This is a genomic window from Hydrogenophaga sp. UC242_53, from assembly GCF_042696965.1.
Taxonomy (GTDB): Bacteria; Pseudomonadota; Gammaproteobacteria; order Burkholderiales; family Burkholderiaceae_C; genus Hydrogenophaga.
This window is the reverse complement of the sequence record NZ_CP170552.1, coordinates 386,118-500,012: the sequence shown is the minus strand read 5'-3', so window position 1 is coordinate 500,012 and position 113,895 is coordinate 386,118. Positions and strand designations below refer to the sequence as shown.

Below are 113,895 nucleotides of genomic sequence, written 5' to 3'. Positions count from 1 at the left end.
GCGCGCCTCGATCATCACCTGACGGATCGGGATGTCGAGCTTGCGGATCAGCTCCTGCACTTGCTCAAGGCGCGACGCGATATCGGTCACGAAAAGCTGGTTGGTCCGGGGCTCGGAGATCACACTGCCGCGATCGGACAGGATGCGCGCACCGGCCGCCCCGCTCCCGGAGGAAGCGCTGCTGCTACTCGCCGTGAGTTGCGCTGCGATGTCGGCCGCCTTGGCGTAGTTCATCTGGAAGCCCTGCGTTCTCAGGGTCTCCAGGCTTTCGATCGACACCTTGGACTCCAGCTCCTGCTTCTCGCGGGCCGCGATCTCATCCTTGGGCGCGATCCACAGCACATTGCCGGACTTGCGCATGCCCAGACCTTTGGCCTGCAGGATGATGTCCAGCGCCTGATCCCAAGGCACGTCCTCCTTGAGTCGCAGCGTGACCGCGCCGGTGACCGAATCGGAGGTCACGATGTTGAAGTTGGTGAAGTCCGCGATGACTTGCAGCAGCGAACGAACCTCGATGTTCTGGAAGTTGAGCGACAGCTTCTCGCCGTTGTAACCCGGGCCCTGTGTCAGCTTGGAAGAATCGATCTTCTGTTCACGCACTTCCAGCACGAACTGGTTGTCGCTCTGGTACGCCGAATGCTCCCAGTTGCCCGTCGGGGTCACCACCATGCGCACGCGGTCACCCGCCTGCGAGGTGGTCACGCTTTGAATCGGTGTGCCGAAATCGCTGACGTCCAGGCGGCGGCGCAAGCCTTCGGGCAGCGAGGTCTTGAGAAATTCGACGACCAGGTTCTGTCCCTGCTGACGAATGTCCACACCAACCTGGTTGTTCGCCAGTTCGACCACCACACGGCCCGCATTGCCAACACCACGGCGGAAGTCGATGTCCCGCAAGGCGGCCACGTCGCGGTTGCGGTTTTCGGCAAAGGCCGAAGGTGGCGCCGTCGCGGCAGTCACCGGTTGAGCACGCTCCAACACCACCAGCAGTGTCTTGCCTTCAATCCTGGCCTCATAGGCGGCCGACTGCTTCAGGTTGATGACCACGCGGGTGCGATCACCCGCCTGCACCACGTTGGCCGAGCGAAGGTTGCCTTCATTGATGTCCACCGCATTGCGCCCAATGGCGTTGCGCGACGCCGGGGAAATCCAGAGCGATGCGCGCGGGCGCCTGAATGGTGAACCCCGTGGGCAAGGCCGCCAAAGGCTGGGTGGTGTTGATGCGGATGACCTCCACGCCCCCTTGAATGCCCCCCGTGATCGATTGGATCGCGTTTTGAGCCTGCGCCCACACGGTGGTCAACGTCATGCAGGCGAGCACGGCCCCCCTGAGCACTCCTCGCCCCAATGCTGCGAATCCCGTTGCCCTGTTTGGCTTGTTCATTTAGAAGCACCCTCTTGTAATTGCAGCGCCGCAGCGCGCTCGATCCATTCCCCCGCCGAATCCTGCACGATCTCGCGCATCACCACCTCGGTCTCGGTGATGCGCGTGACGCGTCCGAAGTTCTGCCCCAGGTAGTTGCCGGGCCTGACCTGGTACAGCAGGCTGTCCACCTTTACCAGTGCCACCAGTTTTCCATCGCGGTTGAGGCTGCCCACCATGGCCATCGCGTCCAGCGGATGGGCTTCGAGGGGTTGTTTGCGGCGGTTCAGTTCGGGCTCGAGAAGCGCCGCGTTGACCACGGGCGCTGATTGGCTGCCGCGCAGCACGCTCGCCAGCTTCTCTTCGCTGAACGGCTGCATCTGGCGTTCACCCAGGTAGGCCTGCGGAACGAACTTGGTGGGCTCCGGGATGGGCTGGACAGAGGGCTTGATCGAGTTGCGCTCGGTCTGCATCCAGACCTGCAGTTCATCCTGCCCGGACGAAGTACATGCGGCCAATGTCGATGCGAGCAACACAGCAGCGACCGTTGGGATCCATCGGCGGTGCGTCACGGCTTGGCTCCCTTTGGTGCGACAGCCTTTTGCTGCGCTGCGATCTCTTGCTGGTCGAGGTAACGGAAAGTCTTGGCCGTGCAATCCAGCGTCAGGATACCCTCACGATCTTTGATGGGCGTCAGGGTCAAGTTGTTGAGGGTGACGATGCGCGAGAGGTTCGCGATGTCGGCCGCGAACAGCCCGATGTCATGGTAGGTCCCGGTGACGCGCACCGCGATCGGCAACTCCGCGTAGTACTCCTTCACGCTCACCTGGCCCGGGCGAAAAAGTTCGAACTGCAGACTTCGGCCCAGACCGGCCTGGTTGATGTCGGACAGCAGCGCGTCCATCTCGGCCTTGCTGGGCAGTTGCTTTTCAAGCTGCGTCACGTATTGCTGCACCTGCTCGAGCTGTTTTCGCAGGGCGTCCAGGTTGACGGCTTGCACGAGCTTCTTGCGATAGTCTTCGCGCAATTGCACTTCGCGCGCCTTTTCGGCAATCAACTCTTCATCCGAGTTCTTGAGCCAGGCAAACCACAGCGCGGCGACCACCGCCACGCACACCGCCACAAACAACAGGTTGCGAGGCAGACCCGGCCATTGCGAGGGGTCATTGGGATCCAGTCCGGTGAACTGGGCTTTGAGCTTGTCCTGGATTCCCTTGAAATCCACAGCGATCTTGGGCGTTCTGGCGATGTTGCGCGGACCCTTGTTCAGACTTTGCGCTGCGCAGCTGGCGCGGCGGAGGCCGGAGGCGCGGAAGGACGCTTCAGCGAAACACGGATGGTGAAATTCGAGACGCGGCGCTGATCTCGGCCTCCGGCCGCGGGTCTAGCCGCTACGATTTCAACCAGATCCGGTCGCACCAACCAGGGGCTGTTGTTCGATAGATTGCGCAGCAGATCGGAGACGCGCTCTTGCGATTGAGCCACGCCCACCAGCAACACGCTCTGGTTGTCCTGCTTCATGCTGGTGAGGTAGACCCCATCGGGCAGTTGCGCGACCAGCTCATCCAGCAAGTGCACGGGCAGATTGCGGTCACCCTGCAGGTTCTCCACCGCCGTCTGGCGAGCGCGCAAGGAGGCGATTTCGCGCTGCAGATTGGCGATGTCCTTGATCTCGGTATCCAGCTTCGTGATTTCACCCTGGAGAAAGGCATTTCGATCCTGTTGCGCCGAAATCTGCCCCTGGTACCAGGTAAAAACCGCCCCGCAGATCACCCCACCCAACAGCGCGGACAAGCCCAACTGCGTGAAGAACTGGTCCTTTTGCCGCTTGCGGGTCGCCTCACGGTGAGGCAACAGGTTGATGAGGATCATTGGTAGAACCTCCGCAGCGCCAGGCCGGTGGAGGTCAGGTACGACGGCGCTTCGCGGGACATCTTTCGCGCCTGAACGGAAGCCGCCATTTCCATGGCGTCAAAAGGATTGATCACCATGCAGGCGAACGATGTCTGGTGGGTCACGGCCTCGGTCAGACCCGGCAACGCCGCGCTGCCACCAGCGAGGAGAATGTGGTCCACCTTGTTGTACGGCGTGCTGGTGAAAAAGAACTGGAGGGCACGGCCGACTTCCTGCGCCATGCTTTCGATGAAGGGGTCGAGCACCGCGGAACGGTAGTCGTCGGGCAAGTCGCCCGAGCGCTTCTTGGCCTCGGCTTCGTCCGACGAAAAGCCGTACTGACGCACGATCAGTTGCGTCAGCTGAGCGCCGCCAAAGGCCTGATCGCGTTCGTACAGCACGTCATCGTTGCGCATCACCTGCATGCTGGTCGTCAATGCGCCTACCTCGAACAGAGCCACCAGCGAGTCCACGCCCTGGTTGGGCAGAGTTTCAATCACGCGGCCTGCGGCCATTCGGGAAGCGTAGGACTCCACGTCCATCACGACCGGCTTGAGCCCGGCCGCCTCGGCCAAACCTTGCCGGTCCGAGACCTTCTCCTTGCGCGACGCGGCAATCAGCACTTCCACATCGCCCACGGAATTGGCGCTCGGGCCGATGACGCAGAAGTCGAGGCTGACCTCGTCAAGCGAAAAGGGAATGTATTGATTGGCTTCCGATTCGACCTGGGCTTCAAGTTCCTTGTCGGAAAGGCCGCCTGGCAGAATGATCTTCTTGGTGATCACGGCCGACGCTGGCAAAGCAAGCGCCACATTCTTGGTCTTGCTGCCGCTTTTGCGGACCACGCGACGCACCGCCTCGGCCACCTCATCGAATTTCTCGATGTTGCCGTCGGTGATCCAGCCTCGCTCCAGGGGCTCCATGGCGCAACGCTCCAGCACCAGGTCGCCCGAACGGTTGCGGCTCAACTCCACCAATTTGACGCTGGATGAGCTGACATCGATGCCCAACAAGGGCGCCGGTTCCCGGCTGAATAACGACCCCAATGAGATCAAGGTGGCCCCCAAAAATGATGGCGACAGGCGTCGCCAAACTTAATAATTCACTTGAATGCTAGCAGTAAGCCCCTTGTCCAGCAAAGATTTTTTGCCTTTGAGACAAACTGAAACGTTGTCAAAAGCATACGCATCCTGGACCCGGTGTTTACCGCTTCATCGGCCGTTTGGCCGGGAAATACACAACAACTCACAATATGCTTGCCGAGCCCATCTGAGCTCGCCATCCCGATTTTTATAATCACGGGCTCCGGCTCTGAACGACTGCATGCCCAAGAACGACACTTCTTCGCCTCGCCCCTCTGACGCATCAGTATTGACTGGGCGAACCGCACTCATCTGGGCCGGTCGCTTGGTGGTGGGTCTGGCCGGACTGGCGGTGGCGGGTGTTGCGTGCGTGTTGATGGCCGTGGGCATCGCGCTCGCGGTGGCCTATCCCAATCTGCCCGAGGTGGCCGGCTTGGCCGACTACCGGCCCAAGCTGCCTTTGCGTGTGATCTCGTCCGATGGCTCGTTGATCGGCGAGTTTGGTGAAGAGCGGCGCAACCTGCTCACCATCAACGAGATCCCCGCGGTCATGAAGCACGCGGTGCTGGCCATCGAAGACGCTCGCTTCTTTGAACACAACGGCGTCGACTACCGTGGCATGCTTCGCGCAGCCCTCGCCAATCTGCGGCAGGCCAAGAGCCAGGGGGCGTCCACCATCACCATGCAGGTGGCGCGCAACGTGTACCTGTCCGCCGAGAAGAGCTACACCCGCAAGATCTACGAGGTGCTCCTGACGTTCAAGCTGGAGCACATGCTGACCAAGGAGCAGATCCTCGAGATCTATATGAATCAGATCTTCCTGGGACAGCGGGCCTACGGTTTTTCCGCCGCATCGCAGATCTACTTTGGCAAGTCCCTGAAGGATGTGACCATTGCGGAAGCGGCCATGCTCGCCGGTCTGCCCCAGGCGCCTTCCGCCTACAACCCTGTCAAGAACCCGCGCCGCGCGCGCGCGCGCCAGTTGCACATCATCGACCGGATGGTGGAAAACGGCTTCATCACCCCCGAAGAAGCCGAAGTGGCGAAGGCCGAGCAGCTGAAGCTGCGGGCATTGAACCCCTCGAACAGACCTCACGCCGAGTTCGTGGCCGAGATGGTGCGCCAGTCCATCGTCTCTCAATATGGAGAAGAAGCCTATACACGAGGCTTGGTCGTGACGACCACCATCAAGGCGAACGAACAACTCGCGGCCTACCGTGCCGTGCGCCAGGGGGTGCTGGACTACGAGCGGCGCCAGTTCTACCGGGGGCCGGAGTTGTTCATCGACTTGCCGGAAGACAAGGCGGCGCGCGACGACGCCATCGACGAAGCGCTGACGGATCGCCCGGACAACGACGACTTGCTGTCGGCGGTCGTGCTGGAGGCCAATGCCAAGCGCGTGGTGGCCGTGCGCCAGGATGGCGAGCCGTTCGAGATCACCGGTGAAGGCCTCAAGCCCGTGCAGTCGGGCCTGTCCGACAAAGCGGGCCCCAACGTCAAGATCCGGCCGGGCGCGGTGATCCGCGTCGTGCAGACAGCCCCCAAGGTCTGGCGCATCACACAGCTGCCGGAGGTCGAGTCGGCCTTCGTGGCGCTGGACCCGCGTTCCGGCAAGGTGATTGCCCTGGTCGGCGGGTTCGACTTCCAGAAGAGCAAGTTCAACCACGTCACGCAGGCCTGGCGCCAGCCCGGTTCGAGCTTCAAGCCGTTCATCTACTCAGCGGCACTGGAAAAGGGCGTGACGCCGATGACGGTGGTCAACGACGCGCCGCTCTTCTACTCTGCGGGAGAAACCGGCGGCAAGCCCTGGGAACCGAAGAACTACGACGGTCAGTTCGAAGGCCCCATGTCGGTGCGGCGCGCGCTGGCCAAGTCGAAGAACATGGTGTCCATTCGAGTGCTGCAACTGGTCGGCACGCAGAGTGCGCAGCAGTGGGTGTCGCGTTTCGGCTTCGATGCCGACAAACACCCCCCCTACCTCACGATGGCGCTGGGCGCGGGCTCGGTCACCCCGATGCAGATGGCGCACCGGCTACGCCGTGTTTGCCAATGGTGGCTACCGCATTGCACCCACCCTCATCCTGCGGGTGAGCGACCACAAGGGCAAGCTGCTGTACGAAGCGCCGGAAGTGAGCCCCACCGAAGAGCAACGCGCGATCGAACCTCGCAATGCCTTCATCATGAACAGCCTGCTGCAGGAAATTACCCGGTCCGGCACGGCCGCGCGGGCGCAGGCCACCCTGAAGCGGACCGACCTGTACGGCAAGACCGGCACGACCAACGATTCGGTGGATGCCTGGTTCGTCGGTTACCAGCCCACGCTGGTGGCCGCGGCCTGGGTGGGCTACGACTCCCCGCGCAACCTCGGCAGCCGAGAAACCGGCGGCGGCCTGAGCCTGCCGATCTGGATTTCCTTCATGACGGAAGCCCTCAAGGGCGTTCCCGTCGCCTCCTACACAGCGCCCTCCGGCGTGATCAACGTCGGCGGCGAGTGGTACTACGAGGAGTTCGGCCCAGGACGTGGTGTGCACAGCCTGGGGTTGCAAGATCCCCTGCCGGGAGCCACCGGGGCGCCACCCGAGCTGGATGCCAACGGTGTCCCTATCAGCAAGCCCCCTGCAGGACCCACCGAAGAGCGCCGCAGCATCCTGGACCTCTTCAGGAACTGAAGCCCAGCGACTGCCCGGCCTGCTCCGAGGCGCAACGCGAGAGGTGGGCAAAGAACTCGCCCTGCCCCTTGGTGTCCATCCAGGCTCGGCCGTCGTGCTTGTAGTGGAAGCCACCGGCACGCGCAGCCATCCACACTTCGTGCAGCGGCTTCTGCAGGTTGATGATGATCTGGCTGCCGTTGGCGAAGGTCAGGGTGATCATGCCGCCCACCCGCTGGTTGTCGACGTCGGCATCGGTCTCGTCGTTGATGCGGTCGCAGGCCAGTTCAATCGTCCGAAGCAGCGCTTCTGCGCGGTCCTGGTACTCGGTGTCGGTCATTACAATGCGTCGATGTTTGGTTTGAAACGCATTCTAGGTCGGGCTGTCGGCCCCTCGCGTGGCATCGCCATCGCCGTGAGCGCCTTGGTGCTCGCGGCGTGTGGCGAAAGGGCCCCCTGTACCTGCCCGATCCCAACGCGCCCGCGCCCAAGAAGTCATCAGCCCCCGCTCCAACGGCTCCTGCCGAGACGCCCACCACCCCAGCGCAGCGTTGATCCGCCGCCCTCTTCGCTTCGCACCGCTCGCATGACCACACTCGCCGGCCTGCCCGCCACCCCGTTGCCGCCCTTCGTCACCTACCAGGACCAGCAACTCATGGTCGAGGGCGTGTCTCTGGCCGCGCTGGCTCGCGAGCATGGCACGCCGCTGTTCGTGTACAGCCGCGCCGCCATGCTGCAAGCGCTGGCCGCGTACCAGCGTGGTCTGGCCGGGCGTCGGCACCTGATCTGCTACGCCATGAAAGCCAATTCATCGCTGGCGATCCTGCAGACCCTGGTGGCCGCGGGCTGCGGGCTGGACATCGTCTCGGGCGGCGAGCTTGAACGCGCCCTGGCGGTGGGCGTCGATCCGGCCAAGGTCATCTTTTCCGGTGTGGGCAAGACGCGCGCCGAGATGCGCCAGGCGCTCTCCGTGGGCATCGGTTGTTTCAACGTGGAAAGCCGCGCCGAGCTCGACGTGCTCGATGAGGTGGCCCGGGGCATGGGCCTGCGCGCACCGGTGAGCATCCGTGTCAATCCCAACGTGGACGCACAGACTCACCCTTACATTTCCACCGGCCTCAAGGGCAACAAGTTCGGCATCGCGCACGAGGACGTGTTGTCGACCTACCAGCACGCCGCCGCGTGCGTTGGCCTGCGCGTGGTCGGCATCGACTGCCACATTGGCTCCCAGATCACGCAGACCGGCCCCTACCTCGACGCCATGGACCGCGTGCTCGACCTCGTGGAACAGATCGAAACGGCCGGCGTGCCGATCGAACACATCGACTTCGGCGGTGGCCTGGGCATCGACTACCAGGGTGACAACCCACCGGAAGCCGATGTGCTCTGGCGCGCCCTGCTGCAACGCCTGGACGCGCGGGGTTTCGGCGACCGCCAGATCTGCATCGAGCCCGGCCGCTCGCTGGTGGGCAATGCCGGCGTGTGCCTCACCGAGGTGCTGTACCTCAAGCCCGGCGAGCAGAAGAACTTCCTGATCGTGGACGCGGCCATGAACGATCTGCCGCGACCGGCGATGTACCAGGCGTTTCACCGCATCGTGCCGGTCGCACCGCGCGCCTCAGAAGACACACCGACCTGGGACGTGGTGGGCCCTGTGTGCGAGAGCGGCGACTGGATCGGCCGCGACCGCGCGCTCGCGGTGCAGGCGGGTGACTTGCTGGCCGTGCTGTCGGCGGGCGCGTACTGCATGAGCATCGCCAGCAACTACAACACGCGGGGCCGCGCGGCGGAAGTGCTGGTGGATGGTGCACACGCGCACCTGATCCGCGCGCGCGAATCCCTGGCCGACCAGACACGGCTCGAGCGCCTGCTCTGACCTCTCGCGCCGTCTCGAGCGCGACACCCTTGCATGAATGCACGCGGCGCCAAGCCGCGTGCCCGCTCATGGTGCAGCGGGCCGCCATACTCCCCTCGGTGTTTGCACCTATAGGCCGTGCAGATCGAGTCCTCCAGAATCCGTCGACATTGTGCACAGCAACATGGCCCGACGGCCTTCTGGAAGCGCCCCCATCCCATGCACGACAAGACCAGCGACACCATTCTGGAAACTCGCCAGCTCACCAAGTCCTTCAAGGGTTTCACCGCGGTCAACGACGTCAATCTGCGCGTCCAGCGCGGGGCGATTCATGCATTGATCGGACCCAATGGCGCCGGCAAAACCACGTGCTTCAACCTGCTGACCAAGTTCCTGGAGCCAACGCAAGGCCAGATCCTGTTCAACGGCCAGGACATCACGCGTGAGCAACCGGCGCAGATCGCGCGCCGCGGCATCATCCGTTCCTTCCAGATCTCAGCGGTGTTTCCTCACCTGAGCGTGCTCGAGAACGTGCGCGTCGGCCTGCAGCGCCAGCTGGGCACGGCCTATCATTTCTGGAAGAGCGAACGTTCTCTCAACCAGCTCAACGAACGGGCCCACCAGTTGCTGACCGAAGTCGGCCTGCAGGACTTCGCGCGCGAGACCACGGTCAACCTGCCCTACGGCCGCAAACGCGCGCTCGAGATCGCCACCACCCTGGCCATGGAGCCCGAGCTGATGCTGCTGGACGAACCCACCCAGGGCATGGGTCACGAAGACGTGGACCGCGTGACCCAGCTCATCAAGAAGGTGGCGACCGGCCGCACCATCCTGATGGTGGAGCACAACATGGGCGTGGTCTCGAACATCGCCGACACGATCACGGTGTTGCAACGCGGGGCCGTGCTGGCCGAGGGCTCGTACGCCCAGGTCTCTGGCAATCCCGCCGTGATGGAGGCCTACATGGGCACCACCGACGGCCAGCTCCAGGGAGCGCACTGATGACCGCACCGGCGCTCGAGATCAAGAACCTGCAGGCCTGGTACGGCGAATCGCATGTGCTGCATGGGGTGGACATGGTCGTGCAACCGGGCGAGGTCGTCACCCTGCTCGGGCGCAACGGCGCGGGGCGCACCTCCACGCTGCGCGCCATCCTGGGCCTGACCGGCTCGCGCAAGGGCTCCATCCAGAGCAACGGGCAGGAGCTCATCCACCTGCCCACCCACCGCATCGCACGCCACGGCATCGGTTACTGCCCCGAGGAACGCGGCATCTTCGCCAGCCTCTCGTGCGAGGAAAACCTCCTGCTGCCCCCCACGCTCAAGGGCTCGGGCAAGGGCATGTCGGTGGACGACATCTACGAGATGTTTCCCAACCTGGCCGAGCGCCGCCACAGCCAGGGCACGCGCCTGTCCGGCGGAGAGCAGCAGATGCTGGCCGTGGCCCGCATCCTGCGCACCGGCGCCCACCTGCTGTTGCTCGACGAGATCTCCGAAGGCCTCGCTCCCGTGATCGTGCAAGCCCTGGCCCGCATGATCAAGATGCTCAAGAGCAAGGGCTACACCGTGGTCATGGTGGAGCAGAACTTCCGCTTCGCCGCCCCGCTGGCCGACCGCTTCTACGTGATGGAGCACGGCCGCATGGTCGAGCACTTCAGCGCCTCCCAGCTGACCGAAAAGATGCCCGTTCTTCACGAGCTGCTGGGCGTCTGAGCGCCCTCACCCCGTTCACCGATCACCGCTTCCCCCCAACCGCCACCTCAACGGAGACTGACAGCATGAAACACACCGTCAAACTGCTCACCCTGGCACTGGGTGCCGCGGGGGCTGTTCACCGCCGCCCACGCACAGGACAAAGTGCGCATCGGCTTCACCACCGACATGTCGAGCCTGTACTCCGACGTGGACGGCAAGAACGGCGCCATGGCGATCCAGATCGCCATCGACGACTTCGGTGGCAAGGTGCTGGGCAAGCCCATCGAGCTGCTGAGCGCCGATCACCAGAACAAGGCCGACATCGCGGCCTCCAAGGCCCGCGAATGGATCGACACTCAGGGCCTGGACGTCATGATCGGCGGCACCAACTCCGGCACCGCCCTGGCGCACGGCCAAGGTGGCCGAAGAGAAGAAGAAGCTGTACATCGTCAACGGCGCGGGCTCGTCCGCGCTCACCAACGACGCCTGCTCTCCCTACACCGTGCACTACGCCTACGACACCGTGGCCCTGGCCAAGGGCACCGGCAGTGCGATCGTCAAGCAGGGCGGCAAGGACTGGTTCTTCCTGACGGCCGACTACGCCTTCGGCCACGCGCTGGAAACCGACACCGGCAACGTCGTGAAGGCGGCCGGCGGTGCCGTGAAGGGTGCGGTGCGCGCGCCGCTCAACACCTCGGACTTCTCCTCCTTCCTGCTGCAGGCCCAGAGCTCGGGCGCCAAGATCCTCGGCCTGGCCAACGCGGGCGGCGACACCATCGCCTCGATCAAGGCCGCGAGCGAATTCGGCATCACCAAGACAATGAAGCTGGCGGGCCTGCTGATGTTCATCACCGACGTGCACAGCCTGGGCCTGAAAGACACGCAGGGCATGTACCTGACCGACAGCTGGTACTGGGACAAGGACGATGCGAGCCGTGCGTTCGCCAAGAAGTTCTTCGACAAGGCCAAGCGCATGCCGACCAGCATCCAGGCCGCCAACTACTCGGCCACCACCACCTACCTGAAAGCGGTGACAGCAGCCAAGACCACCGACAGCGACAAGGTGATGGAACAGCTCAAGAAGATGCCGATCAACGACTTCTTCGGCAAGGGCAACATCCGCCCCGATGGCCGCTACGTGCACGACATGTACCTGCTGGAGGTGAAGAAGCCCGCCGAGTCCACCAAGCCGTGGGACTACATGAAGGTGGCCGCCACGCTGCCGGGCGATTCGGTCTTCACGACCAAGGCCGACTCCAAGTGCAAGCTCTGGAAGTGATCTGAGCGGGACACCCGCGGGCCGCGGCCCGCGGGTGTCCCTGTCCACACGGCCTGACCTCACCCACCCCCAACCCACGCCCTGCCGATGGACTTCTTCGGAATACCCTTGTCCGCCCTGCTGGGCCAGTTGTTGCTGGGCCTGGTCAACGGCTCGTTCTACGCCATCCTGAGCCTGGGGCTGGCGGTCATCTTCGGCCTGCTCAACGTCATCAACTTCGCGCACGGCGCGCTGTTCATGCTGGGCGCGGTGCTGACCTGGATGGGCATGAACTACCTAGAGCTGAACTTCTGGGTGATGATCGTGCTCGCCCCGCTGGCCGTGGGCGTGGTGGGCATCGTCATCGAACGGCTTTTCCTGCGCTGGATCTACCGCCTGGACCACCTCTACGGCCTGCTGCTCACGCTGGGCCTCACGCTGATGCTGGAAGGCGTGCTTCGCTCGGCCTACGGGGTCTCGGGCCTGCCTTACAGCGCCCCCATCTCGGGCGCCACCAACCTGGGCTTCATGGTGATGCCGAACTACCGCGGCTTCGTGGTGCTGGCCTCGCTCGTGGTGTGTTTCGCCACCTGGTACGTGATCGAAAAGACCAAGCTCGGCGCCTACCTGCGCGCGGGCACCGAGAACCCCCGGCTGGTGGAAGCCTTCGGCATCAACGTGCCGCTGATGGTCACGCTGACCTACGGCTTTGGCGTGGCGCTGGCGGGCCTGGCCGGCGTGCTGGCCGCGCCCATCATGCAGGTGTCCCCGCTCATGGGGCAGAACCTCATCATCATCGTCTTTGCCGTGGTGGTGATCGGAGGCATGGGCTCCATTCTCGGCACCATCCTCACCGGCCTGGGCCTGGGCGTCATCGAAGGACTGACCAAGGTCTTCTATCCCGAGGCCTCGTCCACCGTGGTCTTCGTCATCATGGCCATCGTGCTGCTGATCCGGCCGGCCGGCCTGTTCGGCAAGGAAAAGTGAAGCCAGCCGCATGAACACGACTTCCAAGAACATCCTCTACGGCTTGCTGCTGCTGGTGCTGCTGGCCGTTCCCTTCATCGGCATCTACCCGGTGCTGGTGATGAAGCTGCTGTGCTTCGCGCTCTATGCCTCGGCCTTCAACCTGCTGCTGGGCTACACCGGCCTGCTCTCGTTCGGCCACGCGGCCTTTCTGGGCGGCTCGGCCTATGTCACCGGCCACGCGCTGAAGGTCTGGGGCGTGCCGCCCGAGCTGGGTCTGGTGATCGGCACCCTGGCGGGCGCGGTGCTGGGCTGGCTGGTGGGGTCGCTCGCGATCCGCCGCCAGGGCATCTACTTCACCATGATCACCCTGGCGCTGGCGCAGATGCTGTTCTTCTTCTGCCTGCAGATGCCCTTCACGGGGGGCGAGGATGGTCTGCAAGGTGTGCCGCGCGGCCGGCTGCTGGGCTTCATCGAGCTCGGCAACGACATGACCATGTACTACTTCACCTTGCTGATCACGGTGGCGGCGTTCCTGCTCATCATGCGCATCGTGCACTCCCCTTTCGGCCAGATCCTCAAGGCGATCAAGGAAAACGAGCCGCGCGCCATCTCGCTGGGCTACGACACGCAGCGTTTCAAGCTGCTGGTGTTCGTGTTGTCGGCCGCGTTGTCCGGCCTGGCAGGTTCGCTCAAGACCCTGGCCATGGGCTTTGCCACACTCACCGATGTGCACTGGACCATGTCCGGCTCGGTGGTGCTGATGACGCTGGTGGGGGGCCTGGGCACCCTGTCCGGTCCGCTGGTGGGTGCCGCGGTGGTGATCGCGTTGGAAAACAAGCTCGGCGAGATCGGCCATTTCCTGGCGGGCGTGACCGGCATCGACTGGTTCAATGGCCTGGGCGAGTCGGTGACGATGGTGATCGGCTTCATCTTCGTGGTGTGCGTGCTGGCCTTCCGCCGCGGCATCATGGGCGAGGCCATCGCGCTGGTGGAGCGCTGGCGCGGCAAGCAGGCCTGAACAGGCTCAGCTTTTGAGCCGGCGCCACAGGCGCCAGGCCAGCAGGCTGCCCAGGATCGCGGCGTACACGGCCACCTCCGCAAAGTCGTTCTTGCCGGCGCGCATCCAGAAAAAATGCAGCACCGCCAGGCCCGCGATCACATACACCGCGCGGTGCAGCAGTTGCCAGCGCCGCGCCCCCAGCGTGCGGATGGCGCGGTTGAACGAAGTGGCCGCCAGCGGCAGCAGCAACAGCCAGGAGAGGAAGCCCACCAGGATGAACGGGCGCTTGGCGACGTCGGCCGCGATGCCCACCACATCAAATTCCATGTCGAACCAGGCATAGGCCAGCAGGTGCATGCAGGCGTAGAAGAAAACGAACAGCCCCACCATGCGCCGCAGGCGCAGCAACGCGGGCCAGCCCAGGCTCACGCGCAGGGGCGTGATCGCCAGCACCAGCACCAGGAAACGCAGGGTCCAATCGCCCAGCGAGCGGATCAGGGCCTCGGCCGGGTTGGCCCCCAGCCGATCGGCAAAGGCCGCGAACACCAGCCAGACAAAGGGCAAGCTGGCCAGCACGAACGCCACCGGCTTGGCAGCGCCGTGGCTGAGCACGCGGTTGACCGGCCCTCCGGCAGGCGGGCGGCGCTGCATGCCGATCAATACAGCTTGCGAAGATCCATGCCGGCGTAGAGCTGGCCGACCTGGGGCGCGTAACCGTTGAACATCTGCGTCTGGCGGCGCTTGGCAAACAGGCCACCTCCCTCGCCGATGCGGCGCTCCGTGGCCTGGCTCCAGCGCGGGTGCGAGACCTCGGGGTTGACGTTCGAGTAGAAGCCGTACTCCTGCGGCGCGGCCACGTTCCACGCCGTGCGCGGTTCCTTGTCGGTGAAACGGATCTTCACCAGCGACTTCCCGCTCTTGAAGCCGTACTTCCAGGGCACCACCAGGCGCAGCGGCGCACCGTTCTGGTTGGGCAGCACCTCGCCGTACATGCCGAAGGCCAGCAGCGTCAGCGGGTGCATGGCCTCGTCCAGCCGCAGGCCCTCCACATAAGGCCAGCCCAGCACGTTGGAGCGCAGGCCGGGCATCTGTTTGGGGTCGGCCAACGTCACGAATTCGACGTACTTGGCGCTGCCCTGAGGCTGCACCTGCTTGATGAGTTCGCTCAGCGAGTAGCCCACCCAGGGAATGACCATGGACCAGCCCTCGACGCAGCGCAGCCGGTAGATGCGCTCCTCCATCGGGCTGAGCTTGAGCAGGGCGTCCAGGTCGAAGGTGCCGGGCTTGTTCACCAGACCTTCAACGGCCACCGTCCAGGGCCGGGGCTTGAGGGTCTTGGCCTGGGCCACGGGGTCGGACTTGTCGGTGCCGAACTCGTAGAAGTTGTTGTAGGAGCTGACGTCGTCGTAGGAGGTGAGTGCCTCCATCGTCATCGCACCGTCCACGGCGGAGCGCTTGCCGGGCAAGGCAGCGAGCTTGCCGGGTTTGGGCGTGACCGAAGCGGCCTGAGCCCAAGCATCGCGCGCAGCCCAGGAAGCCATGCCGCCCATCGCCGCCGCGGTCAGCAGCCATTGGCGCCGGTTCTGGTAGGCCGCCGGCGGCGTGATCTCGCTGGAGAGGGGGTGCTCGAAGCCATTGTCGCGCGTGCGAATGAGCATGGGACCATCCTTGCTGAAGACACCCGACGGCGGAAGATGCCGCGTCGCGGGTTCGTCGATCTTAGGACCGAACCGGTTCTCACAAAGTTCCGGCGCCGCCGCGCGCACCGGAACCAGGCCCAACCCGCGTCAGAGTTCGCCGTAGCTGTGCAGGCCGGAGAGGAACATGTTCACGCCGATGAAGGCGAAGGTCGTGATCGCCAGGCCCACCAGCGCCCACCAGGCCGAGACCGTGCCACGCAGGCCCTTGATGAGCCGCATGTGCAGCCAGGCGGCGTAGTTCAACCAGACGATCAGCGCCCAGGTTTCCTTCGGGTCCCAGCTCCAGTAGCCACCCCAGGCCTCGGCCGCCCACAGGGCGCCCAGCACGGTGGCGATGGTGAAGAACGCAAAGCCCACCGCGATGGCCTTGTACATCACGTCGTCGAGCACCTCGAAGCTGGGCAGGCGCTCGGCAATGCGGCGGCGGCCAAACAGGATGGTGCCCACGATCAGCGCCGAAACGCCGAAGTACACGAACCAGTAGCTGCTGCCGTTTTCCGCCGCCGACTGGCGGAACACGATGGGCTCGAAACACAGCACCACGCCCAGCAGCCACAGCGGCGCGAGCTTGTACCAGCGGCTTTCGGTGGCGCTCTGCTTGATCAGGTAGGCAAAGGCCAGCATCGCGGCAATGGCGAAGGTGCCGTAGCCGATGAAGTTGGCCGGCACATGCAGCTTCATCCACCAGCTCTTGAGGGCGGGCACCAGTGGCTGGATGGCATGCGCCTCGCGCACCAGGGTGTACCAGAGCAGGAAGCCCACCGCGGCGCTGACCACCAGCATCGCGAATGCGCCCATGCGACGCGTCTTGTACTGGTCTTCGTAATAAAGATAGAAAGCCGTCGTCATCCAGCAGAACAGCACGAACACTTCGTACAGGTTGCTCACCGGGATGTGCCCGATGTCGGGGCCGATCTGATGGCTCTCGTACCAGCGCACCATGGTGCCGATCAGGGCCAGCGTCACCGCCACCCAGGCCATGCGCGAACCCAGCAGTTCAAAGGTGTCGCCCGCGCGCTTGAACATGCCGACCCAGTAGAACGCGGTGCTCATGAAGAACAGCACGCTCATCCACAGGATGGCGGATTGGCTGGAGATGAAGTACTTCAGCAGGAAGACCTGGTCGGCCCGCGCGAGGTCGGCCGTGCCGGCGGGCGTCTGGTACAGCCAGATCGCGAGCAGCGCCGTGGCCGCCACCACGACGGTGAGCGCGCGCAGCGGGCGCCAGAACCAGCCCAGCCAGATCATGCAAGGCACGGTGCCCACGAGGATGGCCTTCTCGTAGCCGTCCATGGCCGCGTTGTAGCGTGTGAAGGCCCAGGCAGCCCCCGCGATCACGAACACGGCGAACAGCCAGTCCCAGACATTGCGGCGCGCGAAGTAACCGGGCTCCAGGCCCTGCCCGTGGTGACCCTTCTTCAGTTCGATGGTCTGCGTGGCGGCGACGGTATTCATGGATGCACCTTCAACAATTGGGTCTTCAACAGCTCGAATTCACGGTCGGCGTCCATCGTCTTGCGGTTCGACGACAGCGCCATGCGGGCCTGCGAGGATTGCTCACCCGAGGGCGAGAGCCAGACCCAGAGGCGGCGCTCGCGGACGTAGAGCATGGCAAAAACGCCCAGAATGAGCAACAGGCAGCCCAGGTAGACGATGTTCTGGCCCGGTGCGCGCGCGACCTGGAACACGCTGGCCTGCACGTGCGTGAAGTCCTTGAGCTGGAAGGTCATGGGCGCGGGGTAGAAGAAGGTGTCGCTCAGGCTGATCACCGACTGCGACATGAACTGCTGCGTGGCCTCGCTGCGCTCCAGCGGCGGCAGGCCGGCGCGCTCGCGGCTGATCTGCATCAGCTCGAACAGCGTGCCGTTGAGGATGCGCACCAGCACATCGCTCGCTCGCTCGCGTTCGGCGGCCGGCACGTTGTTTTCAAGGAAGGCCGAGACGGCCTGCAGGCCTCCGCGAATGGGCTTGTCGGTGGTGCCGTTCGCCACCACCGGTTGCACGCCGGGCGCGTTCACCGACTCGGCGCCGGCAAACAGGCCCAGGGCGCGCGTGGCCGAGGCGGCCAAGGCTTCGGCCAGCTCGGGGCGGCCGTCTTCCACCGCCGAGGCCGCGTAACGGCGCACCGCCAGATCGCGCAACTGCGGGTCGCCCAAGGCGGCGCGCAGGCGCACGAAACCGTCGAGGCCATCCTTGTCGTCCACGGGAATGCGCAGGTAGCGGAACGGTTCGGCCGGCGTCTCGCGCAGGCCCAGCAGGTACACACGCGCGCCGTCGATCTCCACCGGCAGCATGTAGTTGTGGTACTCCACCGCCTGACCCGCCGCATCGCGCAGCTTGTAAGACACGCTCGGCCCCACGTTGCGCAGCGTCTTCTCGGTCGCGGTCTTGTGGCCCGAGCCCAGGCGGCTCTCGATCGAGCCCCGCAGATCCACCTTGCGCACATCGACGCCGTCGGCGGCGTTGCTGGTGGCGAAGTTCTCCACGTTGATCACGCGCAGGCCGGTGTACTCCAGCGTGAGCTTGTCGTCGCCATTGCTCAGCGCGGTCGAGCTACCGATGGTGCCCTCGATCTCGAAGGGCCGCGTGGGCCCGTTCAGCGGCACAGCCTGCAGCTTCACACGCGAACCGCCGTCATCGAAGCTGGACTGGTAGATGTTGATGCCGCGGTGGCTGGCGGGGTGGTTCACCTCCACCCGCGCTTCCTTGCTCTCACCGGTCTCGTTGTCGTGGATCACGATCTCGCTGGCGAACAGCTTGGGCATGCCGGTGTCGTAGTACTCGACGATGAACTTCTTGAGTTCGACCGAGAACGGCAGATCCTGCAGCAGCACACCCTGGGGCTGCGCGAGAATGGCCGTGCCCGCCGTCGTGCCCTCGGTCACCAGCAGGTTGCCGCGGAAGGTGGGGTTGCCTGCCAAGAGCCGGTGCTGAGCCGGCACATCGGCGATCAAGCCGCCACCCATGAAGGGCGTCTTGCCGTTGAACCAGGTCTGCGCGCGCACCATCAGATCGCCATCGAGCAGACCGCCGATGCACACCAGCACGATGGCGCTGTGCGCGGCGAGGTAGCCAATCTTGTTGGCCGCGCCAGCCTTGGCCGCCACCATCCAGCCGGTGCCTGCCGCGGTGGTGCGCGACTGCAGCTTGACCTTCCAGCCCGAGCCCAGCAAGGCCTGGCCGATGCGGTTCGCCGCGGCTTCGGGCGTCTCGCCCAGCTCACCCTCGGCACGGTGCGGAAAAGCCTTCAGACTTTGCTCTCGGATGTTTTCCTTGTAGGCCTTGAGGTCGGCAAAGATCTTGGGCGTGTTGCGGGCGATGCACAGGCTGGTGCTGACGACCAGGAACGCCAGGATCAACAGGAACCACCACGCGCTGTAGACCGAGTACAGGTTCGCGCTGGCAAACACGTCGGCCCAGAAAGGCCCGAACTGGTTGACGTAGTTGATGAAGGGTTCGTGCTGTTTGACCACCGTGCCGATCACCGACGCGATGCAGATCACGGTGAGCAGCGAAATGGCAAACCGCATCGACGACAGCAACTCCACCAGCTCGCTGACAATGCGCGAGCCGGTGCGGATGTGCAGGCCTTGGGTGGAGACGGTCATGGAGGAATGGGGGCAGAACGGTGCAGCAAAAAAGGGCGGCCCCGGAAGTCCCGGAACGCGCCCTGATGTGATGTGTTTTTTGGCTGGCGGTTCAACGCCCGGCGGGGTTTATGGCATTGTGCCGGCAAATATTATTGTTGGCTTATATCCCGGCCAGGCACGAGGGGCTTGCGCCCCTCGAAAGTCGATCAGCGCAGGCCGGCGATGTAGTCCGACACCGCCTGGATTTCGCGGTCGTTCATCTTGGCGGCCACACCGGCCATCTGCGCGTTGTTCTTGCGGGTGCCGTCGCGGAAGTGCTTGAGCTGCGTGGCGGTGTACTCCGCCTGCTGGCCCGACAGGCGCGGGTACTGCGCGGGAATGCCGGCGCCATTGGGGCTGTGGCAGCCGGCGCAGGCGGCGATCTGGCGGTCGGCGATGCCGCCGCGGTAGATGCGTTCACCCAGACGCACCAGATCCTTGTCGGTGGCGGCGCCGCCCTTGGCCTTCTGATCGGCCAGCCAGTAGGCGATGTTGCGCATGTCGGCGTCGGACAGGGCCGAAGCGAAGCCCTTCATGATGGCGTTGTCGCGCTTGCCCGATTTGTATTCCTGCAACTGCTTGACGAGGTACTCGGGGTGCTGTTGCGCCAGCTTCGGGTTGGCCGGCGTGGTCGAGTTGCCGTCCGCCGCGTGGCAGGCCACGCAGACCTGACCGTACATGGCGCTGCCCTTGGCCAGATCGGGCTTGGCCGATTGCGCCTGGGCGCTGAACGACAGGGCTGCGGCAGCAGCGGCGCAAAGGAAGGAAACAGGCAATTTCATGACGGGGCGGGCGTCGGTTGCGACGGGTTCGGTTTGTGGGAATTCTCGGTTTGTCTGGACAAAGCCAATCGATTTTACAATGTCCCACCGGGAAAACCCCCAAATGACCCACCGCCCCACTCCAGCCCCCCAGACCGCTTCGCCGTCGCACGACGCCCCGGGCCTCAAAGCCCCGATACCCCGAGCTGGAAAAACCATCGATCCCCTCAAGCCCGATCCCAAGATCGCGCACGGCTGGCTGCACACCGCCCGCTTTCTCACCACCGCCCCGCAACTCGAACACCTGCCGCCGCTGGAGGTGCCCGAGATCGCCTTCGTCGGGCGCTCCAACGCGGGCAAGTCCACCTGCATCAACACGCTGACGCAGCAGAAGCGCCTGGCCTTCGCCTCCAAGACGCCGGGCCGCACGCAAAGCATCAACCTGTTCTCGCTCGGCAAACAGGGCGTGACCGACGCGGTGCTGGCCGACCTGCCGGGCTATGGCTATGCCGCCGTGCCGCGCGAAGCCAAGTTGCGCTGGCAGCGCGTCATGGGCAACTATTTGCTCACGCGCGAAAACCTCAAGGGCGTGGTGCTGTTGATCGACCCTCGCCTGGGCCTGACCGAGCTCGACGAGATCCTGCTGGAGGTGATCCGGCCTCGGGTCGAGGAAGGCCTGAAGTTCCTGGTGCTGCTCACCAAGGCCGACAAGCTCAACCACGCCGAAGCGCAAAAGGCGCTGTCGATTGCGCGACTGCAGTCGGGCGGTGGCGAGGCGAGACTCTTCTCGGCCCTGAAGAAAAGGGGCTGGACGAGGTGGCGCTGCTGCTCTGGCAATGGACCCATGGCGCCAACGCGCCAGCCCAAGCGGCCGACCCCGTTCCCGACGACGAGCCGCCCGCGCTGGACTGAACCGTGCGGGCTCGAGGAGAGCCCGCATGATCCAGACCTTCCAACAAGCCCTGCCCCACGGCATCACGCTGAGTTGCCGAGCCGCCGGCGAGCCCGGCCGCCCCGTGCTGCTGTTCCTGCACGGTTTTCCCGAAGCCGCCTTTGTGTGGGACGAGCTGCTTCTGCATTTCGCTCAAGTCGAACACGGCGGCTACCGCTGCGTGGCGCCCAACCTGCGCGGCTTCGAGCAGTCGAGCGCCCCCACCGACACATCGGCCTACCGCGCCAAGCCCCTGTTGCAAGACCTGGGCGCACTGGCCACGGCCATCACCGCCGACAGCCCCGCGCCAGGTCAACTGGCCGGCCTGATCGCGCACGACTGGGGCGGTGCACTGGCCTGGGGCCTCGCCGCGCAGCGGCCTGGCTTGCTTCGGCAACTGGTCATCGTCAACGCGCCGCACCCCGCCACCTTCCAGCGCGAACTGGCCCAGTCGCCCGCGCAACAGGCGGCCAGCGCCTACATGAATTTCCTGGTCCGGCCCGACGCGCCCGCGCTGCTGGCCGAGAACGACTTCGCCCGCCTCTGGCCCTTCTTCACCCACATGGCGGCCGACAGCGGGCCAATGGCCTGGCTCGACGAGCCCACGCGCGATCGCTACCGCGCGGTGTGGCGCCAGGGGCTGACGGGCCCTTGCGCGTACTACGCCGCGTCGCCCCTGCGCCCACCGACGCCCGACGACCCTGGGGCAGCAGCCGTGCAGGTGCCGCGCGAAAAGGCCATGGTGACGCGGCCGACCCTGGTGATCTGGGGACTGAACGACACCGCCCTGCCCGAAGCCCTGCTGGAAGGGCTGGACGGGTATGTGCCAGACCTGCGCATCGAGCGCGTCCCCGGCGCCACGCACTGGATCGTGCACGAGCAGCCGGCGCGCGTGGCCGCCTTGATCGGCGGCTTTCTGAACACCTGAACCGGTTCAGAGATCGGCGTAGAAAGAACGCTCATTGCCCGGGCGGGTCTTGAAGCGCTTGTGCACCCAGTAGTACTGCGCCGGCGCCTGGCGGATGTAACCCTCCAGGTAGCGGTTCATGACCGCCGTGTCGGCTTCGGGATCCGCTGTCGGGTAGTCGGGCCAGGGTGACATCACCTTCACCTCATAACCTTCGCGCGTGAGGCGGCTCACCACCGGCACCACGCAGGCACGCCCCAGGCGGGCCAACCGGGACAGCGACATGAGCGTGGCGGTCTGCACGCCGAAAAAGGGCACGAACGCCGCGTCGCGCATGCCGTGATCCATGTCGGGCAACAGGTACAGCGGCAGGCCCTGGCGCATCGCCGCGACCAGGGGTTTGATGCCCTGGCGCTTGCCCACGACATGGGGGTTGCCGAAACGCTGGCGGCCCTGTGCCATCCAGCGGTCCACGTCGGCGTTGAGCTGCTCGGCGTACAGCCCGCAGAAACGCCGCTCCAGGTGGGCCGTGAGCCCGATCCAGCCTGCGTCCATGCCCACGAAATGCGGGGCGAAGATCACGGTGGGCTCGTTCCCGGCCAGGGCCTGCAGATCGCCCGTGAGTGTCAGGCGCTGACGCACCGTGCGCCAGCGGCGCCTCCCACAGCCAGCTGCGGTCCAGCCAGGCCTGCGCGAAATACACGAAATGCTGGCGCACCGCGCGGTCGCGCTCGACCTCGCTGCTCTCCGGAAAGCACAGGGCCCAGTTGATGCGCGCGATGCGCCGGCGCCGCACCGCCGCCAAGTGCAGCACCTGCCCCAGCAACCAGCCCATGCCACGCACCCAGGAGAGCGGCAATGCGGCCAGCACGCGCATGAAGGCCACCCCCAGGCGGTTGCCGAGGTTGCCGGGGGGCAGCGGAGCGTCGGAGGTGGGCGGCAAGGAAGACATCAGGGCGACGGCGGTGTCTACCGGGTCGGCGACTTGTAGCGGTTGTAGGACCAGAGGTACTGGGCCGGGCATTCTCGCACCAGCGCCTCCATGGCGCGGTTGATCTGTGCCGCGGCCTCCAGCGGGTCGTCCGACAGCGGCCCTCCGTTGAGCGGCTCGAATGGGCGCACGTGCACGCGGTAGCCCCGGCCCCAGCTCAGGCGCTCCCCCCAGCTCAACAGGATCTGCACGCGACCGGCCTGGGCCAGGCGGCCCGACAGCGTCATGGTGTAGGCGTCACGCCCGAAGAACGGCGCCCACACACCCTGCCCTTCAGGCGGCACCTGGTCCGGCAGCAGGCCCACCGCCTGCCCCGCCTTGAGCGCCTTGATGAGCTGCTTCACGCCCGCCAGGGTGGTGGGCGCGGCGAACAGGCCAGGGCGCTGGCGCGCACCGGCCACGAGATCGCGCAACCAGGGCTGGCGCGCCGGGCGGAACAGCACCGTCATGGGATGCACCGCGCCGAAGCGCTGTGCGTACGCCTGGGCCGTGATCTCGAAACAGCCCAGGTGGGGCGTCAGGAACAGCACCCCGGTGCCCTGTTGATGCGTGGATTCGATGTGCTCGGCGCCCGCCCAGGCCACGGGCACGGGCCGGCCGAGCCACAGGCGCGGCAACTCGGCCACCAGCTTGCCCGACTCACCGACCGTGCGCCAGCGCCACCTGACGGGGGTACCCCGCGAGGGCGGCGTGCGCGAACAGCCGCCGCCGGTAGCGGCCCGAGAGCGCAAAGCTCACCCAGCCCAGCAGCCAGCCCATTGCATGCAGCACGGACAGGGGCATCCAGCTCAGCACGCGGAAAAGGCCATGGATCAATAGGGTCACGGGATGGAGAAGACTGGGTGGACGGGCGGGCATTCATCTAGAATGCCGCCATCGCCGAGTTATGGAACTAATTGCGGGGCGATTCACAAATTCCGCTAAAGCGTTCGCCGAACTCTGACAGACCGGCAACGCCGGTCAACCAACGTGGAGTTTATACATGGCGAACGATTTTCTTTTCACCTCCGAATCCGTCTCCGAAGGCCACCCCGACAAGGTCGCCGACCAGATTTCCGACGCGATCCTCGACGCGATCTTTGCCCAGGATCCGCGCAGCCGCGTGGCCGCCGAGACCCTGTGCAACACCGGCCTGGTGGTGCTGGCGGGTGAAATCACCACCAACGCCCACGTCGACTACATCCAGGTCGCACGCGACACCCTCAAGCGCATCGGCTACGACAACACCGAGTACGGCATTGACTACAAGGGCTGCGCGGTCATGGTCTGCTACGACAAGCAGTCCAACGACATCGCCCAGGGCGTGGACCACGCGTCCGACGACCACCTGAACACCGGCGCCGGCGACCAGGGCCTGATGTTCGGCTACGCCTGCGACGAGACGCCCGAGCTGATGCCCGCGCCGATCTACTACGCCCACCGCCTCGTGGAGCGCCAGGCCCAGCTGCGCAAGGACGGCCGCCTGCCTTTCCTGCGTCCCGACGCCAAGAGCCAGGTGACGATGCGCTACGTGGACGGCAAGCCCCACAGCATCGACACCGTGGTGCTCTCGACCCAGCATTCGCCCGACCAGAGCGAGTCGCCCACCAAGATGAAGGCGTCTTTCAACGAAGCCATCATCGAAGAGATCATCAAGCCCGTGCTGCCCAAGGAGTGGCTCAAGGACACCAAGTACCTGATCAACCCGACCGGCCGCTTCGTCATCGGCGGCCCGCAGGGTGACTGCGGCCTGACCGGTCGCAAGATCATCGTCGACACCTACGGCGGCGCCTGCCCGCACGGCGGTGGCGCGTTCTCGGGCAAGGACCCGTCCAAGGTGGACCGCTCGGCCGCCTACGCCGCCCGTTACGTCGCCAAGAACATCGTGGCCGCCGGCCTGGCCAAGCAGTGCCAGATCCAGGTGGCCTACGCCATCGGCGTGGCCCGCCCGATGAACGTCACCGTCTACACCGAAGGCACGGGCGTGATCCCGGACGAGAAGATCGCCGCGCTGGTGCAGGAACACTTCGACCTGCGCCCCAAGGGCATCATCCAGATGCTCGACCTGCTGCGCCCGATCTACACCAAGACCGCCGCCTACGGCCACTTCGGCCGCGAAGAACCCGAGTTCGCCTGGGAGCGCACCGACAAGGCCGCCGCGCTGCGCAAGGCCGCCGGCCTGTAAATAGTCACCGAATCAACCGACAAAGCCCTGGGGCGTGAGCCTCAGGGCTTTTTTTACGTACTTTTTTCGGACAGCAGGGAAAACCACCGGTCGTAACAATTTGAATTTTCTGCGGCGGTGTCCGATATGGGAGTACAAGCCACCTTTCTGGCTTGCACTGCAACGACCCGGGAGCCTTGAACCATGGACAACTCTATCTGCCCAGACGGGATGGAAACGCCAGAGCAACAGCTCGAACGGCTGGTGGCCCTGCGCACGCAAGACCTCCAGTCCGCCCTGGACAGCGCCCGTTCCCTCGTTGACCAGGCGCCTTGCGGCCTGCTCACTTTTGACGACGCGCAGCGTTGCGTCCATCTCAATCAAGCCCTGCTGGGTTGGCTGGGCCATGGCGCACCGGGCATGCCCCTGAATGAACTGGTCGCCCCGCGCTCGCGCGACGCACTGACCGCCCACGTGGAAGCCCTGCGCCAGAGCGGGCAGAGCGAACCGGTCGATCTGGACTGGTTGCGCGTCGACGGCAGCCTGTTTCGCGCCCGCCTCGCCTCGACGCCGGTGTTTGATGCCGAGGGCCATTTCCTGCACGGCAGCGGTGTGGTCACGCCGCTCGATGCGGCCCAGATCGCCTCCGCCCAGGACAGCCTGCTGCGCAGCATCACCGACCGCATTCCCGCACGGCTGGCCTACTACGACAAGAACCTGATCTGCCGCTTCGCCAACCAAGCCCACGCCGCGCGCTACGGCAAACTGCCGAGCGACATGGTGGGTTCGCCGCTGAGCCAGGTGGTGCGGCCCGACATCCTGCCCGACATCCTGCCGCGCGTGGCGCAGGCCCTCTCCGGCCAGACGCAGACCTTCGAAGCCGCGCGCACGGCCGCCGACGGTTCGACCAACTACTTCGAGATCCACTACATCCCCGACTTCCAGAATGGCACCGTCGAGGGCATCTTCATCGAGCTGCACGACATCACGGAACGCCGCCGCACGGAAGAGTTCGTGCTGCACGCCAACCAGGATCTGGAAGAACGCGTGCGCTCGCGTTCGGCCGAGCTGTTTGCCAGCGAGCAGCGCTACCGCCTGATGGTGGATGCGATCCAGGACTACTGCATCTACTTCGTCGACGAAAACGGCGGCATCACCGAATGGACCGAGAGCGCCCAGCGCCTGCATCGCCAGTACCCGCTCGCAGATCATGGGCCGCTCCTATGAGGCGCTGCTGTCCAGCGACAACGCGGGCGAGGACGAGGTCGACCCCGGCCAGGTGTTGCGCCTGGCCAAGGCCCACGGCCAATGGGAAACCCGAGGCTGGCGCCTGCGCGAGGACGGCTCGCGCTTCTGGGCGCACACCGTGCTCACTGCGCTGCGCAACGAAGCCGGCGAGTTGCAGGGCCTCTCCAGCATCACGCGCGACATGACCGCCGCCAAGAGCCTGGAGGACGTGATGAACGACCTCAACCGAGAGCTGGAAAAGCGCGTCGCCGAGCGCACGCAGCAGCTCGTGGCGGCCAACAAGGACCTGGACGTGTTCTCACACATGGTCTCGCACGACCTGCGCGCGCCGCTGCGCCACATCGCCAGCTTCGTGAGCCTGCTGCAGGAACAGATGGGCGACTCCGCCGACACGCTGGCCCTGCAGTACCAGAATTCGATCGCCAAGGCGTCCAAGCGCATGAGCCTGATGATCGAAGGCCTGCTCGAGTACGCCCGCCTGGGCCGTGTTGGCCATCGACACCCAGCCGGTGCCGATCGCCCAGCTCGTGGAAGGCGTGATCGCGCACCTGAAGCAGGAAAACCCGGACCGGCGCATCGAGTGGGTGATCGAGAACGACCTGCCCGTCGTGCGGGGCGATGCCATGCTGCTCGCCCAGGCCCTGGGCAACCTGCTGGGCAACTCCGTGAAATACACCCGTCCCCGTGACCTGGCCCGCATCGAGGTGGGTTGGAAGGTCAGCCCGGTGGGGGGACGCACCTTCTACATCGCCGACAACGGCGTGGGCTTTGACCTGGAAAAGGCGCACAACCTGTTCGTGATGTTCCAGCGCCAGCACCATTCGATGGACTTCGAAGGGACAGGCACGGGCCTGGCGCTGTCGCAGCGCATCATCGAGCGCCATGGTGGGCGCATCTGGTCCGAAACCGCACCCGGCGAAGGCTGCACTTTCTACTTCACCTTGCCGTTTGACGGCATGGAGCCGGAGATGGCTTTTCCCGAGTCGTCCCTGGCCGAGCTGCCGGCCTGAGGCCGAAGGCCGGCCGATAATCGCGCGGTGAGCCCCACCACCGCACCGATTCCCTCTTCCCTGTTCTCCCTGTCAGGCCGCGTCGCCCTGGTCACGGGCGCGACCCGTGGCCTGGGCCTGTGCATGGCCCAGGCGCTGGCCGCCCACGGCGCCACCGTCTGGCTCAACGGCCGCGATGCCACCAGCCTGCGTGAAGCGGTGGACCGGGTGCGCGAAGGCGGCCAAGCCGCTGGTGGCACCGCGCACGCGCTGCCCTTCGATGTGTGCGACGAGGCCGCTGCCACGGCGGCCGTGGCCCACCTGCTGGCCGAGAGTGGCCGGATCGACATCCTGATCAACAACGTGGGCCAGCGCCGGCGCCAGCCCCTGGACGAATTGTCCGCCCAGGCCCTGCGGGAGCTGCTGGAGGCCAACCTCGTCTCGGCCTGGCACCTCTGCCGCGAGGTGGCGCGGCCCATGCGCGCCCAGGGCGCTGGCCGCATCATCAACGTCACCTCCATCGCCGGGCCGATCGCCCGCGCCGGCGACGCGGCCTACACCACCAGCAAGGGCGCGCTCGAAGCCTTCACGCGCGCGCTCGCGGCCGAACTCGGCCCGCAAGGCATCAACGTCAACGCGATCGCTCCGGGCTATTTCGCCACCGGCGCCAACACCGCCATGGTGGAGGACGCCTCCGTGGCGGCCTGGCTTGATCGGCGCAGTTCGCTGGGCCGCTGGGGCCGGCCCGAGGAGATCGGTGGCGCGGCGGTGTTCCTGGCCTCACCCGCCGCCAGCTACGTCACGGGCCAGGTGCTGGTCGTGGACGGCGGCTACCTCGCCCACTTCTGAGCCGCGCGGGCGTCAGCCCGCGTGCCGGCGAACCCAGGCTTCGTAGGTGGACACCCATTTCTGAAGGAATTCGCGGCTGTCGGCGCCGATGCCCCCGTCCTTGTCGAACAGGCCTTCCTTGGACTGGATGAACGCCTCGGGCTGGCCCAGCGTGGGCACGTCGAGGTAGGCGAGGATGTTGCGCAGGTGCTGCTGTGCGAGCGCCGTGCCGATCGCGCCAACCGACACACCGATCACCCCGGCGGGTTTGCCGGCCCAGGCGCTCTGGCCGTAGGGGCGCGAGGCATGGTCGATGGCGTTTTTCAACACCCCGGGCAGGGAGCGGTTGTACTCGGGGGTCACGAACAGCAGGCCTTGCGAAGCCGCGATCTCGGCCTTGAGCCGTTTCACCGGGGCGGCCTGGTTCGCGTCGTCGTCCTGGTTGTACAGCGGCAGGTCACCGATCTCGAGTTGCTTGAACGTGAACTCCTTGGAGGCAAGCTGGGCGAGGGCCGTCGCCAGCCGGCGGTTGAAGGAGTCGCGGCGCAGGCTGCCGACGATCACGCCGATCTGAAATCCACTCATGGCAAATCCTCTCCTGGAACGGGGTTGGGGAAACAACGAAGGTGAACGCGAGAGACTACAGGCTCAAGACAAACACTCAGGACGGTGTGGGTACCGGTGAGCCCGCCGGCAGGTGCAGCACCACCTTGCGCGGATCGTCGGCCATCTGGTCCAGCACGGCGCGGAGCCGATCGAGCAGGCTCGCGTCGTCCGCATCCTTCGCTTCGCCAGGCAGCGACAGAGAGGCCAGGCGAAAGCGCAGCGACAGGCCCGCCGGCAAGGAAGGTACCTGCTCCAGCCCTTTGGCCACGATGTGTTGTGCCAGCAGCATCAGGTCGTCGGGCTGCAGCGGCCCTTCGACCAGCACCGCAAAACGCGCATTCGCGACACGGCAGACCGTGTCCACGTCGCGCGCCACGTGCGACAGCCGCGATGCGGCCACCACCAGTGCGCGCTCGGCCACCTCCCGGCCATGGCGGGAGACGATGTCCGCATGGTTGAGCAGCTCCACCATCAGGAGGCCACTCTGATGCCCATAACGCCTGGAGCGGCGCATGGCGTCACGCAAACGCAGATGAAGCACGGGCTCGATGGTCAAACCGGTCAAGGGGTCCGTGCTCTCGATCGCGCGCAGGCGGGCATGGTTCTCGTTGAACTCCTTGGCTCGCCGATGCAGGATGTAGAGCAGGAGCGGGATCTCGATGGCCGAGCCGATGAGCACGGCGTACTGCGTGACCCAGCTGTCCGGCAACACGCCGGCCGCGCGCAGTGCGGGAAACGGGTAACTCAGATGCACCGGCAGGAACCCCAGCGCCAGCCAGCCCCCGTACTTTTCACCCAGGCGCCAGGCCCAGATGCACAGTGCGAAGCTCAACACCACCGACAACAGGCCGTACAGGTTGAGCACGACAAAGGCGAAGCGGTTCTGCAGCAGCAGGTAAACCACGGGGAACAGCAGCCCGAACCACGACCAGGCCTTCACGAAAAGGTCCACCTGCCGGTGGTGGCGCGACACCGCACAGGCCTCGCGCACGAACCAGATGCCCGCCGCGGTGAGCCACAGCATGAACACCGCCGGCGCGGCGTCGTTCCACCACGCCCAGTCGCGCCAGAAAAACACCCCCGCCCACGCCGGTGAAGGCCGCCTGAAAGCCCAACATGCTCGCGACATAGCAGCAGTAGGCGATGAAAGCGCGGTCGCCATACAGGCGCGCGTGCACCCAGCCCCAGAACAACACCAGCAGACCGAAACCGAGGTAGCCCCCGATCATCAGGAAAGTCCAGTAGCGCGTTTCCTGCAGCGTGTCTTCCTCCAGCAGCAGCAGTCGCGGGCTCAGCGGTGCCGGCCGGTTTTCCAGGCGCAGCCAGACCGGGCCCGTTGACCCGGCCGGCAAGGCAAACACCGGTGTCTGGTCGGGATGGCTCCATTGCGACACCGGCAAATGATCGCCCGCTTGTTGCACCGTCCACGCTCCCTGGGGTCCGGTGGCATGAAGCGTCGCCCGGTTGGTGAAGGCCGCCGCACTCAGGGCGAGGTACCAACGCCGGCTGGCGTCCAGGGGCGGCAAGTCCAACCGCAACCACAAGGCGGCAGCCGCCAGGTCAAAGGACCGGTAGTGGCCCATGGGCTGGAAGTCCCCCACCGGTCGGCGCATGGCCTCGTTGAGGGAGGCCTGACCCGAGGCATCGACCCAGAAGTGCGCTTGCAGGGTGACGTCGGACGCAGGAGGGGCCGCCTGGGCAGAACCCGGGTGCAAGCAAAGACCCAGGAGGGTGACCAGCGCCGTCAGAAAGCGAAGAAGGAGACGCTGGGCCGGCCCGTGGAAGGAGAAGATGCAGTCCATGCCGGCATCGTAAGTGTTTGTGTCTGACCAGCGCCCGGCGATCCGGTGGCTGCGGAAAGGCACTCAGCATTCTCCCGGGCACGTCGCATAACTGTTGATTTTGTTGAGGGGCCGTATCGGGCGTGCCGACAAGGTTGCTCTCATACGGCCACACACCATTCTCTTTTTCTGCTTGTCAGCCATTTAGCATTCACTTTTTCCCGCCGCGTGAGCTATCAGGAACGCTAGGGATGTGACATTTTTTTGTGAGTGTACGGCGATGTCGATTTCGTCGAGATACATGCCGGCGATCTTGATGACGTTCTCTGCATTGCACACATCACTTCACTCGAGTGAGTCCACAAGCGGTCAACCACGCGTTTGTGATGCTCGGAGGCGTACCCAAGCGGGGCATCTACGACAACATGAAGACGGCTGTGGACAAAGTCCGGACCGGCAAGGACCGCGACGTCAATGCTCGTTTCAATGCGATGGTGATCCACAGGAGACGCTTTTGTCATGGCTGGGCCTGGGCCTTGGACTCGAAGCTGTGACGCTCGATGAGTTCGGCCTCCAAGCTGGCAAAGAAGCTGTCGGTCACGACGGCTCATGCTGCAGACCAAATTGCTGTCGCGCAGGAAGTTCTGCAAGTCATGACCGGTTGAATCCGCCGCCCAAAGGCGACGTTCGATCTGCTCCATACCGGTCATTGAAGACTCAGTTGCTGTTTAGTCGAAGTGTCCGTCATACGGCCCTGCATTTCGGGCGCCGAGCGTTTCCTTCCAGCGAGCCTCAGCGACCGTCGCGTTCTCAGTGAGCTCCAGGACCGTGAAGAGGACGTTGGCGTACGCTCGGCGATTTGCTCCTGGACAACGAGAGCGCCGAGGCCTTTCGGCTTGAGTGGCTGACTGGCCCACCCCAAGTTGGCGCGCCACTTGAGGCATTGTCATTCCCTCAAGCAGGTGGGAGATGACCTGCCTCTCTCGGCCCGAGAGTACTGCCATGCTGTGACTTGACAGCTTCGCCACCACAGCGTGCCTCATCGATGGCATGTGGTTGCTGAGCTGGCGAGCGTGCGCGCAGGTCATTGGCAGGGGGCGGTGCGCAAACGGCGGGCGACCCATCTGGGCCAACAGGTTGTACCCAATGAACTCAAATATCTCTTCTCGGATCTCGGCCCGCATCTCTGCGGTACTACCAGGCTTTCTGACCATAGCGACGGCGGTTGCCCTGCTGGCCTTGCTTCAGGTGCTGCCCCCTGCATGGCACGGGGTGCTGCGCTACGAGCGTGGTGCCGTGCTCGACGGCGAGCTCTGGCGACTGCTCACTGGGCACTTGATCCACCTGGGCCTTGCGCACTGGGCGCTCAACGCAGCCGGACTGGTGCTGTGTGCCTTGTTGGCGGACAGGGCCGATGCGCCGATCCTGCCGGGGTGGCTGCTGCTGCGCCTGGCGGCGTTGGGTGTGGGCGTGTCGCTCATGCTGCTGGCGCTGGCGCCAGAGGTGTCGCACTACGTGGGCCTTTCCGGTGTGCTCTACGGACTGTTCGTGCTGGTGCTGTGGCCCCAGGCGCGCAGAAGGGAGCCGATCGGCCTGGCGGCACTGTTCGTGCTCATCGGCTGGATGCTCTGGCAGATGTTGCACGGGCCGACGTACAGCGAAATGGAGCTGATTGGTGGGCGCATCGTCGCGCAGGCACATCTGTTCGGGGTGCTGTCGGCAGTGGCAATGCTGCTGGCTCAGGCGCTGCTGCAGGCCGCCAAGGGCAGACCCTCGCCAAACACTTGAGTTCTCGCGCAGGCGCCGTGCGCCTGGTCGTCCGCTTTTGACGCTGCGGATGCATCTGCAATAATGAGAATAATTCCTATTTGAGTCGATCGGGCTGACCCATCGATCAAGAGCGAGTTTGCGCTTAGGAAGCCTTCGACGAATGTGGATATTGCGTGGTTGCCCGCTACTACCGAGAACTGCTGAACTTCTGTGCCCGCACGGTCAGGAACCGGGACGCGGCTGCGGATGTCGTGCAGGAGAGCTACGCACGCTTTCTGCGCCTGCAGCAGTCCAGCGTGCCGATTGCGGAACCTCGGGCGCTTCTGTTCCAGACGGCGCGCCATGTGATGGTGGATCTGTACCGCCGGGAGCGGCTGCGGGAGCATGACGACCTGCATGCCCTGGAAGAATCCGAGCAGCCTGCGGCGCCCCCGCATCTGCAGCCCGATGCGGTGCTGGCTTCGGCGCAGGCGGTGCGGGCGTACGTGAGGACCATCGAAGCATTGCCACCACGCTGCCGCGAGGCGTTTATCCTGCACGTCTTCGACGACATGCCGTATGCGCAGATTGCCCGCCACATGGGCACTTCCGTCAGCATGATCGAGAAGCACATCGCGCGAGGCCGGCTGGCGTGCCGGGCCTGCGAGCGCCAGCTGCAGGGGGGGTTGTCGCCATCGGCGGTCGCGGCGGACCTGCGGTCGCCGCCGTGAGATCGACGAAGGCAAAAAAAGCCCGCCAGGAGGTGAGGGTTTGCGCACCTCATCCGACTACAACCATAAGCACCCATGAAAACGCCCGCTCCCCCCACCCCTGCCGCCGCGCCAAGAGAGGACGAGGACGCCCGCGAGTTGGAGCCCTTCGTCCGGTCGCAGGACGCGGTGGAACTCCAGGCCGCGCTGTGGGCGACGCGCCGCCATGAAGGGCTGGACCCCACGCAAGAGGCGGCGTTTGAACGGTGGCTGGCCGAAGACCCACGCCATGGCGAAGCCTATGAGGAGCTCGAGAGGAGCCTGGATCACGTGCGGGACCTGCCTGATGCCGATGTGCAGTCGCTCAAGGCCGGGCTGGACTTGCATGAGTCCATGGCCGGGACCGCCGTCGGCCCGCCCACGGATCGCCTGCATCCTGCAGGTCCCTCGCCCCGTCTGGCGTCTCCTGGCCGGCGAGCCTGGATGCTCGACCTCACCCGGCTCTTCCCGACGGTGCGCACCGCGGCTGGCGTGGCCGCGCTGGTGGGTGGAGGCTGGCTCGGCTGGGACCAGGGGAGCCGTCAGCCGACTTACGCCCGGACGTTTGCTTCCGAGCGCGGTCAGATCCTCGGCATCGATCTTCCCGATGGCAGTGCGCTGCAACTCGATACCGCGACGCAGATTCAGGTGAGTATGTACCGCCAGCGGCGGGAAGTTCGTCTCATCGAGGGGCAGGTGATGTTCTCTGTTCAGGGCGATGCGGCGGCGCCTTTCGATGTGCTGGCTGGAAGCACCCGCGTCACGGTGATCGGCACGCGGTTTTCGGTTCGCCACACCCGCGCAGGTCTGGATGCCGGAAAGACCGTGGTGGCGGTCGAAGAGGGGCGCGTCAGGGTGGGCGGCGTCCACAGGGCAGCGAGCCCGGAGGCCTCTGGCGATGGCGCGGTATTGACGGCGGGTCAAGGGGTCACGGTTCGCGGCGATGGACGGCTGGGCGCCATCGTCAGCCTCCCCGCCGATGGGGTGGGTGCATGGCGGGCGCAGCGCGTCAGTTTCAGCGACACGCCGCTGGCCGAGGCCCTGGCCGAGTTCGAGCGCTATCGCCACACCGGCCTCGTGATCCGGGATCCCTCGGTCGGTGCGCTGCGCGTGGGAGGCAGTTTCGACCTGCGGCAGGTGGGCCTTTTCGCGCAGGCCTTGCCCCACATGCTGCCGGTGCGCCTGGCGCCGCAAGGCGCGGTGACGGTCATCGCGGCCGCGAAGTAGCGCACCGCTGCCCACCCGCGCGCCAGAAAAAAACGGCGCCCTCGATGTGAGGGTTTGTGCAGGCCATGCGACTCCATAGGTAGTGATTGATGTTGCGAACACTTCCTTGGAGATTGCGTTCATGCGAAAACCCTATCCAGCGCTGGTGCCCATGGCGCTTGCTGCTGCTCTCGCCACGGGCTTGTGCGGGCCGGCGATCGCTCAGACGGCAGAGACTCAGGTCCATCAGATCTCGATCGCTGCCCAGGCTCTGGGCCCGGCGCTCAACGAGCTGGCCCGCCAGTCCGGCCTGCAATTGCTGTTTCCGCCAGAGCTGGTGGCGGGCAAGACGGCCCTGGCCGTCTCGGGCCGGTTCACCACACGCCAGGCGCTGGACCAGTTGCTGGCGGGCAGCGGTCTGGTTGCTCGCAGGGAGGGTGGTGCGGTCATGGTCCGCAGGGCGCCTCAGGCGGCGTCGCCCACACCTGCGGGCGATGCCGCTGTCGAGCTGTCGACGGTCACCGTGTTGGGCAGCGCCCCCTTGGACCAGGGCCACGCGGCGACCACGCACACCCTCCAGCGCGAGGACCTCGAACGTTTTCCGGCCACCAGTCCGGGTGATCTGTTCAAGGACATTCCCGGGGTCACGGTGGCGAACAGCCGCAACGGTTCCTCGCTGGACATCAACATCCGCGGCATGCAGGGCTTTGGCCGCGTCAAGATCCTGGTCGACGGAACCGAGTCGAGCGGCTCCACCTACAAGGGCTATGCCGGCGAGACCACGCAGTCCTATGTCGACCCCGAACTCCTGGGCGAGATCAAGGTCGAGAAGGGGCCCAATGCGGGCCCCTACGGCGCGGGGGTGGTAGGCGGCGTCGTGAGCATGAGCACGCTCACCGCCGATGACCTGATCGGGTCGGGCAAGGCCTTCGGTCTGCGGCTTCGCGGCACCGCCGTCAACCACTCGAGCGGCACGGACACCTACTCCGTGCTCGGCCCGCCCGCCAGCGGCTCATCGGACCCAGCCGATGCGATCACCCGCGATGTGTCGGTGCCGGGCCGCGCGTGGAACGGCAGCCTGGCGGGTGCCTGGCGGCTACTGGACGACAAGCTCGAGATCGTCGCCGGCCTGAGCCACCGCCAGAGTGGCAACTACGTCTCCGGACGGCGCGGCGATGTCACCTCGCGCCCCGTCAACCTGGCCAACACCGTGCGGCGCGTATCGCTCTACGAGCCTGGCCAGACGGTCTACAACACCTCGCAGGACACCGACTCGCAACTGCTCAAGGCCTCGCTCAAGCTGCCCGGCCAGCAGAAGGTCAGCGTGGGCTACAGCCGACTCCAGAGCGAATTCGGCGAGGCCCGCAGCGCGGCCTTCATCGACTACATCACGCAGCTCAATCTCAGCAGCGTCGACAGCGAGCTCTACACCGCCCAGTACGCCTGGACCCCGGCGGGCAACCCCTGGATCGACCTGCGCGTGAACCTGTGGTCCGCCCACTCCAAGGGCTATCAGGCGGCCGACTTCCGCAGTCCCGGGTTGCTGCACAACGCCACCTGGACCGACACACGAGGCCAAGGTCTGGAGGCCTGGAACACCAGCGTGCTGGGCCTGCCGGCGGGGGGTGACCTCACGCTCAAGTACGGCCTGACCTGGCTGTCCGAGAAGGCCGAGGTCACACCGCTGGATGGCGGCATCTACATGGACCCGGGTGGCGACCGCTCGCTGAACTCGACCTTCGTGCAGGCCGACCTTCAGCCCGTGAGCTGGCTGCTGCTCAACGCGGGCCTGCGGCGTGAACGTTACGAGGTGAAGGGCGATGCCGAAGTCTCGTCGGGCATTCCCGGGCAGGTCGTCCCGCTGAAGATTGCCCATCGCCAGAGCCGCACCAACGGCAGCCTGGGCGTCACGCTGCAGCCGCGCGAGTCGCTGCAGTTCTTCGCTCGCTACAGCGAAGGGTGGCGACCGCCCACCGCCAAGGAAACGATCAACAGCCTCATCGCTGCGTCCAACCCCGATCGGACGATGCTCAAACCCGAGTTCACGCAGAACACGGAGGCCGGCGTTCGTTTCGAACTGCAGGACCTGTGGTGGCCCAAGGACCGGTTCCATGCGGGATTGACCTTCTTCGACATCGCGACGAAGGACTACATCTACGGCAGCGCGGGTGAATTCAGGAACGCCGACGAAGCCCGCTTCCGGGGCAAGGAATTCAACCTGGGCTACGACAGCGGTGCCTTCTTCGCGCGATACGGCCTCACCCGCTACGACCGCGTGTCGTTCTGCGACGCCGGCGGCACGACGGCCGCCCCCTGCATCCGGATGCCGCACCTCTTCGCCAACGACCCCAGCTTCGTGGGCTACTACGTGCCGCCCCGGTCGCAGGAGAGCCTGACGCTGGGCACCCGGCTGCTGGACCGTCGCCTCACGCTGGGGTTGCGCATGACGGGGGCCAAGGCCTACTCGAAGGATGGCGCCCTCGTCAGCGGCTGGGACTCGTACCAGATCTACGACCTGTTCGGCAGCTGGCGCATCAACAAGCACCTGAACGTCGCCTTCAGCGTCGAGAACCTGCGCGACCGCTTCTACATGGAGGCCTCCACCTCCTACCTGCTCGCCATTCCCTCGCCGGGGCGCACAGCCAAGGCCACGCTCACCTACACCTTCTGATGCACGCATGAACTTCGATTGCCATCCCCCCTCCGTCGCCCGCGCCTTGGCGCTGACCCTGAGCCTGGCCGCCCTGGCCCCACCCGTGCACGCCGCGCTGCCATCGATCACGAACGTGACGAACTTCACCGCGGCCCTGCCCGCAGGCGGCAACGGTGCCCGCCCCACCAGTCCCCTCACGGAGGCGGCCGATGGCTACCTCTACAGCCGTGCGCGTTCGGGTGGCGGCACCGTCCTCAACAGCCAGCAGGGCGGGACGGACGCCGTGTTCTTCCGGATCCGGAACGACGGCAGCGGCTTCGAGCTGCTGGCCTCGGGCCCCACCACCGTGGCGCCCACCAGCACGCGCTGGATCGGCGCCAGCGACGGCTACCTCTACAGCCCGGGTCCCAGCACGGGCCTCATTCAGCGCTACCGGCACGGAACGACCACCGCCTGGGAAGATTTCTTCACGGGATCGTCCGGGTACATCCTCTCGATCCTGGAGTCGGACAACCTGTTCTTCCTCACCGCCAACACCGGCAGCGCCCTCTCCAGCCTGAGCTTGGACGGCAGCGTGGAGACGCTGTTGCGCGCCACCGGTTCGAGTTCCGCCACCGACGGTTCGAGCCCGCACTACATGATCCGTGGCAGCGATGGCCGGCTCTATGGCTTGCAGTCCTCGGGGGGCAGTGGTGGCTCAGGCACGCTGTTCAGCATGAACCGCGACGGCAGCGACTACCGGGTTCTTCAGAATTTCAACAGTCTGAGCACGGGCTACCAGAACGCCAGTGCGATCAAGCCCCTGATCGAAGCCAGCGACGGCAAGCTCTACGGCATCAACTACAACGGCAGTGGAGGCGACGTGGCCGGCGGTGCCATCTACCGCATCGACAAGGATGGCAGCAACTACGAGCTGATCTACGGTTTCGCCACCAACACGGACAGGGGCGGCTACAACCCCAACACCCTCTTTCAGGCGCAGGACGGCCACATCTACATCTCCACCATCAACGGCGGTGCCAACCGGGGGGGCACCATCCTGCGCTACCGCATCGATGAGGGCGTGCTGGAGCTGCTCTACACCTTCGAGGCCCTGACCGGGCCCGCCCAGAACAACATCTGGACCAACCCGACCACCGGGGTGACGGCGGTGGTCAACGCGGCCATCAACGGCGGCAGCAACGCGGCGGGCCGCAACCCCTATCACCTGATGCAGGCCAGCACGGGTCAGTTCTATGGTGTCGGCGATGCTGGGGGGCAGCCACGGCTGGGGCACGCTGTTCCGCTTTGAGCCGGGTGACGAGGTCGCCCTGGACGCGATGCTCAACGACATTGCGCCCGAGATGCTGGGCTTTGGCGTCAACTCGGGCTACCAGGACAGCGCGACCGTGGCGGTGGGAAACAGCATCACCCTGTACTGGAACACCCGGGGCGTGGCGGGTTGCACGGCCTCCTCGAACGAACCCGGTTCGGCCTGGAGCGGCAGCAAGGTTGGCCAAGGCCAACACGAGCGTCACGGCCGTGAGCGTGGCACCCGTGCAAGCCGGTACCTGGACCTACACCCTGACCTGCAGGCCCCAAAGCCCCAATCACGCGAATGTGTCGGCCTTCATCACGGTCAACGCCGCGCCTGCCGTGACGCAGCCTGAGGCGGTCGGCAACGGCGGCGGCGGTGGCGCACTGGGCTGGCTGCTGGCGCCGCTGGCGGTGCTGGGCCTGGCCTGTCGGCGGCGCCGGGCCTGCGCCTCGCTCTGAGCTTTTCCGATTTCGCCTTTCCCTCTGAACCACGAGACCTACCGATGACCACCACCCCAACGAGAACGCCTTCAACGTCCGGCCGCCGCCAACGGCTCAAGGAGAGCACGCGAACCACGCACGAAGCGCTGGACCAGCGCATCATGGCCTTCAACCCCTTTGCCAGCCAGGACCACTACGGTCGCTTCGTGCTGGCGCAGTACCTGCTGCACCGGGACGTGCAGGCGCTGTTCGACAACCCCGCGCTCAACGCCCTGTTGCCGCAGTTGAGCCAGCGCAGCCGCCTGGCGCTGGCCGAACAGGATCTCCAGGACCTGGGCGTGGCGATGCCTGAACCGCTGGAGGCGCCGCTGTTCGCCGCCGGCGCGCCGGTGGACGAGGCAACCGCACTGGGCTGGCTGTACACGGTGGAAGGCTCCAACCTGGGCGCGGCCTTCCTGCTGAAGCGGGTTGCCTCCCTGGGCCTGGACGGCGGCAACGGCGCACGCCACCTGGCGCCACACCCGGACGGGCGCGCGCAGCACTGGCGCCATTTCGTGGAGCAACTCGATGAGGTGGTGCTGGCACCCGCCTCGGAGGCACGCGTGGACGAGGGCGCGGACGCGGCGTTTGCGCGTGCCCTGCAGCACGTGCAGCGACACTGCACCTTGCTTCCCGCATCTCCATGACACGGTCTGGCGTGATCGGTGTGGCCGCCCTGCTGGTCTGCGGGCTGCTGTCCGCCAGGGCCGACACGGGATCCGAGGCCGATTGGCGCCGCGAGTTCGAGCAGGCCAGCCGGCACCACGCCGAGGGCGAGTACGCCAAGGCGGAGAAGGCCGCAGACCGTGCACTGCATCAAGCCCTTGCCGGCCAGGGGCGCACCCAGCCCCATGTCGCCAGCAGCCTGAACCTGCTGGCATTGATCCGGCAGGCGCAGGGCCAGCCAGAGGAGGCCATCGCGCTCTTGCGCGAAGCCCTGGGCGTGAACGAGCGGGCACTGGGCGTGCACCCCAACACACTGGCGGTGGCGATGAACCTGGGTGAGTCGCTGGAAGCCGCGGGGCACTTGCAGGAGGCCATGGGCCTGTACGAGCGCGGGTTTGCGCATGGCCGACACGCTGCACGCGCGAACGCCTCGTGACGAGAGCGTCCATGGCTGGCGCCAGCGGGCTTTGACGGCCCTGGTGGACGTCCACACCGAGCTGGGCCAAGCCGCTCAGGCGCAGGTCTACAACCGGCGTTTGCTGGACGAAGCCGAGCCCGCATCCGATGCCGTTCGGGTGGCTGCACTCACCCGCCAGGCGCAGGCGCTGCAGGTCGAAGGTCGCCAGGAAGAGGCGATGGCCTTGCACCGTCAGGCCCTCGCGCTGCGCGAGTCGAACGACCCGAACGATCCGGCCCTGGTGCTGCACTACCACGCCTTGGCGCTGTGGCATGCCCAGAGCCGGGACGATGCGGCGGCCCAGGCCTGGTTCGAGAAGGCGCTGGCCGTGGTTCGTACCGATCGGCAAGGTGCCTCACGGCTTGCGCAGGCCCACATCCTCACCAGCCTGGCGCAGCTGGACGAGCGGCGAGGGCGGTACACCGACGCGCGGCGAGGGTACGAGGCGTCGCTGCTGGCCTACACCGGCCTGGGCGAAACGCCGGATGCCTGGCTGGGCCGCGCGCAGGTGCTGCATCAACTGGCCGGCGTGGACTTGGCGCAGCGCCGACCGGCAGACGCCGAGCAGCGGTACCTGCAGGCGCTGCAACTGCTCGAGCGTGCCTTGGGTCCGGACGATCCGCGCCTGCTGCCCGTGCTCGACAACCTGATGGCCTACTACACGAACCGGGGTCAGGCCCGCCAGGCCATGGACCACGGCCAACGCGCCAGCGAGCTTCGCCGCGCGCAGATCAAGGGGGCGCCTTGAGCGCGCTGGACGGGCGCGTGCAACGCCGCGTGGAGCCGACTGTCCCTGTGGCCTGGCTGTGGCCGGTGCTTGGTGCCGTGGCCGGTGTGGGCCTGGCGCTGATGGGATTCTTCCCCGCCGCATGGGCGACCGGGTGGGTGGGCCAGGCCAGCGGCCAGCGGGTGTTGCTGGCCAACGCCGAGGGGACCCTCTGGAACGGATCGGCCGTCGTGGTGTTGACGGGCGGTGAAGGCAGCCGCGACGCGGCCGCGTTGCCCGGGCGGCTGAAACTGGCGCTTGCGCCCGGGCTGGCAGCGCGCCTCGCCCGAGGGTGCGCTCGGGCCGGCCATGGTCATCCACCTCGAGCACAGCTGCTGCCTGCGCCGGCCGCTGCGGGCGGTGGCCCAGCGCGAGCACGGGGGGACCGTGCTGCGCATCGACGAACTGGATTGGCAAGGCCCGGTCGCTCTGCTGCGCGGATGGGGGACGCCCTGGAACACGCTGGGTTTCGAGGGTGGGCTGCGGCTCAAGGGCCGGGATATCCAGTGGAAACCCAGGCAGCCGGGAGACGTGGCGTTCGTGGGGAACATCGTGCTCGATGCGGAGTCGGTGAGCTCGCGCATTTCCACGGTGCGTCCGCTGGGCAGCTACCGCATGGTGCTGGACAGCCGGGAGCGCGAGGGGCTTCAACTGGCGTTGTCCACGCGGGAGGGGGCGGCCTTGCAACTGAGCGGACAAGGGCAGATCGTGGGCGGGCAGCTGCGCTTTGAGGGCAGTGCGCGGGCCGCACCAGAGCGGCGCGAGGCCCTGGGCAATGTGCTCAACCTCATCGGCAACCGCAACGGACCGGTGGCCTTGCGCATCCTGCGTTGACGAGATCGCCATGCCCGCCCACGACCACGCAGACCCCGATGCCTCTCGTCCTGTTTCGCCGCCGCAGACCCGGGGGCCTGCGCGCTGGCTGCTGGCGGCCTTCGCGCTGCTGTGTCTGGTGCTGGGGCTCATCGGCGTGGTGGTGCCCGGCATGCCCACCACGGTGTTCATTCTGCTGGCGGCGTGGGCGGCCGCGCGCAGTTCGCCCCAGCTGCACGGCTGGCTGATGGCACACAGCCTCTTCGGACCGATGCTGAAGGATTGGCAGAACGGCGGCACGGTGAGCCGGCGCGCCAAGCGCAGCGCCACACGGGTGATGGGCCTGTGCGCGCTCCTCTTGCCCCTGACGGCCGCGCCGGTCTGGGTGGTGTGTCTGTCCCTGGGGAGCATGGGGACCGTGCTGATCTGGCTGTGGCGGCGGCCCGAACCCGGGCCGGCCGGGCGGCACGAGGAAGCCAGCGCGGAGGGTGCGACCCAGGAGAAGACCTGATGTCGGGCGGGCTTCGTCTGTTTCAGCGCGCCGGCGCTGTCGCAGGACCGCTGCGTCAGTACAGGTCATGCCGAACCGAATGGTCGTAGTGCGCATTGATCTGTTCGACCTGGGCCGCGGGGATTTCGGCCGAGGCATCGCCCAGCCTGGCGAGCGAAGCCATCATGCGCCCCACCGTCGGCAGCGCGTCGCGGTCGAGCCGGGCGCTGTCTTTCCACAGCCCGGCGCGGTTGATGGCTTTGCCGCAATGCAGCAGCACCTCGTCGATCTGCACCACCGTGGCGGTCTTGGGCATCCGCTCGCCTTCGCGCAGGTCGGCGAGAAGGTCCGCAGCGGTGGAGACGCGGCCCCGGCCGTTGATGCGAAGGAAGATCTCCAGGCCGGGGAACAGGAACACCATGCCCAGCCGGTCGTCGTGCTCCAGGTTGCGCATCGACTCGATGCGGTTGTTGCCGGGCCAGTCGGCGAAGGCGACGGTGTGCGGGTCGAGCACATGGACGAAGCCGGGCGGGCCACCGCGCGGCGAAGCGTCCAGCCCGCGCTCACTGCCCGTGGCCAGGCAAAAGAAGGTGGCGACCTTGAGGTAGTCCAGGTGGAAATCCACCAGGCGGTCCAGCACCGCTTTCTGGATCATGTCGGAGGGCGCCGCGTAGAGCGCGTCCAGGTCCGGCCTGTCCGTGAGGGTGGTGCCGTTGATGGGGACTTCGTTGGTGCTGTCCGGGAGGATGTCCTGTGCCTGCATGGGTCGATCTCCTGATGAAAGGCTCCAGCGTAAGGACCAAGCCATTGGCGGCTGTAGACTGCATCGGCCATTCAATACCTCGTATCCGCCAATCCAACATGTCCGACCCGATAGGGCAGCTGCGCGATTTCGTCGACACGTCGGCGGGACCGGTCGTGGTCGCGGCGCAGGGAAGCCAGAGCCATGAACTGGCGTCTGGCCCGCACCACCATGCGCGCGGCCAGCTGTTTGGCTCGCTGCGCGGTCTGCTGTCGGTGGGGGTCGCGGACGGGGTGTGGATCGTCCCGGCCATCCATGCCGTGTGGTTGCCGCCGCACACGGTGCATTCAGGCCGGTCGCACGGGCCTTTCCATGGCTGGAGCGTCTACGTTGCCGAACCCGCCTGCGTGGACCTGCCGCAGCGTGCCTGCACGATCCGCACCTCGGGCTTGCTGCGCGAGGCCGTGCTGCGGGCGTGCACCTGGAACGCGGACCCGTTGGCGCCGCTGGACGCCGCCCGCCTGCACGTGGCGGCGGTGATCCTGGCGGAAATCCGCAGCCTGCCGGTCGAGCCCTTCGGGTTGCCGCTGCCGCGCGATGCGCGCCTGCAGCGCATCGCGCAGGCGCTGATCGCCGACCCGGCGGACGACCGGGACCTGGAACGCTGGGCGGACTGGGCCGCCATCAGCTCGCGCACGCTGAGTCGGCGGTTCGTCGCCGAGACCGGCTTCAACTTCACGGCGTGGCGGCAGCGTGCCCGCCTGATGCGGTCGCTGGAGATGCTCGCGGCGGGCACCTCCGTGACGGCCATCGCGCTCGACCTTGGCTATTCGACCGCCAGCGCGTTCATCGGGCTGTTCCGGCGCACGTTTGGGGAGACGCCGACGGCCTACCGGGCACGGCTTTGATCCGAGGCAGGGCCGTCCCGGGCCCTGTCCAGCGCGCCCGATGGGCATGGGTTCAGGGTCCCGGGGTGGACTTCCGAGGGCGGTATTGAAGCATCGATCTCGCAAACTTGGGGTCGACCACATAGCCCACGTTGTAGCGACTCCATGCGCTGACGTGCCTTGCATCAATCCCGAAAAAGGCACCCGGGGCGAGCGCCACCTTGTCCTTCAACAGGTTCTTTGCAAGCGCCAGGGAATCCGGGGCCCACGGAAACTCCGCCCACAGGTAGAGGGTGTGCGACGGGGTGCAGAAGAGGTTGGCGCCCAGCCCCGTCAGCACCTTGGCGGCATGCCGCGTGGCGCGCTCGACCTGCTGTTGCAGCTGCACCAGCTGCCGGGGATGCTCGGGCGCGCGCAGCACCGCATCCACGGTGCGCTCGGCGTACTCCGAGGTGCTGACGTGCACCAGCATCTTCACGTCCGCGAGGCGCTCGGCGAGGCCGGCGTCGGCGGCAATGAAGCCGACCCGCAGCGCGGCCGCCACGGATTTGGTGAAGCTGCCGATGTACACCGTGCGGCGCAGCTGGTCCAGGCTGCTCAGGCGCGAGACCGCCGTCGGCTTGAGATCGGCCACCGCGTCGTTCTCGACGATGGTCACGCCGTATTTCTCCGCCACCTGCAGCAGGCGAAACGCCTTGGCCGGGGAGATGTCGGAGCCGGTCGGGTTCTGGCCCACCGACTGCGTGAAGAACACCTTGGCCTTGGTGGTTGCCACCAGTCGCTCGAAGGTCGCGACGTCGGGGCCGTCGGCCTCGCGCGGCACGCCGACCACGGTGGTGCCGTGCAGGCGCAGCTTGCCGTAGAGCGGGTAGTAGCCGGGCTCGTCCACCAGGGCGATGTCGCCCGGGCGCATCAGGCAGCGCACCACGATGTCCAGGGCCTCGTTCGCGCCGAAGGTCAGCACGATCTGGTTGGCGCGTGCCTGGATGCTGAAGCCCGCGAGCTTGCGCTCCAGCAGGTCGCGCAGGGGGCGGTAGCCGTACGGGTTACCGTACTGGAACATCGACTCCAGCGCCACGCGCGAGACCCGCTGCTGGATGCGCTCGAGCCGGTTGTCGGCCAGCCACTGCCCCGGTGGAATGCCATGGCCCACGGCGAGGTGCTGCGGGTCGTTGTTGAGTTGCTCGCGCATCATCCAGACCGAGTCCAGCGCGCGGTCCAGCGAGCTCGGCTCGTCCTCCGCCGGCGGCTCTGCGGATCGCTGGCTGACGTAGTAGCCCGAGCCGCGCCGCGCCTCCACATGTCCGCTGGCGATGAGCCGCTCGTAGGCGTCGACGATGGTGTTCTTCGAGAAGCCGTACTGCGCCACGAGGCGGCGGATCGAGGGAAGCCGTTCGCCGATCGCGCAGGTTCCGTCGGTGATCTGCTGGCGCAAGTCGCTGGCCGCCTGGTTCGCATTCGAGAGAGTGGGTTGCATTGGTGTTTTCCCTGCTCTGCATGTCCCAGCCCCTGAGCTTCCTGAGGGCATCTGGTCGCCAGAATTGTCCTGAGACAGTTTTAAAAGTGTCTGCTCAAACTGTACCTATTTGGAGCCAGACGGTTTGCCTATAGTCGGCGCCACTGTATCCCAATTGCTTCAGGATTTCACGCCCATGCCGATCGATTCGACCCTTCCCGGTTTCCGTTCCCTGACGCCGTCGCAACGGCTGGAGGTCATTGCCCGGAAGGCCGGCCTGACGCCGGCCGAAGTGGCGTCCATCCACACGCCCGGCGCGCTGCCGCTGGGCACCGCGGACGGCATGATCGAAAACGTGATCGGGACCTACGAGCTGCCGCTGGCGGTGGCGGGCTACTTCCAGCTCAACGGCAAGGACGTGCTCGTGCCCATGGTGGTCGAGGAGCCTTCGGTGGTGGCGGCAGCGTCCTTCATGGCCAAACTGGTGCGCGAAGGGGGCGGCTTCCAGACCTCCAGCTCGGGGCCCTTGATGCGAGCGCAGGTGCAGGTGATCGGCGTGTCCGATCCGCTGGGTGCGCGCCAGACCATCCTGCGCCACCGCCAGGAAATCATCGAGATCGCCAACAGCCGCGACAAGGTGCTCATCGGCCTGGGCGGCGGCTGCCGCGACGTCGAGGTCCACGTGTTTCCCGACACGCCGCGCGGCCCCATGGTGGTGGCTCACCTGATCGTCGACGTGCGCGACGCAATGGGCGCGAACACGGTGAACACCATGGCCGAGGCGGTGGCCGGCCGCATCGAGCAGATCACGGGCGGTTCGGTGCGCCTGCGCATCCTGTCCAACCTGGCCGACCTGCGCGTGGCGCGTGCCAGCCTGCGGGTTTCGGCGTCCACGCTGGCGACCCGGGACTTCGCGGGTGAGCGGGTGGTGGACGGCATTCTCGACGCCTACACCTTCGCGGCGGTGGACCCCTACCGCGCGGCGACCCACAACAAGGGCATCATGAATGGCATCGATCCCGTGGTCGTGGCCACGGGCAACGACTGGCGGGCGGTGGAGGCGGGCGCGCACGCCTACGCCTGCCGCAGCGGTCGCTACACCTCGCTGACCTGCTGGGAGCGCGCCAACAACGGCGACCTGGTCGGCTCGATCGAGTTGCCGATGCCGGTGGGCCTGGTCGGTGGCGCCACCAAGACACACCCGCTGGCTCGCCTGGCGCTCAAGGTCATGAACGTGGCGAGCGCGGAAGAACTGGGCGAGGTGATCGCGGCGGTCGGACTGGCCCAGAACATGGCCGCCATGCGCGCGCTGCGCACCGAGGGCATCCAGCGTGCGCACATGGCCCTGCACGCGCGCAACATCGCGCTCGCCGCAGGCGCCACGGGCGAGGAAATCGACTGGGTGGCACAGCGCCTGGCGGCCGCCCGCGACGTTCGCATGGATCTCGCGGTCGAACTTCTCGCCGAGAAGCGGCGCTGACGCGCCGACCCCCGGGGCCGCCCAGCGGCTGCCCCCGCCTGGATTTCAACAAGCACAAGGAGACATTGGAATGAAACGTTTCACCAGATTCCTCGCGGCAGGCATCGGCCTGCTGGCGTTGGCGAGCGCGTCGTTTGCGCAGAGCGCCAAACCGGCCGAGCTCAAGCTCGGCATGAGCACCTTCATGACCGGCCCGGCCTCGGTGCTGGGCACGCCGGCGAAGGTCGCGGCAGACATGTGGATCGAGGACTTCAACGCCGCCGGCGGCATCGATGGCGTCAAGCTCAAGCCGACCTGGATCGATGAAGGGCAGGGTGCAGACAAGTTCCTCTCGGAATACCGCCGCCTGGCGCAGGAGCCCGGCGAGAAGCTGATGCTCTCGGCGATCTCCAGCGGCTACTGCAATGCACTGGCCCCGGTGGCGGAAGACCTCAAGGTCATCAACATCCTGTGGGAGTGTTCCACCGAGAAGGTGCTCGAGGAGCGCCGCTACATGTACGTGTTCCGCACCGGCCCCAACGCCACCATGGAGATGGTCGCGGCCGTGCTGCACCTGCTCAAGGTCAAGCCAGACTTCAAGACCATCGCGGTGGTGAACCAGGACTACGCATGGGGCCGAGACTCCTGGGAGATCTTCCGCCACACGCTCGCCGCGCTGCGGCCGGACGTCAAGGTCGTGGCCGAGATGTTCCCCAAGTTCGGCGCGCCCGACTTCTCCACCGAGGTCACGCGCCTGCAGGCCCTCAGGCCTGACGTGGTGCTCACCACGGCCTGGGGCGGTGATCTCGACACCTTCCTGCGCCAGGCCTCCCAGCGCGGCCTGCTCAAGACCTCGCAGTTCGTGCTGCCGCTGGCCGATTCGTCCCTGGAGCGGCTGGGCAACGCCGTGCCTCCCGGCGTCATCGTCGGCTTCGTGGGCGACGGCTACTTCGCCGATCCCGAGTTCCAGAACGACCCCGAGGCCAAGGCCTTCGTCCAGCGCTTCAAGGCGCGCACAGGGGCCTATCCCAACTTCGCCGTCTACCACATGATCCAGGCGCTGAAGGCGGCCACCAGTGCCTACCGCCAGGCCATCGCCGCCAACAAGGGCCAGTGGCCGAGCACCGAGCAGGTCGTGACGGCACTGCAGAAGCTGGAGTACCGGGGCCTGTCGCGCCCGATCCGCCTGCGCGAGGATGGGCAGGCCCTGCAGGGCCAGCTGTATGGCGTCACCCGCAACGACCCGGCATACCCCTTCCCCATCGTGGGCGAGCTCTTCTACTACCCGGCCGAGATCGCCACCGCACCGGTGGGCCAGAAATCGGTCGACTGGGTCAAGACGCTCAAGCCGTCGCTGATCGACCACCCGCAGATCAAGCGAGTGGGTCGCTGAGGAACGGGCGCTGCCGCACTGTCGATGAACCTGAATCTGTTTCTGCTGGCCGTGGTGGATGGACTGTCCTACGCGGGATTGCTGTTCCTCATTTCCCTGGGCCTGACCCTGATCTGCGGCGTCTTCGGCGTGATCAACGTGGCGCACGGCAGCCTGTACGCCATCGGTGGCTATAGCGCCGCGAGCCTGGTCGCCTGGCTCATGCCGCAGGCGCCACCCACGTGGATGCTGGTGGCTGCGCTCTTCGTGTCGTCGATCGTGGTCGGCGCGGCGCTGGGCGCCTTGCTCGAGCGCGGCCTGCTGCGGCATTTCCAGGACCGCGATCCTGTGCTGCAGCTGCTCGTGACCTTCGGCGCCTTCATGGTGCTGGAGGATGTGCAGCGCATGGTCTGGGGTGCCACGCCGGTGAACTCGGGAGAGATCGCCTCGCGCCTGGGCACTTCGGAGCTGCTGGGTGTCACCTTCATGAACTACCAGCTGATGCTGGTGCCGGCGGTGGCGCTGCTGGCCTACGGGGGGCTGCAGTTCCTGCTGCGGCACTCGGTGGCGGGCAAGCAGATCGTGGCCATCATCCACCACCGCGAGGTGCGCACGGCGCTGGGCATCAACGCGGCGCGCGTGGGCACGCTCACCTTCGCACTGGCGGGCATGCTGGGTGCGCTGGGTGGCGCGCTGTCGGTGCCCATGACCTCGTTCGTGCCGGGCCTGGGGGCCGAGATGATCGTCACCTCGTTCGCCGTGATCGCCACCGCAGGCCTGGGCCAGATCACCGGTGCCCTGGTGGCGGCGGTGCTGATCGGCCTGGCCCGATCGATGGCGGTCTACACCCTGCCCGAGCTCGAGGTCGTGATGCCCTATCTCATGATGGTGCTGGTGCTGCTGATCCGGCCCAACGGCCTGTTCACGGTCGCGGCGACGCGGAGGATCTGATGAGGTTGTCCGGTTTTTCCCTTCTGCTGGCCCTGGCGGCCGCCGGTCTGCTGATCCTCGGTGTCGCGCTGCCCTGGCTGCGTGTGCCGGTGATCACGTTCCTGAGCTACGGCATGGCGGCCCTGGGCCTGACCGTGCTGATGCGCGCTGGCCAGGTCTCGTTCGGCCATGCCATGTACGCCGCCATCGGCGGTTATGCGGTGGCCTTTGCCGCGCGCGCTCACCCCTCGGTGGACGCGGCGTTCATCGTGCTCGGAGGCGTGCTGGCCAGCGTGCTGGCTGGCACGCTGGCCGCTGCCTTCCTGTCGCGCTACCGCGGCATCTTCTTCGGCATGCTCAACCTGGGCATCTCGATGGTGCTGTTCGCCCTGGCCGGCAAGCTCTACCACTGGACCGGTGGCACCGACGGGCTGCGCTTCGAGCGCCCGCCGATCCTCGGCATGGCGCTGGACCGCAGCACCTTCGAGCTCACCGTGATGGTGCTGGCGCTGGGCCTGGCGATCGCTGTGGCCTGGCTGGTGCAGCGCTACTTCGCCTCCGCCGCCGGCCAGATGATGGCGGCCATCAAGACCAACGAAACGCGTCTGGAGTACATCGGCATATCGGCTCGCCGCTCGCTGGCCGAGGGCTATGTCATCTCGTCGGCCCTGGTCGGGCTCTCCGGCTCGCTGATGGCGCTGGTGCAGGGCCTGGTCACGCCGGAGAGCGGCTACTGGATCCGCTCGGGCGAGTACGTGTTCATCGCCATCCTGGGCGGCGCGGGCCATGCGCTGGGCGCCTTCCTGGGGGCCGGCGTGTTCGAGGTCATCAAGCTCGTGGCCGCCGCCTACTTCACCAACGCCTGGCAGATCCTGCTGGGCACCACCCTCATCGCCGTGATCTTCTTTGCTCCGCGCGGCCTGATGGGTTGGATCCAGCGCGATCGCGCGCAACGGGAGCGCAAGGAATGAGGATGAACGCCCCTTCTGGCGAGCCCCTGCTGCGCACCACGGCCCTGACGTTGAAGTTCGGCGGCGTCACGGCGGCCGATGGCATCGACTTCGAGCTGCAGCGCGGCGAGCGGCTCGCCGTGATCGGCGCCAACGGCGCCGGCAAGACCACCTTCATCAACATCTGCACCGGGTACCTCAAGCCCTCCAGCGGCCGGGTCTTCTTTGGCGGCGCCGACGTCACCGCGATGGGCCCGCGCCGCATCGCGCAGCTGGGCGTGGGCCGTTCGTTCCAGCTGCCCCAGCTGTTTCTTGAGCACACCGTGCAGGAATGCCTGCAGTTGGCCAGCGCCGCTCGCCAGGGCCGGCTATCGCGCTTGGCGCCCCTGTCGGCCACGGTGGACCAGCGCGCGGTGGCGGCGATGCTCGAGCTGGTCGAACTCGGCCCCTTCGCCGCCGACCCCGTGACCGTGTTGCCCGAAGGGCATCGCAAGCTGCTGGATGTGGCGATCGCGCTGATGCTGCAGCCGCAACTGGTGATCATGGACGAGCCCACCAGCGGCGTGGCCTCGGAGGACAAACACGCCGTCATGGCAACCATCATGCGGGCGCTGCAGGAGCGCGAGGTCACGGCCTGGTTCGTGGAGCACGACGTCGACATCGTGCTGCAGTACGCCACCCGCGTGGCGGCGTGGATCGATGGCCGCATTGCCGCCGACGGCGCGCCGAAGGCTGTTTTCGCCGATCCCGTCATCCGGCGCGAAGTTCTGGGGGAGAGATGAAACTTGCAATCGAATCGCTGAACGTCGACCTGGCGGGCCATGCGGTGCTGCGGGGCGTGAACGTGGCCCTGGAAGCGGGGCAGACCGTGGCCGTGGTCGGGCGCAATGGTGCCGGCAAGACCACGCTGCTGCGCGCGATCATGGGGCTGGTCCGGCCCCGTTCCGGGCGCCTGCTGCTCGATGGCGTGGACATGGCAGCGCAGCCCGCGCACCAGCGCGCGACCCTGGGCTTCGGCTATGCGCCGGAAGACCGCGTGATTCTGCCGACCCTGACCGTCAGGGAGAACGTGACGCTGCCCTGCGACGTGCTGCGGGTGGCGCCCAGCGAGATCGAGCGGCGCATCGAGAGCGTGCTCGCGGTGGTGCCCCAGCTCGAACCGCTGCTCTCGCGCTCGGGCGCGGCGCTCTCCGGCGGGCAGGGAAAGATCGTCGCTCTGGGGCGCGCGCTCATGGTCGGCACGCGCTTCGTGCTGCTGGACGAGCCGTTCCAGGGCCTGGCGCCGGCGCTGGCGCGCCAGTACGGCGACGCGCTCAGGGCGCTTCGCGGCACGCGACCCGAACTGTGCGTGGTGGTGACGGAGTCGAACGCCGCGCTGCTGGAGGGGGTGCAGAGCCGCACGCTGAACATCGAGCGCGGCAGCGTGTCCCTGCTTCACCCCGACGGTATCGGCCCGTTGCACGCGACCGCGCTGACCCCAGATTCAATCGGAGAGTTTTTCCATGGCACCTGACCTGAACGCCCTGCCCACCCGCGAGGGGCCGCTGAAAGGGGTGATCGTCCTGGACCTCACCCGCGTGGTGGCCGGGCCCTACTGCACCATGATGCTGGCCGACCTCGGGGCCACGGTCATCAAGATCGAGAACCCCCATGACCCCGACTACGTGCGCACCTTTCCCCCCATGGTGCGCGCTGGCGACGAGGAGCGCAGCGGCTTCTTCGCGCAGTACAACCGGCACAAGTTCGGCATCACGCTCGATCTGAAGGCGCCTGAGGGGCGCGAGCTGTTCCTGCGGTTGGTCGAGCGCGCCGACATCCTGGTCGAGAACTTCCGGCCCGGCACCATGCACAAGCTGGGCTTGGGTTTCGAGGCGCTGCACGCGGTGAACCCGCGCATGGTGTTCACCGCCATCAGCGGTTTCGGCCAGACCGGTCCCCACGCCTCGCGGCCGGCGTTCGACAACAGCGCGCAGGCCGCGGGTGGCCTGTGGTCCATGAACGGCGCACCCGGCGAGCCGATGCGGGTGGGCACCATCATCGGGGACCTCGCCGCGTCGCTGTACGCGGCCTTCGGCACGCTGGCCGCACTGCGCCAGGCCGAGGCCCAGGGCCTGGGTCAGTTGGTCGACGTCTCGCAACAGGACTCGGTGTTCACGCTGACCGAGAATGCGGTGGTGAACTACACGGCTGCAGGCAAGGTGGCGGAGCCACTGGGCAATGACCATCCCTTCGTGCGACCCTATGGGCGGTACGCCTGCCGGGACGGTCACGTGTTCTTCGGCGCCTACACCGACAAGTTCTGGCAGGAAGCCTGCCGCGCGTTCGGTCACCCCGAGCTCGCGGCCGATCCGGAAATCGACTCGATGGAAAAACGTTTTGCGCCCGACGTGTATGAGCGGCGCGTGCGGCCGATCGTGAATGGCTGGTGCGCCAGCCGCACCAAGCAGGAACTCGAAGAGCTGGCGGCCGACCGCTTTCCCATGACACCCATCAAGGACATCGCCGAGGTGGTGGCCGATCCGCACATGGCCGCGCGAGGCATGATCCGGCCGGTGGACTATGGGGCGACGCAGGCGCAGGTGTTCGGCTCGGCGGTCCATCTGTCGGCGATGGCGCCTCAGGAAGGCGCGAGGGTTCCCCTGGTCGGCGAGCACAACGAACTGGTGTACGCGCAGTGGATGGCGCTGGAGGCCGGCCACATCGACCGGTTGCGCGCGCAAGGCGTGATCTGACCATGGGCATTGCTTACGACACCATCGACGCGACCGCCGTGATCCGGTTCGACCGGCCGGCCAAGCTCAATGCGCTCACCCTGGCGATGTACGACGACCTGGGCCGCGCGTTCGCGCAGGCGGGGCAGGACGATGCGGTGCGGGTGATCGTGCTCACCGGCGCAGGCGAGCGCGCCTTCTGCGTCGGCGCCGATCTCACCGAATCCATTCCTGCGCTGGCGCGCAACGAGATCGACATCTCGGCCTGGGACGCCGCCCACCTCAAGCACGTGCACATCGACAAGCCCATCATCGGTGCCATCAACGGGCTGTGCATGGGCGGCGGCTTCGAGATCATGCTGGCGACGGACATCCGCATCGCGGCCCACACGGCGCAGTTCAGCCTGCCCGAGGTGTCGCTGGGCATCGTGCCCGCCGGCGGCACGCTGGCCCGGCTCACGCGCCAGGTCGGCCACGCACACGCCATGGAACTGCTGTTGACCGCCGGGCGTTTTTCCGCTGCCGACCTGCTGCGCATGGGTGTGCTCAACCAAGTGGTCGAGCCCGATGAACTGATGCCCACCACGCTCGGGCTGGCTGAGCGCATCTCGCGCCTGAGCGCCAGCGCCCTGGCCGTGACCAAGCAGGCCGTGCGCGAACTGGCGGACCTGCCCCTGGACAGCGCGTTCCGGCGAGAAGCCGTGCTGGGCCAGGCCGCCTTCACCAGCAGCGACGCCCGGCGTGGGCTGGCCGCCTTCGCGCGCGGCGAGCGCGTCGACTACCGCACGCCACCACCATGAACCGTACCTCTTCATCACCCCCCGGCCGCGCCGCCATGGGCTGGCGCCGCCTCCAGCACGGGTTCACGCAGGAGCGCATCGTCCTGAGCCTGGCGGTCGCGCTGTTCGCGCTGTTCGCGGCTTTCCTGCCGGGCTTTGCGACGCAGGACAACATCCTCTCGCTGGTGCGCAGCGTCTCCGTGCTGGGGATCCTGGGGCTGGCCATGGCGCTGGTGGTGATCGGTCGCGGCATCGATCTGTCGCTGGTGGCGACGATGGCGATCTCGGTCGCCTGGACGCTGGCGCTGGCCGGCAGTGGCATGCCCATGGGCCAGGCCATCGCCTGTGGCCTGCTCTTTGCCATCGGTGTCGGACTCGTCAACGGGGTGCTGATCGCCTATGCCGACATCCCGGCGCTGTTCTCCACGCTGGCCATGGGAACCTTCATCTATGGCCTGGGGCGGTTGAAGCTGATCCCCTCCGACGTGGTGCCCGCGCCCGAGGACGTCCTCTGGTTCACGCGGATCGGCCAGGGCGAGATGCTGGGCATACCGATGCCGGTGTGGCTGTTCCTGGCGGTGGCACTGGCGGGCCACGTGTTTCTGCGCCACACCCGCGCCGGGCGTTTCGTGTACGCCCTGGGCGACAACCACCTGGCCGCGCGCATCACCGGCATTCCCGTGCGGCCCATGGTGGTGCTGCAGTACGGCGTGGCCTCGCTGATCGGTTGCATCGGCGGGCTGGTCACGGCCGCCTCGGTCTCCGGCATGAACACGCGCATCGTCAACTCCACCCTGATCTACGACGTGATCCTGGTGGTCGTGCTCGGTGGCATCGGCCTGAGCGGCGGCAAGGGCGGTGTGCGCAACGTGATCATCGGCACCCTGCTGATCGGGGTGCTGCTCAATGGCATGACCATTATGAACGTGCAGTACACGGTGCAGAACGTCGTGAAGAGTTCGATCCTGCTGGCTGCCCTGATCTTCGACAGCCTGCTCAACCCGCGCGACGAGCAGACCGCCCAGCAGGGCGACATCTGAAGGCTCGCGCGCCGTCCTGTTCCAACCCGAAGGAGACATCACCATGAAACGCCAGATCACAATCCGCCTGTTGCTTGCCCTGGGGCTCGGTGCCGCAGTGACCACCGCCGCGTTCGCGCAGGAAACGCCCCTGAAGGGCAAGACGGTGGCCTTCGTGCCCACCTCGCTCGGCTATGACCTCACCGACGGCTGGAACGCGATGGCGGGCAAACAGCTGCAGGCGCTGGGTGCGAAATGGGTGGTGCGCGACCCCAACTGGAGCACCGACGCGGGCGCCCAGGCGATCACCTCGCTGATCTCCGAGAAGCCCGATGTGCTGCTGGTGCAGAACCCCGATATCCAGTCCTATGCCCGCCTGCTCAAGCGCGCGGAGGACGCGGGCATCGCGGTGGTGCAGGTGAACATGCGCTCCGCCACCAACACCAGCGCCTTCGTGGGTGCCGACTGGATCGGTATCGGCGAGGCCATGGCCAACGCCGTGGTCGCCCAGTGCGGCAAGGGCAGCGGCAAATCGGGCAAGGTGAGCATCGTGCAAGGCGTGCTGACGGCGGCAGCGAGCACGTTCCAGATGAAGGGCGTGCAGAACGTGTTGTCCAGGCACCCCGAGATCAAGGTGGTGTCGAACCAGGCGGCCGACTGGGATGCGTCCAAGGCGCGGGCGGTCACCGATACCGTGCTGCGCCAGCACGCCGACCTGTGCGGCGTGATCGGCTTCTGGGACGGCCACGACACCGGCACCGCCGCCGCCATCCGCGAAGCCAAGCGGCAGGGCCAGGTGTTCCTGGTGACCAACGGCGGTGCGGCCATGACGGGTTGCAGCAACGTGGCCAACGGCAACTTCAGCGCCTATATGACCTACAACGTGAAGCAACAGTCGGACGACCTCGTCGCCGTCACGCGCGACCTGCTGACCAAGCCGCGGCCTGCCGCGATGGTCTCGCGCATCACCCCCATCACCGTGATCGACAAGGCCTCGCTGCGCCCCGATTCCTGCTGGAACCTGGCCGACGTCCGCAAGTAAGGGCAGGGAACAGGGCGGGCCGTGTGCCCGGCCTGTTCCGTTGCGCAAGACACGATGAACATTGAAAACACCCTGGCGCGATGGCGCTCACGGTACGTCCCCGACCACGTGGTCGGGGAGGTGCTGTCCAAGAACTGGATCGACAACAGCGTCCCCTTCCTCTCGCTGGTGCTGGTGCTGGCCGTGTTCGGCTCGCTGATCCCGAACTTCCTCTCGCTCGGCAGCCTGGGCGACAGCGCGCGCCAGCTCGGCGAGTTCTCGTTCATCGTCTTCGCCATGATGCTGGTGATGGTGGCCGGTGGCATCGACCTCAGCGTGGGGTCCAACTTCGCTCTCGGCAACTTCGTCGCGCTGCTGCTCATGAACGTGCACGGCTGGCCGGTGGCGGCGGTGGTGCCGGTGGTGCTGCTGGCCTGTGCCGCCGTGGGGCTGCTCAACGGGGTGCTGATCGGCTACCTGAGGCTGCGCGCCTTCCTCACCACACTGGTGACGCTCATCATCGTGCGAGCCGTGGTTGACATGCTGCTGCTGGCCTATGCGGTCGACATCGCCACGAACATCCCGACGTCTGGCGTCTGGGACTTCCTGGGAGGGGGCTCGCTCTGGGGCTTTCCGCTGAGCTTCTGCCTGGCCGCGCTCTTTGCGCTGGGCGCCCACCTCTTCCTCAGCCGCACGCGGCCGGGCTGGCACATCATGCCATCGGCGGGTCGCGCAAATCGGCCTACAACGTGGGCATTCCGGTGCGGCGCGCGGTCTGCCTGACCTATGTGGCCTCGGGTGCCCTGTGTGGCGTGGCCGGCCTGCTGTATGCCGCGCGCCTGTCCAGCGCGGGATCGGACACCGGCGTCGGCCTGGAAATCATGGCGCTGACGGCTGCCGTGGTGGGCGGCAACAGCCTGGGCGGTGGGCGTGGCTCGGTCATGAAAGCGCTGATGGGCGCGGTGATCGTGCTGGTGATCACCAACGGCCTGGTGCGCATCGGCTTCCAGAGCGGCGCCGGTTCGCTGGCCCTGGGCCTGATCCTGCTGGCGGCGATCTTCATCGACGTTCGCTGGCTGAAGAACCGCCACAAGCTGCTGGCGAAGGTGTACGTGTCGCCGGCCTATCTGGACCTGCCGGCCGCCCCCGCCACCGATGCCGACAGCGCCACGCCGTTCGCGGTCAACGACCGGCTCAAGGACGTGGAGCTGATCGGCCTGGGTCAGGTGGAGGGGCCCGAGGACGTGATCTTCGACCGGGATCGCCACCTCTACACCGGCACGCGGCACGGCGACATCGTGCGCTTCCTCGGCCCGGACCACCAGCAGATGGAGCTGTTCGCCCACGTCGGCGGCCACCCGCTGGGCCTGGCCTTCGATCGCGACGGGAACCTGCTGGTCTGCATTGCCGGCATGGGGCTCTACAGCGTGAGCCCGCAGCGCGAGGTGCGCAAGCTCACCGACGAGACCCACCGCACCGCGTGGTCGGTGATCGACGACTCCCGGCTGAAGCTGGCGGACGACCTCGACATCGCGCCCGACGGACGCGTGTTCTTCAGCGAAGCCACGGTGCGCTACGAGATGCACAACTGGGCCTACGACGCGCTGGAGAGCCGAGGCAACGGCCGCATCATCTGCTACGACCCGCGCACCGACCGCACGCGCACCGTGATCCGCAACCTTATCTTCCCCAATGGCGTGTGCATGGCGCACGATGGCGAGTCGTTCTTCTTCGCCGAAACCTGGGCGTGCCGCATCAACCGCCACTGGTTCAGCGGCCCGCGCGCGGGCACCACGGAATGCGTGATCGGCAACCTGCCCGGGTACCCCGACAACATCAACCGCGCCTCGGACGGGCACTACTGGGTCGCCCTGGTCGGCATGCGCACGCCGTCGATGGACCTCGCGCTGCGCATGCCCGGTTTCCGGCGCCGCATGGCGCGCCGCGTATCGCCTCAGGAGTTGATCTTCCCCAACATCAACACCGGCTGCGTGCTCAAGCTCAACCAACACGGCGAGGTGCTCGAGTCGCTGTGGGACCTCGGGGGCGAGAACCATCCCATGATCACCTCGATGCGCGAGCACAAGGGTTACCTGTACCTGGGCGGCCTGCTCAACAACCGGATCGGCAAGTACCGCGTGGCCGGCGCAGACCCGACATGGACCGCCGAGCGAAGCTACTGGGGGGAGCGGCCATGATGGCGCGCGTGATGGACCGACTGGTCTCGCTGGGCGATGCGCTGCTGGGGCGCGGCGAGCACGCGGTGACGGTGCCTCCCATGGACGGTGCCCTGCAGCCCAACCAGGCGCTGGAGGCCGCACGCAGCGCGCAGGCCGTGGCCGCGCCGGACAACCTCGTGCGGTGGGACGGGCATCTCTGCCACAGCAGCGGCGATGCCCTCTACCGCGTGGAGGCCGAGGGTGGCGTCGGCGTGCGGCTGAAGTCGTTTGGTGCCGAGATCACCTGCCTGGCGGCGCTGGACGGCGCGACCTTGGTGGTCGGCCTGGACGACGGTCGCCTGCTGCTCGAAGGAGGACCTTCCACCGGCCGCGAGATCGGCCAGCTGGGGGGTTACCGGGCGGCCTGCCCGACGGCGGTGCTGGCGCTGGACGAACACCGCCTGGTGGTGGCCGAAGGCTCTGCGTGCCAGCGCTGCAGCGCCTGGCGGCGCGACCTGATGGCGGGCGAGAAGAGTGGCGCGGTCTGGCTGCTGGACCTGCGGCAGGCGAGCGCGCGCTGCCTCGCCCGTGGCCTTGCCTTTCCGAACGGCCTGGCGCGCACCGCCGATGGCGGTGTCGCCGTCAGTGAGAGCTGGCGCCACCGGCTCCTGAAGCTGCCGCTGGATGGCGGCGCGCCCACGGTGCTGCTGGCCGACCTGCCGGGCTATCCGGGCCGCCTGAGCCCGGCCGCAGGCGGTGCGCAGCTGGCTGTGCGTGTTCGCACCGCGCAGCCAGCTGGTGGAGTTTGTGCTGCGCGAGCCGAAGTTCCTGCACCGCATGATGGCCGAGGTGCCCGAGGGTTTCTGGGTGGCGCCTGCGCTGTCCTCCGGGCGCGATTTCAGGGAGCCGCTGCAGGGCGGAGCGATCAAGTCGATGGGCATCCTCAAGCCCTGGGCGCCCACCCGTTCGTACGGGCTGGTGGTGCGGCTGGACGCTGGCTTCGCGCCGGTGTCGAGCCTGCACAGCCGGGCCGATGGGCGGCGGCACGGCATCACGAGCGCGCTGGAATGGCGCGGCGAACTCTGGCTGGCCAGTCGCGGGGGCGATGAGCTCGTGGCGGCACCGCTCGCCTGACACCCAACGGACATTGCACATGAGCATTCTTCTGGAGTTGCGCGGCCTGTCGAAAGACTACCGGGGCGCTTTTGCGGTCAGGGACATCCACTTCACCCTGCGCAAGGGCGAGGTGCATGCCTTGCTCGGCGAGAACGGGGCCGGCAAGTCGACCCTCACCAAGATGATGGCCGGGGCCGTGCGGCCCTCCAGCGGGCAGATCCTGCTCGAGGGCGAGCCGGTGCTGTTCGAGACGCCGAACGCCGCGCTGCGCAGCGGCATCGCCATGGTGTATCAAGAGACCAGCCTGGTGCCGTCGCTGACGGTCGCGCAGAACCTCTACCTGGGCGACGAACCCTTCTTCAACCGGCTGCGCGGCCTCTACATCGCCGCGCAGCAGTTCCTGCAGTCCCTGAACTTCAACGTGGACCCGACCAAACTGGTCTCGCAACTCGGCGCGGCGCAGCGCCAGATGGTGGAGATCGCGCGGGCGGTGCACCACAAGGCCCGGCTGATCATCTTCGACGAACCCACGGCCACGCTCACGCCGGAAGAGAAACACCACTTCTTTGGCCTGGTGGAGCGCCTCAAGCGCGATGGCGTGTCCATCGTCTTCATCTCGCACGCGCTGGAAGAGGCCCTGGCCATCGCCGACCGCATCACCGTGCTGCGCGACGGCGAGCACGTGCTCACCGAAGACGCCGCCCGGCTGGACCGCGACAAGATCGTCAAGGCCATGGTGGGGCGCGATCTCTCGGACAGCCTGTATGGCAGCAAGGGCCGCGATCGCCCCTGTCGCCCGCGCGGGCGCAAGGTGCTCAGCGTCAAGAACCTGTCGATGGGCAACATCGTCAAGAACAACGCCTTCTCGCTGTACGAAGGACAGATCACCGGCTTCTTCGGCCTCATCGGCTCAGGCCGCACCGAGACCGCGAAGATCATCGCAGGCGTCGTGAAGCGCGATTTCCTGCACGGCGGCGAGATCCTGCTCGATGACCGACCGGTGCGCTACCGCACCCCGCGCCCCGCCGTGAAGGACGGCATCGTGTACGTGACCGAGGACCGCAAGCTCGAGGGCTTCTTCGAGACCATGTCCATCGCCGAGAACATCCACGCTGGCCAGCTCGCGGCCCCCTCCGGCGGGAGCGCGCTGGTGAGCTACGCGGAGATGGCCCAGCTGGCCGAGCAGTGGCGCGAATCGCTCAACATCCGCGCCATCAGCGGCGACGCGAAAGTGATCGAGCTCTCCGGCGGCAACCAGCAGAAGGTGGTGATCGCCAAGTCGCTGGTGCAAAGGCCCCGCCTGGTCATCTTCGACGAGCCGACCCGGGGCGTGGACGTGGGCGCGATCGCGGAGATCCACCAACTGATCCACCGCCTGGCCGACGACGGCCTGACCGTGATGGTGATCTCCTCCTACCTGCCCGAGATCCTGGCGCTGTCCGACCGCATCTTGGTGATGCGCCAGGGCCGCGTGGTCGAGGAGTTCACGCCCGGGACCGCGCTGGAAGAAAAGATCATGTACGCGGCCGTGCACTGATGCGGCCGGCCGCAGGAGAACAGACCGTGGAAGGTTTCGTGAGGATTGTGGAGGTCGGGCCGCGCGACGGCCTGCAGAACGAGCGCCAGCCCATCGACGTGGACGCCCGCGTGGCGCTCATCGAGCGACTGGTGGATGCCGGGGTGCAGCACATCGAGGCGGCCTCCTTCGTCTCGCCGCGCTGGGTGCCGCAGATGGCGAGCAGTGCCGAGGTGATGGCCCGTCTGCCGATGCGGCCCGGCGTGCGCTACAGCGCCCTCACGCCCAACCTGCATGGCCTGGAGGCGGCCCTGGCCAGCGGCTGTCAGGAGGTGGCCGTCTTCGGCGCCGCTTCCGAAAGCTTCTCACAGAAAAACATCAACTGCTCCATTCGCGACAGCCTGGAGCGCTTTCGCTCGGTAGTCGAGACCGCACGCGGCCACGGGGTGCGGGTCAGGGGCTATGTGTCCTGCGTGGTGGGCTGTCCCTACGAAGGGCCGATTGCGCCCGCGAAGGTCGCCGAGGTGTGCCTGCAGCTGCAGGAGATGGGATGCCAGGAAATATCGCTCGGCGACACGATCGGCGTGGGCACGCCCGCCTCGGTGACCGCCATGCTCGAGGCGTGCCTTCGCCACCTGCCGGCCGCGCAGCTGGCTGCGCCATTTCCACGACACCTACGGCATGGCGGTGGCCGAATGTAGCAGCGTCCCTGGCGATGGGACTGCGCACCTTCGACAGCTCCGTCTCGGGGCTGGGCGGCTGCCCCTATGCGGCGGGCGCCTCCGGCAACGTGGCGACTGAGGACCTGGTGTACCTGCTGCACGGCCAGGGCTTGCGCACGGGTATCGACCTTGACCAGTTGGTGGCCGTCTCGGACTGGATCTCCGTGGTACTCCAGCGCTCGCCTGGCTCAAGAGTCACACGTGCCCTTCTTGCCCGTAGCTTGCCGAACTGATCTGCATTCGGCAGGTGCGGGCTATGCGGGTCGGGGGCCAAGTACTCTCAGGGCGAATCGTGTATCCGGCTGGGGAACAAGAATTCAGCCCAGCTTTCTTGATCCACGCCTGTACAGCCTCCCGGGTAGCAGGTGTGATTTCAAACTGAGCTTGATCAACATGACGTATCGCGTCTGACGTTCGACCAATCGCGATCTGGCTATTGCCACTGCCAAAGACCAAGTCGCCTTCCCAATGACCAGGCACCGCCCGGTCCTCGACGCAGGCGGGGCGCTCGCTGATCGAAACGGCATCGACGATTGCCCATGAATGGCCTTCTTCTGCGTGCAGTGACGAGAGCGGCGCATTCCACGGGTACGCCTGAGGTGCGCCAACAGCTCCTTCTACAAGGCGCCACGCGCTTGCATGAACAGACTGCGGAGATGGTCTCGTGTGACACGTGAAGACTCTCGTCGCTCGGATTAGTATGCTTGAGCCAGCCTGCGATTTGTTCTGGCGACCAGAGCATGCACAGCTTGTCCGCCACGCTGCGGGCCAAGGCGCGGTTCTCACGCGGTTTGCAACGCTTGGGGCGCCGCGCTCGATCCCAGGTAGCTTCATCGGCCAAGGCTGCATGATAAGCATCGACGCCTCCATTGCGCTGAATCTCTCGGCTGATCGTCGATGGTGCTCGCCCGAGCCGCGCTGCAGTTGATCGAATCGATTCGCCTGCCACCATCGATCTAGATATCTCCTCGCGCTCAGACAGCGTCAACGCACTCAATGCGCGGGATCGCCCAGCCGGCTGGAATCCGCCGCCGGTAGCGGAAGTCTAGCCGCCGCGCACGCTGCGACCAATATTCAAGAGAAGGAAGCCGGCAGTGGATGAGTGGGGGTTGATCAAGTCGATCGGTCTTCCTGTGCAGCTCGAAGCAGACTGCCTGGTCACGTTGTGCTGGGCTGGCCGATCACGAAGGACTGGAATAGCCGGAAGCGACCGCGCGCGTCTTCCGATAGCTTAAGCGGCCAGATCCTCGATGCCATCATGTGGAAAGTTCAGGGCGCATCCGTTCCAGTGCCACTTCAGCGCCGCCAAGCTCGGCTTTTCTGCATTGGCCGACGGAGACCTCACGATCGCCCCAGAGATTGCTTTGTAGTGGTTACCCTTCACCTTCGATGAAATCTCAATCTTCATGTCATTGGGATTGATGCGTACTAGGCGCAAGTCGAACAGCGTGTGAAGATCGGATCGAAGTAGCAGGCCGTTCACCAATAGGTTTGTACGTTCGCCTAAATATGGCCGGATGTGCGCAGCTTCGAGCGTCTGCTCGACGTCGCAGCCGGTAAAAGCGCACCGTCGGTCGTAGGCTCTCAGCAGCGCCTTCCTGAACCCCGTTTGGCCTTGCCGTCTGGCGATGGCACCTAAGGTTTTTGTTCTTGCATCAGTGTCGTCGTTTGGATCGAACTCATCTTCAATTTCGAGTTCGTCTCGCAAAGCATCAAGTTCTGTTTCCGTCGGCGGAATGTCCAGACGCCGCGGCCGCAATTTCGTGTCACCTGGCACGGCGGCCAATTCCCAAACTCCATGAATTTCGGGATCGTAGAACGTGTATGTGCGAGTGCTTCGTTCCTCGACAAACAGGAGGTCGAGGGGGCTAGAGCCGTCGACGACACGTGGCTTCTGGTTTGGAGACCAGTTCGCCCGGCCAAAGGCGTTTACCGTGACCAAATCAAGGTCAGGTCGCACGTTCGTCGGCTTGAAAAGTGGATTCTGCTTTGCGAGGTACTGCTCGACCTCGTCAATTGTCGCGGTTCCACCCAAGGCCCTCACGGCATCGACAGCCATCTGCCATGTCTGCTTTTCGCCGTACTTGAACTCGCGTTTCGGTGCACTCGTGTGAGCTTCCCTCCTCGCTTCAAGGGCTGTCGCTATCGGCAGCATGTAGTAAGCATGCTTGTACATACCTCCGGCGGGACCGACGTTTCGATAGTCGTTTGGGTTGCGCTTACCTTCAGCCCAAAGCTTCCAGAACGTATCGAATCGCTCTCTATCAAACCATCTGGGCTCGCGGCCTGTTTCCTGGATGATGATTTGGTACACAGCACGTTCACCATCGCCATGGCGCTCAAGCTTGAAGGTCTTATAGCCAGGCCTGGCCGATGTCCAGCGACGCATGGCCACATTGGTCACCGTGTTGAGCCGGTTCCACGCTTCGTCAGAATTCACCTGTCTCCCTCCTGTTGATTGTCTTGAGACTGTTCAGCGATGTCGATTTCGTCTAGATCCATATCGGCCATCTTAGTGTCGTCCGCTACTTCGCACCCTCGCTCAAGGTGGCGCCCCCACTTCGGTTTTCCGTCAAAAGATGATCCATCAATGTCGTCTTTGTTGATCCGGGACATCGAGAATTTCTGAGAGTGCAATGGAGCTTGCAAGCGGTTCAAACCTGAATGGAAAAACTCCATGTCGATGGATCATTTTTGGATGAAAAACTAGCCCCGTGTTGTCTTCCACTGAAAACTGACCCAGTTAGAGCATCAATTTCCATTGAAAGCTGACCCACGTAAGAACCCTATCCTGCTGCTTTTGGCAGCAGGAGATTTCAGGAGTGATAGACGTGGCGACACTGAGTGTCATAAGACGCTGGGCACTGCGCGAGCAGATGTCCATCCGCGAGATCTCCAGGCGTACAGGCCTGGCTCGCAACACCGTTAAGAAGTACCTGCGGGCGGGCGATGAAGAGCCCCGCTACGCCAGGCGTGCGAGCTCCAGCAAGCTCGATCCATTCGCCGACAAACTTTCAACATGGCTGTCGATCGAGGCAACAAAGTCGCGCAAACAGCGGCGCACTTTGCTGCAGCTCCACACAGACCTGGTGGCTTTAGGCTACGACGGCTCCTACGGGCGAGTGGCGGCCTTCCACCGCAAGTGGCAGGCCGAACGGCAGGAAGCGCAGCGCACGGCTGGCCGCGGGACCTTTGTTCCGCTGGTCTTCGGGCCGGGCGAAGCGTTCCAGTTTGATTGGAGCGAAGACTGGGCTGTCATCGATGGGGAGCGCACCAAGCTCCAGGTAGCGCACGTCAAGCTCAGCCACAGCCGGGCCTTCAGTGTCCGTGCTTACCTGCTGCAGACGCACGAGATGCTGTTCGACGCGCACAACCACGCGTTCGTGATGTTCGGAGGCGTGCCCAAGCGCGGCATCTACGACAACATGAAGACGGCTGTGGATAAAGTCCGAAGCGGCAAAGACCGCGACGTCAATGCCCGTTTCAATGCGATGGTCAGCCACTACCTGTTCGAGGCCGAGTTCTGCAACCCGGCTTCCGGTTGGGAGAAGGGCCAGGTTGAGAAGAACGTTCGGGACGCTCGACACCGCCTCTGGCAGCCCATCCCAGCCTTCCCGTCCTTGGCTGAACTCAACGCATGGCTGGAAACCCGCTGCAAGGCACTGTGGAACGAGATTGCGCATCGCCAGTTGCCAGGCACCGTGGCGGACATCTGGGCCCAGGAAAAACCCTACCTGATGCCACCGCCGCCTGCGTTTGACGGCTTCGTGGAACATACCAAACGCGTTTCTCCGACCTGCCTAGTCACGTTCGAGCGCACTCGCTACAGCGTCCCGGCATCCTTTGCCAACCGCCCGATCAGCCTGCGGGTGTATGCCGACCGGCTGGTGGTTGTCGCGGAGGGCCAGGTCGTTTGCGAGCACAAGCGGATCATCGACCGGCGTCACGACAGCACAGGGCAGACTATCTACGACTGGCGGCACTACCTCGCTGTTCTGCAGAGAAAGCCGGGAGCACTTCGGAACGGTGCGCCCTTTGCAGAGCTGCCGACGTCATTTAAACGACTCCAGGCGATGTTGCTCAAGAAGCCAGGAGGTGACCGGGAGATGGTGGAGATCCTGGCCCTGGTCCTGCACCACGACGAGCAAGCTGTCCTTGCAGCGGTCGAGACGGCTCTGGAAGTGGGTGTCGCCACGAAAACTCACATATTGAACGTCCTGCACCGCCTCGTGGACGGGAAGACGGCCGTTGCGGAAGTCAAGGCGCCCCAGGCGTTGAAGCTCTCGACGGAACCTCAAGCGAACGTCCAGCGGTACGACTCTTTGCGCAAGGCACGGTTCAACGAGGAGGTTCGCCATGGGACATGATCCCGCAACGACTTCCATCGTGGCTCTTCTCAAAAGCCTGAAGATGCATGGCATGGCCCATGCGGTTGCGGAGCTGGGTGACCAAGGGGCGCCTGCCTTCGAAGCGGCTCAACCCATTCTGGCAAAACTGCTGAAGGCAGAAACCGCAGAACGGGAAGTGCGTTCGATGGCGTATCAAATGAAGCTGGCCCGGTTCCCTGCCTATCGAGATCTTGCCGGATTCGACTTCGCGCAGAGCGAGGTGAACGAGGCCATGGTCCGACAGCTCCACAGAGGCGACTTCCTTGACAAGGCCTACAACGCCGTCTTCGTCGGTGGACCTGGAACTGGAAAGACCCACCTGGCCGCTGCGATCGGTGTCCAGGCCATCGAGAACCAGCATCGCCGCGTTCGCTTCCTCTCGACCATTGAACTGGTCAATGCGCTGGAGGTCGAGAAGTCGAATGGAAGCACAGGGCACTTGGCAAATCGACTGATGCATGTCGATTTGGTCATCCTGGACGAGCTGGGCTACCTGCCCTTCAGCGAGTCAGGAGGGGCCCTGCTGTTCCATCTGCTGTCCAAACTCTACGAAAGAACCAGCGTCGTCATCACCACGAACCTGAGCTTCGGGGAGTGGTCCAGCGTCTTCGGTGATGCGAAGATGACGACCGCGCTCTTGGACCGGCTGACTCACCGATGCCATATCCTGGAGACTGGAAACGATAGCTATCGGTTCAAAAACAGCTCTGCGAGCCCTAGATCTGAAAAGGAGAAAACGAAGCACTTATCCACACCGTGAGCTTCTTTGCTCACACAACGGGTGGGTCAGTATTCGATGGAAATCTCGGGTCAGAGATCAGTGAAATTCAACATGCACAGCTAACGGCAAAGCGTCCCGGGCGTAACGCAGCATGTTGTACACGGCAGGTTAAACGCTGGGCTGGCGGAAGAATTCATGCTCTGGGATACCACGGGCTACCTTCAACCAGAAATCAGAGCGCGTCTCTTGCGTCAGCGGTGTCAGTTGTACTCCGGTGAAACACCTTGCGGCAATCTCGGGAGACAGGCCAGCAGTGAAGCCTGCAACCCCTTGAGTGAAGTAGACGCTGCCAGTGCTCTGCGCAACATTCAGGATTTCGCGCACTTCAAGTCCTCGCGGGTAGCGCGCGGCGCTGAGCAACGTGGAATCGAAGACATGAACCTTGTCGCCCACTCGAATCACTGCTGAGAAGTAGGGCCAGTTCGTGTCTGGACCGTCATTTGGGCTTGCCGTGCCGTCGTTTTCAGTTGGAGATGTCGAAAAGACAGCGTGACTGAATTTGGCATCCTTGAGCAAGGCGATGACCTCTGCGCACGCCTGCGTGGTGTTGCCATTGAAACGGCAGTACTCGATGAAAAACATTGGGCCCTTCTGAAGGATTGACGGAGGGAGATGGCATGTATAGCGACGTGTATTCGACCACCCTCTGCCTGAAGTGGCGCTCTAAGTCGGCTACGTTGCTTTCCGATGTCGCCGCCGGGTTTCAGGCGGCCGTCGTTGTCGCGACCGATCATATGTGGCCGCAACCGACTCTACAAGCTTCGGTAGGCCGTCGCTGCCAAAGTGGCGGTCATTGCGACGATGGAGGAATGTTGCCGTTGTGCTGGCACACCTGTCCACACCGTGAGTTGCTTCGCGCAAAAGGCAGGTGACGCAGTACTCGATAGAAATCTCGGGTCAGAGATCGATGGAATTCAACACCCTCTCCCTCAGCCGCTCCTCCCTCCGAAGAACCATACGCTGTACAGCGTATGAAGGCTTTTCAGCATATAGTCCTGCTGGCCAGGCTTCCGCTGAGAGCCAATGTTTTCAACGCCCATGAACGGGATGGAACTCGATAGGCCGGAAGTCGGAATGGCAAAGGCCTCAACTGAGAACTGCCCAGATATCCAGCTCCGCAAGCTCTAAAAAATGCTCCTCGCGCTCGGAGTCGCACATTGCTGCGATCGCCGGACTGTAAAACCCCAACAGAAAGTCGATGCCAGTGGTTCGGTCCAACGGCCCGTGAATGGTTCTCAGAAAATCCCAAAGGAATGTTTCTGAGGCTCCACGGGCGGCATAGAGCTGCCTAAGCTTCAAAAATACTGCGAGGTTCAGACGCGCATCCAGCTGAAACGCGGGGTACCCACTTCCCTGCGGCGATCTCGTGCTGATGATGAGCGGGGCCGGCAAGTCGGAGGTTACCGGACCTTGTTTTTCTCTTTCAGCCAGTAGACTCTCGAACTCTGTGGCGTCGAGCACTCGATAGGAAGTGGGTGGCGCACAGTCAAAAGGGCTGATATTCACGCGTTTGGTCATAGCTCCCCCGTCATAAGCTGCGACGGGCACCGTCTTAAACACAAACGGTTCCCCGTGAACCACAAATATGAGCTTGTAGCGCTGAAGTGCCAACGCAGCAAGTCGGCTTGAACTGGGGCATCAGAACAGCGACATCTGCGATAGCTGTCCATAGCGCCCCGTCCATTTCGTACGGCCACCCTGTCTCAGGATGTGGCTAAGGAGCGAGAGGGCGATGGATCCATCCTCAGGACACTTCGCCCTTCTCATGGCTTCATAGAGCAGCGCCAGCGTTACGGAGCGCCGACTTACTCTCAACGCAATAGGCTGCCCTTCGGAGATCCTCCGGACGAGCTCATCTGCTGCTTGAAGTACTTGTCTCGCATGAAGCAACGAGGTCTTTTTCCGAACGCGTTGACCCGTCATTCCCAAGGAGTATTCAGCCGTGCTGGCGAGAGCATAGGTGAGGGAGAGGCCAGCTCCAAGGGACAAAGGTCGTAGCAGCCTCAGCAGCCCGAATTGCCCTGCCTCAACCGCACTGCCCCGGTCTTGGTCAATGGAGGCAGGAGCAACGGCCACTGCCACCCAGCGAGCGAAGGCCAGTTCGAGCGAATGCAGGTCGACGGCAGCCGGCCTCCAACTTCGAAGATCTGACCAGCACTGACATACCATAAGGCTTGGCCTGTTCCAATCGAGCGCTCGGGCACACACAGGGCACCGGTCCTCCAATGCGCAAACATGTTGCGGACAAGCCGCCACAAGAACAAAATCCCACGCAGAACGGCAGTACCCATGCTGAACCAAACAGTGAGGACACACCCGCGGACGTCCGCGATTGAGAAAGTAGCTCCTGCCGATCTCTCGGCCAGCATAAGAGAACCCTTCTTCAGCAGCACTCCTCGAGATGCGCCCCAGGGCCTCCGCCAGATCAGCCTGCGGCGCACCGAACCACCTGGAAAGTCTCATCGCATCGCTCGCATCCAGTGTGTGAAAGCGAGACCGCCCCAATCCGCTCTTGACGGAGGGCAACCCGCGAAGCCCATTGTCCGTCGCCATCCTCAGCACATAACCCTGACCTGATTCACCAGGCCGAACTACGTCCCTGAGGGGAAACGACGGATCGCTCAGCACGTCAGTACCTCCTGTAGCATTGAGCGTATGAGTTGATTTGAGCCTGTTCTTCTTCCGTGCCCAGTCCCTGGCACGCGCGCTCTCTTTGAAGAGCTCTCTCCTTTCGGATCATCAATAGCGCTTTGGCAACTCGCACTCGCGTCCACATTGCCAGAGGCGCGCTCCATTTCTTCGACTCAACCGGTGTCCAGAAGCCTGTCGTACACGCTGGCTTGCAAGGAAGGACGTGGCGAGTAGCAAAGACAATTCTGAAGTCGGTTCCAAAAACCCTCTTACGTTCTATCTCGAGTTGGCGTTCGAGAGTCTTTCTCATCGAAAAGAGATCCCACCACTTGAGCAGCACGTAGTCACGAGGCGTGGAGAATTCTTGGATGAGATCGGCCTGCTTCTTTGCGAATGAGCCGGCATCGTAAACCGGCCACGTGGGCAACGAGTTGGACGAAGCGAGATTGAGCACCAGCGCTGAAAGCGCCGTTGGAGTTGCGGAACCGTGAGAGGCAACTAGCGCTTCCCCGCGAGTGGATAACTCAGAAAGGGCCCTCCGATTCATAACTTGGCGAAGGGAGATCATGGGATCAGGCAAACCATGGCCCGCAGACGCCAGGACTGCTGGTGGAGCAGGTTCGTGAACTCCATCGACGAGAAAGGGCATGCCACACGAGGCGCATCCAGCCAGATTCGCTGCGCCCCGTTTCCTTCCGAAACCAAGCATGTGTGCGGATGAAAGGTTCATGAAGCCATGACACCAAGAACATCGAATCGATAGCCTCGTATCGTGATACGGACATCGTTGAAGCTCTGATATGCGCCAGTACCATCGAAGATGCGGTGTTGAGTCGGCAACCAAACAAGCGGAGCACCAGCGGCTCGCAGGTTTTCTATCGACGTACAAAGGAGAGACCGGACTGTTGTGCAGCTTTTTGACCAGCCACCAGTCGTGGTCGTTCCTGTCGAAACATAAGAGGCAGCGTCCCGAATCCGCGGCAAGTGCAGCCCAACGCTTTGAATCGACTCCAAAATCCCAGTCAATTCGGAACGGATCCAGTCCCACGTACTTGCAGAATCTATTCATGGGGTAACCATGTGCACCGCAGACTCGCAAGATCCAAGAGGATCGACTCTCGTCAGGCAAGGGCTCTGGACTTGCGATGAACTTCAAGGCACGCTCCCCAAATGAACATGGACCCGAGCGGTGTGGCCGCCGCCGACGCTACGGTGAATACCGTGCGACGCGCGACAACGGTCAGGACGAAGCCTCACTTTCTGGCCTTTTCCATCACCGCGAGGAACGGATTGCCAACGCCCGACAGGCCGCCGAAGGCATCCGAGTACCCAGCGGCAAGATGCTCCAGTCTCAGCGATGGTGAGCATTCATCGATCGCACGAACGCACGAGAAGATGAGCAGCTTTTTCAGACGCCTAAGGTTTCCGTGAGTGGCTTGGTGCACCAGGCGCGACAGACCCTGTGCGCTCAGGCTGCTGAGATCAGCCGACTTCACCGTGGCTGCGATTGCGCCGAGCACCTGCCGCCAGATATCCCCAAAAGAAAACGGATTGAGAAAATAGTGCAGCGACACTCTTGAGACGAACTGAGGATTGATCTCCGATATCCCCTCCAATGTTCGGGTTCCCACCATGATCACGGGCAGGTTGTGCTTGTCCACACGAACCTTCAACCAATCGGTGAGCGTGCGTGCGGTGTTTTCCCGGTTGCCCTCACACACATGCTGCCCCTCATCGATGAAAATTGCCACAGGACTCAAACGCTCTATGGCGGTGTCAATCATGGCAGTCATGTTGGCCAGCGTCGCGCGCATGGGTAGGGCTGGGTACCCCAACGCCAACATCAGCTTCGAAGCGACCTGATGAACGTCAGCAGCACTGTCGAGGCCGATCTCCAATACCGGTCGACTCGACTTCAGTGGACTTGCGTCAGTCGGCGGACGATCGCTTGAGGATCTGCAGAAAAAGCGTCTTCCCCATTCCAGAGTCGGCCAACAGAAGAACACCGCCGGGCATCCTGACCTCCCGCATCCACTGAACGACTTTGAGGGTCCCCTGCAAAGAATTTTCAAAGTCTGGATACGGAACAACGACGTCCAAGATCTCGTTGACGCACCGCAGGGCATCTCTGGACAGCCCAGCTGGAAGTTCGTAGGTGTTCATGTGTAGTCCTCCGCCAGTGAGAACGCCTTGAATGGCATCAGGTCTTTTAGATGGGCCTCGGAGATCGCGCTGGCAACAGGTAAGTTGTCGGCCGCTCGCCTGCCGCCCGTGCAGGCGGAGCTGAGGCCTTGAAGCCTGACCAGATTTCCGTGTTTCTTCACGCGAACCCCGCGTCTCACCGCCTCTCCCCATTTGCACTTGAGTAGCTCTTGGGCCTTGACCAACTCTTCTTCCGCATTGCGTTGAGTCAAGCGCTTTCCGGCCTCTGCGCGGATGATTTCATGTTGAATCAATGAGAGGCCATCTCCGTATCCATTCGACGGCTTTTGTAGCGCCACGGGTAGCCAGCGCTTCTCAGCCACCAGGTTTACAAAGATCCGACCCAGATCATCCGGATTGATGCGGATGTCAAGCCTCAACTTTCGTCCGTTCGATCTGAGATAGTCTTGGAGCTCTACGCTGTTGAACCGCAGATATTTGAAGAACACGCCATCACCGTCTACGGTCCTCTGGGTTGACATCCCTGCGGTGATGTCAAACTGCTCGAGCCCTAGAGGGAACATCGGAATTGGACTGCTCAGGCGTCCCTCCTCCCACAATTCGAGCGGGCAAACCAAGTTCTTTTGATGAATGGACTTCGGAAATGCGTCAGCGGCCCAAAGCGTCAGCCCTACGCACAGATCATCGAAAAGGATCGCTGCTGAATCGCTTGGCGACTCTGGCCTCATGTTCTTGGTAGGCGTGTAGACCTTGCCGCAGTTTGGCAACATCCGGTTCACCTCCATCATCGTTCGTTCTATAGATGGCTTCAGCCACGGCCTTCTCACAGGGTTGAACAACACGTCGGCACGCAGGTCGAACATGATGCGAAGAAAGTCCTTTGCATGAAACTCCAGACCGTTGTCGACCACGTACTGCTCCGCGATTCCCATTGCTGTCCACGGCTGGGGCAAGTCTGGAACCAGGGAGAGCAGGTCCTCTTTAGGGAAGATGGCATTGCGCACGCAATGCGCGACGGACGCAACCGACGGACCATAGAACGAGATGTAGAAGCCTAAGATGTATCCCGAGTACCTGTCTATGGCCACAGTAATCCAAGGCCGACCGATCGGTACCCCAGTGTTTGGGTCCAGGACCCAAATATCAAGCCACGTGTGATCGATCTCGACTCTCTCCAGCACACGGGTCGAGGTGTCCCCTTTGAGGCTGTAGCGCCATTTGTTTCTTGTGTACTCAGAGCCGTACCGCTTGAGATCGCGAATGTACGGATCAATTTCATTGACCCGCCGTTGCACCGACCGCAATGAAGCCAGCTCAAGTTTCGTACCGAGCAAGCGCTCCTCTCGTGCGGCATCCTGAAGGTAGCGCCGGAATGTCTCGGCAACTGAGAGTCCGCGTTTCTGGAGGTAGTACTTGGAGATACATTTCTCCACCATCTCTTCGACACGCACGCTGAGGCGTTTGCAACGCCGCACCAATGGCCTCAAGTCGAGCAGCGCATACGGGTTTCCGCCGGACGACCGATGTCGCTTCATCCACTTGCGCAATGTATCGGCACAGGGGAGCTTGGGAGACTCAGAACCTTGTCCACCCAACAGGCAATTCTTGAAGAATTTTTCACCCTCCTGCCGCACGCTCTTTAAAAACGCTTCACACCGTTTGAGGCTTCCGTGGGTGACTCCATTCGCGATTGCCCGTTTGACGAGAAAGTTGCGGAAGACGAGTGTGCGCTCCTGCTTTTCAGTGAGCGTTGCCGAGTACGTGTAGACGCGATCCTGGACAGGTACGGTGTTGGGCTGCGCAATCGAGTGACCGTTTTGATGCACCGGGAACACGGTTTTGGCAAGGATCTGCTTGTACAGACTCGTCTTGGAGAATGTTCTCACCTCGTTGTTGTCGAGGTACCGAAACTGGATCTCGAAGCATGAAAGTTCTCGCTCGAACTGGAACGTGCGCGCACCTTCACGCAACACCAAACCATTGCCGAAAGTAAACATGGCAGTCTCCTTGATGCTGGTTGATGGACACGACCTCCTCGTCGGACAGGTTGAGGCCGGCGGGAACACGCAACTGATGCAGGGCGACCAGATTCCAGATGAGGTCCTCGTTGACTCCGGCCGCAACCAGATCGCGAACGCTGGCGCTGCCTTCACACCGCGACTCAAGTTCTTCCTTGCACTTCATCGCTTGCTCTAGCGAGAAGGACATGCGCCCGAAGCGCATCAGGAGTACGGCCCGCGAACTCAAGCCGCTTCCGTCGATCACTTTGTCGGTGAATACTTCAAACTCGCGGCCCTGGCGATTGAATGCGACCTTTGCTGCGTCGAGCTTCATCGCATGCTCGGGGACAAACTTCTCTGGCTTGACCTCCACGATGACTTCAGAGCCGTCTACCAGGCTGAGCAGAAAGTCAGGCGTGTACTTGCAGGTTTGGCCGGACGCCAACGTGAGCTCGATTTCACAGGGCTGATGTTGGATGTCCCGCACCACGGGACACGACAACGCCACCATGATGAAGCGCCGTTCTAGCGACGACTCATGATGCACGGAATGGTCGAGCAACCATCCAGGATTGACCACCCCCACCTCTCGGTGAGGCGATCGGGTAACGACGGCTCTGGGCATGTTCTTCTCCTGATTTCAAGACGTACTGATCCATGCCGTGCCCAAACTGGCGACGGCTGCGCTTGACATCGAGGGGGAGAAAGGGGGACACTTGCGTTGCGTTGATGAGGCGTCTCTTCGCCCTTCATCCCTCAGGCCACCTTCGGGTGGCCTTTTCTTTAGGGGTCCATGGCGCACCTCCCTTCTGGACGCACTGGGAGTGCGCCCGTTGAATCCGGCAGAGCGGGGAAATAGAGAGATGGGACAGCCGACGAGTTCATCTGGCCATCTCCGACGCCTCTTAGCTGGAGGAGCCCACTGTTTCGGCGCACGCCAAATGGCCGGGCAGGAGGTTTTTGACGCTGGGGGAGTTCGGTGGCGCCTTAAGACCGAGCAGGACAGCCACTTCATGGCTTCTGCCGCGGGTGCACTGGGTCTTGCCCGACAACACGCTGTAGACCAATGATGGCGGCACGCCATGACGCTGCGCCCATTCGGAGATGCTCACTCCCGCCTGCTTGAACTCTGAGCGGGCTCTGCTGATCTGGTCGGCAGAAAAGGAAGTAGCATGCTTCTCCACAAGCGAATTCTATAAAGTTCTTTCAATTTTGAAAAGTATTGTTCAAAATTCAGTCGAACTCTCGGTGAGACTGGTCGAGCTTCGTCAGGATCTCGGTCTATCTCGAGACAATCTGGCAGCGAAGCTGGACATCAGCCACGCGACCCTATGGCGACTTGAAAATGGTCAGAGTTCTCCCACGGTCGAGCTCCTGGCCAAGATGGAAGCCGCGGGTTTGGACGTGACGTACCTTTTGTCGGGCACCAGGTCGAACTGCGTGTCCCGAGTAGACGATGACGAGGCTTGGGGTCGCGCCGCTCAAGCAGTCACGAAGGCAATCGCCAAGCACGGCTTGAGCCCTTCTCCCGCAACCTACTGGCGAATGGTTCGACTTCTCTACAACGAGGTCATCAATGAAGGTGATCTCAAGCGGGATATCGCGCAGGTTCTGGAAAAGGCTGGACAGCTGGCTGCTAAGCCTTGAGACGTTGCCTGCCAGGCAAGCGCTGGAGGACGCACGCGCCTACGCTGTGTTTTTCAACGCACTTGCGGCAAGCCAGGAGATTGGTGCCGCAGGAGATCTGATAGAGCGGTTCGACCAGGCAACCTCGCGCACCGCCCTCGACACATTCAGGGAAACCGAAGGTCCGGGATTTGCCGACTCCCGGAGATCTTCAGAAGAAAGCGAGGGCGAGTTCCTGTGTCGCTACACCGCCTCATTTCAACCTCTCTGGTGGCAATGGGTCTTCTACCCGATCCGCAGCGCCAAAATTGTCCGCCTCTCCAAGGTTGAGGTGCCCTCCAAGCACAGGGTGTGGCTGGCCGAGTCGGAAGAACCTCATCTTCGGGTTTTGGAGTTCGGAACCTTGGCCCCCAGTGAGGCCGTGACTGGCGAGTTGCGTCGGGCGATCATGTCATTGGGCATTCCGGCGCAGCACCTCAGTAAGGCGTGTCGTTCAATGGCCTTATCTGGACAGGGGTGTGACCTAAAACGCAGAGCGTCAAATCCATTGCTGGCACGCCTTTGCAGGCTGTGGCGCGATCTATTCCTGGGCGTGAGCGGACTCTGTATGGCGGCCGCGATTCAGATCATGAGCAGCGATACAGGTGGCGGGTTCATGATGTTGGTTGGATTGCTGGGAATCGCTGCTCCGACACTCCTTGCAGCATATCTTCTCCATGAAGTCGGCCCCAAATGGCTGAAATCCGATCGCTTATTGACCGAGGTGAGCAACGCCATGGGAAAGACTGATACGTTCCAAGTCCCTTAGTGCTACCGGATAAATTTGGCCCAGTTTATGTGCGGTGGACGGACAAACTGCCATCTACTACGCAGGGGCGAGCGCGGAACTCAGCTCCAAACTTGACCGAGCCATTCGCCGCCTGCTTGATCAGCCGCTTCTGCCGTAACCGCCCATTCAGTGTGCACACGAACGTTGTTTGTGCACGATCATCTGCGACACCCCGCCTATCAGGCGCAGTGCCCGGCCGATAGGACCCTGCTAGGAACTAGTCGACTGGTCGGCCGTCACGCAGGAAAACGCGCGGACACGGCCGGCCAACACCAGCATATGTCCGGCGCAGTCCACAAACAGCTTCTCGCCAGTGCGGTGCGGCTGGCTTTATGTTCATAATCTTAGATCATGCAAGTGCGGCAAACATTGAGTACCGACGGCGCCTCTGGCGCGGCGGAGCCGTTGCTGCGTTGGGCTGGTAGCAAGAAAAAGCTGTTGCCCTTGCTGCTTGCCGCGGTGCCCGAGGATGCGGATCGCTACATAGAGCCATTCGCGGGCTCGGCAGTGCTGTTCCTGCGCCTGCGAGTAGGGGACGCCATCCTTGGGGACCTGAACCGATCTCTCATCGAGACGTACCGCGTCGTTCAGCGCTACCCGCGTGCGGTGTGGGAGCGCGCGTCACAGTTTGGCAGCAACCCCGAGGACTACTACAAGCTTCGGGCGGTGAAGAGAGAGCGGTTAAATGCCTTCGACCGCGCAGCGCAGTTCGTGTACCTGAATAGGTATTGCTTTAACGGCGTCTATAGAACAAACCGCGCAGGTCAGTTCAATGTCGCCCGAGGCAAGGGCCATCTCTTCATGCCAAGTCTCGAGGCTTTTCAGGCATTCGCCAAGCTGTTAAAGGTCGCTGAACTGCGCTGCAGCGACTTTGAAGACATCCTTGAGGAGGCCGGCAACGGTGACTTTGTGTACCTAGATCCTCCTTACGCCTTGGGCGACAAGCGGGACCGTGGTGAGTACGGTTGTGACGCATTCAGAGAGAAGGACGAGAGGCGGCTAATTGCCTCGCTCCGCGCGGCAGACCGTCGCGGCGCGAAAGTGCTCCTCTCATACTCGCCTGCAGACACCGTCTTGCAAGGCCTCAAGAAATGGCGCCGTCACGATCTTACTGTGGCGCGCAACGTGGCCGGCTTTACGTCGGCGCGCCGTCACGCTGCCGAGGTGCTTCTTTCCAACTACGATTGGCAGCGCGATTAGCGATTAGTATCGCGCAGAATCAATACCAAAGGAGCGCTCGTGGAGGATGCCGATGGGCATGATGGACTAGTCGTGGAGGCGGTGTTTGCCGTTCTAGGCGATCCGCACTTTGCCCATGCGGCGGGTGCACGAACACACTTGAAGATCAAGCCTACTGGCGAATTGGCCAGCGAAAGTCCAAAGCAAAATCCCTGGGCTGGGCTGAACGACCTCGTTGCTACGCAGTCGTTGACTGCCGACGCGGTTCTTTGCCCGGGCGATATCGCATTCCAAAATGACGGTGTAACGCTTGCGGCGGGGTGGAAGCACCTGGTCGACCTAGGCAAGCGATTGCAAAGCGAGCACGTACTGTGCGCGACTGGCAATCACGATGTGACCTCTCGCAGCCAGGAAGCCAAAATTCACGAGAATGTCGTCGCGAATCTAAAGGCTGGCCTGGGACCATTCGAACCGCTGAAGGTGCTCAAGCCCCCGTATCCGTCGGTGACTCGGGACGACGACAGTGGGGCGAAGGGGCGAGATCACCGGGTGCGGTACTTCGGAGCCGGGCTTGTGCTGGTTGAAGCCGAGAAATATCAGGTGTTGATCGTCAACAGCTGCAGCGAACATGGTCACGATAAGTTCGAGCACGAGCGAGGCACGTTCCCGAAGTCAGCGGTATCGGAGCTGGAGCTGGCGTTGCAGCAATGCGATCACCGCAGGATCAGCATCGCGATCATGCATCATCCGCCCGAGCCGCACACGCAGAACGGTGAAGGCGCTCATGACTTCATCGACAACGGGCAGGAGCTCCTACGTCTGTTGTCTGAAGATGGCAATTGGCTAGTGATCCATGGCCACAAGCACGAAGCTCGGCTGGGATTCGCGTCGGGCAATGGCGAAGTGCCGTTCGTTTTCGGTGCGGCGAGCCTCGCGTTCTACATCAGCGAACTGGAGGGGACCTTCCAGAACCAGTTCTATTTGCTCACTGTCAGGCTGGATTCTCGCGGGATCAGTGGACGGTTTCGTACTTGGGACTGGGCGCAGGGGAAGGGCTGGCAGCCCGCGGTCTCCGATGGCAACAGCATCTACGACGGGGCCTCATTTGGCGCTCGAGATCCAGGAAGGGTCATTGCCGAAATCGCGAAGCTCAAGGAGCTTCCAATGCCCTGGTCAGACGTCATCAAGCATGTTCCCGAGGCTAGCTTGCTGACACCGGAGTCGCGCAACCACGTCAAGAGACAGCTCGATCGTCGGCATAGCCTGAATATCCATGCAGACAGGGACGGCCACTGGCTGACTCTAGAGAGGAAGGCCTTATGAGTCAGGGCTTCCTAGAGCCATTCAACGCCAAGGCGATGAGCTTTGCAGATGTAGCTCGCACCTTCGTGCCATCCACGAAGTTTGCGCTACTGGCAGGGCCGTGGAACTCGGTGCTGGTCGGACCTCGGGGCGGCGGCAAGACGACGCTTCTGAAGATGCTGAGCGCAGAGGGACAGGCGGCCTGGAATGGTCCGCAGGTGGGTGAAGTTAAGTCCGCGCTCGGCTATACCGGGGTCTACGTTCCCTCTGACATAGCGTGGGGCACGATGCTTGAGTCGCTGCAGCGCTCGGGTCAGAACGAACGGGTTGGCATCCTGTTCTCGCAGGCCGCGTTCGTGACGCACGTACTGCTGGCGGTTGCCAACGGGATCGAGCGGCATGTTCTTTTGAACCCCGTTCGGCGCGGCAACAACCTCGTTGATGGCGAACTACATCCAACGCAGACCGAACTGGAGGCCGCGATCAAGTCAATCGCAGCGTTGTGGCGCCTCAAGCCGATCTCGCTGTCCCCAGCCAGCTTGGTAGAAGCACTGCGCCTCCGTCTGCTGGACATCAAAAGCCAGGCGCACCTGTGCGCATCGCTTGGGCCGGAGGCGGTCGGAGAAGCAGTTGTTCGCAGCTGCGACTATCTTGGCCTCGACATGATGGAAGCGACGTCCCAGGGACTGCAGGCGTTTGACGCCATGTATGGCCGGTCAGACCATCGTTGGTGCCTGCTCCTTGACGAGTTCGAGGTGGCGCCGATGCATTTGCAGCAGACGGTACTGGCTTCTATGCGAGCGAGCGGCGGTCAGAAGCTCCTGTTAAAGGTCGCGCTGGCACCGTGCGGGCCTGATGTCCTCTACCAGCGAGACGTTGCCGCTCCAAGCCAGCTCAACGACGTCCGACAGGTTGAGCTTTGGTACGCGGACAAAGCTGAGGCCAGCGAGTTCTGCAAAAACGTGTTCCTTTCAAGAAGTCAGTCTTATGCAGGGCTGAGCGGTGAAACCCCTAACAACGTGTTCGGCACGTCAGCCTACTCTGTGGTCGACGAGGGTGAAGAGGTGGAGCAGTTGGGGTTGTTCGCACGGGCTACGCGTGCAGCGACAAAGCAGATCACAAATCACTTTGTCTCCCTCTCGGAGAAGGATGCTTCCTTCGTCAGGTTCCTCGAGCGCAAGGAAATCGACCTCACACAGGAACTGGGGATGCAGCCAAGCGACTTCAACGGCAACACTCTGCGCAAGGTTGCGCCGCTGGTTGCGTTTCGGAACGCATACCGAGGCAGGCCCGAAGGACGCAAGCGCGGCGTGAAGCCATTCAACGCCACCTATGCAGGCTGGGAGTCTCTCTCGGCGATAAGCGAGGGCAATCCACGTTGGCTTATTGGTCTGATCACACGCATCCTGTCTCAGGCTGACCTTAGCCAGCTCCCTGTGCCAGTGCCTCGGCAGACGGAGGGGGTGCTCTGGAACTGCCAGCGGTACTCTGAGATGTTGCAGGCCCTGGCCAGTGAGCAGTTCCATTCAATCAAGACTTCCGCATCGGTTTTCCAGGTGCTGGAAAAGATAGGCGACTACTTTCATGACCGCCTAGTCACCGCCGACTTTGTCGAGGATCCTCCGCTCTCCTTCATCGTAGACAACGACGTCGACGATGATGTCGAGAACGCCTTGCGGATCGCGATGAACCACGGCGCGATCGTCTGCTTTGAATCGCCCGGGACGGTCGGTGGATACCGGTCGCTTCGGGGCAAGCGCTTCAGGTTGACTTATCTCCTAGCGCCGATCTTCAAGTTGCCGATGCGCAAGTCGAAGCCAGTGTCCTTGTCAGCGATCCTCAATCCACCTCCCGTGGATCGGAAGAGAGAAGCGAAAGTTGATGAACCGCCACCGGAGCAATCCGGGGCTTGGAAGCAGGACGGGCTGTTTTGAAGCTGGCCATCAGAAACCTCACGCAGGTAAACATAGAAGGCAAGGCGACTTCTGCAGTGCTCAGCAGCGAGCCCGCATTGATCATCGTTGGAGACGGCGAAGGTCGGCGGAGACGGAATCTTCTGATGCTGCTGACGGCTGAAGGCGATCTGGACGCGCGGATGATTGCGGTCGGGTATGGAGCCCAAGGTGAAGCCCGATTCTCAAAGCGCCTCGAGGTTGAACGTCTGACATGTCGCGACACATGTGATGCCATTCGTGCCTTCTCGCGCAACGGCAGCGGCACCGCGTCGATATTTGTTGACGTGTCTTGTCTGTCGCGCCAGCAGATGGGCGCCATCTTTTCGGAGATTAAACGCCTTGCGCGCAGCGGGCCGGTGGACCTTCAAATTGGCTACAGCTTGGCGCGCTATGTGAAGCCAACTGCTCAATGGTCCTCCGCCATCCGCCGCATAGCACCGGTGAACGACGATTTTGCGGGCTGGACTGCAGCGCCGGACAACCCAATCGAGCTAATCGTGGCGTTGGGGTATGAGAAGGGCAAAGCTATCGGTGCGGCTGAGTATTTGGAGCCGGGAGACACCTGGCTGTTTGTACCGACCTCTCCTGAAGAGAAGTATCTGGAGGAGGTGCAGGAGCAGAACAAGGACTTGCTGCAGGAGTTGAATGACAAGCAGATGGAGTATGGGGTGATGGAGCCGGTCGATGCTTACCACTCGCTCCTGTCTCTAGTGCGTGGGACCCGACGCACTGCTCGTCCCATCCTGCTGCCATTCGGGCCGAAATTGTTCTTCGCACTATCTCTACTGGTAGCCATGATCATCGAGGAGGCCGCAGTCTGGTTCGTCGATGGCGAGAACACGTCCAGCACGGACCAAGGTCAGCCCTCACCCCACGCTGTCATACTCTGCTGTCGGATCGAACCGGTAGTCGACACGGACGCTGTTTGATGGGAGCATTTGGCGCTTGGCCGAGCAGCGTTAGCATGCGAGTAAAGGTCGCGTCAAAGCGCTAACGCCAAGAAGTGGGCCAAGTGGCCTCAGGTCAGCGTGGCGCGTCGGAAGTTCATTTGTGCCATAACGACACAACGGCAACAACAACGGCACCCAACCCTCCGATTGCCGCGAGCATGGTCCAGCGTGTCATCCACACAGCACGCTGTTCCGCGCGTGCTGTGTCCCTAGCGTCAAGAAACTGTTTGGCATGCTTGTACTTCCAGCCCGCGTAGCCACCGGTCAGAAGCCGCTTGCGCACGTACGTTTCGTTGGTGGCCTCCAGCTCGCGGTAGAACTCTTCGATCACATTGCGCTGCATGGCTCACTCCCCTAGTTCGCTGCGTGAGCCAATGTCGTTCACGCGCTCAACCAGTGCCGCGTACTGCTCGTCGGAAACCAGTTTCTCGCCCGTGTCATCCTTCTGCTCGCGGAGGCGCTTCATGACGTTGTACGGGTTCAGCAGCAGCACGTAGTGCATGGGGCCCTTCACCCCCTTGCGGAAGTCGATGAAGCCGATTTCTTTCAGCACTTCCATGTGCTGCCTGAACGTGGAGACATTGCGCTGACCCCCGTACCCGGCCTCGTATGCGATCTGTGCCTCGCTGGCGATCCGCACGAGGCCTTCACCATAGTGGTGAAGCCACAGGGCAAAGTACGTCTTGCCAGCCGGAACGGCCTTCCCGCACTTCCTCTTGGCGATCTCGTTGATGATGTTGATCACGATGGACAGCGTGCGCGGCACCTGGGCGAATCCGAAGCGTTTGTGCTCATTGCTCAGCAGCCAGATATCCTCATCCTTGACATCAGCCCAGTGCACCTTTCGTAAGTCGATATTTGTCTGCCTGGCCTTCTCACCTTTTTTCTGAGCCTGCTTGACGTTCGGCGCTTCGACCTTGGCGGCGAGGAGCGCACTAAGACCGTCGACACTGAGTGCGCCTGGGGGCAAGGCCGGCGGCACCGCGACGTCCACTGCGGTTTCAAGGGTTGTTGCCGGCAGTGGCACTGGCGCTGGCGCTGCCGCTGCGGGAGCTTTATCGGGCTTGGTTTTCATGTTGCACTGGGAGCAGTTCGATACCTTGAATTTTCCATGTCTGCGGCAGGAACGCAAACGCCCAGTCAATGAGCAGTCGACCTTTTCGGCATCGCGAGACAGGTGAGATATGTCAAAAAATTAGTGACTCAGATCTGAGTCACTAATTTTTTGGAAATTTTTCGCATTGCGATCAATAACTTATGAACAAAACTCGGTATCGCGCGTATCAAGCGTATCGCCTAGGGTATCGCGCGGTATCTCTGCGCTATCCGGGGTTACAAGGGAGTCGGACAGCCCTTGCGCCCACCAACTTTACATTCGACATCTGCCGTGCCGGGCACCATCGGGGCCATGGTGGTGCTCGTCTGCCAAGCAATTGACTCGTCGAACGCTATCGCTAAAGGCGAGGCTGAGGACGTACTTTCCATAGCCGCCGCTTAACAAAGTGCCGGTAGTCGAACCAACGTCAGCTTGATGGCGCTCACTCGAAGTCCACCGGTCGGCGTCGACCGACTCCTCACGCTGCACGTTGCCTCACGGCAGATCGCGGCAAACGGCCCCACTTAGTCGGGATCTAGGGCAGCGCTGGATAAAGCAATTCGCCACTCTTGAGCTAAGAGAGCGAATAACCCGCTTCTAAGCTGACTGAGGTCAAGAACTCGGAGTGACTCCGCGAGTTGTGACAACCGCGAGAGCCAACTATTTCATAATGTGGCAAATCTTGGACGAGGAGAAAGTTCAGTGGCACGGAAGCGAAGGATGAGTGGCTTTCCGCAGTGCGCAGACCCATCGCATCAGAAATAAACCCCTTCGATCTTGAAATGGGGTTCCGGCGCCCTTATGATTAGCACTCGCTGGCGTTGAGTGCTAACACCCGACGCCATGTCGATCAGCGGTATCCGCTGGCCCGTCCGGGCTGGCACCGCCGTTCTGAACAAACCCCATCTGTTCCATACCCAGGAGATGCAATGAACCTTCGTCCTCTCGCCGATCGCGTGATCGTCAAGCGCATTGACAGCGAAACCAAGACCGCCTCCGGCATCGTCATCCCCGACGCCGCCGCCGAAAAGCCCGATCAGGGCGAAGTCCTGGCGGTCGGTCCCGGCAAGAAAAACGACAAGGGCGAACTGTCCGCCATGAACGTCAAGGTCGGTGACCGCGTTCTGTTCGGCAAGTACAGCGGCCAGACCGTCAAGGTCGCTGGCGACGAACTGCTGGTCATGAAGGAAGACGACCTGTTCGCGGTCGTCGAGTCCAAGTAACTGAACACCTCAATTTTTCCGGAGAAACAACATGGCAGCAAAAGACGTCATTTTCGGCGGCGAAGCCCGCGCACGCATGGTTGAAGGCGTGAACATCCTGGCCAACGCGGTCAAGGTCACCCTGGGCCCCAAGGGCCGCAACGTGGTGCTCGAGCGCTCCTTCGGCGCCCCCACCGTGACCAAGGACGGTGTGTCCGTGGCCAAGGAAATCGAACTCAAGGACAAGCTCCAGAACATGGGCGCGCAGATGGTCAAGGAAGTTGCTTCCAAGACGTCCGACAACGCCGGTGACGGCACCACCACCGCCACCGTGCTGGCCCAGGCCATCGTGCGCGAAGGCATGAAGTACGTGGCCGCCGGCATGAACCCGATGGACCTCAAGCGCGGCATCGACAAGGCCGTGGAAGCCCTGATCGCCGAGCTGAAGAAGGCCTCCAAGGCCACCACCACCAGCAAGGAAATCGCCCAGGTCGGTTCCATCTCCGCCAACAGCGACACCAGCATCGGCGAGATCATCGCCAATGCCATGGACAAGGTCGGCAAGGAAGGCGTGATCACCGTGGAAGACGGCAAGTCGCTGCAGAACGAACTCGACGTCGTCGAAGGCATGCAGTTCGACCGCGGCTACCTGTCGCCCTACTTCATCAACAACCCCGAGAAGCAATCGGCGCTGCTGGACAACCCCTTCGTGCTGCTGTACGACAAGAAGGTTTCCAACATCCGTGACCTGCTGCCCACGCTGGAGCAAGTCGCCAAGGCTGGCCGTCCGCTGCTGATCATTGCCGAAGACGTCGAAGGCGAAGCCCTGGCGACGCTGGTGGTCAACACCATCCGCGGCATCCTGAAGGTCGTGGCTGTGAAGGCCCCTGGCTTCGGCGACCGCCGCAAGGCCATGCTGGAAGACATCGCCATCCTGACCGGCGGCAAGGTCATCGCTGAAGAAGTGGGCCTGACGCTCGAGAAGGTGACCCTGGCCGACCTGGGCCAGGCCAAGCGCGTGGAAATCGGCAAGGAAAACACCACCATCATCGACGGTGCCGGCGCTGCCGCTGACATCGAAGCCCGCGTCAAGCAAGTGCGCGTGCAGATCGAAGAAGCCACCAGCGACTACGACCGCGAGAAGCTGCAAGAGCGCGTGGCCAAGCTGGCCGGCGGCGTGGCCGTCATCAAGGTCGGTGCCGCCACCGAAGTCGAGATGAAGGAAAAGAAGGCCCGCGTGGAAGACGCCCTGCACGCCACCCGCGCTGCCGTGGAAGAAGGCATCGTGGCCGGTGGTGGCGTGGCCCTGCTGCGCGCCCGCCAAGCCGCTGGCACCATCAAGGGTGACAACGCTGATCAGGACGCCGGCATCAAGCTGGTGCTCAAGGCCATCGAAGCGCCCCTGCGCGAAATCGTGGCCAACGCCGGTGGCGAACCGTCGGTGGTGGTCAACGCCATCCTGGCCGGCAAGGGCAACTACGGCTTCAACGCCGCCAACGACACCTACGGTGACATGATCGAGATGGGCATTCTGGACCCGACGAAGGTCACCCGCACCGCGCTGCAGAACGCCGCATCGGTGTCCAGCCTGATGCTGACGACCGAAGCCATGGTCGCCGAGTCCCCGAAGGACGACGCACCTGCGATGCCGGGTGGCGGCATGGGTGGCATGGGCGACATGGGCGGCATGGGCATGTAAGCTCTCCTTGCCTGAGACGCCATGCCGGCGTTGCAAGGGCTTGCCGTGGCGCTGCCACTGTCTACGCCCTTGCGCCTTGGCCTGGCACCTCAGGCTGCGTCGGAATGCATCACTGCACACTGACGAAAGCCCAAAACAAAAAGCCCCGCGAGAAATCGCGGGGCTTTTTGTTTTGGGCTCGGCTCGAGCTACTTCATCAAGGCTTCGAGCTTGATCGTGTCCGCCACGAACGCCCGGATGCCTTCGGCCAGTTTCTCGGTCGCCATCGCATCCTCGTTCAGGGCGAAGCGGAAGCTGGCTTCGTCGTGGGTCACGAAGGGGATGTCCAACGACTGGGCGGCGCTGGCGTCCAGTGCCCGGCTCAAGGGCGCATCGCTGGCGGCCAGCTGGGCCAGCAGCTCGGGGCTGATGGTGAGCAGGTCGCAACCCGCCAGCGCCGTGATCTGACCCACGTTGCGGAAGCTCGCGCCCATCACCTCGGTGGCGATGCCGTGCTTCTTGTAGAACTCGTAGATGCTGCGCACCGAACGCACGCCCGGGTCGTTGGCACCGGCCATTGCGGCCTCGTCCCAGCCGGCGCCCGCGCTCTTTTTGTACCAGTCGTAGATGCGGCCCACGAAGGGCGAGATCAGCTGCACCTTGGCCTGGCCACAGGCCACCGCCTGGGCGAACGAGAACAGCAGCGTCAGGTTGGTGTGGATGCCTTCGCGCTCCAGCCGCGCGGCGGCCTGAATGCCTTCCCAGGTGGAAGCGATCTTGATCAGCACACGGTCCACATGCACGCCGTCACCCTGGTAGAGCTCGATGATGCGGCGCGCGCGGGTCACGGTGGCCTCGGTGTCGAAGCTCAGCCGGGCATCCACCTCGGTCGAGACCCGGCCCGGGATCAGGCGCAGGATCTCGCCACCAAAGGCCACCAGCAAGCGGTTCATCACCTCATCCAACCCCTGGGCGCCGTGCTTCGCGACAGCGTCCTTGAGCAGATGGGCGTACTCGGGCTTCTGGACCGCCTTCAGGATGAGCGACGGATTCGTCGTGGCGTCCTGCGGGGCGTAGGCTGCAATCTGATTGAAGTCGCCCGTGTCGGCCACGACCGTGGTGAGTTGCTTGAGAGCGTCAAGTTGGTTCATCAGCGGATTATCGGCCAGGCGATGTAATAAAATTTCACCGCATCGCCCCTCAATGTAACCAACCCCAACATGCTCGACCGGATCAAAGCCTCCCTGCCCTCGCTGGCGCCTGCCGAGCAACGTGCTGGCCAAGCTCGTGCTGCTGGACCCGCGCACCTTCGCCAGCCTGCCCGTGACCGAACTCGCCGAGCGCGCTCACGTGAGCAAACCCACGGTGGTGCGGTTCTGCCGCAGCATGGGTTACGACGGCCTGTCGGACTTCAAGCTCAAGCTCGCCGGCACGGTGAGCGAAGGTGTGCCGTTCATCCACCGCAGCGTGGACGTGGACGACAAGACGAGCGACGTGCTGGTCAAGGTGATCGACAACACGGTGGCGGCCTTCCTGAAGTACCGCAACGACGCCTCCAGCCACGCGATCGAAAAGGCGGTGGACGCCCTGGTGCGCACCTACAAGAACCGTGGCCGCATCGAGTTCTATGGCGCGGGCAACTCGGGCATCGTCGCGCAGGACGCGCAACACAAGTTCTTCCGCCTGGGCATCAATGCCATCGCCTACAGCGACGGCCACATGCAAGTGATGAGTGCGTCCCTGCTCGGGCCGGGCGACTGCGTGGTGATCATCTCCAACTCCGGCCGCACGCGCGATCTGATGGACGCGGCCGACATCGCGCGCAAGCACGGCGCGACGGTGATCGTCATCACCACCAGCGGCTCACCGCTGGCGCAGAGTGCGCAGCATCCACCTCTCGGCCGACCACCCGGAAGGCTACGACCGCTACAGCCCGATGACCTCGCGCCTGATGCACCTGATGGTGATCGACATCGTGGCCACCTGCCTGGCGCTGCGCATCGGCGGCACCAAGCTCCAGCCCCTGCTCAAGGAAATGAAGAACAACCTCCGAAGCAAGAGGTACACGTGATCGTGCGTGCCAGAAACGGCCCAGGACGGCGGGTGCTTCCCGCAGCGACGTAAAGTGGGAGGCCCGGCGAAGCCGGGCCGGAGGACATTCGCGGAGGGGAGCACCCACCGTCCGCGCCAACGCCCACCCGGTGGCGTGAAACTAGATCCGCCCTTCTTCCACCGCATGGCAGGCGATGCGAATGCCCCCAAGGTCCAGCAGATTCGGACGCTCGCTGCGGCAGCGGTCGTTGGCATGCGGACAACGCGGATTGAAAGCACACCCGCTGGGCGGGTTCAGCGGGTTGGGCACCTCACCCGAGACCGGTGTGCGCGCCTTGCCGGTGTCGTGCATCTTCGGAATCGCATCGAGCAGCATGCGCGTGTAGGGATGGCGCGGCCGGTCGAACAGCGTGTGCTTGGGCGCCAACTCCACCAGCCGCCCCAGGTACATCACCCCCACCTGGTCGCTCACGTGGCGCACCACCGCCAGGTTGTGGCTGATGAACAGGTAGGTCAGCCCGCGCTCGCGCTGCAGGTCCTTCATGATGTTGAGCACCTGCGCCTGCACGCTCACGTCCAGCGCCGAGGTGGGCTCATCGCACACCAGAAACTCCGGCTGCGTGCGCAGGGCCCGCGCGATGGAAATGCGCTGGCGCTGCCCGCCCGAGAACTGGTGCGGGTACTTCACGCGGTCCAGCGGTGACAGGCCCACCGACTTCAGCAACTCATCCACCCGTGCGCGCAAAGCCACCGGCTCGGTCTCGATCTCGTGCTCGCGCAGCGGCTCGGCAATGATGTCCTCCACGCGCCAGCGCGGGTTCAGGCTCGCGTACGGGTCCTGGAAGATCATCTGGATGCGGCGGCGCAGCTTGCGGCCTTCCGGCGTCTTGAACGCCGCATGCGCGTCCTGGCATCGAACTCGAAACCACCCCGCGTGGGCTCGTACAAGCCCACGAGCAGGCGCGCCACCGTGCTCTTGCCGCAGCCCGACTCGCCCACCAGGGCCAGCGTCTGACCCCGTGGAATGTCGAAGGACACGCCGTCCACCGCACGCAACAGCTGGCGCGGCTGACGCTCGATCACGCGATTGAGCCAGGGCACGGACACGTCGAAGGTCTTGGCTAGGTCGGTCGCACGCACCAACGGCGCCTCGAGGGCGGCAGCAGGTACCGCGGCACGACTTGAAGCACCACGGTTTTGCGCGGCCCGCACCGCTTTTTCGATCATGTCGGCGCTCATGCCAGGGCTCCTGCTTGCGCGTGCAGCCAGCAGGCCGCCCGGGTGGCTCCGGCCGGCAGCAGATCGGGCCGGTCGACGTGGCAGCGGTCGAACACCTTCTCGCACCGCGGGTTGTAGGCACAGCCGGAGGGAATGGCGTTGAGCCGCGGCATCGCGCCGTCGATCTGGTGCAGGCGCTCGCGGTCCTGGCTCATGTCGGGAATGCAGGCCATCAGGCCGGCGGTGTAAGGGTGCGCCGGGTGGTTGATGACCTCGTGCACCGGGCCGATCTCGGCGACGCGTCCGGCGTACATCACGGCCACGCGGTCGCAGGTCTCGGCGATCACGCCCATGTCGTGCGTGATCAGCATCACCGCCGCCCCACGCTGTTTGCAGATGGTCTTGAGCAGCGTGATGATCTGCGCCTGGATCGAGACATCGAGCGCGGTGGTGGGTTCGTCGGCCACGATGAGTTGCGGCTCGGCCGCGAGTGCCAGAGCGATCACGACGCGCTGGCGCATGCCACCGGAGAACTGGTGCGGGAAGTGGTCGATGCGCTGCTCGGCGGCCGGGATGCCGGTGTCCTTGAGCAGGTCGATCGCGCGCCTGCGCGCCTCGGCCTGGCTCACCGGCAGGTGGGTGGTGATGGTCTCGATGAGCTGGCGGCCCACGGAATACAGGGGGTTGAGCGAGGTCAACGGGTCCTGGAAGATCGCGCCGATCTGGCGGCCCCGCACCTTGCGCATCTGGTCGTGCGGCAGGTTGTCGATGCGGCGGCCGTGCAGCAGGATCTCGCCCGAGGCGACACGGCCCGGCGGCTCCAGCAGGCCGATGATGGAGGCGCCCGTGAGCGACTTGCCCGCGCCGGACTCACCCACCACGCCGAGGATCTCGCCCGGGGCGATGTCGAAGGAAACGTCGTCCAGCGCGCGCAGCGTGCCGCGGCGGCCGGGGAATTCGACGACCAGGTTCTTGACTTGGAGAAGGCTCATCTTGGTCTCAGCGCAGGCGGGGGTTGAGTGCGTCGCGCAGCCAGTCGCCCAGCAGGTTCACGCTGAGTGCGATCAGCACCAGCATGGCGCCCGGAAAAATGGTGATCCACCATTCGCCGGAGAACAGGTAGTCGTTGCCCACGCGGATCAGCGTGCCCAGCGACGGTGAGGTGGGCGGAGCGCCCACGCCCAGGAAAGACAGCGTGGCCTCGGTGATGATGGCCGTGCGCACCTGGATGGTGGCCAGCACCAGCACCGGGCCCATGACGTTGGGCAGCACATGGCTGCGCATGATGTGCAGCGGCGCCACGCCGGTCACGCGCGCGGCCTGCACGTACTCCTTGTTGCGCTCCACCAGCGTGGAACCCCGCACCGTGCGCGCGTACTGCACCCAGCCGGTGAGCGTGATCGAGATGATCAGCACGCCAAAGGCCAGCGTCTCGTGCGCATTGGGGAACAGGGCCCGGCCCACGCCGGCGATCAGCAAGGCGATGAGGATCGGCGGGAAGGACAGCATCACGTCGCACAGGCGCATGAGGAAGCCGTCCACCCAACCGCCGAGGAAGCCGGCCAGCAGGCCGAAGGTGACGCCGATCACCACCGAGAGCAGCACCGAGGCCAGACCCACCGCGAGCGAGATGCGCGCGCCGTACATCAATGCCGAGAGGATGTCGCGGCCCTGGTCGTCCGTCCCGAGCAGGAAGTTGCTGGATCCATCGGGGTGCCAGGCTGGCGGCAGCCGGGCATTCGTGAGTTCGAGCGTCGCAAGGTCAAAAGGGTCGTGCGGAGCCACCCACGGCGCGAAGACCGCGCAGAACACGCAGATGAAAGCGATCACCGCCGCGACGATGGCGGTCGGCGAGGTGCGGAAGCTGTGGCCGACATCGCTGTCGAGCCCTCTTTTGATGAGGCTGATCACGTGGGGAACCTGGTTGGGTGCGACGCCACCACAAGGCCGGGGCCTCGTGGTGGCGAGGGCCGGCTTATTTCGCCGGTTTCACCGACATGAAACGGAACGGCATGAAGTTGTCGGCCAGCTGGACCAGCTCCACGTTGTTGCCACGCCCCAGGCCAGGGCCTGTTGGTGCAGCGGCAGGTGGCCGATGTCGTCCGAGTGCAGCTTGAAGGCTTCCTTGATCAGGGCATCGCGCTTGGCCTTGTCGGTCTCCGACTGGATCTGCACCGTCAGCTCGTCGACCTTGGGGTTGCAGTAGGCGCCCAGGTTGAACTGCGCGCTGCCCTTGTCGTCCACGCAGCGCATCAAGGCATTCAGGGCGTTGTGCGCGTCGTAGGTGCCCGGGGTCCAGCCCAGCATGAAGAAGCTGGTGTCGCGGCGCAGGATCTTGGGGAAGTAGGTGCCCTTGGTTTCGGCCTGCAGGTTGATCTTCACCCCGATGCGCGCGAGGTTGGCGGCGACCGCCTGGCAGATCGCGCCGTCGTTCACGTAGCGGTCGTTGGGGCAGTTCAAGGCCACTTCAAAGCCATTGGGGTAGCCGGCATCGGCCAGCAACTTCTTGGCGGCGTCGGGGTCGTACGGCAGGCGGTTGTTCATGGCGTTGTCGAAGCCATTGATGCCGGGACCCACCATCAGCGCCATGGGCTTGGAGGCGCCGCGCATCACGGTGCGCTGGATGCCGTTGATGTCGATGGCCTGGTAGAAGGCCTGGCGCACGCGCTTGTCCTTGAAGGGGTTCTTGCCCTTGACGCTGGAGTACAGCAGCTCGTCGCGCTTCTGGTCCATACCCAGGAAGATGGTGCGCAGTTCGGGACCCTGCATCACCTTGCTCTTGCCGCTGGCGTTGATGCGCGCCACGTCCTGCAGCGGGACCGGCTCGATCACGTCCACCTGGCCCGAGAGCAGCGCCGCCACGCGGGTGGAGTCGTTGCCGATCGGCGTGTACTCCACGTTGACCACGTTGCCCTCGATCTTGCCCCAGTAGCTGCCATTGCGCACGAAGCTGGTCTTGACGTTCGGCTGGCGCTCGCGCAGGCGGAACGGGCCGGTGCCATTGGCGCGGAACGAGGCCGCATTCTCGACACCCTTTCGTCGGTCCACGGGTCGCGTGGCCTGGTTGTCCTCGGCCCACTTCTTGTTCATCATGAACAGCAGCGACAGCACGTCGGGCAGGATAGGGAACGGTCCCTTGGTCTCGATGTCGACCGTGAAGTCGTTGACCTTGCGGACTTCCTTCACGTCGTTGGTGTAGCTCTTCATGTCCGAGCCTTCGCCCGAAGCGCGCGCGAAGGTGAACAACACGTCATCGGCCGTGAAGGGTGCGCCGTCGTGGAATTTCACGCCCTTGCGCAGTTCGAAACGCCAGACGCTGGGCGAGGTCTGTTTCCAGCTCGTCGCCAGCCCGGGCACCAGCTTCAGGTTCTGGTCGCGCGCCACCAAGGGTTCGTAGACGTTGTTCGTCACGCTGAGCTGCAAGGACTCGTTGAGCGAATGCGGGTCCATGGACAGGGCATCGCCCTGGTTGCCGATGCGGATGGTCTGCGCCGAGGCGGCCCCCAGGGTGAGCATGGCGGTTGTGACCAGTGCGGCCGCCAGCGTTTTCCGGAAAATCATGCTTCGCTCCTTGATGCGTTTGTGGTTGTGGAAGGGGTTTTGCTCGACGCGTGAGCCTCATCGGCCAATGGCATGGCGTGCTCCACCAGGCTGGCGTGCAGGGCCGCTCCGAGCGGCAGAACCTCGTCGTTGAAGTCGTAGCGGCTGTTGTGCAGGAAACAGCTGCCAAGGCCGTTTTCGGCGCCTTGCCCCAGGCGCAGGTAGGCCCCGGGCTTGACCTGCAGCATGAACGAGAAGTCCTCGGCCCCCATGCTCGGGTCCATGTTGCGGTCCACGTGGTCGTGGCCGACCAGCTTCTGCGCCACATCGGCCGCGAAACGGGCTTCGTCCCGCGTGTTGATGGTGGCCGGGTAGATGCGCTCGTAGTTCACGTGCGCCGTGGCACCCAGGCCCAGCGCCACGCCGGAGCAGACCTCCTGCAGGCGTTTCTCGACCATGGCCTGCACTTCGGGGTTGAAGGTGCGCACCGTGCCCACCAGCGTGGCCTTGCCCGGCATCACGCTGAACGCGCCCATGTCGCCGGCCTGCATCGCGCACAGGCTGATGACCGCGCTGTCGATGGCGCGCACGTTGCGTGAGACGATGCTCTGCACCGCCGTGATGATGTGGGCCGACACCAGCACCGGGTCCACCGTCTGGTAAGGGTGCGCGCCGTGGCCGCCCTTGCCCGTGACTTCGATGGTGATGCGATCGGCCGAGGCCATCATGGGGCCGGGGTTCACGCCCACCATGCCAGGGCGCATCTGCGGCCAGTTGTGCATGCCGAAAACGGATTGCACCGGGAAGCGGTCGAACAGGCCGTCCTCGATCATGGCCTTGGCGCCCGCAAAACCTTCTTCACCCGGCTGGAAGATCAGCACCGCCGTGCCGTCGAACTGGCGCGTTTCGGCCAGGTAGCGCGCCGCACCCACCAGCATGGCGGTGTGGCCGTCGTGGCCGCAGCCGTGCATCATGCCGGGGCGCATGGACTTCCAGGCAAAGTCGTTGTGCTCGGTCATGGGCAGCGCGTCCATGTCGGCGCGCAGGCCGACCATGCGGCCACTGGTGTGACGGCGGCCGCGGATCACGGCCACCACCCCCGTCTTGCCGATGCCGGTGTGGATCTCGTCCACGCCACACACCTTGAGCGACTCGACCACGCGCTGCGCGGTGTAGTGCTCTTCGAAACCGATTTCCGGATGGGCGTGCAGATCACGGCGCAAGGCCGTGAGCTCGGGGTGGAAGGCCGCGATGTGGGAAAACGCGCGGCCATGGGCCTTGATGCGGGACGAGGTGGACATCAATGGCCTCCCGCCTTCTCCACGCGAAGGCGGGGGTCGACCGCGAAGTACAGCAGATCGACGATCAGGTTGATGACCACGAAGATCAGCGCGATGAGGCACAGGTAGGCGGCCATCACCGGGATGTCGGCGAAGGTCACGGCCTGGATGAACAGCAACCCCATGCCCGGCCACTGGAACACCGTCTCCGTGATGATGGCGAAGGCGATCAAGCCCCCCAGTTGCAGACCGGTGATGGTCATCACCGGCACCAGCGTGTTCTTCAGCGCGTGTCCAAAATGCACCGCGCGGTTGGTCAGGCCTCGGGCGCGCGCGAACTTGATGTAGTCGGTGCGCAGCACCTCCAGCATTTCCGCGCGCACCAGCCGCATGATCAACGTGAGCTGGAAGATCGCCAGCGTGATGGCCGGCAGGGTGATGTGGTGCCAGCCCTTCGGAGTCAACAAGCCGGTGCTCCACCAACCCAGCTGTGTCACGTCACCCCGACCGAAGCTGGGGAACCAGCCCAATGTGACGGCGAACAGCAGGATCAGCAGGATGCCGATCAGAAACGTGGGAAGGGACACACCGAGCAGCGACACAGTCATGAACACCTGGCTCATGAACGTACCGCGCCGCAACGCCGCGTACACCCCCATCGGGATGCCCACCACCAGCGCAAGCACCGCCGCCACCATAGACAGCTCCAGCGTGGCAGGGAAACGCTCGGCGATCAGGCGCGAGACCTTGGCCCCCTGCCGCAGCGACAGACCGAATTCACCTTGCACCGCGTTGGCGAGGAAATGCCAGAACTGCACGAAGAAGGGGCGGTCCAGACCGAGTTCGGTGCGCAGTTCGCGCACCTGGTCGGGGGTGGCATCCTGCCCGAGCAGGAACACCACGGGATCCCCCACATACTGAAACAACATGAACGCGATGAACGCCACGCTGACCATGACGATCACGGCTTGCGCCAGTCGCCGAAGAATGAATGCGAACATCGTTTGAAAAATAAAGAGAGGGTCGCCCCCTGCGGTGCGCGACCCTCGACTGACGCTGTGAAATCAGTTTACCTTGATGAGACGCCAGTCCAGGCGGTTGTCCGCCCGGTGCACCACGTCGACATTCTTCTTCATGGCCCAGGGAATGATCTGGTTGTGCAGGGGAATGTGGGCCACGTCCTCGTTCTGCAGCGCCAAGGCCTTGGTCAGCAGTTCCGTGCGCAGCTTGAGATCCGTTTCCTTTTTGGTGCGCTCCACCAGCGCGTCCATCTGCGGGTTGCTGTAGCGACCCACGTTGTAGTTGCCATCGCCACCCGCCCCGACTGAACGCACCAGGGACTGCAGACTGTAGAGCGCGTCAAAGGTGGGCACACCCCAACCCAGCATGTAGATGCTGGCTTCGTAGCGCTGGATCATCGGGAAGTAGGTCACCAGCGGCAAGGTGCGCAGCTTGGCCTTCACACCGATGCGCGCCCACATGGACGTCACGGCCTGGCAGATCTGCTCGTCGTTGATGTAGCGGTTGTTGGGGCAGGCGAAGTCGACTTCAAAGCCATCCTTGTAGCCCGCATCGGCCAGCAGCTTCTGGGCTGCCGCCACGTCGAAAGGATGCCGCTTGTGAACCGCCTCCGTCCAACCATTGACCTGCGGGGCCACCAGGGCGCCAGTGGGCTGTCCCAGACCACGCAGGCTCACACGCGCGATCGTGTTCATGTCGATGGCCTGGTACAACGCCTTGCGGACCCGCTGGTCCTTCAATGGGTTCTTGCCCTTGATGTTGCTGCCCGGCAGTTCATCGCGAAACTGGTCCATGCCGAAGAAGATGGTCCGGTTTTCCACGCCATCGATCACCTTGAGGTTCTGGTCGCCACGCACGCGCGCCAGATCCTGCGGGCTGGGGTCGAGCACCAGATCCACCTCACCTGAAAGCAGCGCCGCCATGCGCGTTGCGCACCGCTTTGACGGGCGTGTAGACCACTTCGGTCACGTTGCCTTCCGACTTGCCCCACCAATTCGGGTTGCGCGTGACGACCAACTTCTGGTCCGGCTGCCACTCCTTCAGCACGAAGGGGCCCGTGCCATTGGCGTTGCGATGGGCGAAGTTCTCGTCCTGCGTCTTGATGTCCTTGGGCATGGTCGAGTTGTTCTTCTCCGCCCAGGCCTTGCTCATCATGCGCAACTCGGTGAGCTGGTTCAGCAACACCGGGTTGGGGTCCTTCGTGAAGATGTCGATGGTGTTGGCGTCCACCTTCACCACCCGGTCGATGCCTTGCGCATAGATGCCGAAGTTCGATGTCTTGGTCATTGCCCGTTCGATCGAGAACACCGCGTCGTCCGCCGAGAACGTCGAGCCATCGTGGAACTTGACCCCCGTGCGCAGGTTCATGCGCAACTGCGTGGGCGTCACCTGCTTCCAGGCCGTCGCCAGAACGGGCTCGGGCTTGAAGGTCTTGCTGTTGTAGTAAACCAGCGACTCATACACCGACGCATGGATGCCGTTCGCCAGGGCGTTGTTCTGGGAATGGATGTCCCACGTGGGAATGTCACTGGCGCTCGTCCATTTGAAAGTTTTGGCGTGAGCACCGCCGGCACCAACGGCCATCGCGGCGAACAGGACTGCAAGTGGGAGCTTCATTTGTTGACACCTAAATAAAGTGGACATCCCGCCACTATGCAACAAACGTTCCCGGCCAATGCACCGGAGTAACCCGAACGGACAGACGCCCTGGCGTCAATCTGAGGCGCGTTCCAGCCTCAGCGCGCCATACCACGCCGTGAGTTGGCTGTCCGTGTTGTCGGTGTCCGTCATCAGCGCCACCAGGCGCAAGGGTCCCGGTTCCTCGCCAAACGCCAGACGGAAGTCGGCGCGCACGTCGCGCACATGATCGCGCCACTGCCCCAAGTTCGCCACATCGCTGTCCACCACCAGCTTCCGGATGCGGTCCGTGCGCGGGTTCACCACAACGGTGCCCGGTGCGTGCTTGGCGCTCCAGACATAGACCAAGGAGGCATAGGGCATCTCTTCGCCCGTCAGCAAGCGACTCATCTCCGACAGGCGATGGTTTCTGGGCGTCCAGCGCGTGCGATCACCATCGAAGGCGAGGACCACCCGCACCGCCGAGTCCGCCTGACTGGACACGGCCAGATCGGCATCCGTGGGCAAAGCATCGACCCGCCACGAAAACGAAAGACGCCCCACGGATTCCAGCGAAGGCACGAACCGCTGCCTCAGGATGCTGACGGAACTCTTCGCACGCACCTGCAGTGCCGGGCGCCCCCCGACCTGAACCGGCTCGAACGCCAGGTACCGCTTGCCGGGGAAGAAGAACGGCTCCCATGGCACATCCGTCGCCGGGGTGGAAAACAGCTGGTGGGCGGCTTTCAGCACCGCCGGGCTGGCCCCATGGGGCATTCTTTGAGGTCGAGAAGGTGGACCCTCCTCAGCGAGGTCGTCCGACACCGCAGGTGATCCCGCACACCCTGCCAGCACCAACGCAAACCATCCGACGCAAGCAAGGGACGCCAGCAAACCCAATCCGCTTCCTTTTGGCGCTCGAACGGGCGCCTTCATGTTGCAAACACGCATAAAAGAGTTACTAAGAATTATAAAAATTGTATTTTTCTTTGAAAAATCAAACTTTGGAAATAAATTCATGACTCGAAGCCATCGCTGGCTTCGGGTCATGAATCGGGAAGCGCATGTTTGCAAGCCCCCCTCCATGACATGTCATCAACGTTTCAATGGAAAGGAATCCATGTTCAAGAAAATTCTGACCAGTCTGCTGGCCCTTCTCGCCGCCGCCAGTTTCGCTGCGGTGGACATCAACACCGCCACCGTGGCCGACCTCGACAGCATCAAAGGCATCGGCCCAAGCACGTCGGCCAAGATCCTGGAAGCGCGCAAGGCCTCCCCCTTCAAGAACTGGGGCGACCTGATTCAGAGGGTACCCGGCATTGGTGACAAACGCGCCGCCAAGCTGTCGTCGGAGGGACTGACCGTCAATGGGGACAGCTTCAAACCCACCGCAGCTGCGCCAGCAGACAAGAAGTCTGCTGCCCCCACAAAGTAGTCTCCCGCCAAGCCCATAAAAAAGCCACCCGGCATGCCGGGTGGCTTTTGACTGATCGGTGTTCCGAAGAACGGGGATCAGAACTTGTGCTGCAGGCCAACACCGAACACGGTGCCCTTGACGGCGGTCGTGCCAGCGACTTCTTCCTTGGCCTTGGTGAAGGCGGCGTAGGTCGAGGTGCGCTTGGACAGCGCGTACAGGGCGCCCACGGAGTAGCCGGTGCGCTTGGTGTCCGTGCCATCCTTGTCCTTGGACGAGGCGTAGCCGGTCGACAGGGTCAGAGCGGACGACAGGGGGAAGTCGGCGCCGATTTGCCAGTCGTTGGTCTTCGTGGCGAACACATTGCGGGTCTGGCCGAACGCCGCCCTTCAGCACGGCCACGCCCAGGTCGTAGGCGGCGGTGAAGTAGGTGAACTTGGCGTCTTGACCAACGCCAGCAGCGTCGTTTTGCAGCTGGTATGCGAAAGCAGCCGTCAGAGGACCAGCAGCGTACTGCAGGTTGAAGTCGGTCTGGTCGCGCTTGACAGCAGCGTTCTCGTCCAGGCCGTGCGACACAGCAGCGCTGAAGCCGCCGAAGTTGGGCGAGGTGTAACGCAGGGCGTTGCGCGGCTTGTCGTTATAGGCAGCAACGCTCATGACAGCGTATGCGGGCGAGAAGGACACTGCGTCGAAGATGGAGTTGCCGATGTAGAACACATCGTCAAAAGCCGACCACACGTTACCGAACTGGACGGTACCGAAGCCGCCTTCCAGGCCAACCCACGATTGGCGGTTGAAAGCGGTGCCAGCAACGGCCGTGCCGTTGGAAGCATCAAAGCCTTGCTCCAGCTTGAAGATGGCCTTCAAACCGCCGCCCAGGTCTTCCGAACCCTGCACGCCCCAGCGGCTGGTGGCCAGACCAGCGGAGTCCAGACGGGTGGAGGACACGGAACCCACGCCAGGCACTTCCGTCTTGACGCGGCCAGCCCAAACGTCCACCAGACCGTACATGGTCACGCTGGATTGGGCTTGGGCCACACCAGCCACGGAGCCGAGAACTGCCAGGGCGATCAATGATTTTTTCATGGTTACTTCCTTAAAAATATTGCGGTGAGGACCACCACAAAGTTAGAAAACTGACTGGTGCATGTTAGGAGGAAAGCTCCTTGTCCCTAGGGTAAGCCCTGAAAAACGGTTCAAATTCGGTCCGTTTTGTTGCCTCAGTGCAACAGCGCAGGGGGGGGGGTGACGGCCCCCAGTGACTTTCAACCACAACCAATAAAAAAGCCACCTGTCCGAAGACAGGTGGCTTTCAAACATCTGAGCAAGCTGGCTTGAAGCCAGCGAGACGATCAGAAGTTGTGTTGCAGACCGAAACCGAAGCCGGTGCTGGACTTGGCACCGTTGCCGCCAGCGGCCGTCACCGTAGCCGGGACCCAAGCGGCGTTGCGGCGTGCAACGTTCACGTAGGCCTGGGTGCGCTTGCTCAGGAAGTACTTGTAGCCAGCGATGATGGTGCGGCCATCGTCGCCCACTTGCTCGTTGTTGTTGAACGAGGCGTAGATCAGGCCAGGACCCACGGGAGCCGTCAGGCCCAGAGCGTAGGAGTTGTCTTGATCAGAAGCCAGACCACCTTGATCACGGATGGTGAAGAACACCTTGACGACGCTGAAATCATACGAGACCGCGAACTGGTTCACGGCCTTGAGCGTGGTGGCAGCTGCCGTGGCGCCCGTGTAGTTCACGAACGTGGCGCTCAGAGGGCCGCCGTCGTAGCGAACACCGATGGCCTTGCCAGCCTTGTTGCCAGCAGCCGTGGACTCGGAAGGAGCGTATTCCAGCTGGACTTGCACGCCGCCGAAACGGGGCGAGTGGTACTGCACCGCGTTGGGCACATACACCGAACTCGAAGCATTCGACGTCTTGGCCGTGGCCGTGGCGTTACCGCCCAGCACGGTGTTGGCGTCATGCACGGAAACACCCTTGGTGCCGTTGGCCAGCAGGACGTTGCCGTACAGCGTGTTGACCGGACGGCCAGCGCGCAGGGTACCGAAGCCGCCGGTCAGGCCAACGAACATGCCGTTGTTGCCCAGGCCATCGACGGAGGACACGGTGCCGGTGTCACTGTTGAACGAGGTCGACACTTGGAACACAGCCTTCAGGCCGCCGCCGAGGTCTTCGGTGCCGGCCAGGGTCCAGTTGCTGGTGCCGTTGCGGTTGGCGGTCATGCGCAGGGCGTCGCCAGAGAAACGCTTCTCGAGGCCAACGTCAACGGTGCCCGACAGGGTCACGGTCGACTGTGCGAAAGCGGCGCCGGTGGCTGCCACGGCGGCCAGAGCGATCAGGGTCTTTTTCATTGAAGGGTTCTCCAAGGGTTAATAAGGGCCGGGGGTCTTTGCCACCGAGCCAACCTCCATCCAGGAAGCTGCGCTAATTGCATCAGAAAGTTTCCGATGGCGCCATGGTGGTGAGGGCTTTTCTCGCCTCATGGCGGTGCATCCGTTGCACCTGTGCCACGTTGTTAGTAGATACCCGCATATGGTTAGGCTCACAAATCATGATCCATGGCTCGCGGCGTTCAGCCCAGGAAACCGGCACAGGCGGCCGATCGCCAAAATCATCGATGAGCAATTCATGGCAGCATGTGCCCTGGCGATCCCTTCTGTCCACACCATGCCCAACACCACCGATGCCTTGCTGAATGCGGCCGACTCGGCCCTGAGGACCTTGTTCGTTTCACCGAGGGGCACGCGCGAATGCCCGACCTTGCCCGAACGGGCATCGGACGCGGAACTCGGCCCGGAAGAGCGCCAGCTCTCTGGCGCCCTGATGCGGGTGAACCATGTCGGCGAGGTTTGTGCCCAGGCGCTGTACACAGCGCAGGCCTTGGCGGCGCGCTGGCCCCGGGCTACCGGCGCCATGCCCAATGAGGCACTCGCCCTGCAATTGGAAGCCGCGGGGCGTGAAGAGACGGACCACCTCGCGTGGACCCAGGCACGCCTGGACGAGCTGGGCGCCCGACCCTCGCTGCTCAACCCGCTCTGGTATGCAGGGGCCTTTGGCCTGGGCTTGATCGCCGGACGCGTGGGGCCGGGTATGAGTCTGGGTTTCGTGGTCGAAACCGAGCGCCAGGTGGAAGCCCATCTGGCGAGCCACATGGACCGCCTGCCCGCGAAGGACCAAGCCTCCAGAGCCATCGTCGCGCAAATGAAGGACGACGAAGCCCGACACGCTCGCGAGGCTCAGCAGGCTGGCGCGGTGGAGCTTCCCGCCCCGGTCAAAGGACTGATGCGCATGGCGGCCAAGGTCATGACCACCGTGGCACACCGCATCTGAGCAGTGCACAAGCGCCGACGCTCAAGCCTCCAGCAGATCAAAGCTGGTCGTGATCTCAGCGGTCTTGCCCAGCATGATGCTGGCCGAGCAGTATTTGTCGTGGCTCATGGCAATGGCGCGCTCCACCGCCACGGCCGGAATGCCTTTCCCGGTCACCGTGAAATGCATGTGGATCTTGGTGAACACCTTGGGATCGACAGGCGCGCGCTCGGTCACCAGCTTCACGCTGCAACCGCGCACGTCGTGGCGGCCTCTTTTAAGGATCAGGACCACGTCGTAGGCGGTGCATCCGCCCGTGCCGGCCAGCACCGTTTCCATCGGGCGGGCCGCCAGGTTGGCGCCCCCGTTTTCCGGCTTCGCTTCATCCGGGGCGCCATCCATGGCGATCACGTTGCGCACTGCCGGTCTCGGCCACAAAGCCCATGTTGGAGCGGGTACCGGCGGCGCCGGTCCAGGTGACGGTGCATTCCATAAGGTGTCCTGTCGTTAAATAACCAAAGGTATTGGGGTGAGCGCTCTAAAAATCATAGAAATCTGATTGGCGATGTTGCAATGCAGCATGCGAGCGTTATACTGGCGTCATTGTATTTACGGTTGTCTCCTCTACCCTCCACGGGTGGATTCAAGCCCGGTCTGGTTCTGCCAGCCCGGGCTTTTTTTCGCCCCCGATATGATGTGCGGCGAGGAACACCATGCCGCCAGCCCGCCCCAAACAACACAACAACACCCCAAAAGCCTCGTCGACCACCACCATGGGGCCGGCGGACTACCTGAAAAAAATCCTGAATGCCCGGGTGTATGACGTCGCGGTGGAATCCGCGCTGGAGCCGGCAACCAACCTGAGCCGGCGGCTGCACAACACCGTGCTGCTCAAGCGGGAAGACCAGCAGCCCGTGTTCAGCTTCAAGTTGCGGGGCGCCTACAACAAGATGGCGCACCTCTCGCCAGAGCAGTTGAAAAAGGGTGTCATCTGTGCCTCGGCGGGCAACCATGCCCAGGGGGTGGCGCTGGGCGCGCGCAAACTCGGCACGCGCGCGGTGATCGTGATGCCGACCACCACGCCCCAGGTCAAGATCGACGCGGTCCGTGGTTTTGGTGGTGAAGTGGTCCTGCATGGCGACAGCTACTCCGACGCCTATACCCACTCCCTCACCCTGCAGAAGAAGCAGGGACTCACTTTCGTGCACCCTTTCGACGACCCGGACGTGATCGCGGGTCAGGGCACGATCGCCATGGAGATCCTGCGCCAGCTCCAGAGCCTGGGCTCGGACCACCTGGATGCCGTGTTCGTGGCGATCGGCGGCGGCGGTCTCATTTCGGGCGTGCGCAACTACATCAAGGCCGTGCGCCCCGAAATCAAGGTGATCGGTGTGCAGACGACCGACTCGGACGCGATGTTGCGCTCGGTCGAGGGAGGTGAACGCGTCACCCTGGCCGACGTGGGCCTGTTCGCCGACGGCACGGCGGTCAAGCTGGTCGGCGAAGAAACCTTCCGCATCGCACGCGATCTGGTCGACGGGTACATCACCGTCGACACGGACGCGGTGTGCGCCGCGATCAAGGACGTGTTCGTGGACACGCGCAGCATCGTCGAGCCCTCGGGGGCGCTGGCGGTGGCGGCCATCAAGCAATACGTGGCCCAGCACAAGACCCGCGGCGAAACCTATGCCGCCATCCTGTGCGGCGCCAACATGAACTTCGACCGGCTGCGCTTCGTGGCCGAGCGCGCCGAAGTGGGCGAGGAGCGTGAGGCGCTGTTTGCCGTCACCATCCCCGAGGAGCGGGGCAGCTTCCGCCGCTTCTGCGAAGCGATCGAAAAGCTGCCAGGCGGACCGCGCAACGTGACCGAGTTCAACTACCGCATCCACGACGGCAGCGCGGCCCATGTGTTCGTGGGCCTGACCACCCATGGCAAGGGCGAGTCCGGCAAGATCGCGGCCAACCTGATCAGGCACGGTTTCGAGACCCTGGACCTCACGCACGACGAACTGGCGAAGGAGCACATCCGGCACATGGTGGGTGGGCATTCGCCCCTGGCGCACGACGAGCGCCTGCTGCGCTTCGTGTTCCCGGAGCGGCCGGGTGCGCTGCTCAAATTCCTGAGCCTGATGCGCCCGGGCTGGAACATCAGCCTGTTCCACTACCGCAACCAGGGCGCCGACTACGGCCGCATCCTGGTCGGGCTTCAGGTGCCTGCAAAGGACCACAAGGCGTTCGACAAGTTTCTCGACACGTTGGGTTATCCGTACGTGGAGGAAACCAGCAATCCGGTGTACCGTCTGTTCCTCAAAAGCTGACCACCCGCCATGGCCCTCGACCCCGTCTTCGAACCGATCACCCGACGGGCACCCGAGTTGCCCGCGAACCTGAAGCTGCCCCACATCGCGGCCACGACGGACACGCTGCTGGACCACTCGGTGATGCTGCGCCTGGCGCCCGAAGGCATGCCGGAGCACTCGCTCGGCCGCATGGAAGCCCTGGTGCTGCAGCTGGCGCGCATCCAGCACGGCAGCCCCCTGCCCTTTGACCTGCTGGTTTTCGACTCCCCTCAACTGGTCGTGTTCGCGGCCGACCACGGCATTGCCGACGAGGGCATGTCGGAAATGCCGCAGTCCATGACCTGCGAGCACGTGCTGCAACTGCTGCTCGGCGCCGCACCGGTCAATGCCCTGGCCCAGATGCACGGCTTCGACCTCACGGTGGTCGACGCCGGCGTGGCCTCCCACATCACCCTGCCCGACGATGCCCGGCGCAAGGCACCACTGCTGCTGCGCAAGATCGGCTATGGCACCCGCAACCTGATGATCGGCCCGGCCATGTCACAGGCGCAGGCCGTGTCGGCCCTGCACGCGGGCATGGACGTGGTGCGCCACCTCCCCGGCAACGTGATTGCCCTGGGCGACGTGGGCGTGCGCGACAACGTCGCCGCCTCCCTGCTGCTCTCCCGGCTGTGTGGCGTGCCGCTGTCCGACGCCTGCGGACGCGACGACTTCCACGGCGCGGGCCCCCACGACGACCCGCACCCCCAGCGCATCGAAAAACTCTCGGCCGCCGCCAGCCGGCACCGCAAGGCGCTGGGGCCGCTGGACGCGCTGGCCGCGCTCGGTGGGTTCGAGATCGCCATGATGGCCGGCGCCATGTTGCAGGCGGCCGCCGAGCGGCGGGTGGTGCTGGTGGATGGGTACGTGGCGAGCGCGGCCGCCCTGGTGGCGCGGGGCCTGGTGCCAGCCGTGGCCGACTACCTGGTGTTTGCGCACCGCTCGGCAGAAAGCGGGCACCGCCTGATGCTGATCCATCTGCAGGCCCAGCCTCTGCTGGACATGGGCATGCGCATGGGCCAGGGCACCGGCGCTCTGCTGGCGTGGCCCCTGCTGCTCGCCGCCCAGGGCTTGCTCGAACGCTGAGCCCGGATTCAGGGCGGCGTGGTGGTCTCGGGCAGGGTCAGCTCCACCGAGGCCGGGGCTTCCAGCGAAGGCCCCAGATGCACCGCGCGGCGCGAGACGGATTGCAGCACCAGCCCACCCTCCAGCGAGGCCCCTAGGCGGTAAGGCCGTGGTGGCTGGCGATCCACCGCGATCAGCGCGGCACCATCTCGGGTGCCGACCGCGACCACCCCGAGCAAGTTGTACCGGGGCGGCGCTGCGCTGGCCACCGCACCCGTGGACGCGGCAGCGGGCAAGGCACCCAGCGAGCGGGCCACGGAAGCCGTATCGGCCGCCACCTGCGCTGGTGCCATGGCCGACACCGGCGTCACCGGCGACCGGCCCCAGGCCAGCAACACCCAGTAACCCGCGCTCAGGCCCGCCGCCAGCCACAGGAGGCCTGCGGCGATGGTCGGCCCTCGCCGTCCTGCCGTCTGCAGGGCGGCTGGGCTTTCCATGAGGAAGCCGGAATGGCCGAACGCGGGTGCCTTGTTCATATGGGCGCATTATGATCGACGACCACCGGTTTCCGGCCTGGCCATCGGGCCGTTCCACAGGCCCTTGTTCGCGGGAGATTGATTTGCCACACCTGACCACCCCCACCCTGCGCACGCCGGCCTTCGCGGCCCGCCTGGCCCGCACCCTGCAACGCGGCTTCACGCTCATCGAGCTCATGGTGGTGCTGGTCATCATCGGTGTGCTCGCGGCGCTGATCGTGCCCAACGTGCTGGACCGTGCAGACGATGCGCGCGTGACCGCCGCCAAGACCGACGTCAACAACCTGATGCAGGCGCTCAAGCTGTACCGGCTGGACAACCAGCGCTACCCGACGAACGAACAAGGCCTGAACGCCCTGGTGACCAAGCCGACCGCCGGCCCCGTGCCGCCGAACTGGCGCCCCTACCTCGACAAGCTGCCCGGCGACCCCTGGGGCCGCCCCTACCAGTACATCAACCCGGGCCTGAGGGGCGAGGTGGACGTGCTGTCGCTCGGTGCCGACGGCCAGGCGGGTGGCGAGGGCAAGGACGCCGACATCGGCAGTTGGCAGTGAAAAACAAGCCCCCACGCTCCGCCGCCGCGCGGGTCGCCGCCCCCCAAGGGGGCTGGCCTTGCTTGGGGTGGCCTTGCGCGGCGGCCACCATCGGCCTTCCGGCAACGCGGTTTCCCTGATCATGGCCAGCAAGGCACACGGCTTCACCCTGCTCGAACTCATGGTGGTGCTGGTGATCGTGGCCTTCGCCACCGCCGGTGTGAGCGTGGCCTTGCGCGACGACGGCGCCACCCGCCTGGAGCGCGAGGGCCTGCGGCTGACGGCCATGCTGGAGTCCGCGCGTGCCCAGTCGCGCACCAGCGGGCTGCCGGTGGTCTGGCGCAGCCTGCCGCAAGGCTTCGAATTCCTCGGCCTGTCCACCCAGGCGGGCACCGGCTCGCTCACCGGGCCGCGCCCTTGGCTCAACCAGGACACCCAGGCCCAGGTGCTGCAACCGCCGGGCGCGCAAACCCTGGTGCTCGGGCCCGAACCGCTGATCGCCGCACAGCGGGTGATGCTGGTCCAGGGGGACCGGCGCATCACCCTGGGCACCGACGGCCTTTCGCCCTTCACCGTGCTGGCCGCCACACCATGACGCGCCCGCGCGGCTTCACACTGATCGAGGTGCTCGTCGCCCTCGCGGTGGTCGCCATCACCCTGGCCGCCGGGCTGCAGGCCACCGGCGCTCTCACGCGGGCATCCGGCCGGCAGAGCGACCAATGGCTGGCCCAGCTGTGCGCCGAGAACGAACTCACCCGCCTGCGCCTGCAACGCCAGTTGCCCGGCACCGGCGACACCGACACCGTGTGCACGCAGGCGGGGCGCGAGATGCGCGTGCGCTTGTCGGTGCTGCCCACGCCCAACCCGAACTTCCGGCGCGTGGACACGGTCGTCGAAGCCGCCGTGGATGGGGTGAACGTGCGCCTGCTCAGCCTCTCCACCGTGATGGGCCGGTATTGAGCATGATGAAACACGCGCGCGGTTTCACCCTCGTCGAACTGCTGGTGGCGATCGTCGTGATGTCCATGCTCGCGCTGCTGAGTTGGCGCTCGCTGGACGGCATGACGCGCACCCAGAACATCACCCAGCAACGCGCCGACGATTTGCTGCGCATGCAGGCGGCCATGGGCCAGTGGGCCGCCGACCTGGACGCCCTGATCGACACCGGCGAAGTCAACGCGCTCGACTTCAACGGCCAAGTGTTGCGCATGACGCGGCGCGACAGTGGCGAAACCGGCCTGGACAGCCGCGGCATCCGCGTCGTGGCCTGGGCGCGGCTGACCGGCGTGGCGCTGGCCGGCCTGCCGCAGATTTCATCGAGCATCAACGCCAGCGGCCAATGGGTGCGCTGGCAGTCCGGCCCCTTGTTGCGGCGCGACGAACTGGCGCGCGCCTGGCAACGGGCCGGCGAATGGGGCCGCGGCGCCCTGCCCTCGCAGGCGGGCAACGCCAGTTCCGACAGCGCCATCGCCCTGCTCGGCATCGACAACTGGCAGCTTTTCTACCACCGGGGTGAAACCTGGGGCAACCCGCAGTCGTCCACGGGCAATGAAGAGCCCGTGGGCGGCCCCGAGGGCGCGCGCACCGGCAGCCTGCCCAATGGCGTGCGCCTGGAACTCGTGCTCGGCACCGGCGAAGGCCTGAGCGGCAGCCTGGTGCGCGACTGGGTCCGCCCCACCCTGGAAGCGGGGCGCTGATGAAGACCCTGCGGCGACACCAGCAAGGCGCAGCGCTGCTGCTCGCCATGCTCGTCGTCACGCTGGTGCGCACCCTGGCCTCGGCCGCGTTGTGGCAGCAGTGGCGCTCGGCCGAGGTCGAGCAGGCCGAGCGGCGCCGCGTGCAGGCCGGCTGGGTGTTGACCGGTGCGCTCGATTGGGCGCGCCTGATCCTGCGCGAGGACGCGCGCGACAACCAGAGCAGCGGCAACGCCGACCACCTGGGCGAACCCTGGGCCATGCCGCTGGAGGAGGCGCGCCTCTCCAGCTTTCTCGCCGCCGACAAGAACAACAACACCGACGGCATGCTGGAGGCCTTTCTCTCGGGCGAAGTGATCGACATGCAGTCGCGCATGAACTTCCTGAACGTGGTGCGCACCGTCGGCGCGGGCGCCCAGGCCAAGGTGGAACTCTCCGAAGCCGACATGCGCAGCTTCGCCAAACTCTACGAACAACTCGGGCTGCCGGTCTCGGAACTCAACGCCGCCGCCAACGAGCTGCGCACCTCCATGAGCCTGGCGCTGAGCGACCCCCTGCCCTCGCGCACCGCCCTGCTGCCCCGGAAATACGCGCAACTGGCCTGGCTCGGCATCAGCCGCAACAGCCTGGCCGTGCTCGAACCCCACGTCACCGTGCTGCCCACCCGCTCCACGCTCAACCTCAACACCGCCAGCGCACAGGCCATCTGCGCCAGTGTGCCGGGCCTGGACATGGCCCAGGCCCGGCAGATCACCAGCGCCCGCGAGCGCGAACCGTTCAAAAGCCTGGCCGACGCCAGCGCCGTGGTGCCCGCCATGACGGGCCAACTGTCTGATCTGTACCACGGTGTGCGCAGCAACCACTTCGAGGTGCGCGGGCGCCTTAGGCTCGACGACACCATCATCGAAGAGCGCTCTCTCGTCGTGCGCAACAACCTCGATGTGCGCGTGAACTGGCGCGAACGCTTTGCCCGGCGCTGAGACGGCGTGTTTTCCCGGTGCACATCAGGCCCCTGAGAGTCACCCAGGGTCTCTAGAATGAGGGGCTCGCCGCCCTGTAACACCTTCGCATGACCGCATCACCGTGCTGATCGTCACTCCCTCGGACTTCTCCGCTGCGCCCCCTGCGGGACCCACGGCCCTTTTCGACTGGGCCACGTCCAGCAATGGCCAGCAGATCACCGACCACGGTCAGTGCGCGGCCGCGTTGCTGCCGCGGGACGACGACGTGGTGCTCGTGCTGCCGCCGCGCGCCGTCTCCTGGCACCGGGTCGCCCTGCCCAAGGTCGCCACCGCGCGCCTGCGGGCCGCGCTCGAAGGCTTGCTGGAAGACCGCCTGCTGGCCGACACAGCCGACCTGCACTTCGCCCTGGAGCCCGGTGGCCGTTCGGGCCAGACGGTGTGGGTCGCCGCCTGCCACAAGGTCTGGCTGCGCGGCTGGCTGCAGATCCTGGAGGGAGCGGCCCGCCCGGCCGGGCGCATCGCGCCGGCCCTGTGGCCGCTGGTGCCCTCCGAAACCCCTGGCGCCACGCCGGGCTCATCGCGCAGTTTCGCGCTGGACGTGCCCTCCAACGTCCACTGGGCCTACAACGAGAACGGCGAGATCTGGCTGGGCAGCGCCGGCCTGCTCGGCGTGAGCTGCACACCGCTGCGAGAAACTCCCCTGGGCCATGGCACCGCGGGCGACATGGTGGTCACCGCGCTCATGCCACCCGCCAGCGACGCGCCAGGCGAGCCCGGTGAATACGACGTCTGGCTGGCCGATCCCACCGTGGCCGGGCAGGCCGAGCAGGTGCTGCAGCAGCGTTTTGAGCTCGTCGCCCTGCCCGCGTGGTTGCTGCGCTGCGCCCAGTCCGACTGGAACCTCGCACAGTTCGACCTCAGCCTCTCGGCGGGCGCGCGGCGCGGCCAACGGCTCAAGCGCAGCTTCCGGCAATGGCGCAACGCCCCGGCCTGGCGACCCGCGCGCTGGGGCCTGGCGGCGCTGGTGGGCGTGCAACTGGTGGGCCTGAACGCCGCCGCCTGGCACGAGCGCAGCGGCCTGGAAGCCAAACAGAAGGCCGTGGTGCAGACCCTGCAGAAAAGCTTCCCGCAAGTGACGCTGGTGCTCGACGCCCCGGTGCAGATGCAACGCGAAGTGGCCCGCCTGCAACAGGCCACCGGCGCCCTGTCCGAAGGCGACCTGGAAACCCTGCTCGCGGCGATCGACCAGGCCTCGGCCGGCGAAGCCCTGCTGCCCTCCACCATCGCCTACAGCACGGGCGAAGGGCGCTTCGCGGGCTGGCGCGCCACCCAGGACCAATTGCGCGCCCTGCAACAGTCGCTGCAGAACAGCGGCTGGCGGGTGCGTTTCGATGGCAATGAGCTGGCCCTGCGCCCGCCGGAACCCTGACCATCGCCACCGCCTCTTCCTCCCCCTCCCCCATCGCCAGGCTCACCCTGGCCCTCTCGGTGGCGCTGGCCCGCCTCTCGTCCCGCGAGCGCAACGCCGTGACCATCGCCGCCTGGGTGATCGGCCTGGGTCTGGTGTGGTGGGTGGCAATCGCGCCCGCCCTGGACACGCTGCGCCAGGCCCCCGCGCGCCACGCCCGGCTGGATGCCCAGCTCGGGCAGATGCAGCGCATGGCCGCCACCGCCGAAACCCTGCGCAGCCAGAACACCGCCCAACCGCCCGGGCGCGACGAGGTGTTGCGCGCCGTCGAGACCGCCACCAACGGCCTGTCCGGCACCGGCCAGCTTTCGGTGCTGGGTGAGCGCGCCACGCTGACCCTGCGCAACACCCCGCCCGAGGCCCTGGCCCAGTGGCTGGCCCAGGTGCGCATCAACGCCCGTCTGCTGCCAGTGGACAGCCAGATCCACCGCGAACCCGGCAGCCCCGGCTGGAGCGGCACCCTGGTCCTGACCGGCCCCGGCCTGGGTGGCACGCCATGAACGGCAACTGGCCCATCCGCCTGGCCTGGATCGGTGGCCTGCTCGGCCTGCTGTTCGCCATCGTCGTGTTCGCGCCCGCGCGCTGGCTTGCCAGCGGCGTGACGTCGGCCACCCAGGGCCAGCTGCAACTGGTCAATGCCCGCGGCACGGTCTGGAACGGCCAGGCCGATCTGGTGCTGACCGGCGGCGAAGGCAGCCGCACCCAGACCGCGCTGCCCCAAGGTCTGCAATGGCAGCTCGCGCCGCGCCTGGCCTCGGGATCGCCCGCGATGGCGCTGCGCCTGATGGCCCCCTGCTGCACCCCCGAGCCCCTGGCGATGACCTTCATTCCCCGCCTGGGCGGCGGCGAACTGCGCGTGCGCCAGCTCCACCAGCCTGTGGCCGGCCGAACTGCTCAGCGGCCTGGGCACGCCCTGGAACACCTTGCGCGTGGAAGGCCAACTGGCCCTGCAGACCGCCGGTCTCACTCTGCGCTGGGACGAAGGCCGCGCCAGCATGCAGGGCGAGGCCGCCATCGACGCGCTCGACCTGGCCTCGCGCCTGTCCACCCTGCGCCCGCTGGGCAGCTACCGCATGACCCTGCGCGCCGACGCCGACGGCAACACCACCACGCTGAACCTGGAAACCCTCAGCGGCGCGCTCAGGCTGCAGGGCGCGGGCCGCTGGGTCGGTGGCCGGCTGCGCTTCGAAGGCGTGGCCGAGGCCGCGCCCGAAGCCGAAGCCGCCCTGGGCAACCTGCTCAACATCATGGGCCGCCGCCAAGGCCCACGCTCGCTGCTCAACATTGGCTGACAACTGAGCGCGCTCCTTCTCCACACTTCAAGATACGATCCGACCATGAAACCGAACCCACTCCGTGTCGCCCCGGGCCGTGCAGCCCACGGCGGTGCGCTCACGGCGCTGGCACTGGTCCTGTGCCTGCTGTCGGGCAACGGCATCTCGCAGACGGCGCGCGCGCCGGCCGCGCCGAACGAGCCCGTCACCCTCAACTTCGTCGCCGCCGAAATCGAAGCGGTGGCGCGCACCATCGCCACCATCACGGGCCGCAACGTGGTGGTCGATCCGCGCGTGAAGGGCACCGTCAACCTCGTCACCGAGCGGCCCGTCACCCCCACCGCGGCGCTCAACCAGTTCGCCGCCGTGCTGCGGCTGCAGGGCTTCTCGCTGGTGGACACCGGCGGCCTCTACAAGATCGTGCCCGAGGCCGACGCCAAGCTGCAGGGCAACGTGGTGAGCGCCGGTTCGGTGTCGGCCCTGCCCGCCTCCAACACCGTGGTCACGCAGATCTTCCGGCTCAACCACGAATCGGCCAACAACCTCGTGCCGGTGCTGCGCCCGCTGATCGGCCCGAACAACACCATCAACGTCAACCCCGGCAACAACTCGCTGGTCATCACCGACTACGCGGACAACCTGCAGCGCATCGGCCGCATCATCGCCTCGCTCGACGTCGCGGGCGCGACCGACGTGGAGATCATCCCGCTGCAGCACGCCGTGGCGGCCGACATGGCCGCGCTCGTCACCCGGCTGATCGACCCCGCCACCGCCGGCGGTGGTGCGCAGGCCGACCAGTCGTACAAGACCACATTGGTGGCCGAACCGCGCAGCAACAGCCTGGTGCTGCGCGCGGCCAACCCCGCCCGCCTGGCCCTGGTGCGCTCGCTGGTGGCCCGGCTGGACCAGCCTTCGTCCGACAAGCTCAGCGGCAACATCCACGTCGTCTACCTGAAGAACGCCGACGCCACCTCGCTGCGCCACCACCCTGCGCGCCGCGCTGGCGGGTGAGTCCTCCGGTGGGCTGAGCGGCGGTTCCCTGGGCGGTGGTGCGACCTCCCCGCTCAACCGCGCGGCCCTCACGCCCACCGGCACCGCAGGCGCGAACAACAACAACGCGGCCACCGCCGCCGTCACGCCCAGCGGCTCGCCGTCGACCGGCGGCCAGATCCAGGCCGACCCGGCCACCAACTCGCTCATCATCACCGCGCCCGAACCGCAGTACCGCCAGCTGCGCGCCGTGATCGACCAGCTCGACTCGCGCCGCGCCCAGGTCTACGTGGAAAGCCTGATCGCCGAAGTGAACGCCGAGAAGGCGGCCGAGTTCGGCATCCAGTGGCAAGGCGCGCTCGGCAGCTCGGGCGACCGCGTGATCGGTCTGCTGGGCACCAACTTCGGCACTGGTGGCCGCAACATCCTGGAACTGGCCCAGGGCAACGCCACGCCATCCCCCGGCATGAACCTGGGCCTGGCGCGCCGCACCAACGGCGTGTACGTGCTGGGCTTCCTCGCGCGCTTCCTGCAGGAAAACGGCGAAGGCAACGTGCTCTCCACCCCCAACCTGCTCACGCTGGACAACGAAGAAGCCAAGATCGTGATCGGCCAGAACGTGCCCTTCGTCACCGGCCAGTTCACCAACACCGGCAGCAACGAAGGCTCGGTCAACCCGTTCCAGACCATCGAGCGCAAGGACGTGGGCCTGACGCTGCGCGTGAAGCCGCAGATCAGCGAGAACGGCACCATCAAGATGACCATCTACCAGGAGGTCAGCAACGTCGTGCCCTCTTCGGTCAACTCCACCACCGGCCTGATCACCAACAAGCGCACCATCGAATCGACCGTGCTGGTCGAGGACGGCGCGGTCGTGGTGCTGGGCGGCCTGCTGCAGGACGAGTACGCCGGCAACCAGGAGAAGGTGCCCGGCCTGGGCGACGTGCCCATCTTCGGCAACCTGTTCCGCAGCGAAACCCGCTCGCGCAAGAAGACCAACCTGATGGTGTTCCTGCGCCCCGTGGTGATGCGCGACGGGCGCGAAACCAGCAGCCTGGCACTCGACCGCTACGAACTCATGCGCTCGGTGCAGAAGGACGCCCAACCCCGGCAGAGTGGCGTGCTGGGCGTGAACGAGGCGCCGGTCATGCCACCGCAACTGCCGCCACGCGCGCCCTCGCCAGACGGCACGGCGCCGGTGCGCTCGCTGGCCGACCCGCAAACGACGCCCCCGGTGAACCCGGCGCCGCAGAACACGGCGCCCCGGCAGTGAGGCGGCGGCCGTGAAGTACCCGCTGCCCTACGCCTTCGCCCGCGAGCACCACTGGCTCATCGAGGACGACGGCGCCACGCTGACCCTGCTGGGCAGCAGCACGCCCGCCACCGATTCCGGCGCGCAGACGCGTCGCCTCTCGGCGCTGACGGAAATCCTGCGCGTGCACCCGGTCAACGACATCCGCTGGGAAAGCGGCGAGACGCTCAAGCAGCGCATCAGCGCGGCCTACGCCCAGGGCGAGTCCAGCGCCGCCGCCGTGGTCAGCGAGGTGCAGAGCGACGCCGACCTCAGCCGCATGATGCAGGAGCTGCCGGCGATCGAGGACTTGCTGGAGACCGCCGACGACGCGCCCATCATCCGCATGCTCAACGCACTGCTCACGCAGGCCGCGCGCGACGGCGCGAGCGACATCCACATCGAACCCTACGAACGGCATTCCAGCGTGCGCTTCCGCGTCGACGGCTCGCTGCGCGAAGTCGTGCAGCCCAACCGCGCGCTGCACGCGGCGCTGATCTCGCGCCTGAAGATCATGGCCGAACTCGACATCTCCGAGAAGCGCCTGCCGCAGGACGGCCGCATCTCGCTGCGCATCGGCACCCGCGCGGTGGACGTGCGCGTCTCCACCCTGCCCAGTGCCCACGGCGAACGCGCCGTGCTGCGCCTGCTGGACAAGAGCGAGAGCAAGCTCAGCCTGGAAGCCGTGGGCATGCAGGGCGATGTGCTCAACGCCTTCCGCAAGCTCATCGGCCAGCCGCACGGCATCATCCTCGTCACCGGCCCGACCGGCTCGGGCAAGACCACCACGCTGTACGCCGCGCTGCAGCGCCTGGACGCCAACGCCCAGAACATCATGACGGTGGAAGACCCGATCGAATACGAACTGCCCGGCGTGGGACAGACGCAGGTCAATGCCCGCATCGAACTGACCTTCGCCAAGGCCTTGCGCGCCATCCTCCGCCAGGACCCGGACGTGATCATGATCGGTGAGATCCGCGACTTCGAGACCGCGCAGATCGCCATCCAGGCCTCGCTCACCGGCCACCTCGTGCTCGCCACGCTGCACACCAACGACGCGCCCAGCGCCGTCACCCGCCTGACCGACATGGGCGTGGAGCCCTTCCTGCTGAGCTCCTCGCTGCTGGGCGTGCTCGCGCAGCGCCTGGTGCGCAAGCTCTGCCCGCACTGCCGCCGCGCCGACGACAAGGGCCATTGGCACCCGGTGGGTTGCGAGCAGTGCAACCACACCGGCTACAAGGGCCGCACCGGCATCTACGAACTGATGGTGGCCGACGACACGATCCGCGCGCTGATCCACAACCGCGCCGCCGAGAGCAAGGTGTATGTGGCGGCCGAAGACGCCGGCCTGCGCTCCATGCGCGCCGACGGCCAGCGCCTGATCGATTCGGGCATCACCTCGCCGGAAGAAGTGATGTCGGTCACCCGAGATTGAATATGAATCGCCCACGCGATCTCCCCGGCAAGACGTGTCTCGTGCAGGGCGCCGGAGGGTCCGGCTCTGCCGGCCCAAGGGTGCGTCCCCCCTCCCAGCGCCGAAGGCGCGTCAGCGAGGGGGGAGGCCGCGCCAGCGGCGCAGGGGGGAGTTCCTGCTGATGCCCGCCTACACCTTCGAAGCCCTGGACGCCCAGGGCGCCACGCAGAAAGGCCTGATCGACGCCGACACCGCGCGCGCCGCGCGTAGCATGTTGCGCGCGCGCGCTCTGGTGCCGCTGCTGGTCGAACCCGCCGCGGGCTCGCAGGGCACTTCGGCCGCGAAGGGCCTCAACATCACGCTCTGGGGCGGTCGCGCCTTCAGCGCCACCGCCCTCGCGGTCTGGACGCGCCAGCTCGCCGGCCTGGTGGCCGCCGGCCTGCCGCTGGAACGCGCGCTCTCGGCTCTGACCGAAGAGTCCGAAGACGAAAAACAGCGCAACCTCATGGCCTCGCTGCGTTCCGAGGTCAACGGCGGCTCCACCTTCGCCCGCGCGCTCTCGCAACACCCGCGCGAGTTCTCCCCCATCTACACCGGCGTGATCGCCGCGGGCGAACAGAGCGGCCTGCTCGGCACCGTGCTCGAACGCCTGGCCG

At 64.8% G+C, this 113,895-nt stretch carries 98 protein-coding genes and 19 pseudogenes (2 of these 117 running past the window's edge); 69 read left to right on the top strand and 48 right to left on the bottom strand.

Annotation, left to right across the window (positions count from 1 at the left end):
• From pilQ to ACFJI0_RS02605, 5 genes and pseudogenes are all read right to left on the bottom strand, one after another.
• Positions 1-1,381: pseudogene (pilQ, locus tag ACFJI0_RS02625) on the bottom strand (type IV pilus secretin PilQ) (it extends 756 nt beyond the left edge of the window).
• Positions 1,378-1,932, bottom strand: a complete 555-nt coding sequence (locus tag ACFJI0_RS02620; protein WP_382323344.1) for a pilus assembly protein PilP — start codon at positions 1,930-1,932, stop codon at positions 1,378-1,380. The pseudogene pilQ and the gene ACFJI0_RS02620 overlap by 4 nt, the downstream one beginning before the upstream one ends.
• Positions 1,929-2,609, bottom strand: coding sequence for a type 4a pilus biogenesis protein PilO (locus tag ACFJI0_RS02615; RefSeq protein WP_382325894.1), 681 nt, complete (start codon positions 2,607-2,609; stop codon positions 1,929-1,931). Before ACFJI0_RS02615 ends, ACFJI0_RS02620 begins: the two co-directional genes overlap by 4 nt.
• A 17-nt stretch (positions 2,610-2,626) precedes the next feature.
• The gene (locus ACFJI0_RS02610; RefSeq protein ID WP_382323343.1) at positions 2,627-3,232 is read right to left on the bottom strand and encodes a PilN domain-containing protein; all 606 of its coding nucleotides are present in this window, start codon (positions 3,230-3,232) and stop codon (positions 2,627-2,629) included.
• Entirely contained in the window at positions 3,229-4,308 is a 1,080-nt protein-coding gene (locus tag ACFJI0_RS02605) for a pilus assembly protein PilM (protein WP_291113824.1), read from the bottom strand. Before ACFJI0_RS02605 ends, ACFJI0_RS02610 begins: the two co-directional genes overlap by 4 nt.
• A 268-nt stretch (positions 4,309-4,576) precedes the next feature.
• On the opposite strand from ACFJI0_RS02605, the pseudogene ACFJI0_RS02600 reads away from it, so the two are divergent.
• A pseudogene (locus ACFJI0_RS02600) lies at positions 4,577-7,004 on the top strand (penicillin-binding protein 1A).
• Here the strand turns inward: ACFJI0_RS02600 and cyaY are convergent.
• A complete protein-coding gene (gene cyaY / locus ACFJI0_RS02595) occupies positions 6,994-7,323 on the bottom strand; it encodes an iron donor protein CyaY (protein WP_382323342.1) in 330 nt (109 codons plus the stop codon). The pseudogene ACFJI0_RS02600 and the gene cyaY sit on opposite strands and share 11 nt — an antisense overlap.
• Before the next feature lie 246 nt (positions 7,324-7,569).
• On the opposite strand from cyaY, the gene lysA reads away from it, so the two are divergent.
• The 6 genes and pseudogenes from lysA to ACFJI0_RS02565 all read left to right on the top strand — a co-directional run bounded on the left by lysA (position 7,570) and on the right by ACFJI0_RS02565 (position 13,777).
• Positions 7,570-8,859: a diaminopimelate decarboxylase gene (lysA, locus tag ACFJI0_RS02590; RefSeq protein ID WP_382323341.1), complete on the top strand. Its 1,290-nt coding sequence runs from the start codon at positions 7,570-7,572 to the stop codon at positions 8,857-8,859.
• Positions 8,860-9,057: 198 nt separating this feature from the next.
• Positions 9,058-9,840 (top strand): ABC transporter ATP-binding protein, encoded by a 783-nt coding sequence (locus ACFJI0_RS02585; protein ID WP_382323340.1) that lies wholly within the window; start codon positions 9,058-9,060, stop codon positions 9,838-9,840.
• The gene (locus ACFJI0_RS02580) at positions 9,840-10,550 is read left to right on the top strand and encodes an ABC transporter ATP-binding protein (protein ID WP_382323339.1); all 711 of its coding nucleotides are present in this window, start codon (positions 9,840-9,842) and stop codon (positions 10,548-10,550) included. Before ACFJI0_RS02585 ends, ACFJI0_RS02580 begins: the two co-directional genes overlap by 1 nt.
• Positions 10,551-10,615: 65 nt before the next feature.
• Positions 10,616-11,811, top strand: a pseudogene (locus ACFJI0_RS02575) (ABC transporter substrate-binding protein).
• An 87-nt stretch (positions 11,812-11,898) separates the two neighbouring features.
• Positions 11,899-12,777, top strand: coding sequence for a branched-chain amino acid ABC transporter permease (locus ACFJI0_RS02570; protein ID WP_291113842.1), 879 nt, complete (start codon positions 11,899-11,901; stop codon positions 12,775-12,777).
• A 10-nt stretch (positions 12,778-12,787) separates the two neighbouring features.
• Positions 12,788-13,777, top strand: coding sequence for a branched-chain amino acid ABC transporter permease (locus ACFJI0_RS02565; protein ID WP_382323338.1), 990 nt, complete (start codon positions 12,788-12,790; stop codon positions 13,775-13,777).
• Between the two features lie 6 nt (positions 13,778-13,783).
• Here the strand turns inward: ACFJI0_RS02565 and ACFJI0_RS02560 are convergent, their stop codons facing one another.
• The 5 genes from ACFJI0_RS02560 to ACFJI0_RS02540 all read right to left on the bottom strand — a co-directional run bounded on the left by ACFJI0_RS02560 (position 13,784) and on the right by ACFJI0_RS02540 (position 19,870).
• Positions 13,784-14,410, bottom strand: a complete 627-nt coding sequence (locus ACFJI0_RS02560) for a sulfite oxidase heme-binding subunit YedZ (protein WP_382323337.1) — start codon at positions 14,408-14,410, stop codon at positions 13,784-13,786.
• A 5-nt stretch (positions 14,411-14,415) separates the two neighbouring features.
• On the bottom strand, positions 14,416-15,417 hold the full coding sequence (gene msrP / locus ACFJI0_RS02555) for a protein-methionine-sulfoxide reductase catalytic subunit MsrP (protein WP_382161480.1): 1,002 nt from the start codon (positions 15,415-15,417) through the stop codon (positions 14,416-14,418).
• Between the two features lie 129 nt (positions 15,418-15,546).
• On the bottom strand, positions 15,547-16,914 hold the full coding sequence (gene ccsB, locus ACFJI0_RS02550; protein WP_382323336.1) for a c-type cytochrome biogenesis protein CcsB: 1,368 nt from the start codon (positions 16,912-16,914) through the stop codon (positions 15,547-15,549).
• On the bottom strand, positions 16,911-19,067 hold the full coding sequence (locus ACFJI0_RS02545; protein ID WP_382323335.1) for a cytochrome c biogenesis protein ResB: 2,157 nt from the start codon (positions 19,065-19,067) through the stop codon (positions 16,911-16,913). Before ACFJI0_RS02545 ends, ccsB begins: the two co-directional genes overlap by 4 nt.
• 188 nt (positions 19,068-19,255) lie before the next feature.
• On the bottom strand, positions 19,256-19,870 hold the full coding sequence (locus tag ACFJI0_RS02540) for a c-type cytochrome (protein ID WP_382161488.1): 615 nt from the start codon (positions 19,868-19,870) through the stop codon (positions 19,256-19,258).
• Between the two features lie 103 nt (positions 19,871-19,973).
• Between ACFJI0_RS02540 and yihA the strand changes: the two are divergent.
• Both yihA and ACFJI0_RS02530 read left to right on the top strand, forming a co-directional pair.
• Positions 19,974-20,761, top strand: a pseudogene (gene yihA, locus ACFJI0_RS02535) (ribosome biogenesis GTP-binding protein YihA/YsxC).
• Between the two features lie 26 nt (positions 20,762-20,787).
• Positions 20,788-21,708 carry an alpha/beta fold hydrolase gene (locus tag ACFJI0_RS02530; RefSeq protein ID WP_382323334.1) on the top strand — a complete coding sequence of 307 codons (921 nt, stop codon included), beginning with the start codon at positions 20,788-20,790 and terminating at the stop codon, positions 21,706-21,708.
• Positions 21,709-21,714: 6 nt separating this feature from the next.
• On the opposite strand, the gene ACFJI0_RS02525 is transcribed toward ACFJI0_RS02530, so the two are convergent.
• From ACFJI0_RS02525 to ACFJI0_RS02510, 4 genes and pseudogenes are all read right to left on the bottom strand, one after another.
• Positions 21,715-22,329 (bottom strand): hypothetical protein, encoded by a 615-nt coding sequence (locus ACFJI0_RS02525; protein WP_382323333.1) that lies wholly within the window; start codon positions 22,327-22,329, stop codon positions 21,715-21,717.
• A gap of 79 nt (positions 22,330-22,408) precedes the next feature.
• Positions 22,409-22,564: pseudogene (locus tag ACFJI0_RS02520) on the bottom strand (lipid A biosynthesis acyltransferase); the annotation flags it as partial.
• 92 nt (positions 22,565-22,656) lie between these two features.
• Positions 22,657-23,304, bottom strand: a complete 648-nt coding sequence (locus ACFJI0_RS02515) for a lysophospholipid acyltransferase family protein (RefSeq protein ID WP_382323332.1) — start codon at positions 23,302-23,304, stop codon at positions 22,657-22,659.
• Positions 23,305-23,317: 13 nt separating this feature from the next.
• Positions 23,318-23,503, bottom strand: coding sequence for a hypothetical protein (locus ACFJI0_RS02510; protein WP_382323331.1), 186 nt, complete (start codon positions 23,501-23,503; stop codon positions 23,318-23,320).
• A 157-nt stretch (positions 23,504-23,660) separates the two neighbouring features.
• Between ACFJI0_RS02510 and metK the strand changes: the two genes are divergently transcribed.
• The 5 genes from metK (at position 23,661) to ACFJI0_RS02485 (ending at position 27,907) form a co-directional block, all read left to right on the top strand.
• Positions 23,661-24,842 carry a methionine adenosyltransferase gene (gene metK / locus ACFJI0_RS02505; protein ID WP_297397795.1) on the top strand — a complete coding sequence of 394 codons (1,182 nt, stop codon included), beginning with the start codon at positions 23,661-23,663 and terminating at the stop codon, positions 24,840-24,842.
• Positions 24,843-25,025: 183 nt separating this feature from the next.
• Positions 25,026-26,048, top strand: coding sequence for a PAS domain-containing protein (locus ACFJI0_RS02500; RefSeq protein ID WP_382323330.1), 1,023 nt, complete (start codon positions 25,026-25,028; stop codon positions 26,046-26,048).
• Positions 26,032-26,757 carry a histidine kinase dimerization/phospho-acceptor domain-containing protein gene (locus ACFJI0_RS02495; RefSeq protein WP_382323329.1) on the top strand — a complete coding sequence of 242 codons (726 nt, stop codon included), beginning with the start codon at positions 26,032-26,034 and terminating at the stop codon, positions 26,755-26,757. The genes ACFJI0_RS02500 and ACFJI0_RS02495 overlap by 17 nt, the downstream gene beginning before the upstream one ends.
• Positions 26,693-27,079, top strand: a complete 387-nt coding sequence (locus tag ACFJI0_RS02490; protein WP_382323328.1) for an ATP-binding protein — start codon at positions 26,693-26,695, stop codon at positions 27,077-27,079. The genes ACFJI0_RS02495 and ACFJI0_RS02490 overlap by 65 nt, the downstream gene beginning before the upstream one ends.
• A gap of 27 nt (positions 27,080-27,106) precedes the next feature.
• Positions 27,107-27,907: an SDR family oxidoreductase gene (locus ACFJI0_RS02485; protein ID WP_382323327.1), complete on the top strand. Its 801-nt coding sequence runs from the start codon at positions 27,107-27,109 to the stop codon at positions 27,905-27,907.
• Positions 27,908-27,919: 12 nt separating this feature from the next.
• Here ACFJI0_RS02485 and ACFJI0_RS02480 read toward each other — a convergent pair whose 3' ends face one another.
• Both ACFJI0_RS02480 and ACFJI0_RS02475 read right to left on the bottom strand, forming a co-directional pair.
• Positions 27,920-28,471 (bottom strand): NAD(P)H-dependent oxidoreductase, encoded by a 552-nt coding sequence (locus ACFJI0_RS02480; RefSeq protein WP_291114095.1) that lies wholly within the window; start codon positions 28,469-28,471, stop codon positions 27,920-27,922.
• A gap of 76 nt (positions 28,472-28,547) precedes the next feature.
• Positions 28,548-29,516 carry a GGDEF domain-containing protein gene (locus ACFJI0_RS02475; RefSeq protein ID WP_382325891.1) on the bottom strand — a complete coding sequence of 323 codons (969 nt, stop codon included), beginning with the start codon at positions 29,514-29,516 and terminating at the stop codon, positions 28,548-28,550.
• Between ACFJI0_RS02475 and ACFJI0_RS02470 the strand changes: the two genes are divergently transcribed.
• Positions 29,515-29,832, top strand: a complete 318-nt coding sequence (locus tag ACFJI0_RS02470; protein WP_382325923.1) for a hypothetical protein — start codon at positions 29,515-29,517, stop codon at positions 29,830-29,832. The two genes, ACFJI0_RS02475 and ACFJI0_RS02470, sit on opposite strands and share 2 nt — an antisense overlap.
• Before the next feature lie 6 nt (positions 29,833-29,838).
• Here the strand turns inward: ACFJI0_RS02470 and ACFJI0_RS02465 are convergent.
• Positions 29,839-30,105: pseudogene (locus ACFJI0_RS02465) on the bottom strand (7TM-DISM domain-containing protein); the annotation flags it as partial.
• Between the two features lie 533 nt (positions 30,106-30,638).
• On the opposite strand from ACFJI0_RS02465, the pseudogene ACFJI0_RS02460 reads away from it, so the two are divergent.
• From ACFJI0_RS02460 to ACFJI0_RS02405, 12 genes and pseudogenes are all read left to right on the top strand, one after another.
• Positions 30,639-30,800: pseudogene (locus ACFJI0_RS02460) on the top strand (IS21 family transposase); the annotation flags it as partial.
• Between the two features lie 619 nt (positions 30,801-31,419).
• Positions 31,420-32,061 (top strand): rhombosortase, encoded by a 642-nt coding sequence (gene rrtA, locus ACFJI0_RS02455; protein WP_382323326.1) that lies wholly within the window; start codon positions 31,420-31,422, stop codon positions 32,059-32,061.
• A gap of 155 nt (positions 32,062-32,216) precedes the next feature.
• The gene (locus ACFJI0_RS02450) at positions 32,217-32,753 is read left to right on the top strand and encodes an RNA polymerase sigma factor (RefSeq protein ID WP_382323325.1); all 537 of its coding nucleotides are present in this window, start codon (positions 32,217-32,219) and stop codon (positions 32,751-32,753) included.
• 75 nt (positions 32,754-32,828) lie between these two features.
• A complete protein-coding gene (locus ACFJI0_RS02445; RefSeq protein ID WP_382323324.1) occupies positions 32,829-33,998 on the top strand; it encodes a FecR family protein in 1,170 nt (389 codons plus the stop codon).
• A 121-nt stretch (positions 33,999-34,119) separates the two neighbouring features.
• A complete protein-coding gene (locus ACFJI0_RS02440) occupies positions 34,120-36,648 on the top strand; it encodes a TonB-dependent receptor domain-containing protein (RefSeq protein WP_382323323.1) in 2,529 nt (842 codons plus the stop codon).
• Between the two features lie 7 nt (positions 36,649-36,655).
• A complete protein-coding gene (locus ACFJI0_RS02435; protein WP_382323322.1) occupies positions 36,656-37,921 on the top strand; it encodes a choice-of-anchor tandem repeat GloVer-containing protein in 1,266 nt (421 codons plus the stop codon).
• A gap of 230 nt (positions 37,922-38,151) precedes the next feature.
• Positions 38,152-38,385 carry a GlyGly-CTERM sorting domain-containing protein gene (locus ACFJI0_RS02430; RefSeq protein ID WP_382323321.1) on the top strand — a complete coding sequence of 78 codons (234 nt, stop codon included), beginning with the start codon at positions 38,152-38,154 and terminating at the stop codon, positions 38,383-38,385.
• Positions 38,386-38,429: 44 nt separating this feature from the next.
• The gene (locus tag ACFJI0_RS02425; RefSeq protein ID WP_382323320.1) at positions 38,430-39,053 is read left to right on the top strand and encodes a biliverdin-producing heme oxygenase; all 624 of its coding nucleotides are present in this window, start codon (positions 38,430-38,432) and stop codon (positions 39,051-39,053) included.
• A complete protein-coding gene (locus ACFJI0_RS02420; protein WP_382323319.1) occupies positions 39,050-39,508 on the top strand; it encodes a tetratricopeptide repeat protein in 459 nt (152 codons plus the stop codon). The genes ACFJI0_RS02425 and ACFJI0_RS02420 overlap by 4 nt, the downstream gene beginning before the upstream one ends.
• Entirely contained in the window at positions 39,474-40,277 is an 804-nt protein-coding gene (locus tag ACFJI0_RS02415) for a tetratricopeptide repeat protein (protein WP_382323318.1), read from the top strand. The genes ACFJI0_RS02420 and ACFJI0_RS02415 overlap by 35 nt, the downstream gene beginning before the upstream one ends.
• Positions 40,278-40,553: 276 nt before the next feature.
• Positions 40,554-41,129: a type II secretion system protein N gene (gene gspN, locus ACFJI0_RS02410; protein WP_382323317.1), complete on the top strand. Its 576-nt coding sequence runs from the start codon at positions 40,554-40,556 to the stop codon at positions 41,127-41,129.
• Positions 41,130-41,139: 10 nt separating this feature from the next.
• A complete protein-coding gene (locus ACFJI0_RS02405; RefSeq protein ID WP_382323316.1) occupies positions 41,140-41,619 on the top strand; it encodes a YbaN family protein in 480 nt (159 codons plus the stop codon).
• Between the two features lie 55 nt (positions 41,620-41,674).
• Here the strand turns inward: ACFJI0_RS02405 and ACFJI0_RS02400 are convergent, their stop codons facing one another.
• Positions 41,675-42,361, bottom strand: a complete 687-nt coding sequence (locus ACFJI0_RS02400) for an MSMEG_1061 family FMN-dependent PPOX-type flavoprotein (RefSeq protein ID WP_382323315.1) — start codon at positions 42,359-42,361, stop codon at positions 41,675-41,677.
• 98 nt (positions 42,362-42,459) lie between these two features.
• Between ACFJI0_RS02400 and ACFJI0_RS02395 the strand changes: the two genes are divergently transcribed.
• On the top strand, positions 42,460-43,248 hold the full coding sequence (locus ACFJI0_RS02395; protein WP_382323314.1) for an AraC family transcriptional regulator: 789 nt from the start codon (positions 42,460-42,462) through the stop codon (positions 43,246-43,248).
• Positions 43,249-43,300: 52 nt separating this feature from the next.
• Here the strand turns inward: ACFJI0_RS02395 and ACFJI0_RS02390 are convergent, their stop codons facing one another.
• Complete coding sequence (locus ACFJI0_RS02390) at positions 43,301-44,704, bottom strand: PLP-dependent aminotransferase family protein (RefSeq protein WP_382323313.1); 1,404 nt, start codon at positions 44,702-44,704, stop codon at positions 43,301-43,303.
• 175 nt (positions 44,705-44,879) lie between these two features.
• Between ACFJI0_RS02390 and ACFJI0_RS02385 the strand changes: the two genes are divergently transcribed.
• From ACFJI0_RS02385 to ACFJI0_RS02315, 15 genes and pseudogenes are all read left to right on the top strand, one after another.
• The gene (locus ACFJI0_RS02385; protein WP_382323312.1) at positions 44,880-46,163 is read left to right on the top strand and encodes a hydroxymethylglutaryl-CoA reductase, degradative; all 1,284 of its coding nucleotides are present in this window, start codon (positions 44,880-44,882) and stop codon (positions 46,161-46,163) included.
• A gap of 70 nt (positions 46,164-46,233) precedes the next feature.
• A complete protein-coding gene (locus ACFJI0_RS02380) occupies positions 46,234-47,535 on the top strand; it encodes an ABC transporter substrate-binding protein (protein ID WP_382323311.1) in 1,302 nt (433 codons plus the stop codon).
• A gap of 24 nt (positions 47,536-47,559) precedes the next feature.
• Entirely contained in the window at positions 47,560-48,465 is a 906-nt protein-coding gene (locus ACFJI0_RS02375; protein ID WP_382323310.1) for a branched-chain amino acid ABC transporter permease, read from the top strand.
• Complete coding sequence (locus tag ACFJI0_RS02370; RefSeq protein ID WP_382323309.1) at positions 48,465-49,415, top strand: branched-chain amino acid ABC transporter permease; 951 nt, start codon at positions 48,465-48,467, stop codon at positions 49,413-49,415. The genes ACFJI0_RS02375 and ACFJI0_RS02370 overlap by 1 nt, the downstream gene beginning before the upstream one ends.
• A gap of 2 nt (positions 49,416-49,417) precedes the next feature.
• Positions 49,418-50,176, top strand: a complete 759-nt coding sequence (locus ACFJI0_RS02365) for an ABC transporter ATP-binding protein (protein WP_382323308.1) — start codon at positions 49,418-49,420, stop codon at positions 50,174-50,176.
• Positions 50,173-50,907, top strand: a complete 735-nt coding sequence (locus tag ACFJI0_RS02360) for an ABC transporter ATP-binding protein (RefSeq protein ID WP_382323307.1) — start codon at positions 50,173-50,175, stop codon at positions 50,905-50,907. The genes ACFJI0_RS02365 and ACFJI0_RS02360 overlap by 4 nt, the downstream gene beginning before the upstream one ends.
• Entirely contained in the window at positions 50,897-52,126 is a 1,230-nt protein-coding gene (locus tag ACFJI0_RS02355; RefSeq protein WP_382323306.1) for a CaiB/BaiF CoA transferase family protein, read from the top strand. The genes ACFJI0_RS02360 and ACFJI0_RS02355 overlap by 11 nt, the downstream gene beginning before the upstream one ends.
• A gap of 2 nt (positions 52,127-52,128) precedes the next feature.
• Positions 52,129-52,905, top strand: coding sequence for an enoyl-CoA hydratase/isomerase family protein (locus ACFJI0_RS02350; RefSeq protein ID WP_382323305.1), 777 nt, complete (start codon positions 52,129-52,131; stop codon positions 52,903-52,905).
• Positions 52,902-53,924, top strand: a complete 1,023-nt coding sequence (locus tag ACFJI0_RS02345; RefSeq protein WP_382323304.1) for an ABC transporter permease — start codon at positions 52,902-52,904, stop codon at positions 53,922-53,924. Before ACFJI0_RS02350 ends, ACFJI0_RS02345 begins: the two co-directional genes overlap by 4 nt.
• Before the next feature lie 43 nt (positions 53,925-53,967).
• Complete coding sequence (locus ACFJI0_RS02340) at positions 53,968-54,945, top strand: sugar ABC transporter substrate-binding protein (protein ID WP_382323303.1); 978 nt, start codon at positions 53,968-53,970, stop codon at positions 54,943-54,945.
• Between the two features lie 54 nt (positions 54,946-54,999).
• A pseudogene (locus ACFJI0_RS02335) lies at positions 55,000-56,171 on the top strand (ABC transporter permease); the annotation flags it as partial.
• A gap of 81 nt (positions 56,172-56,252) precedes the next feature.
• A complete protein-coding gene (locus ACFJI0_RS02330; protein ID WP_382325889.1) occupies positions 56,253-57,122 on the top strand; it encodes an SMP-30/gluconolactonase/LRE family protein in 870 nt (289 codons plus the stop codon).
• Between the two features lie 11 nt (positions 57,123-57,133).
• On the top strand, positions 57,134-58,192 hold the full coding sequence (locus ACFJI0_RS02325; RefSeq protein ID WP_382323302.1) for a hypothetical protein: 1,059 nt from the start codon (positions 57,134-57,136) through the stop codon (positions 58,190-58,192).
• 44 nt (positions 58,193-58,236) lie between these two features.
• Positions 58,237-59,736 (top strand): sugar ABC transporter ATP-binding protein, encoded by a 1,500-nt coding sequence (locus ACFJI0_RS02320; protein ID WP_382323301.1) that lies wholly within the window; start codon positions 58,237-58,239, stop codon positions 59,734-59,736.
• Positions 59,736-60,670, top strand: a pseudogene (locus ACFJI0_RS02315) (hydroxymethylglutaryl-CoA lyase). Before ACFJI0_RS02320 ends, ACFJI0_RS02315 begins: the two are co-directional and overlap by 1 nt.
• Positions 60,671-60,808: 138 nt before the next feature.
• On the opposite strand, the pseudogene ACFJI0_RS02310 reads toward ACFJI0_RS02315, so the two are convergent.
• The 3 genes and pseudogenes from ACFJI0_RS02310 to ACFJI0_RS02300 all read right to left on the bottom strand — a co-directional run.
• Positions 60,809-61,476: pseudogene (locus ACFJI0_RS02310) on the bottom strand (IS30 family transposase); the annotation flags it as partial.
• A gap of 192 nt (positions 61,477-61,668) precedes the next feature.
• Positions 61,669-62,877, bottom strand: coding sequence for an HNH endonuclease (locus ACFJI0_RS02305; protein WP_382323300.1), 1,209 nt, complete (start codon positions 62,875-62,877; stop codon positions 61,669-61,671).
• Positions 62,874-63,116 (bottom strand): hypothetical protein, encoded by a 243-nt coding sequence (locus tag ACFJI0_RS02300; RefSeq protein WP_382323299.1) that lies wholly within the window; start codon positions 63,114-63,116, stop codon positions 62,874-62,876. Before ACFJI0_RS02300 ends, ACFJI0_RS02305 begins: the two co-directional genes overlap by 4 nt.
• Positions 63,117-63,259: 143 nt before the next feature.
• On the opposite strand from ACFJI0_RS02300, the gene istA reads away from it, so the two are divergent.
• The gene (istA, locus tag ACFJI0_RS02295) at positions 63,260-64,804 is read left to right on the top strand and encodes an IS21 family transposase (protein ID WP_382323298.1); all 1,545 of its coding nucleotides are present in this window, start codon (positions 63,260-63,262) and stop codon (positions 64,802-64,804) included.
• Positions 64,794-65,585, top strand: a complete 792-nt coding sequence (gene istB / locus ACFJI0_RS02290) for an IS21-like element helper ATPase IstB (protein ID WP_382323297.1) — start codon at positions 64,794-64,796, stop codon at positions 65,583-65,585. Before istA ends, istB begins: the two co-directional genes overlap by 11 nt.
• A gap of 129 nt (positions 65,586-65,714) precedes the next feature.
• Here the strand turns inward: istB and ACFJI0_RS02285 are convergent, their stop codons facing one another.
• The 9 genes from ACFJI0_RS02285 to ACFJI0_RS02245 all read right to left on the bottom strand — a co-directional run bounded on the left by ACFJI0_RS02285 (position 65,715) and on the right by ACFJI0_RS02245 (position 73,512).
• Positions 65,715-66,188 (bottom strand): hypothetical protein, encoded by a 474-nt coding sequence (locus tag ACFJI0_RS02285; protein ID WP_382323296.1) that lies wholly within the window; start codon positions 66,186-66,188, stop codon positions 65,715-65,717.
• Between the two features lie 504 nt (positions 66,189-66,692).
• The gene (locus tag ACFJI0_RS02280; protein ID WP_382323295.1) at positions 66,693-67,124 is read right to left on the bottom strand and encodes a hypothetical protein; all 432 of its coding nucleotides are present in this window, start codon (positions 67,122-67,124) and stop codon (positions 66,693-66,695) included.
• A gap of 120 nt (positions 67,125-67,244) precedes the next feature.
• Positions 67,245-68,234, bottom strand: coding sequence for a TniQ family protein (locus ACFJI0_RS02275; RefSeq protein ID WP_382323294.1), 990 nt, complete (start codon positions 68,232-68,234; stop codon positions 67,245-67,247).
• Between the two features lies 1 nt (position 68,235).
• A complete protein-coding gene (locus ACFJI0_RS02270) occupies positions 68,236-69,366 on the bottom strand; it encodes a TniQ family protein (protein ID WP_382325887.1) in 1,131 nt (376 codons plus the stop codon).
• Between the two features lie 124 nt (positions 69,367-69,490).
• Complete coding sequence (locus ACFJI0_RS02265; protein WP_382323293.1) at positions 69,491-70,135, bottom strand: TniB family NTP-binding protein; 645 nt, start codon at positions 70,133-70,135, stop codon at positions 69,491-69,493.
• A gap of 31 nt (positions 70,136-70,166) precedes the next feature.
• Complete coding sequence (locus tag ACFJI0_RS02260) at positions 70,167-70,400, bottom strand: hypothetical protein (protein WP_382323292.1); 234 nt, start codon at positions 70,398-70,400, stop codon at positions 70,167-70,169.
• Positions 70,397-72,397, bottom strand: coding sequence for a Mu transposase C-terminal domain-containing protein (locus ACFJI0_RS02255; RefSeq protein ID WP_382323291.1), 2,001 nt, complete (start codon positions 72,395-72,397; stop codon positions 70,397-70,399). Before ACFJI0_RS02255 ends, ACFJI0_RS02260 begins: the two co-directional genes overlap by 4 nt.
• Positions 72,363-73,025, bottom strand: coding sequence for a Tn7 transposase TnsA N-terminal domain-containing protein (locus ACFJI0_RS02250; protein ID WP_382323290.1), 663 nt, complete (start codon positions 73,023-73,025; stop codon positions 72,363-72,365). The genes ACFJI0_RS02255 and ACFJI0_RS02250 overlap by 35 nt, the downstream gene beginning before the upstream one ends.
• Positions 73,026-73,305: 280 nt before the next feature.
• Positions 73,306-73,512: a hypothetical protein gene (locus tag ACFJI0_RS02245; RefSeq protein ID WP_382323289.1), complete on the bottom strand. Its 207-nt coding sequence runs from the start codon at positions 73,510-73,512 to the stop codon at positions 73,306-73,308.
• On the opposite strand from ACFJI0_RS02245, the gene ACFJI0_RS02240 reads away from it, so the two are divergent.
• The 6 genes from ACFJI0_RS02240 (at position 73,505) to ACFJI0_RS02215 (ending at position 80,220) form a co-directional block, all read left to right on the top strand.
• On the top strand, positions 73,505-74,047 hold the full coding sequence (locus ACFJI0_RS02240) for a helix-turn-helix domain-containing protein (protein WP_382323288.1): 543 nt from the start codon (positions 73,505-73,507) through the stop codon (positions 74,045-74,047). The genes ACFJI0_RS02245 and ACFJI0_RS02240 overlap by 8 nt on opposite strands.
• On the top strand, positions 73,977-74,834 hold the full coding sequence (locus ACFJI0_RS02235) for a hypothetical protein (RefSeq protein WP_382323287.1): 858 nt from the start codon (positions 73,977-73,979) through the stop codon (positions 74,832-74,834). The genes ACFJI0_RS02240 and ACFJI0_RS02235 overlap by 71 nt, the downstream gene beginning before the upstream one ends.
• Before the next feature lie 372 nt (positions 74,835-75,206).
• A complete protein-coding gene (locus ACFJI0_RS02230) occupies positions 75,207-76,055 on the top strand; it encodes a DNA adenine methylase (protein WP_382323286.1) in 849 nt (282 codons plus the stop codon).
• A gap of 39 nt (positions 76,056-76,094) precedes the next feature.
• Positions 76,095-77,357, top strand: coding sequence for a metallophosphoesterase family protein (locus ACFJI0_RS02225; protein ID WP_382323285.1), 1,263 nt, complete (start codon positions 76,095-76,097; stop codon positions 77,355-77,357).
• The gene (locus ACFJI0_RS02220) at positions 77,354-79,270 is read left to right on the top strand and encodes a hypothetical protein (RefSeq protein ID WP_382323284.1); all 1,917 of its coding nucleotides are present in this window, start codon (positions 77,354-77,356) and stop codon (positions 79,268-79,270) included. Before ACFJI0_RS02225 ends, ACFJI0_RS02220 begins: the two co-directional genes overlap by 4 nt.
• Positions 79,267-80,220: a hypothetical protein gene (locus tag ACFJI0_RS02215; RefSeq protein WP_382323283.1), complete on the top strand. Its 954-nt coding sequence runs from the start codon at positions 79,267-79,269 to the stop codon at positions 80,218-80,220. Before ACFJI0_RS02220 ends, ACFJI0_RS02215 begins: the two co-directional genes overlap by 4 nt.
• 115 nt (positions 80,221-80,335) lie before the next feature.
• Here the strand turns inward: ACFJI0_RS02215 and ACFJI0_RS02210 are convergent, their stop codons facing one another.
• The gene (locus ACFJI0_RS02210; RefSeq protein WP_382323282.1) at positions 80,336-80,584 is read right to left on the bottom strand and encodes a hypothetical protein; all 249 of its coding nucleotides are present in this window, start codon (positions 80,582-80,584) and stop codon (positions 80,336-80,338) included.
• 3 nt (positions 80,585-80,587) lie between these two features.
• Complete coding sequence (locus ACFJI0_RS02205; protein WP_382323281.1) at positions 80,588-81,316, bottom strand: hypothetical protein; 729 nt, start codon at positions 81,314-81,316, stop codon at positions 80,588-80,590.
• A gap of 950 nt (positions 81,317-82,266) precedes the next feature.
• Here ACFJI0_RS02205 and ACFJI0_RS02200 point away from each other — a divergent pair.
• Both ACFJI0_RS02200 and groL read left to right on the top strand, forming a co-directional pair.
• Positions 82,267-82,560, top strand: coding sequence for a co-chaperone GroES (locus ACFJI0_RS02200; RefSeq protein ID WP_066268460.1), 294 nt, complete (start codon positions 82,267-82,269; stop codon positions 82,558-82,560).
• A 31-nt stretch (positions 82,561-82,591) separates the two neighbouring features.
• Positions 82,592-84,238 (top strand): chaperonin GroEL, encoded by a 1,647-nt coding sequence (gene groL / locus ACFJI0_RS02195; protein ID WP_382323280.1) that lies wholly within the window; start codon positions 82,592-82,594, stop codon positions 84,236-84,238.
• Positions 84,239-84,426: 188 nt separating this feature from the next.
• On the opposite strand, the gene tal is transcribed toward groL, so the two are convergent.
• A complete protein-coding gene (gene tal, locus ACFJI0_RS02190) occupies positions 84,427-85,368 on the bottom strand; it encodes a transaldolase (RefSeq protein ID WP_382323279.1) in 942 nt (313 codons plus the stop codon).
• Positions 85,369-85,437: 69 nt separating this feature from the next.
• On the opposite strand from tal, the pseudogene ACFJI0_RS02185 reads away from it, so the two are divergent.
• Positions 85,438-86,288 (top strand): annotated as a pseudogene (locus ACFJI0_RS02185) (MurR/RpiR family transcriptional regulator).
• Positions 86,289-86,429: 141 nt separating this feature from the next.
• On the opposite strand, the pseudogene ACFJI0_RS02180 reads toward ACFJI0_RS02185, so the two are convergent.
• The 8 genes and pseudogenes from ACFJI0_RS02180 to ACFJI0_RS02145 all read right to left on the bottom strand — a co-directional run bounded on the left by ACFJI0_RS02180 (position 86,430) and on the right by ACFJI0_RS02145 (position 95,697).
• Positions 86,430-87,496, bottom strand: a pseudogene (locus ACFJI0_RS02180) (ABC transporter ATP-binding protein).
• Between the two features lie 8 nt (positions 87,497-87,504).
• Positions 87,505-88,479: an ABC transporter ATP-binding protein gene (locus ACFJI0_RS02175; protein ID WP_382161602.1), complete on the bottom strand. Its 975-nt coding sequence runs from the start codon at positions 88,477-88,479 to the stop codon at positions 87,505-87,507.
• A gap of 7 nt (positions 88,480-88,486) precedes the next feature.
• Complete coding sequence (locus ACFJI0_RS02170; protein ID WP_382323278.1) at positions 88,487-89,398, bottom strand: ABC transporter permease; 912 nt, start codon at positions 89,396-89,398, stop codon at positions 88,487-88,489.
• Between the two features lie 64 nt (positions 89,399-89,462).
• Positions 89,463-91,048: pseudogene (locus ACFJI0_RS02165) on the bottom strand (ABC transporter substrate-binding protein).
• Entirely contained in the window at positions 91,045-92,328 is a 1,284-nt protein-coding gene (locus ACFJI0_RS02160) for a M20 aminoacylase family protein (RefSeq protein ID WP_382323277.1), read from the bottom strand. The pseudogene ACFJI0_RS02165 and the gene ACFJI0_RS02160 overlap by 4 nt, the downstream one beginning before the upstream one ends.
• Positions 92,328-93,308, bottom strand: coding sequence for an ABC transporter permease (locus tag ACFJI0_RS02155; RefSeq protein WP_291114063.1), 981 nt, complete (start codon positions 93,306-93,308; stop codon positions 92,328-92,330). The genes ACFJI0_RS02160 and ACFJI0_RS02155 overlap by 1 nt, the downstream gene beginning before the upstream one ends.
• A 63-nt stretch (positions 93,309-93,371) precedes the next feature.
• A pseudogene (locus ACFJI0_RS02150) lies at positions 93,372-94,944 on the bottom strand (ABC transporter substrate-binding protein).
• Between the two features lie 96 nt (positions 94,945-95,040).
• Entirely contained in the window at positions 95,041-95,697 is a 657-nt protein-coding gene (locus ACFJI0_RS02145) for a DUF3047 domain-containing protein (RefSeq protein ID WP_382323276.1), read from the bottom strand.
• 367 nt (positions 95,698-96,064) lie between these two features.
• Between ACFJI0_RS02145 and ACFJI0_RS02140 the strand changes: the two genes are divergently transcribed.
• Complete coding sequence (locus ACFJI0_RS02140) at positions 96,065-96,379, top strand: ComEA family DNA-binding protein (RefSeq protein ID WP_382323275.1); 315 nt, start codon at positions 96,065-96,067, stop codon at positions 96,377-96,379.
• A 77-nt stretch (positions 96,380-96,456) separates the two neighbouring features.
• On the opposite strand, the pseudogene ACFJI0_RS02135 reads toward ACFJI0_RS02140, so the two are convergent.
• The 3 genes and pseudogenes from ACFJI0_RS02135 to ACFJI0_RS02125 all read right to left on the bottom strand — a co-directional run.
• Positions 96,457-96,726: pseudogene (locus tag ACFJI0_RS02135) on the bottom strand (porin); the annotation flags it as partial.
• A gap of 73 nt (positions 96,727-96,799) precedes the next feature.
• Positions 96,800-97,369 (bottom strand): annotated as a pseudogene (locus ACFJI0_RS02130) (porin); the annotation flags it as partial.
• 341 nt (positions 97,370-97,710) lie between these two features.
• Positions 97,711-98,715: a porin gene (locus tag ACFJI0_RS02125; RefSeq protein ID WP_382323274.1), complete on the bottom strand. Its 1,005-nt coding sequence runs from the start codon at positions 98,713-98,715 to the stop codon at positions 97,711-97,713.
• A gap of 316 nt (positions 98,716-99,031) precedes the next feature.
• Here ACFJI0_RS02125 and coq7 point away from each other — a divergent pair, with 316 nt between their 5' ends.
• On the top strand, positions 99,032-99,694 hold the full coding sequence (gene coq7 / locus ACFJI0_RS02120) for a 2-polyprenyl-3-methyl-6-methoxy-1,4-benzoquinone monooxygenase (RefSeq protein WP_382323273.1): 663 nt from the start codon (positions 99,032-99,034) through the stop codon (positions 99,692-99,694).
• A gap of 21 nt (positions 99,695-99,715) precedes the next feature.
• Here the strand turns inward: coq7 and ACFJI0_RS02115 are convergent.
• Positions 99,716-100,166, bottom strand: a pseudogene (locus ACFJI0_RS02115) (OsmC family protein).
• Between the two features lie 220 nt (positions 100,167-100,386).
• Between ACFJI0_RS02115 and ilvA the strand changes: the two are divergent.
• Positions 100,387-101,991: a threonine ammonia-lyase, biosynthetic gene (gene ilvA / locus ACFJI0_RS02110; RefSeq protein ID WP_382323272.1), complete on the top strand. Its 1,605-nt coding sequence runs from the start codon at positions 100,387-100,389 to the stop codon at positions 101,989-101,991.
• Positions 101,992-102,000: 9 nt separating this feature from the next.
• A complete protein-coding gene (locus ACFJI0_RS02105; protein ID WP_382323271.1) occupies positions 102,001-103,098 on the top strand; it encodes a nicotinate-nucleotide--dimethylbenzimidazole phosphoribosyltransferase in 1,098 nt (365 codons plus the stop codon).
• Positions 103,099-103,106: 8 nt separating this feature from the next.
• On the opposite strand, the gene ACFJI0_RS02100 is transcribed toward ACFJI0_RS02105, so the two are convergent.
• The gene (locus tag ACFJI0_RS02100) at positions 103,107-103,613 is read right to left on the bottom strand and encodes a type II secretion system protein N (protein ID WP_382323270.1); all 507 of its coding nucleotides are present in this window, start codon (positions 103,611-103,613) and stop codon (positions 103,107-103,109) included.
• Between the two features lie 92 nt (positions 103,614-103,705).
• On the opposite strand from ACFJI0_RS02100, the gene gspG reads away from it, so the two are divergent.
• From gspG to gspF, 11 genes and pseudogenes are all read left to right on the top strand, one after another.
• Positions 103,706-104,167 (top strand): type II secretion system major pseudopilin GspG, encoded by a 462-nt coding sequence (gene gspG, locus ACFJI0_RS02095; protein WP_382325885.1) that lies wholly within the window; start codon positions 103,706-103,708, stop codon positions 104,165-104,167.
• Between the two features lie 121 nt (positions 104,168-104,288).
• A complete protein-coding gene (locus tag ACFJI0_RS02090; protein WP_382323269.1) occupies positions 104,289-104,741 on the top strand; it encodes a prepilin-type N-terminal cleavage/methylation domain-containing protein in 453 nt (150 codons plus the stop codon).
• Positions 104,738-105,106: a type II secretion system minor pseudopilin GspI gene (gene gspI / locus ACFJI0_RS02085; RefSeq protein ID WP_382161641.1), complete on the top strand. Its 369-nt coding sequence runs from the start codon at positions 104,738-104,740 to the stop codon at positions 105,104-105,106. The genes ACFJI0_RS02090 and gspI overlap by 4 nt, the downstream gene beginning before the upstream one ends.
• 2 nt (positions 105,107-105,108) lie before the next feature.
• Positions 105,109-105,843 (top strand): type II secretion system protein J, encoded by a 735-nt coding sequence (locus ACFJI0_RS02080; protein WP_382323268.1) that lies wholly within the window; start codon positions 105,109-105,111, stop codon positions 105,841-105,843.
• Positions 105,843-106,820, top strand: coding sequence for a type II secretion system minor pseudopilin GspK (gene gspK / locus ACFJI0_RS02075; protein WP_382323267.1), 978 nt, complete (start codon positions 105,843-105,845; stop codon positions 106,818-106,820). Before ACFJI0_RS02080 ends, gspK begins: the two co-directional genes overlap by 1 nt.
• Positions 106,821-106,923: 103 nt before the next feature.
• A complete protein-coding gene (gene gspL / locus ACFJI0_RS02070; protein WP_382323266.1) occupies positions 106,924-108,231 on the top strand; it encodes a type II secretion system protein GspL in 1,308 nt (435 codons plus the stop codon).
• 59 nt (positions 108,232-108,290) lie between these two features.
• Positions 108,291-108,770 (top strand): type II secretion system protein GspM, encoded by a 480-nt coding sequence (gene gspM, locus ACFJI0_RS02065; protein WP_382323265.1) that lies wholly within the window; start codon positions 108,291-108,293, stop codon positions 108,768-108,770.
• A gap of 429 nt (positions 108,771-109,199) precedes the next feature.
• Positions 109,200-109,562: a type II secretion system protein N gene (gspN, locus tag ACFJI0_RS02060; RefSeq protein WP_382325883.1), complete on the top strand. Its 363-nt coding sequence runs from the start codon at positions 109,200-109,202 to the stop codon at positions 109,560-109,562.
• Between the two features lie 45 nt (positions 109,563-109,607).
• A pseudogene (gspD, locus tag ACFJI0_RS02055) lies at positions 109,608-111,807 on the top strand (type II secretion system secretin GspD).
• Positions 111,808-111,817: 10 nt separating this feature from the next.
• Complete coding sequence (gene gspE, locus ACFJI0_RS02050) at positions 111,818-113,260, top strand: type II secretion system ATPase GspE (protein ID WP_382323264.1); 1,443 nt, start codon at positions 111,818-111,820, stop codon at positions 113,258-113,260.
• Positions 113,261-113,420: 160 nt separating this feature from the next.
• A pseudogene (gene gspF, locus ACFJI0_RS02045) lies at positions 113,421-113,895 on the top strand (type II secretion system inner membrane protein GspF); it runs 756 nt beyond the window's last position.

Coding starts and splice junctions, on each gene's coding strand:
- ACFJI0_RS02610 (WP_382323343.1), bottom strand. CDS start 3,232: ATGATCCTCATCAACCTGTTGCCTCACCGTGAGGCGACCCGCAAGCGG.
- cyaY (WP_382323342.1), bottom strand. CDS start 7,323: ATGACCGACACCGAGTACCAGGACCGCGCAGAAGCGCTGCTTCGGACG.
- lysA (WP_382323341.1), top strand. CDS start 7,570: ATGACCACACTCGCCGGCCTGCCCGCCACCCCGTTGCCGCCCTTCGTC.
- ACFJI0_RS02585 (WP_382323340.1), top strand. CDS start 9,058: ATGCACGACAAGACCAGCGACACCATTCTGGAAACTCGCCAGCTCACC.
- ACFJI0_RS02580 (WP_382323339.1), top strand. CDS start 9,840: ATGACCGCACCGGCGCTCGAGATCAAGAACCTGCAGGCCTGGTACGGC.
- ACFJI0_RS02570 (WP_291113842.1), top strand. CDS start 11,899: ATGGACTTCTTCGGAATACCCTTGTCCGCCCTGCTGGGCCAGTTGTTG.
- ACFJI0_RS02565 (WP_382323338.1), top strand. CDS start 12,788: ATGAACACGACTTCCAAGAACATCCTCTACGGCTTGCTGCTGCTGGTG.
- ACFJI0_RS02560 (WP_382323337.1), bottom strand. CDS start 14,410: ATGCAGCGCCGCCCGCCTGCCGGAGGGCCGGTCAACCGCGTGCTCAGC.
- msrP (WP_382161480.1), bottom strand. CDS start 15,417: ATGCTCATTCGCACGCGCGACAATGGCTTCGAGCACCCCCTCTCCAGC.
- ccsB (WP_382323336.1), bottom strand. CDS start 16,914: ATGAATACCGTCGCCGCCACGCAGACCATCGAACTGAAGAAGGGTCAC.
- ACFJI0_RS02545 (WP_382323335.1), bottom strand. CDS start 19,067: ATGACCGTCTCCACCCAAGGCCTGCACATCCGCACCGGCTCGCGCATT.
- ACFJI0_RS02540 (WP_382161488.1), bottom strand. CDS start 19,870: ATGAAATTGCCTGTTTCCTTCCTTTGCGCCGCTGCTGCCGCAGCCCTG.
- ACFJI0_RS02530 (WP_382323334.1), top strand. CDS start 20,788: ATGATCCAGACCTTCCAACAAGCCCTGCCCCACGGCATCACGCTGAGT.
- metK (WP_297397795.1), top strand. CDS start 23,661: ATGGCGAACGATTTTCTTTTCACCTCCGAATCCGTCTCCGAAGGCCAC.
- ACFJI0_RS02500 (WP_382323330.1), top strand. CDS start 25,026: ATGGACAACTCTATCTGCCCAGACGGGATGGAAACGCCAGAGCAACAG.
- ACFJI0_RS02495 (WP_382323329.1), top strand. CDS start 26,032: ATGGGCCGCTCCTATGAGGCGCTGCTGTCCAGCGACAACGCGGGCGAG.
- ACFJI0_RS02490 (WP_382323328.1), top strand. CDS start 26,693: ATGCTGCTCGCCCAGGCCCTGGGCAACCTGCTGGGCAACTCCGTGAAA.
- ACFJI0_RS02480 (WP_291114095.1), bottom strand. CDS start 28,471: ATGAGTGGATTTCAGATCGGCGTGATCGTCGGCAGCCTGCGCCGCGAC.
- ACFJI0_RS02470 (WP_382325923.1), top strand. CDS start 29,515: ATGAACACCGCCGGCGCGGCGTCGTTCCACCACGCCCAGTCGCGCCAG.
- ACFJI0_RS02475 (WP_382325891.1), bottom strand. CDS start 29,516: ATGCTGTGGCTCACCGCGGCGGGCATCTGGTTCGTGCGCGAGGCCTGT.
- rrtA (WP_382323326.1), top strand. CDS start 31,420: ATGAACTCAAATATCTCTTCTCGGATCTCGGCCCGCATCTCTGCGGTA.
- ACFJI0_RS02445 (WP_382323324.1), top strand. CDS start 32,829: ATGAAAACGCCCGCTCCCCCCACCCCTGCCGCCGCGCCAAGAGAGGAC.
- ACFJI0_RS02440 (WP_382323323.1), top strand. CDS start 34,120: ATGCGAAAACCCTATCCAGCGCTGGTGCCCATGGCGCTTGCTGCTGCT.
- ACFJI0_RS02435 (WP_382323322.1), top strand. CDS start 36,656: ATGAACTTCGATTGCCATCCCCCCTCCGTCGCCCGCGCCTTGGCGCTG.
- ACFJI0_RS02425 (WP_382323320.1), top strand. CDS start 38,430: ATGACCACCACCCCAACGAGAACGCCTTCAACGTCCGGCCGCCGCCAA.
- ACFJI0_RS02420 (WP_382323319.1), top strand. CDS start 39,050: ATGACACGGTCTGGCGTGATCGGTGTGGCCGCCCTGCTGGTCTGCGGG.
- ACFJI0_RS02415 (WP_382323318.1), top strand. CDS start 39,474: ATGGCCGACACGCTGCACGCGCGAACGCCTCGTGACGAGAGCGTCCAT.
- ACFJI0_RS02405 (WP_382323316.1), top strand. CDS start 41,140: ATGCCCGCCCACGACCACGCAGACCCCGATGCCTCTCGTCCTGTTTCG.
- ACFJI0_RS02400 (WP_382323315.1), bottom strand. CDS start 42,361: ATGCAGGCACAGGACATCCTCCCGGACAGCACCAACGAAGTCCCCATC.
- ACFJI0_RS02395 (WP_382323314.1), top strand. CDS start 42,460: ATGTCCGACCCGATAGGGCAGCTGCGCGATTTCGTCGACACGTCGGCG.
- ACFJI0_RS02390 (WP_382323313.1), bottom strand. CDS start 44,704: ATGCAACCCACTCTCTCGAATGCGAACCAGGCGGCCAGCGACTTGCGC.
- ACFJI0_RS02385 (WP_382323312.1), top strand. CDS start 44,880: ATGCCGATCGATTCGACCCTTCCCGGTTTCCGTTCCCTGACGCCGTCG.
- ACFJI0_RS02380 (WP_382323311.1), top strand. CDS start 46,234: ATGAAACGTTTCACCAGATTCCTCGCGGCAGGCATCGGCCTGCTGGCG.
- ACFJI0_RS02375 (WP_382323310.1), top strand. CDS start 47,560: ATGAACCTGAATCTGTTTCTGCTGGCCGTGGTGGATGGACTGTCCTAC.
- ACFJI0_RS02370 (WP_382323309.1), top strand. CDS start 48,465: ATGAGGTTGTCCGGTTTTTCCCTTCTGCTGGCCCTGGCGGCCGCCGGT.
- ACFJI0_RS02365 (WP_382323308.1), top strand. CDS start 49,418: ATGAACGCCCCTTCTGGCGAGCCCCTGCTGCGCACCACGGCCCTGACG.
- ACFJI0_RS02360 (WP_382323307.1), top strand. CDS start 50,173: ATGAAACTTGCAATCGAATCGCTGAACGTCGACCTGGCGGGCCATGCG.
- ACFJI0_RS02355 (WP_382323306.1), top strand. CDS start 50,897: ATGGCACCTGACCTGAACGCCCTGCCCACCCGCGAGGGGCCGCTGAAA.
- ACFJI0_RS02350 (WP_382323305.1), top strand. CDS start 52,129: ATGGGCATTGCTTACGACACCATCGACGCGACCGCCGTGATCCGGTTC.
- ACFJI0_RS02345 (WP_382323304.1), top strand. CDS start 52,902: ATGAACCGTACCTCTTCATCACCCCCCGGCCGCGCCGCCATGGGCTGG.
- ACFJI0_RS02340 (WP_382323303.1), top strand. CDS start 53,968: ATGAAACGCCAGATCACAATCCGCCTGTTGCTTGCCCTGGGGCTCGGT.
- ACFJI0_RS02330 (WP_382325889.1), top strand. CDS start 56,253: ATGGAGCTGTTCGCCCACGTCGGCGGCCACCCGCTGGGCCTGGCCTTC.
- ACFJI0_RS02325 (WP_382323302.1), top strand. CDS start 57,134: ATGGACCGACTGGTCTCGCTGGGCGATGCGCTGCTGGGGCGCGGCGAG.
- ACFJI0_RS02320 (WP_382323301.1), top strand. CDS start 58,237: ATGAGCATTCTTCTGGAGTTGCGCGGCCTGTCGAAAGACTACCGGGGC.
- ACFJI0_RS02300 (WP_382323299.1), bottom strand. CDS start 63,116: ATGGAGTTTTTCCATTCAGGTTTGAACCGCTTGCAAGCTCCATTGCAC.
- istB (WP_382323297.1), top strand. CDS start 64,794: ATGGGACATGATCCCGCAACGACTTCCATCGTGGCTCTTCTCAAAAGC.
- ACFJI0_RS02285 (WP_382323296.1), bottom strand. CDS start 66,188: ATGTTTTTCATCGAGTACTGCCGTTTCAATGGCAACACCACGCAGGCG.
- ACFJI0_RS02280 (WP_382323295.1), bottom strand. CDS start 67,124: ATGACCAAACGCGTGAATATCAGCCCTTTTGACTGTGCGCCACCCACT.
- ACFJI0_RS02260 (WP_382323292.1), bottom strand. CDS start 70,400: ATGAACACCTACGAACTTCCAGCTGGGCTGTCCAGAGATGCCCTGCGG.
- ACFJI0_RS02255 (WP_382323291.1), bottom strand. CDS start 72,397: ATGTTTACTTTCGGCAATGGTTTGGTGTTGCGTGAAGGTGCGCGCACG.
- ACFJI0_RS02250 (WP_382323290.1), bottom strand. CDS start 73,025: ATGCCCAGAGCCGTCGTTACCCGATCGCCTCACCGAGAGGTGGGGGTG.
- ACFJI0_RS02240 (WP_382323288.1), top strand. CDS start 73,505: ATGCTCACTCCCGCCTGCTTGAACTCTGAGCGGGCTCTGCTGATCTGG.
- ACFJI0_RS02235 (WP_382323287.1), top strand. CDS start 73,977: ATGAAGGTGATCTCAAGCGGGATATCGCGCAGGTTCTGGAAAAGGCTG.
- ACFJI0_RS02230 (WP_382323286.1), top strand. CDS start 75,207: ATGCAAGTGCGGCAAACATTGAGTACCGACGGCGCCTCTGGCGCGGCG.
- ACFJI0_RS02220 (WP_382323284.1), top strand. CDS start 77,354: ATGAGTCAGGGCTTCCTAGAGCCATTCAACGCCAAGGCGATGAGCTTT.
- ACFJI0_RS02210 (WP_382323282.1), bottom strand. CDS start 80,584: ATGCAGCGCAATGTGATCGAAGAGTTCTACCGCGAGCTGGAGGCCACC.
- ACFJI0_RS02205 (WP_382323281.1), bottom strand. CDS start 81,316: ATGAAAACCAAGCCCGATAAAGCTCCCGCAGCGGCAGCGCCAGCGCCA.
- ACFJI0_RS02200 (WP_066268460.1), top strand. CDS start 82,267: ATGAACCTTCGTCCTCTCGCCGATCGCGTGATCGTCAAGCGCATTGAC.
- groL (WP_382323280.1), top strand. CDS start 82,592: ATGGCAGCAAAAGACGTCATTTTCGGCGGCGAAGCCCGCGCACGCATG.
- tal (WP_382323279.1), bottom strand. CDS start 85,368: ATGAACCAACTTGACGCTCTCAAGCAACTCACCACGGTCGTGGCCGAC.
- ACFJI0_RS02175 (WP_382161602.1), bottom strand. CDS start 88,479: ATGAGCCTTCTCCAAGTCAAGAACCTGGTCGTCGAATTCCCCGGCCGC.
- ACFJI0_RS02160 (WP_382323277.1), bottom strand. CDS start 92,328: ATGTCCACCTCGTCCCGCATCAAGGCCCATGGCCGCGCGTTTTCCCAC.
- ACFJI0_RS02155 (WP_291114063.1), bottom strand. CDS start 93,308: ATGTTCGCATTCATTCTTCGGCGACTGGCGCAAGCCGTGATCGTCATG.
- ACFJI0_RS02140 (WP_382323275.1), top strand. CDS start 96,065: ATGTTCAAGAAAATTCTGACCAGTCTGCTGGCCCTTCTCGCCGCCGCC.
- ACFJI0_RS02125 (WP_382323274.1), bottom strand. CDS start 98,715: ATGAAAAAGACCCTGATCGCTCTGGCCGCCGTGGCAGCCACCGGCGCC.
- coq7 (WP_382323273.1), top strand. CDS start 99,032: ATGCCCAACACCACCGATGCCTTGCTGAATGCGGCCGACTCGGCCCTG.
- ilvA (WP_382323272.1), top strand. CDS start 100,387: ATGCCGCCAGCCCGCCCCAAACAACACAACAACACCCCAAAAGCCTCG.
- ACFJI0_RS02105 (WP_382323271.1), top strand. CDS start 102,001: ATGGCCCTCGACCCCGTCTTCGAACCGATCACCCGACGGGCACCCGAG.
- ACFJI0_RS02100 (WP_382323270.1), bottom strand. CDS start 103,613: ATGAACAAGGCACCCGCGTTCGGCCATTCCGGCTTCCTCATGGAAAGC.
- ACFJI0_RS02090 (WP_382323269.1), top strand. CDS start 104,289: ATGGCCAGCAAGGCACACGGCTTCACCCTGCTCGAACTCATGGTGGTG.
- gspI (WP_382161641.1), top strand. CDS start 104,738: ATGACGCGCCCGCGCGGCTTCACACTGATCGAGGTGCTCGTCGCCCTC.
- ACFJI0_RS02080 (WP_382323268.1), top strand. CDS start 105,109: ATGATGAAACACGCGCGCGGTTTCACCCTCGTCGAACTGCTGGTGGCG.
- gspK (WP_382323267.1), top strand. CDS start 105,843: ATGAAGACCCTGCGGCGACACCAGCAAGGCGCAGCGCTGCTGCTCGCC.